This is a genomic window from Virgisporangium aliadipatigenens (assembly GCF_016863615.1).
Lineage (GTDB): Bacteria > Actinomycetota > Actinomycetes > Mycobacteriales > Micromonosporaceae > Virgisporangium > Virgisporangium aliadipatigenens.
This window is the reverse complement of the sequence record NZ_BOPF01000015.1, coordinates 173015-270444: the sequence shown is the minus strand read 5'-3', so window position 1 is coordinate 270444 and position 97430 is coordinate 173015. Positions and strand designations below refer to the sequence as shown.

83 protein-coding genes, 2 pseudogenes and 2 riboswitches (1 of these 87 cut by a window edge) are annotated in these 97430 nt (G+C 72.8%); of the genes and pseudogenes, 53 read left to right on the top strand and 32 right to left on the bottom strand.

The features are described from left to right. Positions 1-572, bottom strand: a pseudogene (locus Val02_RS22495) (hypothetical protein); the annotation flags it as partial. 78 nt (positions 573-650) lie between these two features. Next, complete coding sequence (locus Val02_RS22490) at positions 651-1904, bottom strand: EAL and HDOD domain-containing protein (RefSeq protein WP_203901121.1); 1254 nt, start codon at positions 1902-1904, stop codon at positions 651-653. 122 nt (positions 1905-2026) lie between these two features. Here Val02_RS22490 and Val02_RS22485 point away from each other — a divergent pair, with 122 nt between their 5' ends. From Val02_RS22485 to Val02_RS22460, 6 genes are all read left to right on the top strand, one after another. Continuing rightward, positions 2027-3454 carry an aldehyde dehydrogenase family protein gene (locus Val02_RS22485; RefSeq protein WP_203901120.1) on the top strand — a complete coding sequence of 476 codons (1428 nt, stop codon included), beginning with the start codon at positions 2027-2029 and terminating at the stop codon, positions 3452-3454. A gap of 153 nt (positions 3455-3607) precedes the next feature. Next, a riboswitch (adenosylcobalamin (AdoCbl) riboswitch) is annotated at positions 3608-3689 on the top strand. A 46-nt stretch (positions 3690-3735) separates the two neighbouring features. Continuing rightward, entirely contained in the window at positions 3736-3942 is a 207-nt protein-coding gene (locus Val02_RS47530; protein WP_239153246.1) for a CbtB domain-containing protein, read from the top strand. 10 nt (positions 3943-3952) lie between these two features. Further along, a complete protein-coding gene (locus Val02_RS22475) occupies positions 3953-4702 on the top strand; it encodes a CbtA family protein (protein WP_203901119.1) in 750 nt (249 codons plus the stop codon). Beyond that, entirely contained in the window at positions 4699-5460 is a 762-nt protein-coding gene (locus tag Val02_RS22470; protein WP_203901118.1) for a (2Fe-2S)-binding protein, read from the top strand. The genes Val02_RS22475 and Val02_RS22470 overlap by 4 nt, the downstream gene beginning before the upstream one ends. Then, positions 5457-9059 carry a cobaltochelatase subunit CobN gene (cobN, locus tag Val02_RS22465; protein ID WP_203901117.1) on the top strand — a complete coding sequence of 1201 codons (3603 nt, stop codon included), beginning with the start codon at positions 5457-5459 and terminating at the stop codon, positions 9057-9059. The genes Val02_RS22470 and cobN overlap by 4 nt, the downstream gene beginning before the upstream one ends. Positions 9060-9070: 11 nt before the next feature. After that, the gene (locus tag Val02_RS22460; RefSeq protein ID WP_203901116.1) at positions 9071-10951 is read left to right on the top strand and encodes a HEAT repeat domain-containing protein; all 1881 of its coding nucleotides are present in this window, start codon (positions 9071-9073) and stop codon (positions 10949-10951) included. Here the strand turns inward: Val02_RS22460 and Val02_RS22455 are convergent. Continuing rightward, a complete protein-coding gene (locus Val02_RS22455) occupies positions 10938-12308 on the bottom strand; it encodes a GGDEF domain-containing protein (protein WP_203901115.1) in 1371 nt (456 codons plus the stop codon). The two genes, Val02_RS22460 and Val02_RS22455, sit on opposite strands and share 14 nt — an antisense overlap. A 192-nt stretch (positions 12309-12500) precedes the next feature. Here Val02_RS22455 and Val02_RS22450 point away from each other — a divergent pair, with 192 nt between their 5' ends. Then, positions 12501-13163, top strand: a complete 663-nt coding sequence (locus Val02_RS22450) for a flavin reductase family protein (protein WP_203901114.1) — start codon at positions 12501-12503, stop codon at positions 13161-13163. Beyond that, positions 13148-13540, top strand: coding sequence for a cupin domain-containing protein (locus Val02_RS22445; RefSeq protein ID WP_203901113.1), 393 nt, complete (start codon positions 13148-13150; stop codon positions 13538-13540). The genes Val02_RS22450 and Val02_RS22445 overlap by 16 nt, the downstream gene beginning before the upstream one ends. Before the next feature lie 19 nt (positions 13541-13559). Here the strand turns inward: Val02_RS22445 and Val02_RS22440 are convergent, their stop codons facing one another. Next, on the bottom strand, positions 13560-16892 hold the full coding sequence (locus Val02_RS22440; RefSeq protein ID WP_203901112.1) for a CARDB domain-containing protein: 3333 nt from the start codon (positions 16890-16892) through the stop codon (positions 13560-13562). 169 nt (positions 16893-17061) lie between these two features. Here Val02_RS22440 and Val02_RS22435 point away from each other — a divergent pair, with 169 nt between their 5' ends. Continuing rightward, the gene (locus tag Val02_RS22435) at positions 17062-19167 is read left to right on the top strand and encodes a glycoside hydrolase family 15 protein (RefSeq protein WP_239153245.1); all 2106 of its coding nucleotides are present in this window, start codon (positions 17062-17064) and stop codon (positions 19165-19167) included. Between the two features lie 87 nt (positions 19168-19254). Here the strand turns inward: Val02_RS22435 and Val02_RS22430 are convergent, their stop codons facing one another. The 4 genes from Val02_RS22430 to Val02_RS22415 form a co-directional block, all read right to left on the bottom strand. Further along, entirely contained in the window at positions 19255-19998 is a 744-nt protein-coding gene (locus Val02_RS22430; protein WP_203901110.1) for an ABC transporter permease, read from the bottom strand. Then, entirely contained in the window at positions 19995-20945 is a 951-nt protein-coding gene (locus tag Val02_RS22425) for an ATP-binding cassette domain-containing protein (RefSeq protein WP_203901109.1), read from the bottom strand. The genes Val02_RS22430 and Val02_RS22425 overlap by 4 nt, the downstream gene beginning before the upstream one ends. Before the next feature lie 71 nt (positions 20946-21016). Then, a complete protein-coding gene (locus Val02_RS22420; protein ID WP_203901108.1) occupies positions 21017-21562 on the bottom strand; it encodes a PadR family transcriptional regulator in 546 nt (181 codons plus the stop codon). Between the two features lie 14 nt (positions 21563-21576). Continuing rightward, the gene (locus tag Val02_RS22415; protein ID WP_203901107.1) at positions 21577-24105 is read right to left on the bottom strand and encodes a LuxR C-terminal-related transcriptional regulator; all 2529 of its coding nucleotides are present in this window, start codon (positions 24103-24105) and stop codon (positions 21577-21579) included. Positions 24106-24233: 128 nt separating this feature from the next. Here Val02_RS22415 and Val02_RS22410 point away from each other — a divergent pair, with 128 nt between their 5' ends. The 26 genes from Val02_RS22410 (at position 24234) to Val02_RS22285 (ending at position 54412) form a co-directional block, all read left to right on the top strand. After that, positions 24234-25481: a YcaO-like family protein gene (locus tag Val02_RS22410; RefSeq protein WP_203901106.1), complete on the top strand. Its 1248-nt coding sequence runs from the start codon at positions 24234-24236 to the stop codon at positions 25479-25481. 48 nt (positions 25482-25529) lie between these two features. Continuing rightward, a riboswitch (cobalamin riboswitch) is annotated at positions 25530-25651 on the top strand. 36 nt (positions 25652-25687) lie between these two features. Next, on the top strand, positions 25688-27757 hold the full coding sequence (locus Val02_RS22405; RefSeq protein WP_203901105.1) for a magnesium chelatase subunit D family protein: 2070 nt from the start codon (positions 25688-25690) through the stop codon (positions 27755-27757). Further along, on the top strand, positions 27757-28359 hold the full coding sequence (gene cobO, locus Val02_RS22400; protein WP_203901104.1) for a cob(I)yrinic acid a,c-diamide adenosyltransferase: 603 nt from the start codon (positions 27757-27759) through the stop codon (positions 28357-28359). Before Val02_RS22405 ends, cobO begins: the two co-directional genes overlap by 1 nt. Next, positions 28353-29828, top strand: coding sequence for a cobyrinic acid a,c-diamide synthase CobB (locus Val02_RS22395; protein WP_203901103.1), 1476 nt, complete (start codon positions 28353-28355; stop codon positions 29826-29828). The genes cobO and Val02_RS22395 overlap by 7 nt, the downstream gene beginning before the upstream one ends. Next, on the top strand, positions 29819-30538 hold the full coding sequence (cobI, locus tag Val02_RS22390) for a precorrin-2 C(20)-methyltransferase (protein ID WP_203901102.1): 720 nt from the start codon (positions 29819-29821) through the stop codon (positions 30536-30538). Before Val02_RS22395 ends, cobI begins: the two co-directional genes overlap by 10 nt. Continuing rightward, the gene (gene cobM / locus Val02_RS22385) at positions 30535-31335 is read left to right on the top strand and encodes a precorrin-4 C(11)-methyltransferase (protein ID WP_203901101.1); all 801 of its coding nucleotides are present in this window, start codon (positions 30535-30537) and stop codon (positions 31333-31335) included. The genes cobI and cobM overlap by 4 nt, the downstream gene beginning before the upstream one ends. Further along, positions 31328-32563, top strand: a complete 1236-nt coding sequence (gene cbiE, locus Val02_RS22380; RefSeq protein WP_239153244.1) for a precorrin-6y C5,15-methyltransferase (decarboxylating) subunit CbiE — start codon at positions 31328-31330, stop codon at positions 32561-32563. Before cobM ends, cbiE begins: the two co-directional genes overlap by 8 nt. Further along, entirely contained in the window at positions 32560-34248 is a 1689-nt protein-coding gene (gene cobJ / locus Val02_RS22375) for a precorrin-3B C(17)-methyltransferase (protein ID WP_203901100.1), read from the top strand. The genes cbiE and cobJ overlap by 4 nt, the downstream gene beginning before the upstream one ends. Then, the gene (locus Val02_RS22370; RefSeq protein WP_203901099.1) at positions 34236-34844 is read left to right on the top strand and encodes a precorrin-8X methylmutase; all 609 of its coding nucleotides are present in this window, start codon (positions 34236-34238) and stop codon (positions 34842-34844) included. Before cobJ ends, Val02_RS22370 begins: the two co-directional genes overlap by 13 nt. Beyond that, positions 34841-35719 (top strand): sirohydrochlorin chelatase, encoded by an 879-nt coding sequence (locus tag Val02_RS22365; protein ID WP_203901098.1) that lies wholly within the window; start codon positions 34841-34843, stop codon positions 35717-35719. Before Val02_RS22370 ends, Val02_RS22365 begins: the two co-directional genes overlap by 4 nt. A gap of 144 nt (positions 35720-35863) precedes the next feature. After that, a complete protein-coding gene (locus tag Val02_RS22360; RefSeq protein WP_203901097.1) occupies positions 35864-36439 on the top strand; it encodes a TerD family protein in 576 nt (191 codons plus the stop codon). A gap of 120 nt (positions 36440-36559) precedes the next feature. Further along, entirely contained in the window at positions 36560-37774 is a 1215-nt protein-coding gene (locus Val02_RS22355) for a DUF475 domain-containing protein (protein WP_203901096.1), read from the top strand. A 200-nt stretch (positions 37775-37974) separates the two neighbouring features. Then, the gene (locus Val02_RS22350) at positions 37975-39156 is read left to right on the top strand and encodes an HpcH/HpaI aldolase/citrate lyase family protein (RefSeq protein ID WP_203901095.1); all 1182 of its coding nucleotides are present in this window, start codon (positions 37975-37977) and stop codon (positions 39154-39156) included. A gap of 52 nt (positions 39157-39208) precedes the next feature. Further along, positions 39209-40537 carry a phosphoribosyltransferase family protein gene (locus tag Val02_RS22345; RefSeq protein ID WP_203901094.1) on the top strand — a complete coding sequence of 443 codons (1329 nt, stop codon included), beginning with the start codon at positions 39209-39211 and terminating at the stop codon, positions 40535-40537. After that, positions 40534-41706, top strand: a complete 1173-nt coding sequence (locus tag Val02_RS22340; RefSeq protein ID WP_203901093.1) for a cysteine protease StiP family protein — start codon at positions 40534-40536, stop codon at positions 41704-41706. The genes Val02_RS22345 and Val02_RS22340 overlap by 4 nt, the downstream gene beginning before the upstream one ends. A gap of 5 nt (positions 41707-41711) precedes the next feature. Next, positions 41712-42527 (top strand): HAD family hydrolase, encoded by an 816-nt coding sequence (locus Val02_RS22335; protein WP_203901092.1) that lies wholly within the window; start codon positions 41712-41714, stop codon positions 42525-42527. A 104-nt stretch (positions 42528-42631) separates the two neighbouring features. After that, positions 42632-44371, top strand: a complete 1740-nt coding sequence (locus Val02_RS22330; protein ID WP_275415599.1) for a TerD family protein — start codon at positions 42632-42634, stop codon at positions 44369-44371. Positions 44372-44415: 44 nt separating this feature from the next. Next, a complete protein-coding gene (locus tag Val02_RS22325; protein ID WP_203901090.1) occupies positions 44416-44994 on the top strand; it encodes a TerD family protein in 579 nt (192 codons plus the stop codon). Between the two features lie 46 nt (positions 44995-45040). Next, positions 45041-46756, top strand: a complete 1716-nt coding sequence (locus Val02_RS22320) for a TerD family protein (RefSeq protein ID WP_275415598.1) — start codon at positions 45041-45043, stop codon at positions 46754-46756. Between the two features lie 301 nt (positions 46757-47057). Beyond that, a complete protein-coding gene (locus Val02_RS22315) occupies positions 47058-49238 on the top strand; it encodes a ferredoxin reductase family protein (RefSeq protein ID WP_203901088.1) in 2181 nt (726 codons plus the stop codon). Positions 49239-49284: 46 nt separating this feature from the next. Next, positions 49285-49797, top strand: coding sequence for an FMN-binding protein (locus tag Val02_RS22310; protein WP_203901087.1), 513 nt, complete (start codon positions 49285-49287; stop codon positions 49795-49797). A 34-nt stretch (positions 49798-49831) separates the two neighbouring features. Next, complete coding sequence (locus Val02_RS22305; protein WP_203901145.1) at positions 49832-50548, top strand: FAD:protein FMN transferase; 717 nt, start codon at positions 49832-49834, stop codon at positions 50546-50548. A 134-nt stretch (positions 50549-50682) separates the two neighbouring features. Then, positions 50683-51456, top strand: coding sequence for a hypothetical protein (locus tag Val02_RS22300; protein WP_203901086.1), 774 nt, complete (start codon positions 50683-50685; stop codon positions 51454-51456). A 16-nt stretch (positions 51457-51472) separates the two neighbouring features. Then, positions 51473-52348, top strand: coding sequence for an SMP-30/gluconolactonase/LRE family protein (locus Val02_RS22295; protein ID WP_203901085.1), 876 nt, complete (start codon positions 51473-51475; stop codon positions 52346-52348). 24 nt (positions 52349-52372) lie between these two features. Beyond that, positions 52373-53038, top strand: a complete 666-nt coding sequence (locus Val02_RS22290; protein ID WP_203901084.1) for a response regulator transcription factor — start codon at positions 52373-52375, stop codon at positions 53036-53038. Positions 53039-53053: 15 nt separating this feature from the next. After that, positions 53054-54412 carry a sensor histidine kinase gene (locus tag Val02_RS22285; RefSeq protein ID WP_203901083.1) on the top strand — a complete coding sequence of 453 codons (1359 nt, stop codon included), beginning with the start codon at positions 53054-53056 and terminating at the stop codon, positions 54410-54412. On the opposite strand, the gene Val02_RS22280 is transcribed toward Val02_RS22285, so the two are convergent. Continuing rightward, on the bottom strand, positions 54402-55388 hold the full coding sequence (locus Val02_RS22280) for a TAXI family TRAP transporter solute-binding subunit (protein ID WP_203901082.1): 987 nt from the start codon (positions 55386-55388) through the stop codon (positions 54402-54404). The genes Val02_RS22285 and Val02_RS22280 overlap by 11 nt on opposite strands. Before the next feature lie 129 nt (positions 55389-55517). Here Val02_RS22280 and Val02_RS22275 point away from each other — a divergent pair, with 129 nt between their 5' ends. The 4 genes from Val02_RS22275 (at position 55518) to Val02_RS22260 (ending at position 60159) form a co-directional block, all read left to right on the top strand. Next, entirely contained in the window at positions 55518-56195 is a 678-nt protein-coding gene (locus Val02_RS22275) for a hypothetical protein (RefSeq protein ID WP_203901081.1), read from the top strand. Positions 56196-56325: 130 nt separating this feature from the next. Beyond that, entirely contained in the window at positions 56326-56739 is a 414-nt protein-coding gene (locus tag Val02_RS22270; protein ID WP_203901080.1) for an ATP-binding protein, read from the top strand. A gap of 151 nt (positions 56740-56890) precedes the next feature. After that, positions 56891-59173 carry an ATP-binding SpoIIE family protein phosphatase gene (locus tag Val02_RS22265; protein WP_203901079.1) on the top strand — a complete coding sequence of 761 codons (2283 nt, stop codon included), beginning with the start codon at positions 56891-56893 and terminating at the stop codon, positions 59171-59173. Positions 59174-59343: 170 nt separating this feature from the next. Then, entirely contained in the window at positions 59344-60159 is an 816-nt protein-coding gene (locus Val02_RS22260; RefSeq protein WP_203901078.1) for an RNA polymerase sigma factor SigF, read from the top strand. Here the strand turns inward: Val02_RS22260 and Val02_RS22255 are convergent. Beyond that, a complete protein-coding gene (locus Val02_RS22255; protein WP_203901077.1) occupies positions 60134-61585 on the bottom strand; it encodes an MFS transporter in 1452 nt (483 codons plus the stop codon). The genes Val02_RS22260 and Val02_RS22255 overlap by 26 nt on opposite strands. A gap of 54 nt (positions 61586-61639) precedes the next feature. Between Val02_RS22255 and Val02_RS22250 the strand changes: the two genes are divergently transcribed. After that, positions 61640-62851 (top strand): MFS transporter, encoded by a 1212-nt coding sequence (locus Val02_RS22250; RefSeq protein WP_239153243.1) that lies wholly within the window; start codon positions 61640-61642, stop codon positions 62849-62851. A gap of 52 nt (positions 62852-62903) precedes the next feature. Here Val02_RS22250 and Val02_RS22245 read toward each other — a convergent pair whose 3' ends face one another. The 3 genes from Val02_RS22245 to Val02_RS22235 all read right to left on the bottom strand — a co-directional run bounded on the left by Val02_RS22245 (position 62904) and on the right by Val02_RS22235 (position 64493). After that, positions 62904-63119: a DUF397 domain-containing protein gene (locus Val02_RS22245; protein ID WP_203901075.1), complete on the bottom strand. Its 216-nt coding sequence runs from the start codon at positions 63117-63119 to the stop codon at positions 62904-62906. Positions 63120-63274: 155 nt separating this feature from the next. After that, positions 63275-63475 (bottom strand): DUF397 domain-containing protein, encoded by a 201-nt coding sequence (locus Val02_RS22240; protein ID WP_239153241.1) that lies wholly within the window; start codon positions 63473-63475, stop codon positions 63275-63277. A 76-nt stretch (positions 63476-63551) separates the two neighbouring features. Beyond that, complete coding sequence (locus Val02_RS22235; protein WP_203901074.1) at positions 63552-64493, bottom strand: helix-turn-helix domain-containing protein; 942 nt, start codon at positions 64491-64493, stop codon at positions 63552-63554. 506 nt (positions 64494-64999) lie between these two features. On the opposite strand from Val02_RS22235, the gene Val02_RS22230 reads away from it, so the two are divergent. Further along, positions 65000-65830: a 5'-methylthioadenosine/S-adenosylhomocysteine nucleosidase family protein gene (locus Val02_RS22230; protein ID WP_203901073.1), complete on the top strand. Its 831-nt coding sequence runs from the start codon at positions 65000-65002 to the stop codon at positions 65828-65830. 17 nt (positions 65831-65847) lie between these two features. Here the strand turns inward: Val02_RS22230 and Val02_RS48945 are convergent, their stop codons facing one another. The 3 genes and pseudogenes from Val02_RS48945 to Val02_RS22220 all read right to left on the bottom strand — a co-directional run bounded on the left by Val02_RS48945 (position 65848) and on the right by Val02_RS22220 (position 70162). Continuing rightward, positions 65848-68178: a serine/threonine kinase C-terminal domain-containing protein gene (locus Val02_RS48945; RefSeq protein ID WP_506022771.1), complete on the bottom strand. Its 2331-nt coding sequence runs from the start codon at positions 68176-68178 to the stop codon at positions 65848-65850. 51 nt (positions 68179-68229) lie between these two features. Next, positions 68230-69255: pseudogene (locus Val02_RS48880) on the bottom strand (serine/threonine-protein kinase); the annotation flags it as partial. Between the two features lie 94 nt (positions 69256-69349). Continuing rightward, a complete protein-coding gene (locus tag Val02_RS22220) occupies positions 69350-70162 on the bottom strand; it encodes a YhjD/YihY/BrkB family envelope integrity protein (protein WP_203901072.1) in 813 nt (270 codons plus the stop codon). Between the two features lie 100 nt (positions 70163-70262). Here Val02_RS22220 and Val02_RS22215 point away from each other — a divergent pair, with 100 nt between their 5' ends. Then, positions 70263-70661 carry a VOC family protein gene (locus tag Val02_RS22215; RefSeq protein WP_239153239.1) on the top strand — a complete coding sequence of 133 codons (399 nt, stop codon included), beginning with the start codon at positions 70263-70265 and terminating at the stop codon, positions 70659-70661. Here Val02_RS22215 and Val02_RS22210 read toward each other — a convergent pair. Beyond that, entirely contained in the window at positions 70658-71149 is a 492-nt protein-coding gene (locus tag Val02_RS22210; RefSeq protein ID WP_203901071.1) for a GNAT family N-acetyltransferase, read from the bottom strand. The two genes, Val02_RS22215 and Val02_RS22210, sit on opposite strands and share 4 nt — an antisense overlap. After that, complete coding sequence (locus tag Val02_RS22205; RefSeq protein ID WP_239153238.1) at positions 71146-71991, bottom strand: hypothetical protein; 846 nt, start codon at positions 71989-71991, stop codon at positions 71146-71148. Before Val02_RS22205 ends, Val02_RS22210 begins: the two co-directional genes overlap by 4 nt. 61 nt (positions 71992-72052) lie before the next feature. Here Val02_RS22205 and Val02_RS22200 point away from each other — a divergent pair, with 61 nt between their 5' ends. The 4 genes from Val02_RS22200 to Val02_RS22185 all read left to right on the top strand — a co-directional run bounded on the left by Val02_RS22200 (position 72053) and on the right by Val02_RS22185 (position 76605). Beyond that, positions 72053-72955: a glycosyltransferase family 2 protein gene (locus Val02_RS22200; protein WP_239153237.1), complete on the top strand. Its 903-nt coding sequence runs from the start codon at positions 72053-72055 to the stop codon at positions 72953-72955. 65 nt (positions 72956-73020) lie between these two features. Continuing rightward, a complete protein-coding gene (locus Val02_RS22195) occupies positions 73021-74808 on the top strand; it encodes a DUF1800 domain-containing protein (protein ID WP_203901069.1) in 1788 nt (595 codons plus the stop codon). 2 nt (positions 74809-74810) lie between these two features. Continuing rightward, a complete protein-coding gene (locus tag Val02_RS22190) occupies positions 74811-76193 on the top strand; it encodes a DUF1501 domain-containing protein (protein ID WP_239153250.1) in 1383 nt (460 codons plus the stop codon). Positions 76194-76278: 85 nt separating this feature from the next. Further along, on the top strand, positions 76279-76605 hold the full coding sequence (locus Val02_RS22185) for an STAS domain-containing protein (protein WP_203901067.1): 327 nt from the start codon (positions 76279-76281) through the stop codon (positions 76603-76605). A 141-nt stretch (positions 76606-76746) separates the two neighbouring features. Here Val02_RS22185 and Val02_RS22180 read toward each other — a convergent pair whose 3' ends face one another. From Val02_RS22180 to Val02_RS22160, 5 genes are all read right to left on the bottom strand, one after another. Continuing rightward, on the bottom strand, positions 76747-77556 hold the full coding sequence (locus tag Val02_RS22180; RefSeq protein WP_203901066.1) for an SAM-dependent methyltransferase: 810 nt from the start codon (positions 77554-77556) through the stop codon (positions 76747-76749). Then, the gene (locus Val02_RS22175; RefSeq protein ID WP_203901065.1) at positions 77553-77813 is read right to left on the bottom strand and encodes a hypothetical protein; all 261 of its coding nucleotides are present in this window, start codon (positions 77811-77813) and stop codon (positions 77553-77555) included. Before Val02_RS22175 ends, Val02_RS22180 begins: the two co-directional genes overlap by 4 nt. Position 77814: 1 nt before the next feature. Then, positions 77815-78435: a GNAT family N-acetyltransferase gene (locus Val02_RS22170; RefSeq protein WP_203901064.1), complete on the bottom strand. Its 621-nt coding sequence runs from the start codon at positions 78433-78435 to the stop codon at positions 77815-77817. After that, positions 78435-79976, bottom strand: a complete 1542-nt coding sequence (locus Val02_RS22165; RefSeq protein ID WP_203901063.1) for an APC family permease — start codon at positions 79974-79976, stop codon at positions 78435-78437. Before Val02_RS22165 ends, Val02_RS22170 begins: the two co-directional genes overlap by 1 nt. A gap of 89 nt (positions 79977-80065) precedes the next feature. After that, positions 80066-81169 (bottom strand): GPP34 family phosphoprotein, encoded by a 1104-nt coding sequence (locus tag Val02_RS22160; protein ID WP_203901062.1) that lies wholly within the window; start codon positions 81167-81169, stop codon positions 80066-80068. A gap of 202 nt (positions 81170-81371) precedes the next feature. Here Val02_RS22160 and Val02_RS22155 point away from each other — a divergent pair, with 202 nt between their 5' ends. From Val02_RS22155 to Val02_RS22140, 4 genes are all read left to right on the top strand, one after another. Then, a complete protein-coding gene (locus tag Val02_RS22155; RefSeq protein WP_239153236.1) occupies positions 81372-81605 on the top strand; it encodes a winged helix-turn-helix domain-containing protein in 234 nt (77 codons plus the stop codon). A 78-nt stretch (positions 81606-81683) separates the two neighbouring features. Beyond that, on the top strand, positions 81684-81890 hold the full coding sequence (locus tag Val02_RS22150; protein WP_203901061.1) for a hypothetical protein: 207 nt from the start codon (positions 81684-81686) through the stop codon (positions 81888-81890). After that, positions 81887-82411, top strand: coding sequence for a DUF6879 family protein (locus tag Val02_RS22145; protein ID WP_203901060.1), 525 nt, complete (start codon positions 81887-81889; stop codon positions 82409-82411). Before Val02_RS22150 ends, Val02_RS22145 begins: the two co-directional genes overlap by 4 nt. A gap of 13 nt (positions 82412-82424) precedes the next feature. Next, positions 82425-83267, top strand: a complete 843-nt coding sequence (locus Val02_RS22140) for a helix-turn-helix domain-containing protein (RefSeq protein WP_203901059.1) — start codon at positions 82425-82427, stop codon at positions 83265-83267. Between the two features lie 25 nt (positions 83268-83292). Here the strand turns inward: Val02_RS22140 and Val02_RS22135 are convergent, their stop codons facing one another. Genes Val02_RS22135 through Val02_RS22125 form a run of 3 tightly spaced genes read right to left on the bottom strand, consistent with a single transcriptional unit; the run spans position 83293 to position 87293 of the window. Then, positions 83293-85518, bottom strand: coding sequence for a hypothetical protein (locus Val02_RS22135; protein ID WP_203901058.1), 2226 nt, complete (start codon positions 85516-85518; stop codon positions 83293-83295). A gap of 60 nt (positions 85519-85578) precedes the next feature. Continuing rightward, positions 85579-86271 carry a class I SAM-dependent methyltransferase gene (locus tag Val02_RS22130; RefSeq protein ID WP_203901057.1) on the bottom strand — a complete coding sequence of 231 codons (693 nt, stop codon included), beginning with the start codon at positions 86269-86271 and terminating at the stop codon, positions 85579-85581. A gap of 20 nt (positions 86272-86291) precedes the next feature. Further along, positions 86292-87293: a glycosyltransferase family 4 protein gene (locus tag Val02_RS22125; RefSeq protein WP_203901056.1), complete on the bottom strand. Its 1002-nt coding sequence runs from the start codon at positions 87291-87293 to the stop codon at positions 86292-86294. A gap of 79 nt (positions 87294-87372) precedes the next feature. Here Val02_RS22125 and Val02_RS22120 point away from each other — a divergent pair, with 79 nt between their 5' ends. Next, positions 87373-87888: a DUF5709 domain-containing protein gene (locus Val02_RS22120; protein WP_203901055.1), complete on the top strand. Its 516-nt coding sequence runs from the start codon at positions 87373-87375 to the stop codon at positions 87886-87888. Positions 87889-87957: 69 nt separating this feature from the next. Here the strand turns inward: Val02_RS22120 and Val02_RS22115 are convergent, their stop codons facing one another. Both Val02_RS22115 and Val02_RS22110 read right to left on the bottom strand, forming a co-directional pair. After that, on the bottom strand, positions 87958-89667 hold the full coding sequence (locus Val02_RS22115; protein ID WP_203901054.1) for a hypothetical protein: 1710 nt from the start codon (positions 89665-89667) through the stop codon (positions 87958-87960). 41 nt (positions 89668-89708) lie between these two features. Next, positions 89709-90797 carry an S-(hydroxymethyl)mycothiol dehydrogenase gene (locus tag Val02_RS22110; RefSeq protein WP_203901053.1) on the bottom strand — a complete coding sequence of 363 codons (1089 nt, stop codon included), beginning with the start codon at positions 90795-90797 and terminating at the stop codon, positions 89709-89711. Between the two features lie 51 nt (positions 90798-90848). Here Val02_RS22110 and Val02_RS22105 point away from each other — a divergent pair, with 51 nt between their 5' ends. Continuing rightward, complete coding sequence (locus Val02_RS22105; RefSeq protein WP_203901052.1) at positions 90849-91943, top strand: MBL fold metallo-hydrolase; 1095 nt, start codon at positions 90849-90851, stop codon at positions 91941-91943. A 49-nt stretch (positions 91944-91992) separates the two neighbouring features. On the opposite strand, the gene Val02_RS22100 is transcribed toward Val02_RS22105, so the two are convergent. The 4 genes from Val02_RS22100 to Val02_RS22085 form a co-directional block, all read right to left on the bottom strand. Beyond that, the gene (locus Val02_RS22100; RefSeq protein WP_203901051.1) at positions 91993-92463 is read right to left on the bottom strand and encodes a hypothetical protein; all 471 of its coding nucleotides are present in this window, start codon (positions 92461-92463) and stop codon (positions 91993-91995) included. A gap of 180 nt (positions 92464-92643) precedes the next feature. Next, positions 92644-93720, bottom strand: coding sequence for a M23 family metallopeptidase (locus tag Val02_RS22095; protein ID WP_203901050.1), 1077 nt, complete (start codon positions 93718-93720; stop codon positions 92644-92646). 80 nt (positions 93721-93800) lie between these two features. Continuing rightward, a complete protein-coding gene (locus Val02_RS22090) occupies positions 93801-94787 on the bottom strand; it encodes a WD40 repeat domain-containing protein (protein ID WP_203901049.1) in 987 nt (328 codons plus the stop codon). A gap of 144 nt (positions 94788-94931) precedes the next feature. Further along, positions 94932-96809 carry a Xaa-Pro dipeptidyl-peptidase gene (locus tag Val02_RS22085; protein WP_203901048.1) on the bottom strand — a complete coding sequence of 626 codons (1878 nt, stop codon included), beginning with the start codon at positions 96807-96809 and terminating at the stop codon, positions 94932-94934. A gap of 187 nt (positions 96810-96996) precedes the next feature. On the opposite strand from Val02_RS22085, the gene Val02_RS22080 reads away from it, so the two are divergent. Then, a protein-coding gene (locus Val02_RS22080; protein ID WP_203901047.1) for a hypothetical protein crosses the window boundary here: on the top strand, positions 96997-97430 show its start. It continues 457 nt past the right edge of the window; the window shows 434 of its 891 coding nt (coding positions 1-434); the start codon lies at positions 96997-96999; the stop codon falls past the right edge of the window.

Genomic DNA, 97430 nt, shown 5'->3' with positions numbered 1-97430 from the left:
TCCTCGCGCTCCCCCTTGGCCGGTGCGGCGGCCACCCCGGTCGCGGCCCTCGTGGTGGGCGCCGCGGCCTTCGGGGGAGACGGCGCCGTGGTGGCGGCCGACTCCTGGCTCGGCGGTGCCGAGGGGGCGGCCTCGGGAGCGGGGGCGTTCGGGTCGGCCAGCATGGTGGCCTCGCCGCGTTCGGGCTCGGTGATCGGTGCCGTCACGGACGGGTCGCGCTCGCCGGTGGGGACGAAGAAGCGGGTGCCTGCGTAGGTCGCCCCGACCAGGATCACCAGCGCGACCAGGGTGAGCGCGCCGGTCAGGGCGACCCGCAGCCCGCGGGAGCGGTGCGACTCCAGGCCGTCCCCGTCGTCCGGTAACACCTCGACGGGTGGGGCGGGCCGCTCGCGCAGGGCCGTCGGGCGCACCGCGCTCTGCCGGGCCTCGCGCGGATGCCGGTCGGTGGAGCGGGGACGGTAACCGGGGTCGTAGGCGTCGCGCGGGGGTCGACGACTGCCACGCTCGGGCTCCGGCTCGTCGTCGTCGAAAAACGAACGGCCGGGTCTGTTTGACACCTCGAACCTGGACATCGTGTCCGACACTAGGCGCCCGGCCGCAGGTCGCGGGCCTCGATAAATGAGCTTCTAAGGCAGATTTATGGGGAGCGCTCAGTTTTGCCGGCCCGGTTCGCCGAGGTCCGCGAAGGTGCGGGCGGACCATCCCAGCGCCGCGAGGTAGGCGGTCGCCAGTTCCATCGAATCGATCGAGGCGCGGCCCAGCGTGTGGAGGTCGACCCGTTCGTAGGCGCGGACCGTCTGCAGCACCTCCCCCAGCCGGCCGCCGCCGGTCTGCAGCGCGAGCGCCACCTCCTCGGTCAGCGGCAGCCGGTCGGCGATCTCGGCGAGCGGTTCGCCGACCAGTTCGGCGACGCCGGAGAGCAGCCCGACGGTGAAGCCGGACGCGCCGGAGAGTCCGAGGTGCTCGGCCACGGTCTGGCAGAGCCGGGCCCGGATCATCGTGTTGGAGAGCTGATCCTCCGAGGCCTCGCAGACGTCGCTGATCAGCATGAGCGCGACCCACTCGCGGATCCGGCGCATGCCGAGCAGGACCACGGCCTGCTGGATCGAGGAGACCCGGTTCGTCATGCCGGAGGCGGCGTTGTTGGTGGCGCGCAGCACCCGGAAACTCAGTGCCGCGTCGGCCGTCACGATCTCCACGACGTCCTTGATGTCGGCGTCGTCCGAGGTGAGCGTGGTGAGCAGTTCGAGGCGCTTGAGGCGGGACGGGGAGAGGCCGCGCGAGGAGATGACGTGCGGGCGCCCGAGGATGTGCCCCTGGAACAGGTCGAAGCCCAGTTCGAACGCGAGGCCGAGGCGCTCCTCGGTCTCGAGCCGCTCGGCGACCAGTTCGATGTTCGGGTACTCGCGGCAGCGCTTGACCGTCGAGGCGATCTCGGCGGCGTCGGTCTCCAGCATGTCGATCTTGACGTAGGTCGCCATCGGCATGAGCCGGGCGCTCTGCGCGCTCCACTCGAAGTCGTCGAGCGCGATCGTGTAGCCGCTGTCGATGAGGCGTTCGACGCCGGCGACCACCTCGTCGTCGATCGGGACGCTCTCCAGCACCTCCAGCACCGTCTGCCCGTAGTCGAACGGCACCGGCAGCTCGCCGACGAGGAACTCGCGGGTGAGGTTGACGAAGCAGGGCCGGTCGCCGACCAGCTGGTCGAGCCCGAACTCGGTGAACGCCGTGACGATCACCTGGCTGGTGGCGAAGGCGTTGCGGCTGGTGGCGGTCAGCGCGTCGGCGTTCCCCCGGAACAACAGCTCGTAGCCGACCACATCGCCGACACGGTCGTAGACCGGCTGACGGCCGACATGGATCGGTCGCGTCGCGGTCCCCGACTCGGTCGAAGCTGCTGTCACGGTCCGAGAATCGGCGCGACGCCGGTCGGACCTGAGGATTTCCGCACCGGATCCTGACCTTCCCGAACCGGAGATGCTCCGTTCGCACCGTAGCGGGATGATTACCGGTTTAGCCTCAGCCCATGGAGGCGTCTCTGCGCAGGCACGACACGATCTACGTGGGCGGCGAGTGGATCAAGCCCGCCAACACGGACACGATCGAGGTAATCAACCCGGCGACCGAACAGGTCATCGGCGTCGTCCCGGCCGGCGGCCCGGAGGACGTCGACGCGGCGGTCGCGGCGGCCCGCGGCGCCGCCGACGAGTGGGCGGCCACCCCGCCCGACAAGCGCGCGGCCCACCTCGCCGAACTGCGGGACGCGCTCAACACCCACCGCCGCACCGCCGCGATGCTCGTCACGAGCGAACTCGGCGCACCCGTGCGCATCGCCGACCGGGTGCACGTCGGCACCCCGATCGACGTGCTCGACTCCTACGTCGAACTGCTGTCGACGTACGAGTTCCACGAGCGCATCGGGCACTCGCTGGTGCTCTCCGAGCCGGTCGGCGTCGTCGGCGCCATCGCACCGTGGAACTACCCGCTGCACCAGGCCGTCGTCAAGATCGCCGCGGCGCTGGCAGCCGGGTGCACCGTCATCCTCAAACCGGCCGAGGAGACGCCGCTGAACGCGTTCCTGCTCGCCGAGGCGGTACACGAGGCCGGCCTGCCGGCGGGCGTGTTCAACCTGGTGCCGGGCGGGCCGGCGGTCGGCGAGTCGCTCACCTGCCACGAGTCCGTCGACATGGTGTCGTTCACCGGTTCGACGGCGGTCGGCAAACGCATCGGCGAGCTGTGCGGCAAGCAGATCAAGCGCGCCTCCCTCGAACTCGGCGGCAAGTCCGCGAGCGTCGCGCTGCCCGGCGGCGACCTCGCCACGGCGGTGAAGGTGACCGTCGCCAACGTGATGCTGAACTCCGGCCAGACCTGCAGCGCCTGGACCCGGCTGCTGGTGCCGAACGAGCGGATGGACGAGGCGGCCGACATCGCCCGTTCCGTGGTGGCGCGCTACACCTGCGGCGACCCGCTGGACCCGGAGACCCGGGTCGGGCCGCTGGTCTCCGAGGCGCAGCGGGCCCGCGTGCTGCGGGAGATCCAGACCGGCACCATGCAGGGCGCCCAGCTGGTGGCCGGCGGCGAGGAACCCCCGCCCGGGCTCGACCGCGGCTACTACGTGCGCCCGACGGTCTTCTCCCACGTGCGCCCCGACGCGACCATCGCCGTCGAGGAGATCTTCGGCCCGGTGCTGTCGATCATCGGCTACGCCGACCGTGACGAGGCCCTCTGGATCGCGAACGGCACCGAGTACGGGCTCGCCGGCGCGGTGTGGGCGGCCGACGAGGAGTCCGCGGTGGCGTTCGCGCGCCAGTTGAAGACCGGGCAGGTCGACATCAACGGCGGGCGTTTCAACGTGTTGGCGCCGTTCGGCGGGTACAAGCGTTCGGGGATCGGGCGGGAGTTCGGGCGGCACGGGCTGGAGGAGTTCCTGGAGTACAAGTCGCTGCAGCTCTAGCCGTTTCGCCGGTGCCCGGGAGCCACCGGGGGAAGAGGCTCCCGGGCGGCATACCCGAGGCGTTCGAACGGATGTGGCGGGGTGGCGGAGGTCCCTCTCTCGTCACCTTCGCTTGACGGCCGTTCGCGCAGGCCCGTAGGTTTTCGTAACCAGGAAGGAACGGGAAGCCGGTGAGAAACCGGCACGGTCGCGCCACTGTGACCGGGTCCGCCCGGGAGTCAGACCTTGTTCCTTCGCAACGCCGCCACCGCTGGGACGCGCTTTCCCCACAGGAGGTCCACGTGACATCGCCAACCACCACCACCCAGGTAGCCACGCCGATCCCGGTCTCCCAGCTCCTTCCCTGGGCCGGCTTCGCGCTGCTGATGGCCGCACTGCTCGCCTACTTCGTCGGCGTCGAGGGTGGGGTGTCGTCGCTGGTCAACGGCCCGTTCATCCACGAGTTGACGCACGACGGCCGGCACCTGCTCGGCTTCCCCTGCCACTGAGCCCACTTCAGTGGCCCGCACTCTTCTGGTGCGCGGCATGCTGGCCGGCGTCGTCGCCGGCCTTGTCGCGCTGCTCTTCGCGTACTTCTTCGGTGAGCCGCAGGTCGCTCAGGCGATCGCGGTCGAGGAGGCGCACGCCGCCTCGCACGGCGCCGCCGAGGGGGGCGCGGAGCCCGTCAGCCGCGCCGTCCAGTCGACCCTCGGTCTCGGGATCGCCGTCGTGGTCCTGGCGATCGCGATCGGCGGCCTGTTCGGCATCGCCTTCGGTTTCGTGAACGGCCGGATCGGCGGCGTCGGCGTGCGGGGCACCGCACTCGGCGTGGCCGTGGTCGGCTGGACCGCGGTGATTCTGGTGCCGTTCCTCAAGTACCCGGCCAATCCGCCGGCGGTCGGCTCCGAGGAGACGGTCGGCCAACGGACCGCCATGTACTTCCTCATGCTCGTCGTCTCGATCGCGGCGGCGGTCGGGGCGGTGATCGCCGGCCGTTCGCTGGTGCGGCGCCTCGGCGCGTGGAACGGCATCGTCCTCGCCGTGCTCGGCTACGCGGCCGTGTGCTTCGTCGCGGCGTACCTGCTGCCGGACCTGGCGGCCGACACGCACGGCTTCCCGGCCGATCTCATGTGGCGGTTCCGGGTGGCGTCGTTGGGCACGCAGGCGACGCTGTGGGTGTCGTTGGGCCTGGTCTTCGGTGCGCTCACCGAGCGGGCGGCCCGTCCCCGCGGCGCGTCCCGGGCGAGCACACCCGCGCCCGTGGCGTGACCGCCCCCGCCGGGCTGACGCCGCTTCCGGCGGCCGCGCTGCGTGCGGCGTTGGCCGCCGACGCGGGCAATCCGTTGCTGGCCTTCGCGCCGGGGGCGGCGGAGGGGCCGGTTGTCTCGCCGGCTTCCGCGGCTCCCGGAGCTTCCGGGGTGTCCACTGTGGACGGTGGGGGCGGCCTGGAGTTGCCGCGCGGGGCCGGCCACCTGGTGGACGCCGTAGCGGCGTGGTTGGGCGTCGCGGAGCGGCGGGTCGCGGCCTCGCTCGTCGTGCTCGGCTACTCCGCGCGGCTGCTCGGCCCGACGGTGCGCCTGGCGCACGCCGGCATCGCGGTGGACGCGCGGCCGGCGGCGGTGCGGTACTCGTTCGCGGCCGGGGTCGGCTTCCGGCTCTCGCTGGTCGCCCCCGCCGGGTGGGCCGGCCCGCCGGAGGCCGTCGCCGCGCACTGGTGCCGCGAGGTCGTCGACGACCACCTGACGCTGCTGATCGATTCCGTGCGGGCCGACACCCCGGTAGCGGCGCCCCTGCTCTGGGGCAACGTGGCGTCCGGGCTGGTCGGCGCCGCGAAGGCCGCCGGCGCCGGGTCGTTCCTCGCGGCGGCGCTGGAGCACGGGCCGCTGCGGGGCGCCGGGTCGTTCGCGGCCGGTGCCTTCGTGCGGCGCACCTGCTGTCTGTACTACCGGCTGCCGGGTGGCGGCTACTGCGGGGACTGCCCGCTGCCGCGCACCCCGTCGGGAACCACGAGAAGAGGGCCACGATGACCGCTGTCCTGCTGTCCACCGCCGACACCGACCTGTTGGCCGCGCGGGCCAGCGGCGCGCCGTGGTGGGTCGCCAACCCCGACCGGCTGCCGCTTTCGGAGCTGCCCGGCGACGCGGACTTCTTCGTCGTTCGGCTGCTGGGTGGGCGCCGGGCGTGGCCGGACGGGCTCGACGCCGTTCTCGCGACGGGGCGGCCGGTCATCGCGATCAGTGGCGAGGCGGTGCCGGACGCGGAGCTGACCTCGGTGTCGACCGTGCCGGCCGGCGTGGTGCACGACGCGCAGCGGTACCTGGTCGAGGGCGGGCCGGCCAACCTGCTGGAGCTGTACCGGTTCCTGTCGGACACGGTGCTGCTGACGGGTGAGGGTTTCGCGCCGCCGGTCAGCACGCCGGCGTTCGGGGCGCTGGAGCGCTCCACCGTGGACGGTCGGCCCACCGTCGGCATCGTCTTCTACCGTTCGCACGCGCTCGCCGGCAACACGGCGTTCGTGGAGACGCTCGCGTCGGCGATCGAAGCGGCGGGCGGCAACGCGCGACCGGTCTTCGTGCCGTCGCTGCGGTCCGTGCCCACCGAGCTTTCCTCCCTGTTGAACGGCTGCGACGCGCTGGTCGTCACGGTGCTCGCGGCCGGCGGGACCGTCGCGGGGGACGCCTCCGCCGGCGGGGACGAGGACGCCTGGTCGGTCGACGCGTTGGCCGCGCTCGACGTTCCGGTGATCCAGGCGCTGTGCCTCACGTCGAGCCGCGCCGCGTGGGAGGCGTCCGACGCGGCGCTCTCCCCCATGGACGCGGCGATGCAGGTGGCGATCCCGGAGTTCGACGGGCGGCTCATCTCGGTACCGCTCTCCTTCAAGGAACACGGCGACGACGGGATCCCGCGCTACGTGGCCGATCCGGAGCGGGCCGCGCGGGTGGCGGGCATCGCGCTCGGGCACGCCCGGCTCCGGCACCTGGCGAACGCCGACAAGCGGATCGCGATCGTCCTGTCGTCGTATCCCACCAAGCACTCCCGGGTCGGGAACGCCGTCGGCCTCGACACGCCCGCGTCGGCCGTGGCGCTGCTCGGCGCCATGCGCGAAGCGGGGTACGACGTCGGCGACGTGCCCACCGACGGGGATGCGCTGATCCACACGCTCATCGCGGCCGGTGGGCACGACGTCGAGTGGCTGACCGAGGAGCAGCTCGCCGCCGCGCCGGCGCGGGTGCCGCTGGCCGACTACCGGGTGTGGTTCGAGGCGCTGCCCGAGGAGCTGCGGGAGAACATCCGCACCCATTGGGGCGAGCCGCCCGGCGGCCTCTACGTCGACGGTTCGGACATCGTGCTGGCGGCCCTGCGGTTCGGCAACGTGACGCTCATGATCCAGCCGCCGCGCGGCTTCGGCGAGAACCCGATCGCCATCTACCACGACCCCGACCTGCCGCCGTCGCATCACTACCTCGCCGCGTACCGGTGGCTCGCGTCCGCTGTGGACGCCGTGGTGCACCTCGGCAAGCACGGCACGCTGGAGTGGTTGCCCGGCAAGGGGTTGGGGCTGTCCGCCTCGTGCGCGCCGGACGCCGTTCTCGGGGACCTGCCGTTGGTGTACCCGTTCATCGTGAACGACCCGGGCGAGGGCACGCAGGCCAAACGGCGGGCGCACGCCACCGTCGTGGACCACCTCGTGCCGCCGATGGCCAGGGCCGACACCTACGGCGAGATGGCGAAGCTGGAGCAGCTGCTCGACGAGTACGCCACGGTGCAGGCGCTCGACCCGGACAAGGTGCCCACCGTGCGCGCGCAGATCTGGACCCTGATCCAGGCCGCCCAGCTGCACCACGACCTGCACCAGGCGGACATGCCGGGCGACGACGAGTTCGACGACTTCGTGCTGCACGTCGACGGGTACCTGTGCGAGGTGAAGGACTCGCAGATCCGCGACGGGCTGCACGTCCTCGGGGGCGCGCCGGCCGGCGAGGCGCGGGTCAACCTGGTGCTGTCGATCCTGCGAGCCAACCAGATGTGGGGCGGCCGTCAGGCGCTGCCCGGTCTGCGGTCGGCGCTCGCGAACCGCTACGGCCTGTCCGAGCACGACCTCGCCGGCTCCACAGTGGACGCACCCGAGGCGCTGACGTCCGTCGTGGACGGTCCCGCCCGCACCGGTGCCGACGTGCTGGACCTGCTGGAGACGCTGGCCCGCCGCCTGGTCGTCGCCTGCGACGAGCGGGGATGGGCGACCGACGGCGTGGTGCGGGAGGTGCTGGGCGACGCCGATTCCACTGTGGAGGGTGTGCTCCGGTTCGCCGCCGACGAGGTGGTGCCGCGGCTCGCCGCCACCACGGACGAGATCACCGCCACGCTGCACGCGCTCGACGGCGGCTACGTGCCGGCCGGGCCCTCCGGCTCCCCCACCCGCGGCCTGGTGAACGTCCTGCCGACCGGCCGGAACTTCTACTCCGTCGACCCGAAGGCGATCCCCTCGCGCAACGCGTGGGACGTCGGGCAGGCGCTCGCCGACTCGCTGCTCGCCCGGCACCGCGCCGACACCGGGGAGTGGCCGCGCACCGTGGGCCTGACCGTGTGGGGCACCTCGGCGATGCGCACCCAGGGCGACGACATCGCCGAGGTGCTGGCGCTGCTGGGCTGCCGGCCGGTGTGGGACGACGCGTCGCGGCGGGTCACCGGGTTCGAGATCGTGCCGTCGCACGAACTGGGCCGGCCGCGCGTCGACGTGACGATCCGGATCAGCGGCTTCTTCCGCGACGCGTTCCCCCATGTGGTGACGCTCCTCGACGACGCGATCGCGGCGGTGGCCAAGCTCGACGAGCCCGACTCCGACAACCACGTCGCCGCGCACGCCCGCGCGGACCTGGCCGAACACGGCGACTGGCGGCGCGCCACCACGCGCGTCTTCGGCTCCAAGCCGGGCGCCTACGGGGCCGGCCTGCTCCCGCTCATCGACGCCCGGAACTGGCGCGACGACCGCGACCTCGCCGAGGTCTACGCCGTCTGGGGCGGCTACGCCTACGGCCGCGACCTCGACGGCAGAGCCGCCCGCGACGACCTCGAACGCGTCTACAAGCGCATCTCCGTGGCCGCCAAGAACGTCGACACGCGTGAGCACGACATCGCCGACGCCGACGACTACTTCCAGTACCACGGCGGCATGGTGGCGATGGTGCGCGCGCTGACCGGCCGCAACCCGCAGGCCGTCATCGGCGACTCGCACCGGCCGGAGGACGTGAGGACGCGCACGCTCGCCGAGGAGACGGCCCGGGTGTTCCGCGCCCGCGTCGTCAATCCCCGCTGGATCACGGCCATGCGGCGGCACGGCTACAAGGGCGCCTTCGAACTGGCCGCCACGGTGGACTACCTGTTCGGGTACGACGCCACGGCCGGCGTGGTGCAGGACTGGATGTACGAGAAGCTCGCCGAGTCCTACGTGTTCGACCAGGAAACCCGGGAGTTCCTGGAGACGTCAAACCCGTGGGCGCTGCGCGGCATGACCGAACGCCTCCTCGAGGCCGCCGAGCGGGGCCTGTGGGAGTCGCCGCGACAGTCCACACTGGACGGACTCCGGCAGGCGTACCTGGCGACGGAGGGCGATCTGGAGGACCGATAGGGTCCTGTCCCGTGCTGGAGACATTGGACGACGTCGACTGGGCCGCCCTGGAGCACGCGTACGGGGAGGCCACCGACGTGCCGGAGCTGATCCGCGCGCTCGCCGAGGGCGACACGGACGACGCGCTGGACGAGCTGTACGGCAACATCTGGCACCAGGGGACGGTCTACGAGGCGACGGCGCACGCGGTGCCGTTCCTCGTCGAGGTGCTGGACGCGCCGGCCGCGGACCGGGCGGCGGTGCTGATCCTGCTGTCGCACCTGGCGACCGGTTCCTCCTATCTCGACGTGCACGGCGACCTGACCGGCCGGGTCGACCGGGACCGGCTCGCCGACGAACTGGCCTGGGTGCGCGCCGCCCGGGAGGCCGTCCTCGCCGGGGCGCCGGCGTACCTGCGGCTGCTGGCGGACGACGACGCCGATGTGCGCTCGACCGCCGCGTTCGTGCTGGCCACCTGCGGAGTGTCCGACGCGCTGCCGGCGCTGCGGGAGCGGCTGACCCGCGACGGCAGCGGCACGGTCCGCGCGGGTCTCGTGCTCGCCCTGCACGCCCTCGGCGACGGCAGCGGCGCCGCTGCCGCCCGGCTGACCGACCCCGACCCGCTGGTCCGCGTGGCGGCGGCCGTCACGGTGATCCTCGGACGGCGCGGAGCCGGTACCGCGAAGGGCGCGGCCGACGTCGCAGGGCGGCCCGAGGCCGACGAGGCGGCCGCGCTCGACGTGCTGGAGCGCGACGTGCCCTCCACAGTGGACGATGTGCCGGCCCTGCCCTGGGCGGACGGTGCCGACGCGGCCGCCTGGACGACGGGCGCGCTCGGTGACCGCTGGGCGGACCGGATCAGGTTGGTGGACGCGTGGACCCGCCATCCCGACGCCGAGGTGCGCCGGATCGCCGCGTACGCGATCGTGCGGCCGCCCGAGGCGCACCGTCCGGCGGTCGACGCGCTCGTCCCCGTGCTGCAGCGGCTGCTCGCCGACGAGGACGAGCGGACCCGCGGGTGGGCCGCGCAGCTCCTCGCCGACCTCGGTGCGCCGGCGGCTCCGGCGGCCGACGTCCTGTGGGACCTGGTGTCGCGCGAACGCCCGACGGAGGGTGCGGCCGCGGCGCAGGCGTTGCGCGCGCTGTGCCACCTGCGCGACCCTCGGGCCGACGCGAAGGTCGCCGAGCTGCTGTCCGGGTCCACAGTGGACTGGGGTGTCGTCGGGTCCGTGCTGCCCTTCCTCGGGCCGTGGGCGCCGCGGTGCCTCGCCCCGCTGACCTCCCTCATCGGCACGGCCCCCACCGGCAACGCCCGCATCGGCGTCATCGACGCGGTCGGCCGGTACGGCGCGGACGCGGCGCATGCCGTTCAGGCGATCCGGGAGCAGTTGCCCGTGCAGCCGCACATCGTCACGCAGGTGCTCGGCGACCTCGGGCCGCTCGCCGTCGACGCGCTGCCCGACCTGCGCGACGCGCTGCGCTACGACAACGACTACGTGCGCCTCAACGCGGCGCGGGCGGTGTACCGGGTGGGCGACATCGTCGACGAGCCGCTGGCGGTGCTGCGCGCCGACATCGTCGAGGACCGGGCGCGCAGCCGGGCGCTGGAGGTGCTCGCCGAGTTCGGTCGCCACGGCGCACCGCTGTCCGACCTGCTGCCGCCGCTGTTCGACAGTTCGGACGAGTGGGTGTCGAGCCGGGCGGCGATCGCGTACTGGAGGGTCAGCGGCGACGCCGCGACGGCCGTGCCGGCGTTGCTGCCGCACGTCGTGGCGCTGCCGCGCGGGGTCGCCGTGGTGCGCTGCCTCGCCGAGATCGGACCGCCCGCCGCGGCCGCGCTCCCCGCGCTGCGGGCCGGTGCCGGCGACGACCCGCTGTGGAACGACGCGATCGCCCGCATCACGTCCCGGTGAACACCTCGACGCGGCCCCGGCCGTTCTCCTTCGCCCGGTAGAGCGCCAGGTCGGCGCGTTGGATCAGGGTCTCGGCCTCCTGCGTGTCGTCGGTCAGGGTCGCGATGCCGATCGACACCCCGATGGTGACCGCGCGCCCGTCGAGGTCGAACGGTTCGGTGAGGTACTGCTGGATCCGGTCGGCCACGGCCTGCGCGTCCTCGACGCTGCGGATCCCGCGGCAGAGCACCAGGAACTCGTCACCGCCGAAGCGGCTCACGAAGTCGTCCGGCCGGGTGGCGTCCGTCAGGCGCTGCGCGACCTGCTTCAGCAGCGCGTCGCCGGCGGCGTGCCCGTAGGTGTCGTTCACCGGCTTGAACCCGTCGAGGTCGAGAAAGAGCGCGGCGACGATGCCCTCGCCGTTCGGCCCGCGGTTGCGCCGCCGGTCGGCGATGGTGCCCTCGGCGCGTTCCATGAACAGCGCGCGGTTCGGCAGGCCGGTGAGCGCGTCGTGCAGCCGGGCGCGGGCCAGCCGGGCGGCGCTGACCAGGGCCGTGCAGCCGATCACCAGGATCAGCGCCAGGGCGGCGCAGAACGCGGCGAACAGCTGCCAGGCGACCCGTTCCGTCGCCTGCACCGGCGCCAGCAGGGCGGCCCGCGGCGCCGCCGTGACGGCCCGCCAGCGGCTGCCGGAGACCTGACGGGACGCGAAGTAGGTGCCGCCGACGGTGCCCGCCGCCTTGGCGGTGACCGCCGCCGCCAGGGCCGGGTCGGTGAGTCGGCTGCCGGCTGCGGCGCCGTTCGAGGCGGCGATGATCCGGCCCGTGCCGTCGAGCACGTACGAGTCGCCGGTCGGGATGCCGATGACCCGGGAGAACAGCACGCCGACCTGGCTCAGCGGCACCGGTTCCGCCAGGACGCGCGGGCCGTCGACGCCCCGGAACGGCTGGTAGGCGACCACGCTCGGCACGCCGCCGGTGTCGACGACGTCGCCGAAGGCCAACGTTCCGCTCCGGTTGGCGATCTCGAACCCGGGATCGGCGACCAGGCTCCGCGCCGTCGGGGTCTGCGCGACCGGCTCGGAGACGATGAGTTCGCCGTCGGGTCGCAGCACCGCGTACCAGGCGGCGGTCAGCGCCACGGTGCCGCGCTGCGCCGCCAACTCCGCGGCCGTGCCGGCGTACGTGCTCTCCGCGACGGCGCGGGTCTGCTCGTCACTGCCCGCCAGCGTGCCCCCGACGGCCCCGGCGATGATCTCGGCGCGGGCGCCGAAGTCCGCCAGCGTCTCGCTCCGGGCCGCCGACGTGGTGCGGGACAGGTAGACGCCGGTGCCCGCCATCAGCGCCGCGGCGATGAGCACGGCGAGGGCGACGCTCACCGAGCGCACCGCCGACGATGCCGTCCGGCTGGCGTTCACGCTCCAACGCATCGGCAGCCCGGCGCGCCACACAAGTGGAGCGGGGCCGTCCGTTGCGCACCGCCGCTCCCACCGGTCGACCGGCGCCGCACCCGCAACGCGAGGTCCGAATCCCGCCGGACGTTCGGGCCGCCGGGCGGCAGGCTCGACGGCATGCACACCCACGTCGACCTGAAGGTCCTGTACTTCGGCACCCCGGTGGTGCTCATCGGGTCCCGCAATCCCGACGGAACGCCCAACCTGGCGCCGATGTCGTCCGCGTGGTGGCTCGACGACAGCGCCATGCTCGGGATGGGCAACGCCTCCCGCACCACCGCCAACCTCCGGCGCGAACGCGCGTGTGTGCTCAACCTCGCCCCGTCGACGCTGGTGGACGCGGTCGACCGGCTCGCCATGACGACCGGCCGTCCCGACGTGCCGGCGTACAAGGCGAACATGGGCTACCGGCACGTCGCGGACAAGTTCGCGGCCGGCGGGTTGACGGAGCAGGCGGGCGAGGTCGTCGACGCGCCACGGGTCGCGGAGTGCCCGATCCAGCTGGAGTGCGTGGTGGAGCGGGCGCACCCGTTCGGCGACGGCGCGACGGCGTTCCACGTGCGGGTGGTGCGCGCACACGTCGAGGAGTCGCTGCTCGTCCCGGGAACGTCGCACGTGGACCAGCTCGCCTGGGACCCGCTCATCATGAAGTTCTGCGAGTTCTTCGGCGGCGGCGCCAACGTGTACCCGTCGCGGCTGGCCAGGGCGTGGGAGATCCCCGGAACGTACAAGAATTCACCAGTGGGATCCGGCACGCTGGAGGCATGCAGCAGCCGGTGAATGTCCACGACGCGCTCAAGACGTTCGACCAGATCTACAGTCCGCGGATCGTGGCGCGGGTCAACGACTACGACGTCCGTATCGCGCACACCCGGGGTGAGCACGTGTGGCACGTCCACGACGACACCGACGAGTTCTTCCTCGCCCTCGACGGGCGGTTCGACATCGCGATCCGGGACGCGGACGGCACCGAACGCACCGTGTCGCTGCGCCAGGGCGACGTGTTCGTGGTGCCGAAGGGCACCGAGCACAAGCCGTCCTCGCCGGGTGGCGCGATCCTCATGTTCGAGCCGACGGGCACGGTCACGACGGGCGACCGCCACGAGGGGGCGATCCCGTCCACAGTGGACAGCACCGCCGGCCACGAACTGGCGTGACCGGCGGTACCTGTGTTCGCTACCGGAAGATGAACTGGGAACCCGGCTCGCGGACCACGTCGCCCACCGCGCATCCGGAGATGCTCACGTTCGTCAGCGTGGCGTCGCCGCGCGCGCTGCCCTGCGCGAGGACGCCGGCGCCGTTGAGGCACCCCGCGATGCGCACGTCGCTGATCCGCACACCCGGATAGGCGTTGCCGGCGGACTTGAACTGGATGCCGTCGTACGTGGAGTCCACGATCTCGGAGTCGCGGATGACGACGCCCTTGATCTCGGACTCCGGCGCGTACAGCGTGATGGCGCCGAACAGCTGCACGTCCTGCCAGAAGCGCCCGCCGGTGCGGTACAGCCCGTTGTTCGCCAGGGTCGTGGTGCCGCTGAACGGGATCGGGCTGTGGTCGGTCGCCAGCATGATGCCGGGGTAGTTCATCGTGTCGGCGACGATGTTGTTCTCGGCGGTGTTGCCGTAGCCGCCGTAGATGGCGATCCCGTTGGCGCGCCACGGAAGCTGGATCGTGTTGTTGGTGAACCGGTTGTCGTGCCCGACGTCCACCGACTGGTCGCGCACGTACTTGCTGGACCAGACGGCCAGCGCGTCGTCGCCGGTGGTGCGCAGCGCGGAGTTGAACACCTTCGAGTTGCGCGTGCCGTTGGAGAGGTTGATGCCGTCGGCGAACGTGTCCCGGATGCGCATCCCGGAGAACTCCACGCCGTCGCCCGGGTTCCAGTAGGCCGGCGTGTCGGTGTAGTCGCGGCCGACCCAGGCGCCCACGTTGACGTGTTCGATCCAGACGTTGCTCACCTTCGTGTTCTTCCCGAACCGGCCGTTGAGGCCGTGGCCGCGGTTGGCGCGGTTCGTGGTCATGCCGAAGATGGCGAGGTCGGAGAGCTGCACGTTGTCGTCGATGTCGAAGCCGACGTTGCCCTCGTGCGGATGGTTGATGTTGCCGGTGACGTTCTGCGGCTCGGTCGTCGTGTACAGCCTGGTGTGCCACATGCCGGCGCCCTTGATGACCGCGTTGCGCACACCCTTCTGGTTGTAGGTGCCGCGGTTCGGGTCCGGTGAGAGGATCTTCTGCTCCTGGCGCCACTCGCCGGCGGGGATCCAGACGCAGGCGATGACGCCGTTCTCGTCGTCGGTGACCGCGCGCTGGATGGCGTCGGTGTCGTCGAGCCCGTCGTTCGGCCGGGCGCCGTACTGCTCGATCGACGTGCACTCGGTCGGCTTCGACGCCGCCGGCGCCACCTGTTCGAGGTCGACGAGGTCGATGTAGTAGTACGCCGCGGTGTCGCCCGCGTCGCGCTGGAGCCGGAAGCGGGTGCCCGGCGGGTAGCTCTTCGCCAGCAGGGCGCTCGTCTCGTCGAAGAGCCGCCGCGCGTCCGGGGACGGCGTGTTGCTCAGCGCGTCGGTGAGGTCCGTGGTGCCGTACATCCAGCTGAACTTCGAGCTGAGCGTCAGCTTGCGCACGTACACGTCGTTCACGTACAGGCTGATGGTCGCCTCGATGCCGCCGCCCGCCGCCGCGTCCGGGATGGCGTTGCGCACCACGATGGAGTTCGCCTGCGCGGTGGAGGTGAACTCCACGAACTGCCCGGTCCGGTCGAGCTTCACCGACGCCCGGCCGGAGGACTCGGTGCCGAAGTTGGTGTGTGCGTAGGTGCGCTGCGCGTCGGCCGTCACGAGCGTTCCGTTGTGGCGGGCGGCCTCCGCCTCGTGCTCCTCGTACGGGACGGCCGCGCCGCGACCGACCACGACGGACTTCGTCTGCTGGTTGTTGGTCTCGTTGGTCTCGGCGACCGCGTTCGTCGCGTCGGCCGTGGCCGTCACGGTGGCGCCGCCGCTGGTGGCCGTCCAGGAGCCGCCGATCGCCACGTCGACCGTCGCGCCGGCCGCGACCGTGCCGGTGCTGCCGTTCAGCGTGGTGCCGCCGACGCTCACCCGGGTCGTCGAGGCCCCGGCCGCCGTCGTGCCCCGGTTGTTGACCGCCACGGTGAACGTCACGGGCGCGCCCACGGCCGGGTTCGCCGGGCTGGACGTGATGCCGACGACCTGCAGGTCCGGCCCGGGTGACTGGCCGACCGTGAGCGGCTGCGGCGCGGTGTGGGTGTTGTTGCCCTCGTTCGTCTCGGCGACCGTGCCGGCCGGGTCGACGAGCGCGGCGGCGGTGTAGGTGCCCTGCGCCTTGCGAACGCCGCCGACCGTCACGGTCGCCGATGCTCCCGCGGCGAGGCCGCCGACCTGGGCGGTGCCCGCGACGGCGCCGTTCAGGGTGACGTCGAGCGCGGTGGCCCCGGAGGCGGCGGTGCCCGCGTTGCGAACGGTGGCGCTGAACGCGATGGCGCTCGTCTCGTCCGGCGCGCTCGGCGTCCAGGACAGCCCGGTGACGACAAGATCCGGATTCGGCGCCCAGGTGCCGGTGACCCTCAGTTCGGCCACCTGCCCGCCCGGCGCACCGCTGTTCGCGTGGAACTTCAGCTGCACGTCCGCCACCCGGCCGCTCAGCGCGACGGTGACGGTGTTGGCGTTGCCCGACGGGCTGAACGAGTAGTCCGCCCGCGCCTTCAGCGTGCTGAACCCGGTCGCGCCCTGGGCCCGCCCGAGCACCTCGATCGACTGGGTGCGCGCCTGCCAGACCGGATCCGGGTTGAGCCTGATGACGACGGCGGTCACGTCGGCGTTCGCGCCGAGCCGCGCCGTGAGCGTCGACGGGTGGCCGGCGGCCTCCCAGTACGTGCCGATGTTGCCGTCATTGGCGTTGGCGGCGACGTAGTTCTGCGTGGCGGAGGAGGCCTCCAGGGGCTTGCCCGCCGCCAGGTCCGTGCCGCCCGGGTCTCCGGGGTCGGTGCCGCCGGGGCCCCACAGCTCCAGTTCGGAGAGCTGGCCGGCGGGCCATCCCGTGTTGCCGGTGATCGTCACGCGCACGTACCGGACGTTCGACTCGGTGAGCGCGATCGTCACCGTGTTGCCGCTGCCCGGGTCGAACAGCCGCCCCGAGGAGGCGGACAGGGTGCCGAAGTCGGTGCCGTTCGTGCTGCCCTGCACGGCGAGCGTCTCGGTGCGGGCGCCCCAGCCCGCGGGGAGCTTGAGGACGGCCCGGTTGATCGTGACGGCGCCGCCGAGGTCGACCTGCACGTACTGCGGGAACGCGCCCGACGCGCTCTCCCAGTAGGTGGCCTGGTTGCCGTCGGTGACGTTGGACGCGGGGTACTGGCCGTGCGCGCCGGAGGCCGTGGTCGGACGGCCCGCGGCGTGGTTGACGTCGGCCGCGGCGGCGGCGCTGGGGGTGATCGAGAGGCCGGTGGCGACGAGGACGGCCACCAGTCCGGCGCGGAGGGTTCGGGGGTGATTCATGCCCACTCCTGGCGGGAAGTTGCGGGGGTCAGAGCACTTTTTGCAGCGTTGTGACGACTTCTTTCATGAAGGGCATTCAACATTGCAGATGCACTGAGCCGGCGTCAACCGGCCGGGTTGGAAAGGGCGGGCCCGGGTACCTCGGCATGTGTCGATGGAAGGAGTCGCCATGCGCGCCACCCTCGCCCTGCTCCTCGTCCCGATCACCGCCGTCGCCGTCGCCGCTCCGGCGGCCGCCGCGCCGCCGACCGCCCCCGGCGCACCGGGCGCCACCCAGCAGACGCAGCCGGCCGACAAGGGCGGCTTCGGGACCGCGTACGGGGGTGACACCAGCCGGATCTGGTTCACGGTGCAGCGCGCGGGCGGGGCCGGCGAGCTGTTCTACCCCGACCTCGACACGCCGGCCGCGCGCCGGTTGGAGTTCGTCGTCGCCTCCGGTGGGAGCGCCGTCAGGGTGTCCGAGGCGAGCACGGTCGAGACGTCCGTTCCGGATCCGCGCAGCCTCTCCTTCCGTCAGGTGAACGTCTCTCGTGACGGCACCTGGCGCCTCGCCGTCACCTACGTGACCGACCCGCGCCGGCCGGTGCTCATGGCGCGGGTGGAGTTCAGTTCCCGTGCGGGGCAACGGCTCTACGCGCTCTACGACCCGTCGCTGAACGACAACGGCAACGACGACACCGGCTCCACAGTGGACGGTGCCCTGGTCGCCCGGGACGGCACGGGCGCCTCGTACCTGGCGGCCCGCCCCTCGTTCGGCGCCACCTCGTCGGGCTACGCGGGCACCAGCGACGGCTGGACCGACCTGCGTGCCGACGGCCGGCTCGACACCCGCTACGCCCGCGCCGCCGACCCGGGGAACGTCGTGCAGACCGCGGAGGTGCGGCTGTCGCACGGAAAGGCGACGCTCGCGCTCGGCTTCGACACCGACCCGGAGGCGTCGCTGCGCACCGGGTTCGACCGGGTGAACGCGGAGTACGCGCGGAGCTGGCACCGCTACGTCGGGCGGCTGCACCGGACACCGGCGTCCCTGACGACGCCCCGCGAGCGCGACCTCTACACCGTCTCGGCGATGGTCCTCGCGGCCAGTGAGGACAAGGCGAACCGCGGCGCGTTCGTGGCCTCGCCGAGCATGCCGTGGGTGTGGGGCACCGAGCAGCCCTCCGGCCCCTACTACCTGGTCTGGTCGCGCGACCTCTACCAGATCGCGACCGCGCTCATCGCGGCCGGCGACCGCGACGGCGCCCTGCGCGCGTTGGATTTCCTGTTCGAACGGCAGCAAAAGCCCGACGGCTCGTTCCCGCAGAACACCGACGTGCGCGGCGAACCCGTCTGGACCAGCCTGCAACTGGACGAGGTCGCGCTGCCGATCGTGCTCGCCGGGCAGCTCGGCCGCACCGACGCCGCCACCTGGGACCACGTGCGGCGGGCCGCCGACTTCCTGGTCAGCTACCCGGGCGCCCCGAACAGCCCGCAGGAGCGCTGGGAGAACCAGAGCGGTTACTCCCCGGCCACCATCGCGGCCGAGATCGCCGGCCTCGTCGTCGCCGCCCGCATCGCGCGGCAGAACGGCGACCCCGCCGCGTCGGCCCGCTACCTGGCCACGGCGGACGACTGGCAGCGGCGCGTGGAGTCCTGGACGGTGACCCGCACCGGCCCGTACGACCCGAAGCCGTACTACCTGCGGCTGACCAAGGACGGCAACCCCGACGCCGGCACCACGTACGCCATCGGCGACAGCGGGCCGTCCGGTGTGGACCAGCGTGCCGTCGTCGACCCCAGCTTCCTCGAACTGGTGCGCCTCGGCGCGAAGCGCGCGGGCGACCCGATCATCGCGAACACCCTGTCCGTGGTCGACGCCCAACTCTCCTACGACACGCCGATCGGCCGGTTCTGGCACCGGTTCACGTACGACGGCTACGGCGAGACGCTCACCGGCGGCCCCTGGAACTTCGACTTCCCCGCCGACTCCCGCGCCACCCGCGGCCGGGGCTGGCCGCTGTTCAACGGCGAACGCGGCGAGTACCAGCTGCTGGCCGGCGACCGGGCCGGTGCCCGGGGGCAGCTGCGCACGATGGCCGCCACTGCCGGCGCCGGCCTGATGATGGCCGAACAGGTCTGGGACACCCAACCCCCGGGCTTCCCGCCGGGCACCAACACCACCAGCGCCACTCCCCTGGCGTGGACCCACGCCCAGTACATCCGCCTCGCCGCGAACGTGGCCGCCGGCACCGTGGCCGAACGCCCCGCCGAGGTGGCATCGCGCTACGCCCCCTGACCCCGCCGATCTTGCAGTTGTGGCGCGGACATTACCGGCTGAAACCTGGCACGCCGGGCGCCACAACTGCAAGATCGACGCAGGCGCTCAGGTGGCGCTGTTCCGCATCGCGCGGATGCCCAGCGTCAGGCCGATCAGCGCGGTGAGCGCGGCGGCGGCCCCGCCGGTGAGCAGGGGGCGTAGGGCGAGGTCGCCCGCGAAGAGTGCGCGTTCCGCTTCCACGACGTAGGTCAGCGGGTTCGCGTGGGAGATCGCGCGGAGCCAACCCGGCGCGGTCGACAGCGGCAGCATCATCCCCGCCGTGATCATCAACGGGTACAGCAACGACTGCTGCACCACCCAGAACATCCACTCCTGCTTGCGCACGGCCAGCGCCAGCGCGTACGACAGCGCACCGAGCCCGACCCCGAACACCCCCAGGATCAGCAGCGCCACCGGTGCGCCCACCGGCGAGGGCCGGAACCCGAACGGGACGGTCAGCAGCACGATCAGCACCGCCTGCACGAGGAGCGGGAACAGTTCCTTGAGGGCCCGCCCGAGCAGCAGCGCCGGCCGGGCGAGCGGGGTGACGAGCATCCGTTCGTGGGCGCCGGTCTGGAGTTCGAACAGCAGGTTGGCTCCCGTGGCCGACGTGCCGAACATCCCGAGCATCACGAGCACGCCCGGCACGAACCACTGCAGCGACTCCCCGGTGGAGCCGTACACCAGCGGCCCGAAGAGTCCGAGGAACACCACCGGCTGCGCCAGCGCGATCGCCAGCGAGAACGGCTCCCGCAGGACCGGCCGCAGTTCGCGGGTGAAGACGATGCCGGTGTCGGTGACGAGCTTCATCGGGACTCCTCCCGGAGACTGCGGCCGGTCAGGGCGAGGAACACGTCGTCCAGCGTGGGCCGGGAGACCGCGGCGGTGACCACGTCGATGCCGGCGTCGCACAGTTCACGCAGCAGGGCCGGCAGCCGCGCCGGACCGTCCGGCACGCGGTATTCGACCGTGCTGCCGTCGACGGCCGGACCCGGCGGCGAGGCCGACAGCGAGGCAGCCCGCTTCGCGTCCAGCGGGTCGGCGAAGGTCAGTGTGATGCGGTCGCCCGCCAGCCGAGCCTTCAGCACCGGCGCGGTGTCGTCCGCGATGACCCGCCCGTGGTCGATGACGATGACGCGTTCGGCCATGGTGTCGGCCTCGTCGAGATAGTGCGTGGTCATGAAGATCGTGGTGCCGTCGCGCTCGCGCTGGCGCACGATGTGCTCCCACAGGTTGGCCCGGTGGTGCGGGTCGAGTCCGCTGGACGGCTCGTCGAGGAAGAGCAGTTCGGGGCGGTGGACGAGGCCCATGGCGACGTCGAGCCGGCGCCGCTGGCCGCCCGAAAGGGTACCGACGCCCCGGTCCGCGAACGACGAGAGGTCAAAGTCGGCCACCAGTTCGTCGGTGCGCCGGCGGGCCTCCACTGTGGACAGTCCGTGGCAGCGGCCCTGGGTGACCAGTTCGTCGCGGACGCGTTGGTGGTGGCCGGCGCTGTTGCCCTGGCCGATGTAGCCGATCCGCCGCCGCACACCGGCGGGGTCGGCCGTCACGTCGTGGCCGGCGACCTCCGCGCTGCCGGCGCTCGGCGGCAGCAACGTGGTGAGCATCCGCAGGGTGGTGGACTTACCGGCGCCGTTGGGCCCGAGGAACGCCACCAGCTCGCCGCGCCCCACGTCGAGGTCGACGCCGCGGACCGCCTCGACGGGTGGGCCTCCCTTCACCGCGAAGTCGCGCCGCAAATTCCGGGTTCTGATCATGGAGACGCTCCTACTCAAACTTGAGGGCCGGGCCAGCATAGAGCCACGGAAGGAGGCGACTCAAGTTTGAGTTACTCGTCGGCCATCGTGTAGGCGCCGCTGGACAGTCGGTCGATGAGGCCACGCGCCCACGCGATGTCGTTGTCCCCGGCCGTGCGCCAGTAGCCGAACAGCTCCGCCACGTGCCCCGGCGTCCCGGGGGGCAGTTGGCCGGCCCCGGCCGCCAGTTCGGCCTGCTGCTGCTCGGCCTCGGCGACCCGTTCCTTCAACAGGGCGATCGCGTCACCGCGGGGCAGCGACGTCATCAGGGCGAGCCCGGCACACAGCAGGTCGGGACGGGACAGCCGGTCCCGCAACGACTTGCGCAGCAGCCGCTGGAACTCCTCCTCGCCCGCCTCCGTCACCGCGTAGTCGACCCGGCCGGTGCACTCGTCGGTGTTCGCCTGGCGGAGCTTGCCCTCCTTCTCCATCTGGCGCAGCGCGTGGTAGATCGAACCCCACTTGACGTTGGCCCACTCGCCGGCGCCCCACGAGACCAGTTCGTTGTGGATCGCGTAGCCGTGGGCCGTGCCGAGGCCCCGCACCAGGCCGAGGATGAGCAGTCGCGTCGCCGACATGCCCTCCAGAGTAGTTACGGCCGTTGGCTGTTCAGCACCACCGCCGCCAGGGCCACCCGGGTCGAGACACCGACCTTGCGGTAGATGCGGCCCAGGTGGCTGTCCACCGTTCGCACGCTCAGGTACAGCTTGCCGGCGATCTCACTGCTGCTCAGGCCGGTGCTGGCCAGCGTCGCCACCTCCACCTCGCGCGCCGTCAGCGTCGCCAGCCGGCCGCCCGGTTCGGGGCCGAGCAGGGCCAGCCGGCGCCGCAGCGCGGCCACCTCGTCGCGCAGCCGCAGCGCGCCGCAGCGGCCCGCGAGCGTGTCGGCGGTGTCCAGCCACTGCGCCACACCCGTGGGATACCCCGCGTCCAGGCACTGGCCGGCGAGGACCACCAGGGTCCAGGCGGCCTCGACCGGCATCCGCCGTTCGGTGAACGCGTCCGCCGCGCGCTGCCCGTCGCGCACCGCACCCGCCAGGTCCCGGCGGGCGACCCGCACCCGCGCCACCGCCCGCCGCGCGTACGCCAGGCGGGTCCCGGAGGGCACGCGGTCCACGTGCGCGGCGGCCATCCCGGCGAAGCGTTCGGCCGCCCGCAGGTCGCCCCTTGCCAGCGCCGCCGCCGTCAGCGTCTCCCACGCGCGCACCCGACGCCACGGCGCCAGCCTCGGCAGACGGTCCCCGCCGCCGGCCGAGATCAGCAGCTCGCCGGCCGGTGCCGGTTCCCCCGAATGAAGAAGGACCTCGGCGAGGCCGCAGCGGGAGTCGATGGCCCAGGCCCACGGCATCCCCTCGCAGGTGGCGGCGGCCCGCGTCGCGGCCGCGACCACCGCGCCGCCCTCGTCGCGCCGGCTGCGCCACAGCAACGCCGACGAACGCAGCACCGCCACCACCGTGTGCACGTCGAGCGAGTTGTAGCGGCCGGCCAACCGGTCCGCCTCGTCCAGCGTGTCCAGCGCCGCGTCCAGGCGCCCCACCCGCAGCTGCACCTCGCCGAGCGTGCGCAGCACCGACGGCAGCCGGTCCGGCCGGCCCGAGTGGCGGGTCAGCGTCACCGCGCGCAGGAGGTGACGTTCGGCCTCGGGGAGCAGGCCGAGCAGCGCCTCCGCCGCCCCGACCCGGTGCGCGGCCGACAGGTGGCGCAGCGCCGCCGCGTCCGAGGCCGCGTCCAGCAGGCGCGCCGCCTGGTCGGCCGCCGCGCGGGCCGGCTCCAGGCGCAGCTGGTGGCCGTAGGAGAGGGCCGCGAGCCCGAGCGCGCCGGCCTCCGCCGTGGCGTCCCCCGCCGCGCGCGCGGTCTCGGCGGCGATCACGGCGTGCTGCGCACCCGTGACGTAGTCCATGGTGTCGATCGCGAGATCCGCCAGCTCCTCGTGCAGTGTCGTTTCCTTCTGCGGAACGTCTTTCTGCGGAACGGGCGACGCCGCGAAGCGTCCCAGCAACAGGTTCGCGTGGGAGAGCAGGAGCTGCGCCTGGGCCCAGCGCGGGTCGTTCGGCGGCACCAGGGTGCGTGCCGTGGTGAGCCACTCGGCGGCGGTGCGCGGGTCGACGTCCACCGTCTCGCGGGCCGCCTCGACCAGGGTCGTGCAGTGGTCGGGGCGTTCGGGGTCGGGTGCGCGCAGCACGTGCGGGGCCCGTCGGGCGGCCGCCGCGCCGCGCCGGGCCAGTTCGCGCTCGATCGCGCGGTGCAGGGTGCGGCGTTCCGCCTCGGGGACGGCCGCGTAGAGCACCCGGGCCAGCACGGGATGCCGCAGGTCCAGCAGGGGCGCCGTCGCGACGGGGCGTACGAGATCGGCCGCCAGCATCGCGTCGACCGCCGCCGCGGTCACCTCGGCGTCGCCGGCCACCGCGGTCAGCAGTTCCGGGGAGAACGGCTCCTGGAACGCCGCCGCCACCCGCGCCACCCGGGCCCACTCCGCCGGCAGCGCCGCGAACTCCTCGAGCAGTGCGGTGCCCACGCCGTCGGCCAGCGCCCGCATGTACCGCGGATTGCCCGCGCCCTCGGCGTACACCCGGTCCAGATCGGCCCGGTCACCGAGCAACTGCCGCGCCTCACCCGGCGTGAACGGCCCCAGCCGGAAGCACTCGACGTCCCGCAGCGCCCGGCGCAGCCCCGCTTTCAGCTGCCGGGGCCGGTAGGCGAGCACCACCAGCACCGAACGCAGCCGCGCCAGTTCCTCGACCACGTACGCGTGCGCGGCCGGCAGCCGGTGCAGGTCGTCCAGCAGCACCACGACCGGCCGGCCGGAGAGGGCGCGAACCGTCGGGACCAGTTCCCGCCAGCTCACCTTCCCCCCTGTGCTTGCGCGGCCGGGATCGGTGTCATCCGGGACGCGTTCCGGCACGCCGTCCCCGCTCCATGCGAAAGTGGGCACACCGGACCGCCGGGCCTCCGCGCCGACCGCCGCCACCAGGTGGGACTTGCCGATGCCCGGTTCCCCGGCGAAGGCCAGCACGGCACCCCGCCCGCCCGCCAACGCCGCGAACGCCTCGCGGCACCGCTCGCGTTCCGCCCGACGGCCGATCGCCGCCGCCTCGCCCGCCACAAGACCTGTTGTCGCCACCGGCCCTCCCCAGCTCTGGCTTTGCAGACTGTTCGGGGTGGCGGCCGTTCCGGACGGGTGCCGATTCCGATGAATTTTCGACGGCGGCTCCGGGGCGTCCGGAGCGCCCACGGCTTCGAACCCTGTGCATGGAAACGACGCTGGCGGCCGTCGAGCTCCTGGGGCGGCGCCTCACCCCGATCCCACCTGGTGAAATCGGTCCACTGTGGACGGTCGACGGCGTGGGCGACGTCCTTCCCGCGCTCGCCGTCGCACGGGCCGCCGGCGGCCTGGTCGAACGCGCCGCGCTGGAACCCGGCGCCGCGATCCCCCGGGTGCCCGCCGACGATCCGGCGCGGGTGTGGGTCGGTGCGTTCGACGCCGCCCGGGCGCACCCGTCGATCGACTTCACCGCGGTGGACTGCGTGCCGGGGCGGAGCATGCGCGCCGACGGCTCCTGGGTCGACGTGCTCGTCCCCGCGGCCGTGATCGACCACGCGGCGTCCGCCCGTGCCCGCGTCGACCTCGCTTCGCCCGTCCGGGTCCGCGTGGATCCGGGGCGGTCCGGGGCGGCGTCCGGGAGGTCGTTCGCGGCGGCGGCCGCGGGTGCCCTCCTGGAGTCGGTCGAACGCGACGCGGCACAGGCGGCGTGGGTCCTCCGGCCCCGGCTGCCCGCCCTGGACCCGGCGGCGGTGCCGGAGCCCTCCGCGGACTGGCCCACCGACCCGGACGACCCCGACCGCGCGGCCGAACGCCTCCTCGCCGACGTCCTGCGCGACCTCGACGCGGTGGTGCGCACGGTCCTGGTCCCCACCGACCTGCCCGGGGTGACGGTGGCGGTCACGCTCGCCGTCGAAGGCGCCCGGGGCGGTGCCGTCGGGGCGGGGTCGGCGGCCGGGTGGAACGCGCGGCGGGCGGTGCGGGAGTCGGCGCGCGAGGCGGTCGAGGTGCTGCTCACGCGGCGCGGGCTCGCCGGATCCGACGCCTCGGCCGCGCCGCCGCGGATCACCTGTGCCGGGAGCCGTGCGCGTTACTGGGCTTCCGAGGCGGGGGTACGCACCGCCCGGCGGTGGCTCGCCGACTGTGCCGTCACGCTGCGCGCACCCCGGCCGGTGCGGCTGGGCGCGGCGGACCCGACGCTTCAGGGCCTGCTCGCCGGGATCTTCGCCGCCGGCGTCGACCCCGTGCTCTGCGACCTCACCGCCCGCCTTCCCGACGAGGTGCGGCTGCGGGGGTGGCACGCCGTTCGGGCGGTGCCGCTGGGACACCAGATCCTGCGCGTCGACGAGACGCTCCCCTACACCTGGGCCCGCGGAAGGCTGCGCCGGCACGCCCGCCGCTGGGGCACGCGGGTGCTGCGCGACCTGGGCGAACAGCCACCCCACCCGTTCCGCTGAGGAGGGGAGTGTGGCGGGCCCCGCGTTGACGTCGCCCCTTTCGGTAGGCGAGCATGCCATTCGAACGGTATGCAGGAGGAACCCGGTGTGAGTCCGGGGCGGTCCCGCCACTGTCACCGGAGCGCGACGCTCCGGGAGCCAGGAACTCCGGCCGTTCGCTCGGCCACTACTGCGGGCGTGGACACCCGCGGAAGGGATACTGACGCGTGTTTCCGTTCTCCGCGATCGTCGGACTCGACGACCTGCGGCTCGCTCTGCTGCTCAACGCCGTCTCCCCCGGGATCGGCGGTGTGCTGGTCCGGGGCGAGAAGGGCACCGCCAAGTCGACCATGGTGCGGGCGCTCGCCGCGCTGCTGCCGCCGGTGACGACCGTCGTGGGGTGCCGGTTCGGGTGTGATCCCGCCGCCCCGGACGCCGTGTGCCCGGACGGGCCGCACGACCCCGGGGCACCCGCCGCCACCGCTGCGGCCCGGCTCGTGGAGCTGCCCGTGGGCGCCACCGAGGACCGGGTCGTCGGCGCGCTCGACCTGCAGCGGGCCCTCACCGAGGGGGTCAGGGCCTACGAGCCCGGGCTGCTCGCCGCGGCCCACCGCGGGGTGCTCTACGTCGACGAGGTGAACCTGCTCCCCGACCACCTGGTCGATCTTCTGCTGGACGCCGCCGCGATGGGGCGTTCCTATGTCGAACGGGACGGGGTGTCGGTGCGCCACGCCGCCCGGTTCCTGCTCGTCGGCACCATGAACCCCGAAGAGGGCGAACTGCGGCCGCAGCTGCTGGACCGGTTCGGGCTGACCGTCGACGTGGCGGCGCCGCGGCAGCCGTCCGCGCGGGCCGAGGTGGTGCGCCGGCGCCTGGCGTACGAGGCCGCCCCGGAGGAGTTCGCCGGCCGGTGGGACACCGACGAGGCCGCCCTCGCCGGGCACATCGCCGCCGCCCGCGAACGCCTCCCCGGGGTACTGCTGCCCGACGCCGAGCTGACCCGCATCGCGACGGTGTGTGCCGCGTTCGACGTCGACGGGCTGCGCGCCGACATCGTCGTGGCCCGAACGGCCGTCGCGCTCGCCGCGTGGCACGGGCGGCCCCGGGTCATCGAGGCGGACGTGCGGGACGCGGCGCGGCTGGCCCTGCCGCACCGGCGGCGGCGCGACCCGTTCGACGCGCCGGGGCTGGACGAGGGGCAGCTCGACAAGGCGATGGAGGAGGCGCGCGCGGCCGTCGAGGCGGAACACGGGCCGGACGGACCCGACGACGACCCGCCGCCCGGACGGCGCGACACCGACGCCGACACCCCGGACGACGACCGCGCCGCCGCCGATCACGCAGCGGCCGACAGCCGGGCCGACGACAGCGGGCCGGACCGGGACGCACCCCAGCCGACCGCCCAGGCGCCCGACGAGGAGCCGGCCGCCGCATCCGACCCCGCACCAGCGAATGCCACGCCTCGGGACGGCGGTCCCGACGGGCGGGACGAGCGGCGGCCGTCCGGCATCGGCGAATCACTGCAACGGCCGGACGAGAAGACGTTCAAGACAAAACTGCTGGCGGTGCCGGGGACCGGGACGGGAGCTCGGGCCGGGCGGCGCTCCGCGGCCTGGACCCGTAGTGGGCGGGTCGTCGGGGCGCGGACGCCGCGCGGGCGGGTGACCAGCGTGCACCTGCCGGCCACCCTGACCAGCGCGGCCGCCTCCGGGCGACGGCGCCCGCTCGCCGACGACCTGCGCGAGTCCGTCCACAAGGGACGCGAAGCAAACCTCGTGCTCTTCGTCGTCGACGCCTCCGGCTCGATGGCCGCCAGCCGGCGGATGCGGGCCGTCAAGGGCGCCGTCCTGAGCCTCCTGCGCGACGCCTACCAGCGGCGGGACAAGGTCGGGCTGATCACGTTCCGGGGTACCGGGGCCGAACTCGTCCTCCCGCCCACCACCAGCCACGAGATCGCCGCGGTGCGCACCCGCGACCTGCGCACCGGCGGCCGCACCCCGCTCGCCGACGCGCTGCTGCTGACCGCCCGCACCGTGCGCACCCACGGGCTGCGCGACCCGCACCGGCGGGCCCTCGTCGTGCTCGTCACCGACGGCCGGCACACCATGGGAGCCGACCCGGCCACGGTCGCCCCGATCCTGCGCGGGACGGCCACCGTCGTGGTCGACTGCGAGTCCGGGCCGGTGCGACTCGGCCTCGCCGCCCGCCTGGCCGTCACCCTGGACGCCGAGCACCTGCCCGTATCGGAGCTTTCGGCGGAACTGCTTCGTGACACCCGGATCGGAAGGGCGGCCTGATGCCACAGGGCAAGCCGGAACACGTTCCCGACGACGGGCTCACCACCCGCCAGCGCCGCACCCAACAGGTCCTCGCCGTGCACACCGGCACCGGCAAGGGCAAGTCGACGGCGGCGTTCGGGATGGCGCTGCGCGCGTGGAGCGTCGGCTGGTCGATCGCGGTGTTCCAGTTCGTGAAGAGTCCCAAGTGGAAGGTCGGCGAGGAGTCGGCCCTGCGCACGCTCGGCGAGAGCGGCAAGGGCGGCGCGGTCACCTGGCACAAGATGGGCGAGGGCTGGTCCTGGCTGGCCCGCCCCGGCGACGAACGCGACCACGCGGCCGAGGCCGCCGAGGGCTGGGCGCAGATCAAGCGCGACCTGGCGTCCTCGGCCTATCAGTTCTACGTGCTGGACGAGTTCACGTATCCGATGCACTGGGGCTGGATCGACGTCGAGGACGTGGTGAACACCCTGCGCGAACGCCCACCCACCCAGCACGTCGTCATCACCGGCCGGTACGCCGCGCCGGCCCTGGTCGACGCCGCCGACCTGGTGACCGAGATGACGAAGATCAAGCATCCGATGGACGCCGGCCGCAAGGGGCAGCGGGGCATCGAGTGGTAGCGCGGCTGGTCGTCGCCGCACCCGCCTCCGGGCACGGCAAGACGACGGTCGCCACGGGGCTGCTCGCGGCGTTCGCGGCGCGGGGCGTCTCCGTGGCCGGCTTCAAGGTCGGGCCGGACTACATCGACCCCGGCTACCACGCGCTGGCCGCCGGCCGGCCCGGGCGCAACCTCGACCCGGTGCTCGTGGGCGAAGCGCTGATCGCGCCGCTGTTCGCACACGGCGCCGCCGGTGCCTCGCTGGCGATCGTCGAGGGGGTCATGGGGCTGTACGACGGGCGCACCGGGGCCGGGTCGTTCGGCTCGACGGCGCACGTCGCCCGGCTGCTCGACGCGCCGGTGGTGCTGGTGGTGGACGCCGCCGCGCAGGGGCGTTCGGTCGCCGCGCTGGTGCACGGGTTCCGGACGTTCGAGCCGGAGGTGCGCATCGCCGGCGTGATCCTCAACCGGGTGGGCTCGTTCCGGCACGCCGACCTGCTGCGGGAGGCGCTGGACGAGGTGGGCACGCCGGTGCTCGGGACCCTGTACCGCAGCGACGCGGTGTCGGCCCCGTCGCGGCACCTCGGCCTCGTCCCGGTCGTCGAACGGCACGCCGCCGCGGCGGCCTCCGTGGACGCGCTCGCGGCGCTGGTGCGCGAGTCGGTGGATCTGGAGGCGGTGCTGGCGGTGGCACGGTCGGCGGGACCGCTCGCCGCTTCGGCCTGGTCGGCGGAGGACGCGGTGCGTTCCGCGGCCGCGGGCGGGGCGCGGCCGGTCGTCGCCGTGGCCGGCGGGGCGGCGTTCTCGTTCGGCTACGCGGAGACGACCGAGCTGCTCGCCGCCGCCGGCGCGGAGGTCGTCCCCTTCGACCCGCTGCACGACGAGTCGCTCCCCACCGGCACGGCCGGTCTCGTGATCGGCGGCGGCTTCCCCGAGGTCTACGCCCCGGAGCTGTCCCGCAACACCGCGCTGCACAGGGCGGTCGCCGACCTGGCCGCCCGCGGCGCCCCGATCGCCGCCGAGTGCGCCGGCCTCCTCTGGCTGTGCCGCACCCTGGACGGCGCCCCGATGTGCGGCGTTCTCGACGCGTCGGCCGTCATGAGCGAACGCCTCACCCTCGGCTACCGGGACGCCGTCGCGCTCACCCCGTCGTGGCTGGGCGGGGCCGGCACCCGCGTGACCGGGCACGAGTTCCACCGGACGATCGTGACGCCAATGGCCGGCGGACCGCTCCCGGCACCCACCACCGGCACGCCCACCGGACATCGGCCGGCAAAGCCAATGGCCGGCGGACCGCTCCCGGCACCCACCACCGGACATCGGCCGGCGCCGCCGGACGGCGGGCCGGCGTGGCGGTGGGCCGGCGGGGAGCCGCAGGGCTTCGTGCGGGACGGGGTGCACGCCTCCTACCTGCACCTGCACTGGGCCGGCCATCCCGGGATCGCGGGCAACCTGGTCCGCGCCGCGGGGAGGACGACGGCATGCGTCTGATCGGCGTGGGCATGGGCCCCGGCGACCCCGAACTGGTCACCGTCAAGGCCGTCCGGGTGCTCAGCGAGGCGGACCGGGTGTTCGTGCCGGTGCTGGACGGCACCGACACCGGCCGGGCCGAGGCGACGGTGCGCGCGCACGCGGGTCACGACCGCATCGAGCGCCTCGTCTTCGCGCTCAACGAACGCACGGACGCGGCCCGCCGCGAACGCCACTGGGACGCCGCCGGCGCCCGCATCGTCGAGTGGCTGCGCGCGGCCGGCGGGACGGCGGCGTTCGCCACGATCGGCGACCCGAACGTCTACTCCACCTTCACGTACCTCTCGCAGACCGTGCACGCGCTCCTGCCGGAGGCCGTCATCGAGACGGTGCCGGGCGTCACGGCGATGCAGGCGCTGGCCGCGGCGGCGAATGTTCCGCTGTCCGAGGGGACCGAACCGCTCACGCTGCTGCCGCTCGCGCGTGGGGGCGTGGCGCCACTGCGGGAGGCGCTGGCGAACGACGGTTCCGTGGTGGTGTACAAGGCCGGCCGGCACCTGTCCGAGGTGGCCGAGGCGGTCAAGGAGGCCGGGCGGGAAGCCGTTCTGGGCACGCATCTGGGGTTGCCGGACGAGCGGGTCGACCGGCTGTCCGATGTGGACGGTGCCGCACCGTATCTGTCCACTGTGTTCGTTCCTGCGGTGCGCACGTCCCGAGGGGGAAAGATATGACGGGCCGGGTCACTTTTGTCGGGGCGGGGCCGGGGGCCGCGGATCTCATCACCGTGCGCGGGGCCGAGGCGATCCGCGCCGCCGACGTGGTGGTGTGGGCCGCCAGCCTGGTGCACGAGGACGTGCTGCGCTACGCCGCGCCGGGTGCCGAGATCGTCGACTCCTCCACGATCCCGCTGGAGTCCACTGTGGACATCTACCGGCGGGCCGCCGCCGAGGGACTGCATGTCGTGCGGCTGCACTCCGGCGACCCCGGCCTGTGGGGCGCACTGCAGGAGCAGCTCGACGCGTGCGCCGAGATGGGATTGGCGGTCGAGGTGATCCCGGGCGTGTCGGCGTTCTCGGCGGTCGCCGCCGCCGGTCTGCGGGAACTGACGGTGCCCGAGGTCGCCCAGTCGGTGATCCTGACCCGGCTCGAGGGCGGCAAGACGCCCATGCCGGAGCGGGAGTCCATCGCGGAGTTCGCCCGGCACGGCACGACGATGGCGGTGTTCCTGTCGGCGGCGCGCACGAAGCAACTGGCGACCGAACTCCTCGCCGGCGGCTACCCGCCGGAGACGCCCGTGCTCATCGGGTACCGCGTCACCTGGCCGGACGAGCTGCTGGTGCGCGCCACGATCGCCACGCTGGAGGAGACCGTCAAGGCGCACAAGCTGTGGAAGCACACGCTCTTCCTGGTCGGGCCGGCCCTCGACGCCGGCGGCACGCGCAGTCATCTGTACCACCCCGGCCACTTCCACGGGTTCCGCCGGGCCGAACCGGCCGCGCGGGCCCGCCTGCGAGCATCCGGTGCGTGAACCGGTAGCGGTGCTCGGCGTCGACGGCGGCGCCCTCTCGGCTCGGGCGGGCGCGTTCCTCGCCGGGGCGACGCTGGTCGTCGGCGGCACCCGCCACCTGTCCACAGTGAACGGCATCCCCGCGTCGGCCGAACTTCTTCCGCTCGGCAACGTCGAGTCCGCCCTCACCCGGATCCGTGCGCACCCGGGGCGCACGGTGGTGCTGGCCAGCGGCGACCCGGGGTTCTTCGGCATCCTGCGGGCGATCCGCCGGGCGGCGCTGCCCTGCGTGGTCGAACCGGCGATCTCCTCGGTGGCGCTGGCGTTCGCCCGGCTCGGTCTCCCCTGGGACGACGCGGTGGTCGTCTCGGCCCACGGCACCACCGGCGAACGCGCCCTGCGCCGCGCGGTCAACGCCTGCAGGGCCCACTCGACGGTGGCTGTCCTGACCGGCCCGGGCGCCGGCCCCGACGAACTGGCGGCCGCGCTGCCGGGCAGACGCCTGGTGGTGGCCTCCCGCCTGGGCCACCCGGACGAACGCGTCGGCGAGTACCCCGACGCGGCGGACTGGCCCGCTCCGACGGTCGTCCTCGCCCTCCCGCCGAGGCTCGACAACACCGCCCGCGCCGGTGCCGCCTTCTACGAACGGGTCCCGATCGTGTCGGAGGCCGGCTGGCTTGCCGGTGCGCCGGCGGCCCCCGATCGGTGGGCGCTGCCGGAGAGTGCGTTCGAGCACCGGGACTCCATGATCACGAAGGCCGAGATCCGGGCCCTCGTGCTGGCGCGGCTCGGACCCCGCACCGGCGACCTCGTGTGGGACGTCGGGGCGGGCAGCGGCTCCGTCGCGGTCGAGTGCGCGCGCTTCGGCGCCGCGGCCGTGGCGGTCGACCGGGACGCCGACGCGTACAGCCCGATCGTGCACAACGCGGCCGTGTACGGGGTCGAGGTCGACGTGGTGATCGATACCGCACCCGCCTGCCTCGAACGGCTGCCCGACCCCGATGCCGTCTTCGTCGGCGGCGGCGGGCTGGACGTGCTCGCGGCGTGCGCGGCCCGGCGGCCCGCGCGGCTGGTGGCGGCGTTCGCGGCCGTCGAACGGGTCGGGCCGGCGCTCGCGGCCATGACGGCGGCGGGGTACGCCGCGGAAGGCACACAGCTGCAGGCGAACCGCCTCTCGCCGCTGCCCGACGGCACGCACCGCCTGGCGGCCGTCAACCCGGTGACCGTCCTGTGGGGAGTTCTCTCATGATCGCGCTCGTCGCGGTGACACCCGGCGGGCGGGGCCTGGCACAACGCCTCGCCGCCGCCTGGCCCGACCGCACCACCGTCCACAGTGGACCGGCCGCCGACCAGCTCGCGGCCGCCTGGCCGAACGCCGACGCCGTCGTCTGCTTCCTCGCCACCGGCGCGACCGTACGCCTCATCGCGCCGCTGCTCGCCGACAAGCACACCGACCCCGGGGTGGTCTGCGTCGACGAGGCCGGCCGGTTCGCGGTCGCGCTCTGCGGCGGCCACGACGGCGGCGCGAACGCCCTCGCCGAGTCGGTCGCGCGGGTGCTGGGCGCGACGCCGGTCGTCACGACGGCCACGGACGCGGTCGGCATCACGCCGCTCGACGGCTTCGGCGCCGACCTCGGCTTCCACCTGGCGACCCCGGAGCGGGTGGCCCGGGCGACGACGGCGGTCCTGTCCGGCGCGGAGATCCGCGTCCGGTCCGACGCCACCTGGCCCGTCCCACCCCTCCCGGCTCCGACGTCGACCGGTGTCGTCACGCTTGTCGTGTCGGATCGGCGCGACGCCGTCGGGGATCTCGTGTACCGGCCGCCGTCGCTGGTCGTGGGCGTCGGGGCCAGCCGGGGGGCGCCCGCCGAGGAGATCTCCGCGCTGATCGACGCCGCCCTGGAGGGCCTCGCGCCCGAGTCCGTGCGCGCGATCGCCACCGCCGACATCAAGGCCGACGAGCCCGGCATCCGCGCCGTCGCTCAAGCGCGGGGCTGGCCGGTCGTGACGTTCACGGCGGCGGAGCTGTCCACTGTGGACGTACCGAATCCCTCCGAGGTGGTCCGCGACGCGGTGGGGACGCCGAGCGTGGCCGAGGCCGCCGCGCTGCGGGCCGCGGGAGTGGCCGGGCGTCGGAGCGACCTGGTGGTCCAGAAGCTCGTGGGAACGATGAGCACGGTGGCCGTCGCGCGGGTCGTTCCGCGGGGGCGGCTGACGCTCGTCGGGCTCGGGCCGGGTGCGGAGGACCTGCGGGCGCCGCGGGCCGAGCGGGCGCTGCGCCGGGCCAGTGTGGTCGTCGGGCTGGACCAGTACGTCGACCAGATCCGCCACCTGCTCCCCCCGGGCACCCGGGTCGAGGAGAGCGGCCTCGGCGCCGAGGAGGAACGCGCCGCCACCGCCGTCGCGCTGGCCACCGCGGGGCACGCGGTCGCGCTGATCGGCTCCGGCGACGCGGGGATCTACGCGATGGCCTCGCCGGCCCTGCAACTGGCCGGCGACGACGTGGACGTCGAGGCCGTTCCCGGGATCACGGCCGCGGTCGCCGCCGCCGCGCGGCTGGGTGCGCCGCTCGGCCACGACCACGCCTATCTCTCCCTGTCGGACCTGCACACGCCGTGGCCGGTGATCGAGGAACGGGTGCGCGCGTGCGCCGTCGCCGACCTCGTCGTCTGCCTGTACAACCCGCGCAGCCTGAAGCGGCGCACGCAGTTCGGCACGGCGCTGGACGTGCTGCGCGGACACCGGCCGAAGGACACCCCGGTGGGCATCGTGCGCGACGCCACCCGCCCGGGCGAACGGGTCACCCTCACGACGCTCGCCGACCTCGACGAGGACGCGGTGGACATGCTGAGCGTCGTCATCGTCGGTTCGTCGCGCACCACCCTCACCGGCGGACGGATGGTCACGCCCCGGGAGTACCGATGGCTCGCGTGAGAACGGTGCACCCCATCGAGGCCGAGTCGTACCGCATCCTGCGGGCGAGCGTGGACACCACGCACCTGCCGCCGCTGACCCGCGACGTCGCCGAACGCATCGTCCACACCACCGCCGACCCCGAGTGGGTGGGCGACCTGGTCACCACGGAGGAGCACCTCAGCGCCGGCCGGGCGGCACTCGTCGCGAGGCGGCCGCTCGTCGTGGACGTGGCGATGGTGCGGGCCGGCATCACGACGTTCGACAGCATCTGCCGACTGCCGGAGAGCGCGACGGACGGGCTCACCCGAAGCGCGGCGGGCATCCGGAGGGCCGCGGAGGAGGCCGCGGACGGCGCGGTCTGGGTGATCGGCAACGCCCCGACGGCCCTGTACGAACTGCTCCGGCTCTGCGCGACCGGCGCGGTGCGCCCGGCCCTGGTCGTCGGGCTCCCCGTGGGATTCGTCGGAGCGGCGGAGTCCAAGGCGGCCCTGCGCGCCTCGGGCCTGCCCCAGCTCTCCAACCGCAGCGCGAAGGGCGGCGCCGCGGTGGCCGCGGCCGCGGTCAACGCCCTGCTGTACGGAAACCCCCTCGAAGACGGAGATCCATCCACATGATCGGTCTACTCATCGCCGGGCACGGCAGCGCCGACGAGGCGGGTGCGGCGCAGTTCCGCCTCTTCGCCGAACGCGTCGCCAAGCGCCTGGCCGCCGACGACACCCCGGTGGCGGGGGGATTCATCGAGCTGTCCGCCCCGCCGATCCGCGACGCGGTGTCGGCCCTGGTGGACGCCGGCGCCACCCGGCTCGGCACGGTGCCGCTGATGCTGGTGGCGGCCGGGCACGCCAAGGGCGACATCCCGGCGGCCCTCGCCCGCGAGCAGGAACGCCACCCGGGCCTGCGCATCGCCTACGGCCGGCCGATCGGCCCGCACCCGAGCGTGCTGGCGCTGCTGCGGGAACGCCTCGCCGAGGCCGGCGCCGACGCGGCCACGACCGTGCTGCTGGTCGGCCGCGGCTCCTCGGACCCGGACGCCAACGCCGAGGTCGCCAAGGTGGCGCGGCTGCTCGCGGAGACCACGGACGTGGCCGGCGTGGAGTACGCGTTCGTCTCGCTGGCGCCGCCGGCGGTGGCGGCCGGCCTGGATCGCTGTGCCCGCCTCGGCGCCGAACGGGTCGTCGTGCTGCCGTATTTCCTGTTCACCGGAATCCTGCCGGTGCGGGTGGCGAGCCAGGCGGCGGCCTGGGCTGCCGAGCACCCCGCGGTGCCCGTGGTGACGGCCGACGTCCTCGGCGACTGCGACGAGCTCGCGGACGTCGTCATCGAGCGCTATCGCGAGGCGCTCACCGGCGATATCCGGATGAACTGCGACACGTGCCTGTACCGGATCGCGCTCCCCGGACACGAGCACCGGGTGGGTGCCGCACAGGTCCCGCACCACCATCCCGACGATTCGAGCCACGGCGGTCACCACCACTATCACCACCACTAACGCGCAGGTGACCGGGGCCACCGGCTTGGCACCGACCTGGCAGACTGCACGGAGGCGTCGCGCAGTGGCGGATCACGCTGCCCGCGTGCCGAGATCCATCGCGGGATCGCTCCCGCCGGTTACTTGCGACAATGGAGGAAGTTCGTGGGAGTCAGCCTCAGCAAGGGTGGCAACGTCAGCCTCACCAAAGCGGCACCGAACCTGACGGCGGTCACGGTCGGCCTCGGCTGGGACGTCCGGACCACCACCGGCGCCGACTTCGACCTGGACGCCAGCGCGATCATCTGCAACGCGACCGGCAAGGTCATCTCGGATTCGCACTTCGTCTTCTTCAACAACCTGCGGTCGCCCGACGGGGCGGTCGAGCACCAGGGTGACAACCTCACCGGTTCCGGCGAGGGCGACGACGAGCAGGTCAAGGTCAACCTCGCCGGTCTTCCGCCGGAGGCCGACAAGGTCGTCTTCACCGTGTCGATCTACGACGCCGAGACCCGTTCGCAGAGCTTCGGGCAGGTCCAGAACGCCTTCATCCGCGTGGTCAACTCCGCCGACAACAACGAGTTGGCCCGGTACGACCTCACCGAGGACGCGTCCACCGAGACCGCCATGGTCTTCGGCGAGCTGTACAAGCACAGCGGTGAATGGAAGTTCCGCGCGATCGGCCAGGGATACGCCTCTGGCCTGCGCGGAATCGCTCTCGACTACGGTGTCAACGTTTAGGGTTTTCTGACGGGGTATCGCTGCGGGCCGGGGTAAGCACCCGGCCCGCGGCGCAACCGCCGGGCCTTGTCCCGGCGGTTGCCTGCGTCAGGACAACCGGACCTGTAAGGGAAGGCCCTCTTGTCCATATTGCGCACTTTCTTCTGGTCGTTCGTGGTGACGGCCGCCGGGCTCGCCGGTGGCTTCTGGTACGGCGGGGCCACCCGCGACCCGGGCACCACCTTCGTTTCGGCCGGTCTGACCGCTCTGTTCCTGGTCGCGATCCTGACGATCCTCGAGATCTCGTTCTCGTTCGACAACGCAGTGATCAACGCGACGATCCTCCGCCGGATGTCCAAGTTCTGGCAGACGATCTTCTTGACCGTCGGCGTTCTCATCGCCGTCTTCGGCATGCGCCTGGTCTTCCCGTTCCTGCTGGTCAGCGCCAGTGCCGGAATCTCTCCCTGGGAAGCGGTGGAGCTGGCCGTCAACCCCGACTCCCAGGACGAGTTCGCCCGCCTGCTGGTCGAGGCGCACCCGACGATCGCGGCGTTCGGCGGCATCTTCCTTCTCATGATCTTCCTCGACTTCGTCTTCGAGGATCACGACTTCGTCTGGCTGCGCTGGATCGAGAAGCCGCTCGCGAAGATCGGCAAGCTGGACCAGCTCTCCGTGGTGATCGCGCTGGCCGTCATCGCGGCCGCCGGGGAGTTCCTGGCCCCCGACGAGGAGCGCAGCCGGGTGCTGCTCGCCGGCGTGCTGGGCCTGCTCACGTACCTGCTCGTCAACGGCCTCAGTGAGCTGTTCGACGTGGACGAGGAGGACGAGGACGACGAGGTCGACTCGGACGCCGAAGCGGTCGTCGCCGACGCCAAGGAGGTGGAGAAGGGCAACATGAGCCCCGGGCGCGCGGCCGGCAAGCTGGTGGTCGTCACGGGACGGGCGGCGTTCTTCCTCTTCCTCTACCTCGAGGTGCTCGACGCGTCGTTCAGCTTCGACGGCGTCGTTGGCGCGTTCGCCATCACGCTCGACCCGATCGTCATCGCGATCGGCCTCGGTGTCGGTGCGATGTACGTGCGGTCGCTCACCGTCTTCCTGGTCAACCGCGGGACGCTCGACTCGTACGTCTACCTGGAGCACGGCGCGCACTGGGCCATCGGTGTGCTGGCCGTCATCCTGGTCCTGACCATCGAGTTCCACATCCCCGAGTGGTTCACCGGCCTCATCGGTGTGGCGTTCATCGCCCTGTCCGTGTGGAGCTCGGTGCGGCGTAACAAGAAGGTCGCGGCCGGCGAGCTCGACGCCGACTCGGACAACGCCAACGACGAGGACGAGAAGGAACTCGCCAAGGTGTAACGCGTGTGAACAAACGGGTACGGTGCGCTTTGACACACCGGACCCACGGATGTCATGCGGACTTAACCGCTGTCCTGCTGACATCCTCCTGTTCACCAGCGAGGATTGCGCTCATCTGAACACGCCTCGCGGCGGTCGCTGTTCGGGTTCACTCCCACGGCGGCCGCCGCAGTCGTACCCGGATAGGGGGAGGCCCAGCGATGCGCCATTTCCAGCAACTCACCGACGAGCAGGCGGCCGGCCTGTTCCACCGGTCTCCGACGGAGTTTCACCGCGACAGCGACCCGGCGCGGCTCGCCGTCGCACTCGGCGCCACCCTGTACTCGCCCGCCACGCGGCCGCGGCTCGCCGAGGACATCGCGCGCTGCCACCGCGAAGGGCTCATGAGCCTCGTCGGCTGTCTCGAGGACTCCATCCGCGACGACGAGGTCGACGCGGCGGAGGTCAACCTGGCCGACCAGGTCCGCCGGTTCGCGCTCACCGAGTCCGACGGTCCGCTCTTCTTCATCCGCGTGCGCCGTCCGGACCAGATCTACCGCATGGCCGAACGCCTCGGCGACGCGCTGCGCGTGGTCAGCGGATTCGTGCTGCCGAAGTTCCGGCCGGACGACACCGGGCGGGCCGGGCTCGTCGCCGTGCACGAGATCGCCGCGGCGACCGGACTGCCGCTGTACGCGCTGCCGGTGCTGGAGAGCCCCGAGGTGGCGCACGCCGAGACCCGCCTCGGCACGCTCGTCGAGATCCGGCACCTGCTCGACCGGTACCGAGAGCGGGTCCTCTCGCTGCGGGTCGGCGTCACGGACCTGTGCGGCTGGTACGGGCTGCGCCGCCCCGCCGAGCTCACCGCCTGGGACCTGGGTCTCATCGCGCAGACGCTCACCGAGATCGTCAACCTGCTGGCCCGCCGGGACGGCAGCGGCTACGTCATCTCCGGGCCGGTCTGGGAGTACTTCACCGGCGGCGAACGGGTCCTCAAGCCGCTGCTGCGGGAGAGCCCGTTCGCGGAGCACGACGAGGAGGGGCAGCGGCTGCGCGGCAAGCTGCTGCGCAAGTCGATGGACGGACTGATCCGGGAGATCCTGCTCGACAAGGCCAACGGCCTCACCGGCAAGACGATCATCCATCCGAGCCACGCCGCCGCGGTGCACGCGCTCATGGTGGTCAGCCACGAGGAGTACAGCGACGCGGCCGCCATCCTGGACGACGTCGAGGGCGGCGGGGTCCTGCGCAGCGCCTACCAGAACAAGATGAACGAGGTCCGCCCGCACCTGGAGTGGGCGAGGCTGACACTGCTGCGGGCCGAGATGTTCGGCGCGGCGGCGGAAGGGGTGACGTTCGTGGACTTCCTCGACGCCTGCGTGGGCCGGGAGTTGGTGGCGTGAGCGCGGGGGGTAGGTCTTGAGTTTGACGGGGTGGGTCGGGGAGCGGCTCGACGTGCGATTGCAGGACCCGCCGGGGCACCACCCGGTGCGCCTGTCCGACCTGGCCGGGCTCGCCGTCCGGCGCAACCCGCGCCGCGCGCACCTCGTCGTGTCGCGCGTGCTCGGCAAGCACCTGCCGGTCGACCCGCGGCTGTCGTACGCGGCCGCCCGCCTGCTCGGTGAACGCGCCGCGCAGGTGCTCGGCGCCGCCGGCCGGCCCCGCCCGCTCGGCCCGCTCGCCGACGCCCTGCGGGGCAACGCGGCGGCGCTGGCCGGGCTGGCGTTCGCCCCCGAGGACTGTGCGGTGCTGCGCCGGGCGCCGCTCGTCATCGGCTACGCGGAGACCGCCACGGCGCTCGGGCACGCCGTCGCGGACGCGTTCGCCGGGGCGCGGTACCTGCACTCCACCCGCCGCAGCGTCGAGGGCGTCGCGGCCGCCGGAACGTTCGACGAGGCGCACAGCCACGCGACCGAACACCTGCTGCTGCCGGCCGATCCGAGGTGGCTGCACGAGGACGCCCCGGTGGTGCTCGTCGACGACGAACTCACCACCGGCCGCACCGCCGTCGCCACCATCGAGGCGCTGCACCGCCTGCGGCCCCGCGAGCACTACGTGGTGGCGACGCTGCTCGACCTGCGCACGCCCGAGCACCGCGCGAAGGTGGACGCCGCGGCCGCCCGGCTCGGTGCCCGCATCGACGTGGTGGCGTTGGCCGCGGGGGTCGTGGAGCACCCTGAGGACGTTCTCGAACGCGCCGCCGAACTCATCGCGCGGCTGGACACCCAACCGGCGGCACCCGGCGCGGCGGGCGGGCCGGCGCACGTTCGCCGCCTCGTCGCCACCTGGCCCGGTGACCTGCCCGAGGGCGGGCGGCACGGGTTCGACGCCGCCGACCGGGCCGATCTGCGGGCCACGGTGGGCGTGTTCGCCGGCGAGGTGCTCGCCGCCCTGCCCGAACGGGGCAGCGTGCTGGTGCTCGGGACGGAGGAGCTGATGTACACGCCGCTGGCGCTCGCCACCGAACTGGCCGTGCGGCGGGGTCCGGTGCGGTTCTCCTCGACGACCCGTTCGCCGGTGCTCGCCGTGGACGAGCCGGGCTACGCCATCCGCACCCGGCTGGAGTTCCCGTCGCACGACGGGACGGGCGGCCCGCGCTTCGCCTACAACGTGGCCGGCGCCGGCTTCGACGCGATCGTGCTCGTCGTGGACGGCACGGCCGAGACGCCGGCGCTGTGGGCCGAGGACGGGCTCGTGTCGGCGTTGCGCACCGAGTGCGCCGACCTCACCGTGGCCGTCGTCCCGGACTTCCAGCCGGCCCCGGTCCTGGCGGGTCGCGCATGAGCGCGCGGGAAACCCCGCAGCCCCTGTTCGGGCCGCGGTTCTCGTCATACTCGGCCGACGAAGTGGGGTGGCTGCTCAAGGACCTCTCCGACGTGTCGTTGGAGGCGCCCGTGGAGCAGCGGGAGGCGGCCATCCAGGCGAAGGCCGCGCACTACGCGGAGTCGCTGCCGATCGAGTACCAGCCGTCGCCGCAGTACCAGGCGCTCTTCGCGGCCGCCCTCGACGAGTCGGCCGACCGGGTCGCCACGGCCGTGGGCGTCGTCACCGAGCTGCTCCTCGCCGCGCGGGAGCGGCCGCCGGTGCTGGTGTCGCTGGCCCGCGCCGGCACGCCGGTCGGGATCCTCATGCGCCGGTGGGCGCGGTTCGCGCACGGGCTGGAGCTGCCGCACTACACCGCCTCGATCGTGCGCGGCAAGGGCATCGACCGGGTCGCGCTGCGCTGGCTCGCCGAGCGGTACGACTCCGCCGACATCGCGTTCGTCGACGGGTGGACCGGCAAGGGCGCCATTACGCGGGAACTGCGTGCGGCGCTCGACGAGGTGTCCACAATGGACGGACTGCGGTTCGATCCCGAGTTGGCCGTGCTCGCCGATCCGGGCGGCTGCGTCACGCTCTACGGCACGCGCGACGACTTCCTCATCCCGTCCGCCTGCCTCAACTCCACCGTCTCGGGGCTCGTCTCGCGCACCGTGCTCAACGACGCGTACATCGGGCCGGACGACTTCCACGGCGCGAAGTTCTACCGCGAACTGGCCGGCGTCGACGTCTCCAACCATTTCCTGGACGTCATCACGGCGCGCTTCGACGCCGCACACGAACGGGTCGCGGCGCAACGGCGGCGGTTGGAGAGCTCAGACCGTTCTCCCGACTGGCGCGGACAGAAGGTGACGGCGGACCTGGCCGGTCGGTACGGCATCGAGGACGTCAACCTCGTGAAACCGGGGGTCGGCGAGACGACCCGGGTGCTCCTGCGCAGGGTGCCGTGGCGGGTGCTCGTGCGCCCCGGCGCCGAGGCCGAACTGCGCCACGTCCTGCTGCTCGCCGAGCAGCGCGGGGTCGAGGTCGAAGCGGTGCCGGACCTGCCCTACTCGTGCGTGGGCCTGATCCATCCGAAGTACACCGCCGGGGCGACCGGCGCCGACGGGAAGCGGGTCGTGACCGTCCAATGAGGACAGTGGTAGCAACCGACATGGACGGCACGGTCATCTTCTCCGAACGCGCGATGGGCGACGACCGGCCCGACCTCGCGACGCTCCACCCGGTCGACATCGACGGCGACCGGATATACGCCTACATGACGGGGTCGGCCGTCGCTGGCTGGACCGCGCTCGCCGAGGACGCGGCGGTCGTGCCGGTGACCACCCGCTCGGTGCCGCAGTACACGCGCCTGCGCCTGCCCGGCCCGCGGCCCCCGCTCGCCGTCGTCTGCAACGGCGGCCGGATCCTGGTCGACGGCGAGTCCGACCCCGACTGGGACCGCACCGTCCGGGCGGCGCTGACGGCCGGTGGCGCCCCCTTCGCGCAGGTGTGGGCGCAGGCGGCCGCCTGGCGCGACGGACGTGGCTTCGCGGCCCTGCGGGCGGTCGAGGAGTTCTTCCTGTACCTCTCGGTCGAGGTGCGGGAGGACTGGCTGACAGAATTCGCAGGTTTCGTGGCCGACTGGTGCCGGGAACGCGGCTGGCGCGCCTCGCTCCAGGGCCGCAAGCTGTACCTGCTGCCCGACGCGCTGGACAAGGCGCCGGCGGTCGCCGAGGTCGCCCGCCGGCTCGGTGCCGACCGGATCGTCGCAGGTGGCGACTCCCTGCTCGACGCGCGGATGCTCGAGGCGGCCGACGCCGCCATCCGGCCGGCCCACGGCGAGCTGCACGCGACCGGCTTCCGGGTACCCCACTGCCACACCACCGCCGGACGCGGAGCCGCCGCCGGGGACGAGATCCTGGCCTGGTACAACGGGCAGGTCAACGGGTCCCGCCTGGCGGACCACAAGTAACCCGGGGTTGCGCGTTTCGCCTAGGCTGCATCCCTGCATCCGTCGGTCACGCCGCCGAGGGACCCGGTGCCGCGGCCGACCGCCTGGGGAAGTGAGGGCAACACTTGAGCACGACGCTCGTCAAGGGTCAGAACATGCCTTTGACCACGGGAAACGTCACGGTAACCGTCGAGGTGGCGCACCCCGCCGACCTCTCCGCCCTCCTTGTCACGGCGAGCGGCAAGGTGCGCAGCGACGCCGACTTCATCTTCTTCAACCAGCCCAACGGCCCGGGTGTCTTCTGCCGCCAGCCGGCGGCGGGGCAGCCGTGGCGGGTGGACATCGACCTCGCGCAGGTGCCCGCCGACATCGAGAAGGTCCGCGTCGTCACGAGCCTGGAGGGCGACAACGCCCGGTTCGGGCGGTTGGCGGCGCCGCCGACCGCCAAGGTCAGCGACGCGTCGGGCACCCAGCTGGCGAGCTTCGCCATGACCGGCCTCGACACGGAGAGCATCGTGGTGGCCGTCGAGGCGTACCGGCGGGCCGGGCAGTGGAAGCTGCGGGCCGTGGGGCAGGGGTACGCCGGGGGGCTCGCCGACCTCGTCACGGATCACGGCGTGACGGTCGACGACCCGGGTCCGGCGGCGCAGCAGAGCGCTCCCGCCGCTCCCCCGGTGCCGCCCGCCCAGCCGGTGCACGTGTCGCCGCCGACCCCGCCGGTGCAGTCCGCACCTCCCGCCGCACCCCCCGCGGCACCTCCCGCCGCACCCCCCGCGGCGCCTCCTGCCGCACCGCCCGCGGCGCCGCAGTACCCGCCGACCGCGCCGATGCCGACGGTCGCCTCGGGCCCGCCGTCCGGACCCGTCTCCGGGCCGCCGCAGGCCCCGGGGTATCCGCCGGCGCCGCCGACCGGACCCGTCTCGGGACCGCCGCAGGCACCCGGCTATCCGCCGCAGGCGCCGCCGACCGGGCCGATCCCGACGGCCCCGGGGCAGTTCCCGCCGCCGCAGCCGCCCCAGGCGCCGACCACCGGGCAGTTCCCGGCGGCGCCGCCGGCCGCGCCCGGGCAGTACCCGCCGCCGCAGGGCTTCCCGCCGCCGCAGGCACCCGGGGTGCCGCCGCAGGCGCCGACCACCGGACAGTTCCCGTCGGCGCCCACGACGGGGCAGTTCCCGCCGGCCGCGCCCGGGCAGTTCCCGCCGCCGCAGGCGCCCGGAGTGCCGCCGCAGGCCCCGGGGGCCCCGCCGCAGCCGCAGCAGCCCGCCGCGCCGGAGAACGTCACCCCGGGCCGCCCGGTCAGCCTGCAGAAGGGCCAGCGGATCTCGCTGCAGAAGCAGGACGGCACCCAGCTCACGCTCGTGCGCATGGGCCTCGGCTGGGACCCGATCAAGAAGCGGGGCCTCTTCGGCAGCCGGGAGATCGAGGTGGACCTCGACGCGTCGGCGGTCATGTTCGCCGACCACCAGCCGGTGGACATCGCGTTCTTCAACCACCTGCGCAGCAACGACGGTTCGGTCGTGCACACCGGGGACAACCGGACGGGTGCCGGCGACGGCGACGACGAGTCGATCATGGTCGAGCTGCCGCGCGTGCCCGCACACGTCACCACGGTCTTCTTCGTCGTCACCTCGTACGAGGGGCACACCTTCCAGCAGATCGAGAACGCGTTCTGCCGGCTGGTCGACGAGACCACGCGCGGGGAGTTGGCCCGGTACACCCTTTCCGGCGGTGCCCCCTACACGGCGATGGTCATGGCTAAGGTCTACCGGGACGGCGCGGCCTGGAAGATGCAGGCCATCGGCGAGGGCGCCCAGGGGCGGACCGCGTTGGATCTCGTCCCGCACCTCGTCCGGTTGACCTACTGAGCCGATTACCGAGCACCACAAGAACCGATTAAGGAGTGCACGTAATGTCCGTTTCGCTGTCCAAGGGGCAGGGTGTCTCACTGCAGAAGCAGGACGGCTCCGCGTTATCGCTGGTGCGCATGGGGCTCGGCTGGGACCCGGTCAAGAAGCGGGGCCTCTTCGGCAGCCGCGAGCTTGAGGTCGACCTCGACGCCTCCGCGGTGATGTTCGCCGACCAGCAGCCGGTGGACGTGGCGTTCTTCAACCACCTGCGCAGCAACGACGGTTCCGTCACGCACACCGGTGACAACCGCACCGGGCACGGTGACGGCGACGATGAGTCGATCATGGTCGACCTGCCGCGCGTGCCGGCGCACATCAACACGATCTTCCTCACCGTCACCTCGTACGAGGGGCACACCTTCGAGCAGATCGAAAACGCGTTCTGCCGCCTCGTCGACGAGACGAACGGGCAGGAACTCGCGCGCTACACGCTGTCCGGCGGATACCCCGCCCAGGCGATGGTGATGGCCAAGCTGGTGCGTCACGGCGCCGGCTGGGGCATGCAGGCCATCGGCGAGGCCGCCCAGGGCCGCACCGCCCTGGACCTCGTGCCGACCCTGCAGCGCCTGATCACCGCCTGATCCAGTTCTCCCGCACATCCCCCGTCCGCCGAAGGAGAAGAACGCGATGGTGGCGCTGGTCAAAGGGCAGAACATGCCCCTGGCTGCACAGCAGTTGAAGATCAGCGTGCGCATGGCCGCCCCGGGCGACCTGTCCGCCCTGCTGCTGACGCCCGCGGGCAAGGTCCGCAGCGAGGCCGACTTCGCGTTCTACAACCAGCCCTCGGCGGACGGGGTGCGGTGGGCCTCGTCCGGGCCCGACGGGCAGCAGATCGACCTGGACCTCAGCGCCGTCCCGCCGACCATCGAGCGGGTGCTCGCCGTGGTGAGCCTGGACGACCGGAAGTTCGGGCAGATCCAGGCGCCCAACGCGCGGCTGTGCGACGCCACCGGGGCCGAGATCGCGACGTTCGTGATCACGGACCTGACCGAGGAGCGCGCCGTCATCGCGTGGGAGATCTACCGCCGCCAGGGAACGTGGAAGGTGCGCGCCGTCGGCCAGGGCTACTCCGGCGGGCTGGCGCAGTGCATCACCGCGCACGGGGTGGCCGTCGACGACGCCCCGCAGCAGCCCGCCGCGCCGCCGCAGCCCGTCGCTCCGGCCCAGGCGCCGCCGCCGCCGGCCGAGCGGGTCTGGCCCTCCTCCGTTCCCCCGGCAACCATCCCCGAGATGACCATCCGGCCGCCGTCGGTGCCGATCGACGCGGCGCCGGTGCCCACTCCGTACCAGGTCAACCAGGACGAGCGGCTGTACGACAACCTGTGGCGCATCTTCGAGGACGCGGCGCGGGCGACCGCCGCCCTGCGTTCCGCCACGGGGTACGCCGAGCAACGGCGCGACAGCGAGATGACCGCGCTGCTCGACGACCCGCGGCTGCGCAACTCCCCCGAGACCGAGGTCAAGCGCACCGAGGCACAGCGCCGCCACGACGAACTGGTCGCCCGCGCCACCGCCGACTTCAAACGCGACGTCAACGTGCTGGTGACCGAGCTGGCGCAGCTCACCGGCGCCCTGCCGGCCCCGATGGCCAGCTGGGACAGCCCCGCGTGGCAGACCTGGCGGCCGGCCGAGGAGCCCGCCGTGGCGGTGCGCATCGGTGATCTCCAGGTCAACGAGGCGCCCGAGCTGCGGGTGCCGATGGTCTTCCGGCTGCCGATGCGCACGCCGCTCTGGATCGACTCGTCCGAGGGCAAGCGCGGCGAGGCCACCGCGCTGGCGCGCACGCTCGTGGTGCGGCTGCTCGCCGCGCACCCGGCCGGCGGGCTGAAGGTGCACGTCGCCGACCTCGTCGGCCACGGCGCCGCCGCACGCGCGCTGCAGCCGCTGTCGGCGGGCGTGCTGCACCCGGCCGCCACCACCCCCGGCGAGCTGTCCGAGATGCTCGGCCGCCTCACCGAACGGGTCGACCTGATGCAGATGGCCGCCCAGGCCGGCGCGTTGGAGACCCTGGAGGGCAAGGTCGACAAGGCCCGGCAGCTGCTGGTCCTGCACGACTTCCCGTACGGGTTCGACGACCGGGCGGTGGCGCAGCTGCGGTTCCTGATCGAGGAGGGGCCCGCGGCCGGCGTGCACCTGCTGTTCGTGGCCGACCCGGGCGACGCGAGCACGCTGGGGCCGCTGGTGTCGTCGCTGTGGCGTTCGATGCTGCGCCTGTCGGCGACGCCGGACGACCACATCGGCGACCCGTGGGTGGGCCTCCAGTGGACGTACACGCCGGACGGGTTCAACGGCGCGCCGGCGGTCGACGCGGTGCTGACGAGGATCGCCGGGCCCGCGTTCTGACGCTCCTGCTTTGGCGCTCCTTAAGCCGGTCTGAAGGTTGGGGCGACCCTCTCGCGGGACGTCGTGACTGTCCGGTAGGACATACCCGGTGGGGTACGAAGACAGGCCGACAAGCGGATGGTGGGCACCATCCTCCGGTACGACCGGGGGCGGGCGCCGCCGGCACGCTGCGCCGGAACCGGAACCCGAGCCGCGTCACCAGGCGCGGCCCGAGCCGGAGGAGCGTCCCCGGACGCCCCGCCGGCCCACCTCTCACGCGGACGACCCGCGCTACCGCGCCACCTACCCGGACGCCGGGTACGTGGGCTCGCGGCGGGCCGGCGGCGACGGCCAGGACGAGTCCTGGTCCCCGGACCCGCTGAACGACACCGCGGCGCGGCGCCGGATCAGCTACCTCGACGAGCCGCAGAGCCCGCTCGCGCCGGTCTCCGGGACCGCCGCGTGGTCGAGCTACTCCACACCCGAGCCGGCGTCGGCCTCCTCGGGCGGCTACGACGCCGAGCCGCGCAGCCCCGCACCGCCGCGCGCCCCCACCTGGGACCGCGCCGGGCAGGACGTGCCGCTGCGGGCCATCGACACCGACCCCGAGCCGCGTGGCGGCGGGGCCGGCTACACCCCCGGCTACCTCGACAGCGTCGCGCAGGCCGCACCGACCTACGGCGGCACGGCCCCCGAGCCGGACCCGCTCACCGACAGCGGCATCCGCCGCCTCAGCTACCTCGAGGGCGCCCCCGGCGGCTCGGGCGGGTCCCCGCGGCCCGATCCGCTCGACGACCCGCTCACCGACCCGCTGACGGACAGCGGCATCCGCCGGCTGAGCTACCTCGACAGCAGCGCGCCGCGCAGTCCCGTTCCGGCGGAGGTGCGCCCGGCCGAGGCGTACGCCGGCGCACCGGCGCGGTCGCGTCCCGGCGAGGCCGATCCGATGTGGCCGTCCTCCGACGACGAACGCGACCCGCTCGGCAACGGCGGATACGCCCCGCCGATCGACGACACCCCGACGCGCGGCTTCGGCGACTCCGGCAAGGGCCCGGTGCTCGGCAGTGCCCGCACGACCTCGGTCGGCAGCGCCCGGCCGGCCTACGGCTCCTCGGCGTCGGCTCCCCCCGCGCCGGAGCGCACCGGCTGGGGGCGGGACACCGGCCAGATCCCGGTCGCGCTGACGCCCCCGCCGCCGCAGCCCGCGAACGCCCCCGGCATCGTGCTCGGCGCCTGGTTCCTCGGCCTGGCCGCGGCGATCGGGTTCTGGTGGCAGAACACCACCGAACTCGGCGACACCGCCACGATGCTGCTGGCGGCCGGCCGCGTCACGGGCCTCATCGGCGGCTACACGCTGCTGACCCAGATCCTGCTGGCCAGCCGGCTGCCGCTGCTGCAGAGCCTCGGCGGCAGCGAACGCATGGCGCGCTGGCACCGCGACCTGGGCGCGCTGACGACGATCGCCGTTCTGGCGCACGCCGTGCTGCTGATCCAGGGCTACGCGATGCTGGGCGAGACGTCGTTCTGGGCGGCCACGCTGCTGCAGTTGAAGGGGCCGGACATGCTGGAGGCGTTCATCGCCACCGGCATCCTGGTCGCCATCGCGCTGCTGTGCATCAGGGGCGTCCGCAAGCTGCTCCCGTACGAGATCTGGCACCTGGTCCACCGGGCCGCGTACGCGGTGCTGATCCTCGGCTACGCGCACCAGTTCACGGCCGGGCAGGACGTCTACAAGGGCTTCGGGCAGCTGTACTGGATCGCCCTGTACCTGCTGGTGATCACGGCGCTCGCCTGGGGCCGGATCGGCGCCCCGCTGCTGCTCAACACGCGGCACGGGCTGCGGGTGGCCGAGGTCGTCAACGAGGGCCCCGACGTGGTGTCGATCTACCTGACCGGCAAGCACCTCGCCTCCCTGAACGCCCGCGCCGGCCAGTACATGCGGTGGCGGTTCATGTCCGGCGGCCTGATGTGGCAGTCGCACCCGTTCTCGCTGTCGGCGGCGCCCAACCCGCACTGGCTGCGCATCACGGTGAAGGCCGTCGGCGGGTACACCGCACGCCTGGCCGAACTGCGGCCCGGCACGCGCGTCTACATCTCGTACCCGGCCGGCGAGAACACCGCGGAGCGCACCGTCACCGACCGGGCGCTGCTGATCGCCGGCGGTTCGGGCATCGCGCCCATCCGGGCGCTGCTGACCGAGCTGCCCACCGGCACCGTGGTGGTGTACCGGGCGCAGACCGAGGCGGACCTGGTGCTCAAGGGCGAGCTGGAGGAGATCGCGCGCAACCGGGGCGGCCGGCTCGTGTACATCACGGGTCACCGCGAGGACCGGGACCCGCGCCGCCTGCTGACCTCCAGCGGCCTGGTCGAACTGGTCCCGGACGTGACCGAGCGGGACGTGTACCTGTGCGGGCCGCCCGGGTTCGCCGAAGCCATGACGGACGTGCTCCGCGATCTGCGCATCCCGAACCGCCAGCTGCACATCAGCGCGTTCGAGCTGTAGGTCGTCTCCGCGCCCACGACGGGCCCCACGAAGGGATTTCTCCACGATGCGTCGCGCGATGCTCGCCGTTCTCAGCGCCGCCGCCGGAACGTCGTTGCTGGTCGGCCTGAAGGCCCATTTCACGGCGCCCACGGTGCCGGCCGCCCAGGCCGGTACGAATCCCGCGGCCGGCGACAAGTCCACCGAGCCGGCGGCGCCGGGCAAGTCGGGCGCGCCCTCGAGCGGTGCCCCGCCGGCGGCGGGCGGCAACAACGGCGGCGGCAACAACGCGGGCGGCGGGGCCCAGGCGCAGACGATCGACGGCACCAAGGTCAACACGCCGTACGGCCCCGTGGTCGTCACGATCAAGGTCTCCGGCGGGAAGATCACCGACATCGACGCGGTCGTGCCGTCGACCGGCGAGAGCGCCACGATCAGCCCGCCCGCCGCGGCGAAGCTCAAGGCGCAGGCCCTCCAGCGCCAGAACGCGAAGCTCGACACCGTCTCCGGGGCGACATACACCAGCGATGCGTACAAGAAGTCGCTCCAGGCGGCGATCGACCAGATCAAGCGCGGCTGACACACTCAGCGGCGTGCATCGTGTGGAGCACGTCATGGGTACCGCCGTCAGCCTGGAGATCGCCGACCCGGTGCCGCCCGGCGCGGCGGACGAGGTGTTCGCCTGGCTGCGCGAGGTCGACGCCCGGTTCAGCACGTACAAGGAGGACAGCGAGATCAGTCGGCTCGGTGCCGGCACGCTGTCCACGGAGGACTGTTCGGCGGACGTTCGTCATGTCCTGGCGGCCTGTGCCGACCTCTGGCGCGACACCGACGGCTTCTTCGACGCCTACGCCGCCGGTGCGCTGGATCCGTCGGGCTACGTGAAGGGCTGGTCGGTCGAGGTCGCCTCGACCCGGCTGGCCGCCGCCGGTTCCCGCAACCACTGCCTCAACGCCGGCGGCGACGTGCGGCTGCGCGGCGAACCGGCACCGGGCCGGCCGTGGCGGATCGGCATCCGGCACCCGTTCGACGCGTCGGCGGTGTGCCTGGTGATCGAGGGGCGCGACCTGGCGGTGGCCACCTCCGGCACCTACGAACGCGGCGGCCACGTCTACGACCCGCACACCGGAAAGCCGGCGACCGGCCTGTGCTCGGTCACCGTCACGGGGCCGGATCTGGCGCTCGCCGACGCCTACGCCACCGCGGCGCTGGCGATGGGGCGCGCCGGGATGGCCTGGCTGGCGAAGCTCGACGGGTACGAGTCGGCCGTGGTGACCGACGACGGCGAGCTGTTCTGCTCGGCCGGCCTGCCGCAGGCGAAGGCACAATAGCCACGCCGTCGAAACAGACACAGGCGAACATTTCAATCAGTGCACAGGTTCTCGCCTGATGCTGACCGAGGTGGCGCGATACCCGTAAATTCGTAAGACAGCCTTGCAGCACATAGGCCACGGGGAGCCGTCACGTGAATCCATCCGCCCTACCGGCCGAGTTCGGCGCCGGGACGATCCATCTTCCGCCGCTGGTCGTGTGGGCCCTGCTCACCGGCAGCGGCTTCACCGTGCTCTTCTTCACCGGGCTGCTCGCCTGGTGGCTGCACCGGCGCGCCGACCGTGCCGAGCGCTACGACCGCCGGGAGAGCCGCACCGCCGCCTCGGCCCGCGCCCGTGCGCTGCCCTCGGAGATGGCGGAGCTGCAGGCGCTGCGTTCCGCGGCCGCGCGGGCGGCCACCGTGGCGGCGCACGCGCGCCACGACAGCGATCTCGCCGCGAAGGCCCTGGAGACGGCCGAGCACGAGTACGAGCAGGCGCGGCGGGAGCACTTCGCCGCGCGTTCGTCGGCGCCGCGCAGCACGCCCTCCGGCGGCGACGCCGAACGGGACGTCGCCCGCGCCGCGCTCGGCGCCTACCGGCGCGGCGATCTCACGGCGGAGGACCTGCGTAAGGTCTGGTACGGCGCGGGCGGATGGGACGACACCCGCGACGCGGCCGAGCAGGACTCGCTGCGCTTCGGCGCCCGGGAGCTGGCCGCCCGGCAGGAGTACCACCGGGCGCTGCGGGCCGCACAGGCGGCGCGGCGGGCCGAGTACGTCGCGGAGACGGCCGCGCGGGCGCTCGCCGCCGAGGCCGTGGTGGCCGCCGATGAGCTGGGCTGGCACCCACCGGCGCCGCGCCGGGCCAGCGGCCGACGCAGCGACCCGTCGGCACCCGTCGGCACGGCGGCGGCGCCCGTTGAGTGACCGCTACCATGCGACGGTGCCGAGACGCCTCGCGGTAGAACTGATCGATCCCGCCGGATCCTCCCTGGGGGAGGGTCCCGCCTGGGACGCCGCCGCCGATTGCCTTGTCTGGGTGGACATCCTCGGGCAGAAGGTGCACCTCAGCGAGGCCGACGGGACCCGGCGGGCGACGAAGGAGTTCGACCGGCACGTGGGTGCCGCGCTGCCTGCCGAGGACGGCGGGTACCTCGTCGTGCGCCGCGACGGTTTCGCGCGCTGGCACGCAAACGACGAGATCACGCCGCTGCTGGACGTGCTCACCGACGGGTCGCTGCGGTTCAACGACGCCAAGTGCGATCCGGCCGGGCGGGCGTTCGCCGGCACGCTCTGCTACACCGACGGGGTGCGCGGGCGGGGCGAGCTGTTCCGCCTCGACGCCGGGCCGAAGGCGACGCCCGTTCGCGGGCCCGTGTCGCTGGCCAACGGCCTGGGCTGGAGCCCGGACGGCCGGCTGATGTACTTCATCGACACGGTCGAGGGGACGCTCACGGAGTTCGACTACGACGTCGACGGCGGGGTGCTCACCGCGCCGCGCGTGCTGGTGAATTTCGACGGCTCGGCGGGGCAGCCGGACGGCATGTGCGTCGACGACGACGGCTGCCTCTGGGTGGCGTTGTGGGGCGGCGCGGCGGTGCACCGGTTCACGCCGGACGGGCGGCTCGACACCGTGCTGGAGGTCCCGTCGAAGAACGTCACCAGCTGCGCGTTCGGGCCCGGTGGCCGGCTGTACGTGACGACCGCGGCCGGCGCGTTGAGCCCCGAGGAGCGCGCGCAGTGGCCGCTCGCGGGCGGGCTGTTCGTCGCCGAGCCGGGCGCCGGTGGACCCGCCGCCGTACCCTGGCGGCCACTCTAGGTAACCGCGGGGAAAGGGGCCGCCATGCGGGTGCTGCTGGTCGAGGACGACATCGGGGTAGCCGCCGCGCTCGCGACCAACCTGCGCAAGCGCGGGTACGACGTCGACTGCGCCGGTTCGGTCAAGGAGGCCCTCGCCGCTCCCCCGGCCGACCTCGTGCTGCTCGACCTCGGGCTGCCCGACGGCGACGGGATGGACGTGTGCCGCACCCTGCGGGCCCGCCACCCGGAGATCGCGATCATCGCGGTGACGGCCCGGGGCGAGGAACGCGACCGGGTCGCCGGCCTGCTGACCGGCGCCGACGACTACGTGGTGAAGCCGTTCTCGATGGCGGAGCTGCAGGCGCGGATCACCTCCGTGCTGCGCCGCTCGGTGCGCGCCGGCGGGCCGGCGGCCGGCGCCGAGACCGTGATCGGTCCGCTGACGATCGACTTCGGGGCGCGCCGGGTCCTGGTCAACGGCACCGAGGTGACGCTGACGCGCAAGGAGTTCGACATCCTGGCGACCCTGGCACGACGGCCGGGAGTGGCGGTCCCCCGCGACCGGATCATCATGGAGGTCTGGCAGACCGAGTGGGTCGGGCCGCACGTCCTCGACGTCCACATGGCGTCGCTGCGCGGCAAGCTCCGCGATCCGGGCCTGGTCCAGACCGTCCGAGGCGTCGGCTACCGCCTTCGCCTCTCCGACTAGCCGGGGGAACGTCGAGTGCGGCAACGACTGGCGGCCAGCTACGTGCTGCTGCTCGTGCTGGTGCTCGCCGCCCTGGAGGTGCCGCTCGCGCTGGTGATCACGATCCGGGACAGCGAACGCGTCGCGCTCGACCGCCTCGCCGACGCCGCCCGGTTCGCCTCCTCGGCGGAGAGCGCCATCACCAACGGCGACGACGGCTCGCTGCGCAGCGAGCTGGAGCGCTACGACCAGATCTACGGCATCGCCGTCGCCCTGCTGGATCGCCAGCGCGCGGTGCTGATCTACACCCGCGACGACCGCCTGCCGACGGCCGATCCCGAGGTGAAGTCCCAGGTGGACCGCGCCCTCGCCGGTGAGCAGACCACGGGGTCCGGGACGGTCTGGCCGTGGCAGGACCGGCCGCTGGTGGTGGCCGCCCCGGTGGGCAACGGCGGCGAGACGACCGGCGCCATAGTGATCATCTCCCCCACCGGCGAACTGCGTGCCGACACGGCCGTCTCCTACCTGACCCTCGCCGCCGGCGGACTGCTGGCGCTGGTGACGTTCGTGGTGGCGGCTCTCGCACTGGCCCGCTGGACGCTCAAGCCCGTGGCGGAACTGGACACCGCCGTGCACACGATCGCCGGCGGCGACTACGCGGCACGGGTGCCGCCCGACCGTGGGCCGCCGGAGCTGCGGCACCTCGCGACGGCGTTCAACGAGATGGTGGGCACCGTCTCGGACGTGCTCGAACGGCAGCGCGCGTTCGTGTCGCAGGCGAGCCACCAGCTGCGCAACCCGCTGACGGCGCTGCGGCTGCGCGTCGAGAACCTGGCCGAGGACGCCGAGGGGGACGAGGGCCGGCTGGTGCTCCAGGAGACCGATCGGCTCTCCGCCATCCTCGACAGCCTGCTGGAGCTGGCCAGCGCCGAGCGCGGCAGGTTCGGCCTCGAACGGGTCGACCCCGACGCGGTGGCCGCCGACCGGGTCGCCGCGTGGCGGCCGCTCGCCGACCAGCGCGGCGCGACGCTGCGGCACGAGCCGTCCGGCCGCGCGCTCAAGGTGCAGGCGGTGACGACGGCCGTCGACCAGTCGCTCGACGCGTTGATCGACAACGCGGTGAAGTTCGGCGCGACGACCGTGACGGTGCGGGTGCGGCCGGACGGCGACGGGGTGGCGGTGCACGTGGTCGACGACGGGCCGGGGCTCACCGAGGAGCAGCGCCGCCTCGCCACGGAACGCTTCTGGCGCGCCCCCACCACCCAGAACACGGCCGGCAGCGGCCTCGGCCTGCCGATCGTGGCGGTGCTCGTGGACACCTCCGGCGGCCGCCTCGAACTGGGCCCCGCCGAGCCGCACGGCCTCGACGCCATGCTCTGGTTCCCTAAGGCTTGATCTCGCGGTAGTAGCGGACCGCGCCGGGGTGCAGCGGCACCGGGTCGGTGTTGATGGCGGCGCGGACGTTGAGCCGTTCGGCCGCCACGTGCTTGGCGGCCAGCGTCTCCCGCCCCTCGAAGATGGCCCGGATGATCGCGTACGCGGTGTCCGCCGGCATGTCCTCGCGGACCATCAGATAGTTGGGTACCGCGAGGGTGCTGACCGGCTCGCCCAGCCCGTACGCCGACGGCGGGATCACGTGCGCGCTGTAGTACGGCCGCCCACCCCGCAGCTTCGGAACGAGTTCGCCGGTGTCCAGCAGCCGGATCGGCACCCTGCCCTTGAGCGTGAGGATCCGTTCGACGGGGAGGCCGCCGGAGAAGAAGAACGCGTCGATCCGGCCGTTCTCCATCGCCTCGGCCGACTCGGCCAGCCCGAGCGGGGAGATGTTCAGCTCGCCGGGCTTCTCGGCGTCGACGCCGGCGGCGAGCAGCAGCCGCTTCGCGGTGACCGCGGTGCCGGAGCCGACCGCGCCGAGCGAGACCCGCATCCCGCGCAGGCCGGCGACGGTCTCCACCTGGCTGTCCGCCCGCACCACCACGTGCAGGTAGTCGTCGTACAGCCGGGCCAGCGCCACGACGCGCACGTCGCGCGCCCGGAAGTCCGCGGCGATGTCGGCCTGGACGAAGCCGAGTTCGGCGGTGGTGGCGTCGACCATCTCGAGGTTGCTGCCGGCGCCGGGGGTCTCGACGACCCGCGCGCGTAACTGCGGAAGCCGCTGCGCGAGCACGTCCCTGATGCCCTCGCCGTAGCGGTAGTAGACGCCGTTCGGGGAACCGGTCGCGATGCGTAACTCGTCCGGCGGGACGTCCGGCTCGCTGTCGAGCGCTCCCGGGATCACCGCCAGCGCGGCCAGCGTCAGGACGACGGCCGACACGGCGACGGCCACGACCGCCACCGTGCGCGGTCGCGCGGGCGACGGCAGTGACCTCACGGGGCGTGATGTTACGCCGGTTTCCGGTAGCGCAAGTTTCCCTCAAGTGGCACGGCCCTCCGAACAATCGCCCGGTGACCGCCGTCACTGTGGTTGCACCGCACCGCGTCACTGGAGAAGGAGCCGGAGATGACCCTCGCCGGAGCAGTCGATGTCCGTCCCACGGCTCTCACGGAGGCACTTCCGGCGGCCGCAGTCCTTCCGGGGATCACCGTTGCCGCCGGCTTCGAGATCGGCATGCTGCTGCGCTGCGCTCGCACCGGTTCGGGGCGGTACGAGCACAGCGCGGCAGCGGCCAGCACCGTCGAGTTCGGCCGCGCCGCCGCCGCCGAACGCCTCGTCGCACTGCTCGGCCAGCTCGGCGTGGCGGCGCGCGGGGACGAGTTCGCCGCGGGCGTGCGCCACCGGTACACCGTGCACCGGGTGGTCTGCGCCGATCTCGACGCGCCGCTGCTCGGGCGTTCCTGGGTGGAGGGCTATCGGCGGCTGTGCACGCCGGACGGGTACCGGACGCCGATGCAGGTACGGCTGCGGGCCGCGCTGGCGGTGGCGGCGTGGCGAGCCGCCATGCTGGCCGGCAACGTGCGGGCCCGCGGCGGCAACCTGGCCGTCCGGGTCAGCGACTCGGACACCGCGCTGGTGCTGGTGCGCGCGGCGCGGCTGCTCGGCGTTCCGGTGGGACTGCGGGGCAGCGCCGGTCGACACCTGGTGGAAGTCGTGTCGGGCAACACTCTGCGTGACCTCGCGCTCGGTTCGGGACCCGCCGGTGCCGATCCGGCCCGCACCGGTAAACGGCTTGCGGGATAAGGGGTTTTGTCGGACCTCTCCGGGGGTACGCGACCGGTGCCGACGTGAGTGAATGGGGGTAGGCCGTGACCGACAGCAGCGCTCCGACTTACCTTCCCGGCGTGCCGGATTGCGGGCGGAGGTGATGAAGGTGCACCTTTCGCTGTCCCTGCCTCGCGAGACGGGAAGCGTTCCGGTGGCGCGCAAGGTTCTCGGCGCGACGCTCAACACCGTCGGGATCACCGAGGAGTGCCGCGCCGACATCCTGCTGGCGCTGGCCGAGGCGTGCGCCAACGCGGTCCGCCACGCGCAGCCGGCCGACAGTTACGAGGTCGCCGTAGACCTCGACGACGCGATGTGCCAGATCGCGGTGATCGACGAGGGCAACGGTTTCGACCCGGCGACGCAGCGACCGCTCGGCTCCGCCCTGGACGAGACCGGTCGGGGCCTGCGGATCATCGAGGCGCTCTCCGACCAGTTCGACCTGCTGCGCAACGAGCCGAAGGGCACCACGCTCCGCTTCGCCAAGCGGCTGGAGCGCTCCCCCAGCCGAACGTCGAGGTAGTAGCTCACGGGAACCGATGTGGAATGAGCACGTCCGACGTGCCCCCAGCCGAACGTCGAGGTGATAGCTCACCGGTGCGTGGAATGCCTTGACGTGAAGCGTCGGGCAGAATGCTCTGCGTGCGACTCTCAGCCACCCGGCCGGGGACCCGGTGACGCAGACCGACCGCCCGACCGCCGTCGACCTGGCGACGTTCTCCCTCAGTGACGTGGTCCGCAGCGGCGTCCGCCTGCGCACCAGGGCCGCCGAGGCCGTCGACCTGCCGTCCGCGGCGGCGGCCGTCGTGGAGTTCTTCCGGGCGGGCTTCTTCGACGCCGCGTCGGGGCGGCCCGCGTTCGCCGCCGCCGGGTTGTGGCGGTGGACCACGCACGGGGAACCTGAGGAGCTGGCCGCGTACGGCGAGCCGGCGCAAAGCGCGTCCGGCCTGGTGACGGAGCTGCGCACCACCCGGGACAGCGGCCTGGGCGCACGCAGTTTCCGCGTCGTGCACCGGAGCGACCCGGGCGGGACGACCATCGCGTTCGGGGGCACGCTGTCGGGCCGGGAGGGGTTCGCGGTGGTGCTGTCGGCACGGATCGACGTGCCGCCGGACGTGATCAAGTTCTTCGGCGCGCTGGCCGTCAACACGCGGCTGGGCCTGCTGGTGCACCGCCCGGAGAGCGCGGGAGTGCGCGCCGACGCGCTGGCCGAACTGCTGCTGGTGCTGGAGGAGACCTCCGAGGTGCAGGCCGCCCGCCTGGAGGAGGCGGTGGCCGAACTCGCGCACAGCACGGCCCGCTTGACCCGTTCCGAAGACGATCTCAAAGACCGCGAACGGCGACTGCGGGACGAGGCCGCCCTGGTCGAGGCCCTGCACACGGTGGGGACGGACCTGGCTGCCGAACTGGACCTGGACCGCGTCGTGCAGCGGGCGACGGACGCGGCCACGGCGCTGACGGGTGCCGCGTTCGGCTCCTTCTTCTACAACGTCATCGACGAGTTGGGCGAGTCGTACCTGCTGTACACGATCTCCGGGGTGCCCCGGGAGGCGTTCAGCGGCTTCCCGATGCCGCGCAACACGGCGGTCTTCGAACCGACGTTCCGCGGGAGCGCGATCGTCCGCAGCGACGACATCACCGCCGACCCGCGGTTCGGACGCAACGCTCCGCACAACGGCCTGCCCGAGGGCCACCTGCCGGTGGTGAGCTACCTGGCCGTGCCGGTGGTCTCCCCGTCCGGGGAGGTGCTCGGCGGTTTCTTCTTCGGGCATCCGCAGCCCGGCCGGTTCGGCGAACGGCAGGAGCGCCTGGCGATCGGCGTCGCCGCCCAGTCGGCGGTGGCCCTGGACAACGCCCGCCTGTACCAGCGGCAGCGCAACGCGGCCGTGGAACTGCAGCGCAGCCTCCTGCCCCGGATTCCGGAGGTGGACGGGCTGTCGGTGATCAGCCGGTACCGGCCGGCGGCCCGCGGTGCGGAGGTCGGCGGCGACTGGGTGGACCTGATCCCGCTCTCGGCCGGCCGGGTGGCGCTGGTGGCCGGCGACGTGATGGGCAAGGGCATCCACGCGGCCGCCGTGATGGGTCAGCTGCGGGCGGCGGTGCGCGCCTACGCGACGCTCGACCTGCCGCCGGCGCAGACGATGCGCCTGCTCAACAGCGCGATGGCGCACCTGCCCAGCTTCGAGATGGCGACCTGCGTCTACGCCGTGTTCGACCCGGTGAACGCCACCGTCATGCTGGCCAGCGCGGGTCACATGCCGCCGGCCCTGATCGCGCCGGACGGTCAGGTGCGCCTGCTGGACGACCGGCTCGGTCCGCCGCTGGGCTCCGGCGACCTGGCGTACCGGGAGAAGGAGCATCACCTCGCGCCCGGCACCGGCCTGCTGCTGTACACCGACGGACTGGTCGAACGCCGCGGCCGCGACCTCGGCGCCGGCCTCGACGTGCTGACCGCCGAACTGACCGCCCGACCGCTGCTGACCCCGGACACCGTCGACGCGTTGATCGACACGCTGGTCGAGCACGACCGCCACGACGACGACCTGGCGCTGCTGTACGTGCGGCAGCCGTCCGACATGGGCACGAGCGCGGCGACGTACACCCTCACCGCGCAGCCGCAGTCGACCCGGGACGTGCGGATGTTCGCGATCGACACGCTGGTGGCGTGGGGTGTGCGGGACTCGCGCCTGGACTCGGTGGTGCTCGTCATCCACGAACTGGTCAGCAACGCCATCCGGCACGCCCGCACGGACGGCGTGGAGCTGCATCTGCGGCGGCTGCCCGGCCGGTTGGTGATCGAGGTGGTGGACGAGGACGCGCGGCTGCCGTTCCTCATCGACCCGCGCTGGGACGACGAACAGCATCGCGGGTTGCACCTGGTCAGGGCCTATGCCGAGCGTTGGGGTGCCCGCCCCACGGCCTCCGGCAAGGTGGTCTGGGCCGAGGTCCCGCTGTAACGCCGGCCACAAAGCTGGCACATCTCAGAAGGGTGTCTCGTGTTGCCCGCGTGACGGCGACACGGGTATCTTCAAGGTCACCAACATCGGCCGAACGGCTGATATTTGGTCAGACGAACGTCGACTGGATGCGGTACTAACCGGCAAGGGTGTTTCTGGAGGGCCGATCGATGACCACCGTCACTGAGACCACGACCACCGTCGAGGTACGCGCCGCCGTCAGCACCCGTGCGCAGAACGACGCCGACGCGCTCGCCCTGCTCACGCTGCTGGCCGACCTGCCGAAGGGCAGCCCGGACCGGGCCCGCGCCCGCGAGCGGCTGGTCGAGATGTACCTGCCGCTGGCCGAGCACATGGCGCGCCGCTTCCGCAACCGCGGCGAGCAGATGGACGACCTCGTCCAGGTCGCCAGCCTCGCCCTGGTGAAGTCGATCGACGGGTTCGACCCGACGCGCGGGGCGGCCTTCACCAGCTACGCCATCCCGATGATCGTCGGCGAGCTCAAGCGACACTTCCGGGACAAGGGCTGGGACGTCCGGGTCCCCCGCCGGCTGCAGGAGCTGCGCCTCGAGATCGGCAAGATCTCCGGCGACCTCGCGCAGAAGCTGGGACGTTCCCCGACGGTCGCCGACCTCGCCGCGCGGCTCGAGGTCAGCGAGGAAGAGATCATCGAGGCGCTGGACTGCTCGCAGGCCTACCGGGCGCTCTCCCTGCACGCGCCGGTCAACGGCGACGAGAGCGGCGGCGAGCTGATGGACCTCCTCGGCGGCACCGACCCCGAGATGGAGACGGTGGAGAACCGCGCCGCCCTGCGCCCGCTGCTGGCCAAGCTGCCCGAGCGCGAGCAGAAGATCATCGCCATGCGCTTCTTCGGCAACATGACCCAGTCGCAGATCGCCGCCGAGATCGGCATCTCGCAGATGCACGTGTCGCGGCTGCTCGCGCACGCGCTGGGCGTTCTCAAGGCGGAGATGACGAAGGCCTGACGCCGGCCTCGGCCGCTCTGGCCGCAAGCACCTCGCGGACCTCGTCGATGTCTTTCGGCGAGGTCCGCGACGCCATGTAGTACATGATCCCGGTCGGCACGAAGAAGACCTGGAACGCCGCCAACCCCACCGCGTAGTTGGCCGGCGGCGGCAGGCTCCGGGCCAGCGCGGAGAAGACCAGGCCGACCAGGCCGTTCCCGGCGGCGCGCCCCACGCCGTTGACGAGGTTGCCGAGGCTGTACACCGTGCCGCGATGCTCCGGCGGGTTGACGTCGGCGATCAGCGCGAACCAGTTCGGGGAGTTCGCCGACGTCAGCGCCAGCCCACTCAGCGCGGCCAGCAGCGCGAACGCCACCGTCGGCTCCTGATACACGCTCTTGAGCACCCCCAGCGGCACGGAGCCCTCGTCGATGTGCACCCGCATCGGCAGGAAGAACAGCCCCACGAAGAACGGCACCCCGCCCAGGATCCCCGCCGAGGCCACCAGCGCCCGGCCCCGTGGCGTGCGCCGCTGGAGCCGATCGCCGACCAGCCCGCCGATGATCGACAGCACGCCGCCGAGCTGGAACAGCGTCGCGAACACCGCACCGATCGCCACCGCCGTCGCCGAGTCGTAGCCCTGTTCCTCCGCGCGCGCCTGGAACAGCCGCGGCAGCCACACGAACGACCCGAACGTCACCTGCGCGGAGAGGCCCTGCAGCACCAGCCAGACGTTCGTGCGCCGGCCCAGGATCTCCGGCAGCTGTTCCCGCGAGATCCGGTGGTCGTACTCCACGCCCGCCAGTTGCGGCTCGCTCTCGCCCCGGCGGATGTCGGCGGTGAAGAGATACGCCACCGCGGCCACCGTCCCCGTCACGGCCATCACCTGGAACGGACGCCGCCAGTCCGCCGCACCCAGCAGCCCACCGGCGAGCGTGCCCGCCAGGGTCCCGATGCCCTGCGAGAGCCCCCACAGGCTCATCACCAGCCCGCGCCGCCGCGGCGAGATGAGGTCGCTCACCACGGAGAACCCGACCGAGCCCACGGCGCCCAGCCCGATCGCGCCGACCACCTGCGCGATCACGAACACGGTCAGGCCGGGCGCCCACCCCGTCGCCGCCGTGCCCACGGCCCACAGGATCGTGCCGATCACCAGCAGCGGCCGGCGATTGCCCCGGTCCCCGGCGAACGCCCACCCGACGGCCGCCACCGCGGTCACCAGATAGGTCACCGCGGTCACCACCGCGACGACCCCCTCCGGCACCTCGAACGCCCGCGCGATCGGGTCGTACAGCGGCGGCACGAGCTGGATCGCGACGTTGTCCAACGAGGCGAGGACGATGAAGACGATCACGCTGTAGGTCTTCTTGATCTTGAACGCCGCGCCGCCGCCGCCCGAGGTGCCCTTCCGGGGGGAGGGCGGACCGCCCGGTGTGACCCCGCTCATGCGCACCTGTTAACTCCGTGAAAAATGTCCGACCGGGTTGCCAGTATGGGCCGTATGCGACTCGCCCCCTACCGCAGTGTCCTGCGCCTGCCCGGTGTCCGTTCGCTGATGATCCTCGCGCTGATCGCCCGGATCCCGGCCAGCGCCGTGTTCATGGCGTTGACCCTGCACGTCGTGCTGGGCCTCGGCGAGTCCTACGCCCGCGCCGGGGTCGTCAGCGGCGTACTGACGATCACCAGCGCGCTCGGCGGGCCACTGATCGGGCGGCTGCTCGACCGCACGTCGCTGCGGTTCGCGCTGGCGATCGGCGTCACCGCCGAACTGGCGTTCTGGATGACGGCGCCGTCGCTGCCGTACCACGCGCTCGTGGTCGCCGCCGGGCTGCTCGGCCTCGTCTCGCTGCCGGTCTTCTCGGTGGTCCGCCAGTCGATCGCCGCGCTCGTGCCCGAGGCGCACCGCAAGCCCGCGTACGCGCTGGACTCCATGAGCGTGGAGTTGTCGTTCATGGTGGGGCCGGCGGCCGCGGTGGTGCTGGCCACCACGACGTCCTCCACGGTCATGATGTACGCCGTCGGGGCGGCGATGGTGCTCGCCGGTGCGGCGTTCTACGTGGCCGACCCGCCCATCCGCGCGGCCGACGAGGAGCACACCGTCGCCGAACGGGTCCCGCGCCGGTCGTGGATGACGTTCCGGTTCGGCAGCTACCTGATCATCTCCGTCGCCACCACCGCCGTGCTCGCCGGCAGCGACCTGGCCATCGTGGCCACGCTCCGGGCCAACGGCGAGGTGTCGCTGGTCGGCTTCGTGGTGGCGGGCTGGGCTGCCTACTCACTGCTCGGCGGGTTCCTCTTCGGGGCGCTGCGCCGCACGCCGCCGCCGGTCGTGCTGGTCGCGCTGCTGGGGGCGTTCACGATCCCGGTCGGGCTCGCCACCGGCGCCTGGTGGCTGGCGGTGGCGCTGATCCCGGCGGGCCTGCTGTGCGCGCCGACGCTGGCCGCGACCGCCGACGCCGTGAGCCGGCTCGTCCCGGCCGCCGCGCGTGGGGAGGCGATGGGGTGGCACAACTCGTCCATCACGCTGGGGCTCGCCGTGGGTTCGCCGCTCGCCGGTGCGGTCATCGACGCGTCGGCGCCGGGGTGGGCGTTCGTGGTGGCGGGAGGGTTGAGTCTGGGAACGGCGTTGGCGCTGATGCCGTTCATGGGGGTGCGGGAGCCCCGGCCGGACGCGCCGGCGGAGGAGAAAACCGCGGTGCCGGCCGCGCTGTGAACGCGAACGGCGGGCTCCGTGGGTCGGAGCCCGCCGTTTGCCGCATTCACTTCTAATTCACGTCCGCCAATTCGTTTGGCTGGTCGAACTCACCGTCCCGGATCGCCTCGACGAAATCCGTCCAGGCCTCAGGGGTGAAGGCGACCACGTTGTCGCCGTCGGTGGAGTTGCGTACGACGACGTCCTCGCCCGCGCGGGCGACTTCCACACACTCTCCGGTCGCGCAGAATGTGCTCCGTCGCCAGTGCGTTGCACCTCGTTTCAGCATCCGGCCATCCCTCCCGGCAGTACCTCCCCCACCCACGATACGTAACCGGTCGGAAACTTCACACCGCCATAACCGCAGTACGGTCATGACATTGCATTACATATCGTGATTGGCCCGGAGTGCAGTGACCGTTCGCAATGCGTCCGGATACACACTCAGAGGTCGAACTGACCGTCCTTCACGCCGGCGACGAACTCCCGCCACCGCGCCTCGGCGAAGACCAGGATGGGGCTCTCGTCCAGCAGCTTCGAGTCCCGCACGAGTTGCGCGCTCGGCGCCGGGGCCACCTCGACGCACCCCCCGCTCGAGCACTTCGTGCTCTTCTTCCACGCCGGTCGGCCGGTTGTAATATCCACGCTGATATCCCTCTACTTTTGTCAATGAGCTTTCTGGCGTCCGGACTCCCCGCTTCGTGGGCGACAGACCGGAAAACTATTCGGCTTCGCGTCGGCGACGGGTGCCTCGACCCGTCGAGCCGGGCGGCGCCGCACCTGCGGGGGGATTGCCACTGCTCAGCGACTTGATCGTCCGTTCGACCATCGCGCGCGACTCGTCGTCGTCGAGCGCGCGATCCCAGCGGAGATCGAAGATTTCGCGATGCCGCGTCACCTCCGCCGCGTCCTCCACCAGCTCGTCGGAGAGGCCGCTCTCGCGGTAGAGGATCGCGTCTCCGGTCGGCAGGGTGAGAATCTCGAAAGCGCCGAAAAGCGAGGGAGGGATATCGGCGTCGAAATGCAGGATGCGCACCATCACGTCGGAACGCTCGACGAGACTCAGCACGTCGGTCAGCTGGTCGACCATCACGTCACGCGGCACGTACGGGCGACGCAACGCAATCTCGTCCAGCAGCACATAGGTCTTGATGCCGTCGTTTCGGCGGAGCATCTCGGCGCGCCGTCGCTGACGGGTCTCGACCCGCGCCCTGCGCACGTCCTCGGGCAACTCGCTCCCGCCGTACGACCGGAACAACGCCTCGGCGTACGCCTGGGTCTGCAGGGGCGCCGGGAAGAGCACGTTGTACGAGCGGTACTCGGTCGCCTCGGCCTCGAACTGGATCAGCTGGCGAATCGCCGGCGTGAGCGCATCACGGAACTTCGGCTCGTCCCACCAGAGCTTCCGCCGGCGGGAGGCGCGCGAGTCCTGGATGAGACTGTCGACGACGTCCTTGTCCGTCACGCCGAGAAATGTCAGCAGCGGGCGCAGGTCGTTGGGCGTGATCGTGACCTCGCCCAGCTCGATCCGCACCAGCTTGCTCAGGGACCAGTCCATCGCGTCCGCGACGGCGGACTGCGTGTAGCCTTTCGCCTCGCGAGCCTCGCGGACAGCCAGACGGACGCGCCTACGCGCGCCCGCGGGCGAGTCACCTGTGGCCACCGCAACCTCGATCGAATCGGAAGGGCAGACCCGCGCAGCCCATCGGAAAGTAGCTAGACGGCTGACTGCGAGAACGCGGCTAACAATACGACAAACGGCCAACTTCTGTCAGGCAAAGTCACCCGTTTCGTTACTCATTTTGCCGGAACGGCCGGCACCAAGCCGACACCCGCCCACCGCTCACCACGGTCCGACGTGCGGCAATCTGAACGGCAGCCGATCGCCGTATCGCAGATCGATCACGGAACGTGGCATGCACACGCTCCTGGCCAGCTTTCTGCCATGTAGCCATCCGGCAGAATGTCACACGGGCGTCTAGCAGTCAGGAGTGTTACACCCCATACTGTCGGACACGGCCTGAGTGCCACAGCCGATCGGCCGAGTCGCCCTCGAGGTGGCGCTCAGTCTTCCCGCCGCGTGAGGAGGACCTGATGAGCCCGCGAGCAGGTGGTGGTTCCGGCCCACACTTTCAACGCCGCACCAGGCCGCCGGTTACCCGGCCGACCATGATCGTTCCCTCCTGTGCCTGCGTCAGCGCGCGCCGTGGGCGGGTCGTGACGCAGGTCGTCGCGCAGGCGACCGCACCGGTGGGACCCGCTCCACCGTCGGGCGGGGTGGTCGTTCTCACCGCCCTGGATCACGAGTGCGCGGCCGTCTGCGAGTACGTGACGGGGCGGTGGTCGTTCATCCACGCGGCCGGGACGATTTTCGAGGTGGGGAAGCTGACCGGCACCGACGTCGACGTCGCGGTCACCGTCGTCGGGTGCGGCACGGCCGCGGCGGCGGTTCTGACGGAACGGGCGATCGCCGCTTTCCAGCCGCGTGCGCTCTTCTTCACGGGGGTGGCCGGCGCGCTCAAACCCTCCGTTCGGCTCGGCGACGTCGTGGTCGCCACGAAGATCTACGGCTATCACGGCGGGCGCGCCGACCGCGACGAGTTCCGCTTCCACCCGGACGCCTGGGAGGCACCGCACCGCCTCGAACAGCTCGCGCGCCAGGTGGGCCGCGAAGGCGGATGGCACGCGGACGACCCGGGACCGACCGTTCACTTCAAGCCGATCGCCAGCGGCGACGTCGTCCTGAACTCGCGCACGACCCCGCTGGCCACCCAGATCGACCGCAACTTCAACGACGCGGTCGCCATCGAGATGGAGAGCGCCGGCGCCGCCAAGGCCGGGCATCTCTACACCGCGCCCATCCTGACCGTGCGCGGGATCAGCGACAAGGCCGACGGCGCCAAGCATGTCGCCGACCGCGCGGGATGGCAGGAGGTGGCCGCCCGGAACGCCGCGGCCTTCCTGGCCGCGCTCATCGCCCGGGTGCCCGTCCGCCCGTAGGCAGTCTCGCCGGCCGGTCAGCCCACTCGGAAGCTGTTGAAGATGATCTCCAGATCGGCGCGGGCGGCCCCCCAGTCGGCGTCCGGAGACTGGTACCAGATCCCGTACGCCTTGGTGGGCGAGACCACGAACCCGCGGTTGTTGACGTGCGAGCGCCCGCCCCCGCTGTTGAACGTGAACTCCCAGTCCGCCGCGTTCTGGAAGTACGTGACCGGCGCGATCTTCACTTCCTCGTAGCCCGGGAAGTCGCCGGCCGAACGGCGGCGGTCCCGCTGGCCCTGCCAGTCCGCGACCGGATTGGGCTGCGGCGTGTCCGTCTGGTCGATCTCCAGCGTGCGGCCGCCCACCGAGAAGCGCACGATCTCGTACTTGGCACCCCCGTTCCTGCGGAACGTCGGCCGGTACGTGTTGGGCAGGTAGACCGAGAAGCCGCCGTTGCGGTCGAGGCGTTCGTAGTAGATGTACCAGCCCTCGGGCAGCGGCGGGCGCTCGACATAGGCCGGATTCACCGGACCCGAACTGGCCGGCGGCGGCGGGGCCGCGGGCGATTCGACCGCCGGGGACGAACCACCGGGCGACTGGCCCGCCTGCGGAGCCGACGAGGCGGGTGCGCCCTGGGTCGGCGTGCTGCCGGTCGGGGTGCCGGAGGGCTTGTCGTCGCCGTCGCCGTCGCCGAACACCACCGCGAGCCCGATCAGCAGGAACAGCACGAGCGCGATCACGCCCACCAGGACGCGACGGCGTTCGGCCAGGTCCGAGGCCTTCTTCAGGCTCGTCGGAACGGCCGCCGAGGCCAGGATCCGGTGCGCTCGCGACGGCGTGATGCTGGACTGCGAGGCGGCCGGCTGCACGACCGTGGCGTCCGGCGTGCTGCGGCGACCCGCCGACTTGTCGAACGTCACCGGGCGGCCCACGAGGCCGGCACGTCCACTCGTCGAGCGGGTCGAGCCGGAGGAGCTGCCACCCCGCCACGGGAACGTCGGCCGAGCGCGCCCGGAGGCCGTCGGCGACACCCCGGAGGCGGGCGCCCCCGACGTGGGCGCCCCGGACGTGGGGACACCGGAGGTGGGCGCGCCGGACGTGGGCGCCGCGGAGCCCGGCTCGGCAGAGAGGGGCGTCCCGGCAGCCGTCGACTCGTCGTCGCCGTCGCTGTCCGCCTCCTCAGCGGCGGCCGCAGCCTGATCGACGGCCGTCCGGTCCACCGCTGTCCTATCGGCGGCGTCGGCGTCGTCCCTGGCGTCGAGATCGGCCTGAGCCCGAGCGTCGGGAGCCGTGTCGGCCCGGGTGTCGAGAGCCGTGTCGGCCCCGTCGACGGAGTCCGTGTCGAGCGCGTCGACGGCTTCCGGATCGGCGGCGACCGCGTCGGCGGCCGTCACCACATCCTCGTCGGAGGCCGTGACCGCGTCCTCGACCGACGGCGTACGCGCCGCGTCGCCGGCCCGGTCCACACCGGCCGTGCCCGCCGCGCCGCCGACCGCCGCACCGGAGGTCGGCGAAGCGTCGGCGGAAACAGCGGCGCCATCACCAACATCGGAAGCTGCGGAGTCACGAGCCGTGCCGGAGGCCGCCTCGCCTGCGGCATCCGTGCCGGCGGAGGTCGTGCCCGCGTCGTCGGAGGTGGTCACCGCGTCGTCGACGGCTGCGGACGCCCCGCCGGCCGTCGAGCCCGCGGACGCCGCCGAAGACGCCTCACCCTCCACCGAAGACGAGGAAGAAGACGCTGGCCAAGCCGAAGAGGTGGACGAAGACTCCGGTGAAGACGTGGACGAGCCTGAAGACGAGGACGAAGAGGTGGGCGACCCCGGGGCGTCGACCTCGGCGACGGACCCGGCCGCCGCAGCGGCATCCACAGTGGACTGAGCGGACGCGGCGGCGGACGGACCGGACGTCTCGGGCGCGTCGTCGGCGCCCTTGCGACCGGCCGCCTTCCCGGACTGCCGCCCGGTGACCGCCCGCGCCGCGAGCGAAGCCGTCGCGCCGGTGACGTGCCCGGACCGGTCCCTGTTCTCCCGGCGCGAGGACCCGCCGGAGGCGGGAGCACCCGAGGCAGGTGCGCCCGAGGTGGGTGCGCCGGACGTGGGAGCACCCGACGTGGGCACCACGGTCGTGGGGCCACCGGCGAGTGCGGCCGGCGGCGGCGGAACCGTCCCGGACGGCAACACGCTGGTGGCGTCCGCCGGCGGCCGGGCGGGCGGCCTGCTCCCCCGCGGCTGCGGCAACGACACGGGCGCCGTCGGCGCGGCACCCACCGTCGGCGTGCCGCCGATGCCGGGCACGATCCGGGACAGGTTGACCGTGCCGGGCGCGGGCGGACCGGCCGGAGCCGGGCGGCGACCCGCGGTCGGCATGCCCTGCCCACCCGTGGGAAGCGGCGGCTGCTCGGCGATCGGCCGGGGCGGGGGCGGACCGGTGAGCCGTGAAAGGTTCACCGTGTGCGGTGCGTCCGGTACACCCCGCTGCGGTGGGGAGGCGGGCGGCGGCGCCGAACGCGGTGCCGGCGGGCCGATCGGGCTCACCGGACCGGAGCCGGCGGGGGAAACGGGCCGCTCATCGGCGTTCCCCCAAGGCTTGTACTCCCACGGCCACCGGAACCGGCGCGCGGACCCGCCGCTCGACGCGGCCCGGCGCAGGCGGCGCTCGGCCTCGACGGCGTCGATCCGCAACGCGGGGTCCTTGCGCAGCAGGCCGTTGAGGGCGCCGCGCAGCACGCCCGCGTTCTTCGCCGGGTCGGGCTCCTCGGACGCGAGCGCGGTGAGGGTGGCGATCGGGGACGAACGCTCGTACGGCGAGCGCCCCTCGACGGCGGCGTAGAGCGTGGCGCCGAGCGACCACAGGTCGGAGGCGGGGCCGGCGATGCCCTCGCGGGCCCGCTCCGGGGCGATGTACGCGGGCGAACCGAGCACCAGGCCCGGCCGGGTCACGGTGGAGTCGCCCTCGACGGAGGCGATGCCGAAGTCGGTGAGCACGACGCGGCCGTCGTCGCTGAGCAGCACGTTGCTCGGCTTGACGTCGCGGTGCATGACACCGGCGCGGTGCGCGGCGTGCAGCGCGGCGAGTACCCCGAGGCCGATCTCGGCGGCGCGCGCCGGAGGCAGCGGGCCGTCCTCGACGATCACTTCCTGGAGGGAACGCGACGGGACGTACTCCATCACGATCCACGGCTTGTCGCCGGTCTCGAACACGTCGTAGACCCGCACGACGTTGGGGTGATTGAGCCGGGCGGCGGCCCTGGCCTCGCGCAACGTGCGGCGACGCATGTCGTCGCGCTCGGTGGCGAGCAACTCCTCGGGCGGCACGATCTCCTTGATCGCGACGTCGCGTCCCAGGATCTGGTCCCATGCATGCCAGACGCGGCCCATGCCGCCGACGCCGAGCGGCTCGATAAGACGGTAGCGCCCGGCAACGAGGGTCGGCGATGCGGACATTGCGAAGACCATACCCACCCTGTCTGGGTCTCATGCGACCGGCTTGATCTGCAAGGAATACCAACCCCGTGCCACCTCTGTCACGTGGGTCTTGTCACTCAACTGGTGGGCCAAGTCTGCCAACCATCAGCGCGGTTACGTAACCGACGAGTGCCAGAGTGTGCAAAAGATAGAGCCACAGCCCGATCGCGACCACCGCCCCGACAGGTTCGAAGCCGCCGAACGGTATGCCGAGGTCCACCGGGATGGCCCAGAAAAGCACAAAACCGTGGGCGAACCCTGACAGGTTGGCGCCCGTGATCGTCGCCGCGGCGGCGGATGCCCACCAAGCGGGGGCCACCGGGCCGACCAGTCGGTAGACGACGGTCAGCAGCACACTCAGCACGATCCACACGATCAGGAACGAGACGATCACTCCGCCGACACTGGCCCAGCCGCCTTTTCGAAGAAGATTCGCGGCGAACGGCAGGACGAGCAGAAGTGCCAGGAGCAGACCGGGCCCGGCGGCGAGGACCGGCAGGATGAGGATTCGCCCGCGCCAGGCCCGCACCGGTCCGCTGCTTCTGACATGAGCGGATTCGGCGAACGACGTGAACGCCCGCCGCAGCCCCTCCCCGTAGAGCGTCGCCGGGACGAGCGCCGCGACGGCCTGAACCAGGGAAAGTCGCACGCCGGCGTGCACGAGCGCGCGGGCCGCCCGATCGGCCCCGAGCGTGGACGGAACGGCGTCGACCGGCCCGGCGGTCAGTTCGAGGAAACGCTCCGGGCCGGCGAGCAGGGCGGCCAGCCGGATCGCCAGAACGGCGGCCGGCACCACCGCGATCCCGCCGTAGAACGTGATAGCCGCGGCGTGCAGCGGCAGGTCCCGCCCGCGCAGATGCCCGATCACGGCACGAACGACCCGCATGATCACGTGCACCCGCGAGGGTTACCCGTAGTCGCATGGGGACACACATCGGGTCAATGATCCAACGACAAACGGTGATGAACTGCTAGCGTCGATCGCCATGACGGACGACAGCCACACCCAAGCGCTGCCGGACTGGCCGATGTTCATCGGCGTCACGGTCGACACCACCGACCCGGAGAAGTTGGCTGAATTCTGGTCCGCGTTATTGGAGGTGCCGATCGAGCACCGCACCGATGACGAGATCCACCTTTCGCGGCAGCCGCGGCGGGGGGTGACGGTGTCGTTCCAGCGGGTGGCGGCGCCCACGGCCGGCAAGAACCGGCTGCATCTCGACCTGCTCGTGAAGGATCTCGCCGTGGCCCGGAAGCGGGCCGCCGAGCTGGGCGCCGAGGAGGTGGCCGAGCACGACCGGGACGGGTTCCACTGGCTGGTCGTCGCCGACCCGGACGGCAACCAGTTCTGCCTCATCGAGCCGCCCGCGGACGGCGGAGCCTAGGCCCGTTTGCTGAGGTGCACCATGTCCGGGGTGCCGGGCTCGGTGCGTTCGACGACGTATCCGTGGCGCCGGTAGAGCGCGACGCTCTCGGCGCTCCCGGCCCCGGTGAAGAGCGCGAAGGCGCGCACCTGCGCCCGGTGGCGTTCCTCGGCGGCGCTCAGCAGGGCCGAGCCGACGCCGCGCCCGTGCACATCGGGCGCCACGACGAGCCGCCCGATGTGGCACACCCCGTCGTCGAGCCGGGTCCGGACGGCGCCGACGATTCTGGCCCGCGAAGCTACGCCGGGCGGCCCAGAACCCTCGCCGACGATGCGGCTGTCGAGGCGGGCGACGAGCACGCGGCCCTCCTCGATCGCCGCGGTCACCGAGAGCAGCGGCTCGACCAGCGGCGGCAGGTACACGTCGTCGTAGCGCTGCGCCACCGCCACGAACGCCGCCAGCTGCACGGTCCAGATCTCCCCCGCGTCGGCCGCGACGGCGGCGCTCACGCGTGGCGTCGGGTCTGCCACAACGCTCCCATGCAGGTGAGGGCGGCGATCACCAGCGGAACCCCGTCCCGCAGCAGCCCGTCGACGCCGAGCATCCACAGGCACAGCAGCGGCCCGCCGACGAGCACGCCGACGCTGACCACCGCCACGACGTCGCGGGCGAGCCGCTTGCCGAACACGACGAAAATCATCACCCACGGCATGGCGAACCCGAGCACGAGGGCCAGCACGAACCACCCGATCACGACCGGCACGCCGACGGCGCGCGGCACGCGGGGTTCGTGCACGAGGGTGCCGATCGCGACGAGACACGGCACGAGGAGCAGGGCGCTGTAGGAGAGCCCCGCCACCCGGGCCGTCAGTACGCCGGCGGAGACCTGGCGGCCGGGCCCGCGCCGGGTCAGGTGCGCGGCGATCACAGGCGTTCGGAACAGCCCCCACAGCACCGCCCCGTTCAGGGCCGCCAGCAGTGCGAACCCGACGAGGACCGGCGCCTGCGGCAGGAGTTCGCCGCTGCGCGGCACGACCAGCCGGCCGACCGCGAAGACGGTGGTGGCCGCGAGGATCAACCCGAACGGCCGCGACACCACCCGCCCGTACCGGATGGTGCGCATCAGCACCAGGAAGCCGACGGCGCGCAGCAGCGCGTAGACCGTTCGCACGGTGAGGGTGAACCCGCCCTCGACCGCGTACTCGAGGTTGACCAGGTCGACGGCGATCGTGGCCAGCGCGGTGAGGAGCACGAGCCGGCGCAGCCGGCGCACGGCGGGCGGCTGCGGCGGTGGTCGTTCGATGGTGAACAGGCTGCGCAGCGACGACCGGTCCTCATCCACGGAAGGCACGCGCGGGTGATGCCCACTGCCGACGGGTGTCAATCGAAGATCCGTGGGCAGTAGGTGCCGGGTGCCTGACGCCATCACGATCGTTCTCGCCACCCGCAACCGGGCCGCCCGCCTCGGTGCCACCCTGGAGCGCCTGCGCGCGCTGCCCGGTCGCCCGCCGGTGATCGTCGTCGACAACGCGTCCACCGACGCCACCGCGGCCGTCGCGGCCGGGGCCGGGGCCCGTGTGCTGCGGATGCGGCGCAATGCCGGCGCGACGGCCCGCAATGTGGGGGTCCGGGCGGCGGACACGCCGTTGGTGGCGTTCGCGGACGACGACTCGTGGTGGGCGCCGGAGGCGCTGGTGCGGGCCCGCGCGCACTTCGCCTCGCATCCGCGGCTCGGTCTCCTCGCGGCCCGCACCCTGGTCGGCCCGCAGGAGCGGCTGGATCCGGTGTCGGCACAGCTCGCGGCCGCCCCGCTGGGCACCGCGCCGGACCTGCCCGGGCCGTCCGTGCTGGGGTTCCTGGCGTGCGCGGCGGTGGTGCGGCGGGAGGCGTTCCTCGGGGTGGGCGGGTTCGATCCGGTGGTCTTCTTCATGGGCGAGGAGTCGCGGCTCGCGTACGACCTGCTGGCGGCCGGTTGGGGGCTCGCCTACCGCCCGGACGTCGTCGCCCATCACCATCCCGCGGGTGGCGGCGGTGCCGACAAGCGGAAGCTGGCCCGCCGCAACGAGATCCTCACCCAGTGGATGCGCCGTCCGGTCCCGATCGCGGCCCGGTCGACCCTCGCCCTGATCGGCGCGGCCGCGGCCGATCCCGCGTCCCGCTCCGTTCTGGTCGAACTGGCGAAGCGCCTGCCCGCCGCCCTCGTCCGGCGCCGCCGGCCGCATCCCGAGGTGGAAGCCGCGCTACGAATCCTTACGAACGCCTCGAAGGGGTACGGGACCAAAGACCCATCGCGCGGCGACCTAACCAAAATCTAAGGATCATCGCTGGGCGCACCTAAGAAACCGCTGCATACGCTCCTGCCGGTCGAAGGAGCTGGGACATGGCGGATCGGCGTGCGGTGATGATGCGGGCACTGCGCCAGCAGAAGGCACCGCGCTGGCTCGGTGCCGGGCGCCCCGCGCTGCACCGGCTGATACGCAGCCGCCGGCAGGCGCTGATGACGTTCGGGTCGAGCGCGGTGGTGCTCGCCGGGCTGTCGTCGACCGCGGCGGTGATGCTCGGCGGCGAGCACGACGACGAACGCGGGCCCGAGGGCACCTCCGGCGCCAACCAGACCCCGCGCGAGGCCGGTTCGTACTCCAACCGCGACGCCAGCTACACGCAGGGCGTCGGCGGCGACGGCGACCTCGGTGCCGGTGGGCTGGCCGACACCCCGACCGCGGCCGCGCAGGCGGCGCTCGGCTTCGAGCCGAAGTTCAGCACGCCGCTGACCCGGGATCCGGTGCTGCACCTGCTGCGGCGCACGACGTTCGGGGTGACGCCGCAGGACGTGGCCGACGTGCGGCAGCTCGGCATCGACGCCTGGCTCGACCGGCAGCTCGACCCGGAGAAGCTCCCCGACCCGGGTGGCGACCAGGTGGCGGCCCTGTACCCGCGCCTCGGCCTGGACATCAAGCAGCTGCGCGGGAGCGTTCCCGACAACAAGCGCAACGAGGTCCAGATGGAACTGGGCCAGGCGACGATCGGCCGCCAGGCGTGGTCCAGCCGCCAGCTCTACGAGGTGATGGTCGACTTCTGGAACAACCACCTCAACATCCAGAACCCCCTCGAGGGCGGCGCCGACAGCCGACCCGACTACGACCGCACGGTGATCCGCAAGCACGCCTTCGGGAAGTTCTCCGACATGCTGCTCGCCTCGGCGCGGCACCCGGCGATGATGCGCTACCTCGACAACGCCGCCTCCGACCGCCGCGCCGTCAACGAGAACTACGGCCGCGAACTGCTCGAACTGCACACCGTCGGCATCGACGGCGGCTACGGCGAGTCGGACGTGCGCAACGCGGCGTACGTGCTGACCGGGCGCACGATCAGCCGCGACGGCGAGTTCGTGTACGACCCGAAGCGGCACTACAGCGGCGCGGTCACCGTGATGGGCTGGTCGCACCCGAACAAGAACCAGTCCGAGGGGCTGGCCGTCGGCGACACGATGGTGCGCTACCTGGCGCTGCACCCGTCGACCGCGAAGTACGTCGCGCGCAAGCTGGCCGTCCGGTTCGTCTGCGACAGCCCGCCCGCGCCGCTGGTCGACCGGCTCGCCCAGACCTACCTCGACAACGGCTCCGCGGTGGTGCCGATGTTGCGCGTCCTCTTCCGTTCCCTGGAGTTTTGGATCGCCACCGGGCTGAAGACCCGCCGGCCCCTCGAAAACCTCGTGGCGACGGCGCGGGTGCTCGGGGTGACGCCCGGCGGCGACACCGACAAGGCGCTGGAGACGCTGTACGCGACGGCCGACCGCCTCGGGCACGCGCCGCTGGCGTGGGCGCCCCCGGACGGGTATCCCGACGTGGCCGGCGCCTGGCAGTCCGCACACGGCATGCTCGGCGCCTGGAACGTGCACCGCGCCCTGGTCTCCGGCAAGGTCAAGGGCGCCACGTACGCGGCGCCCGAGCAGCTCGTCGCGGGCAACAAGACCGGCACCGCCGCCGGCTACCTCGACGCGCTGTCGCAGCGCCTGGTGTTCCAGCCGTTGACGCAGCCGCAGAAGGACGCGCTGCTGCAGTTCCTCGGCATGCCGGGCGACGCGCGGGTCTCCGACCCGAAACTGGGTGGCAAGCTGGACTCGCTGGCGCCGCTCCTCCTCGACTCCGTCTACCACGGGCTGCGGTGACCATGTCTCACGAGTTTCTGCATCCGGACTGCCCCGACAACGTCCCGAACCCGCGGACCCGCGAGGAACTCCTGCGCTACGGCCCCAACGAACGCGAGGCCGCGCTGCGCATCCACGCCGAGGCCGTCACGTCGGCGCTCGCGGCGCAGAAGGAGTCGTGGCGGCACGGGTTCACCCGCCGGAGGGTGATCGCCGGGGCCGGCGCGGTCGGCGTGGCCGCGCTGGGCACGCAGCTGGTGACCACGAAGGTGGCGTTCGGCGCGCCGGCGGACGAGCGCACGCTCGTCGTGGTCATGCTGCGCGGCGGGATGGACTTCCTCTCCGTCGTGGTGCCCCGCAACGACGGCAACTACCGGGCCGCCCGCCCGGGGATCGCCGTTCCGGACGCCGCCCTGCTCGACACCGGTTCCGAGACGCGGTTCGGCCTGCACCCGGCCATGGCCCCGCTGCACGAACTGTGGAAGTCCGGCAGCATGGCCGCCGTGCACGCGGTCGCCTCCCCGGACGCCAGCCGCAGCCACTTCCAGGCCCAGGACTGCTACGAACGCGGTGCCGCCTCCACGGCCGTGCGGACCGGCTGGCTCGACCGGGTGCTGGGCCAGATGGGCGAGGGCACCACGTTCCGGGCGATCGCCGAGGGGTCGTCGTTGCCCCGTTCCCTCGTGGGAACCTCCAACAAGCTGGTCCTGCGCGGCATCCAGGACTTCCGCCTGGACAGCGCGGACAACCTGCGGGAGAAGTCGCTCGCGGCGCTGAAGGGCCTCTACACCGGCCTCGACCACCCGTTGGCGGCGCAGGCCGGCGCCACGATCGACGCCATCGGCGCGGCCCGCAAGGTCGCCGACGTCCGCCCCAACGCCGCCGCGCAGTACCCCGGCGGCGGCTTCGCGAACGGCATGCGCGACGTCGCCAAGCTGATCAAGGCGAAGGTCGGCCTGCGGGTCGCCTCGGTGGATCTCGGCGGCTGGGACATGCACACCAACCTGGGCACCGTCGACGGCGGCGACATGCGCAACAATCTCACCAACCTGGCCGCCACCCTGGGCGCGTTCGCCACCGACATCGGCCCCGACAACCTCAAGAACGTCACCGTCGTGACCATGAGCGAGTTCGGCCGGCGGGTCCAGCAGAACGCCAACGCCGGCACCGACCACGGGCACGGCGGCGGCATGCTGCTCATCGGCGGCGGCCTGAACGGCGGCAGGGTCCACGGCGCCTGGCCCGGATTGGCACAGGGCGCGCTCGACCACGGCGACCTGGCCGGCGCCAACGACTACCGCAGCGTCCTGTTCGAACTGGTCAAGACGCAGTTCGGGGTGGGTGACGCGAAGGCGGTCTTCCCCGAGTTCACCCCGAAGCGGATCGGCGCCTTCGCCGGTTCGTGAGGCGGGTCGATGTGCGGGGGCTCGGCCGGGCTCTCTAGGATGGTAAAAACCCGACGCACCGGACACCGATTTCGTGGAGCTTCACGTGGGTCTCTCCGTCACCACCACCGTCAGCCCGGACGGCGGCGCCGTGTTGTCGGTGCGGGGCGAGATCGACCACGGCAACGCCGACGAGCTGCGGTCCGCGATCCAGTCCGTGCTGGCGTCGCGTCGCCCGCACACGGTGCGGCTGGACCTGGGGCTGGTGACGTTCCTGGACTCCGGAGCGGTGGGCGCCCTGGTCGCGTCGCACCGGATGGCCGCGGCGGAGGGGGCACAGCTGGTGGTGGCCAGCACCAGCCCGTTCGTCAGCCGCCAGCTGGACATCGCCGGCGTGGCCGACCTGCTCGGCGCCCCCCACACGACGGCCTGATCACGACTGCGGCTGTTCCGCTCACACGGGTGTGAGTTCAGTGCGGACGTGTGTGAGCTCACGGATATCAACTGGCTAGTTGACCTCCGTGAGCTCACACACGTTCGGCGGCAGTTCCCACGCCTCGGGACACCGGCCAGGCTACGTCGGGCCCGCCACCACGCCGTACGTCGCCACCTCCGCCTCCGGTGGGCCCTCCTCGTCGGCGTGCCAGTGGTGCACGAGCGTGATGCCCGGCTCGACCAGCGTCATCCCGTCCACGAAGCGCGCCACCTCGGCCCGCGTGCGCGGCACGAACGGGACCGGGCCGGCCGCCGCCAACGGGCGCAGCCGCTCCACCGCCTCGGGTGGCATGACGTCCCAGGTCGAGTGGCTCAGCGCCAGGTAGGAACCGGGGGCCAGCCGGTCGCGCAGCGTCTCGACCACGCCGTACGGGTCGTCGCCGTCGCCGACGAAGTGCAGCACCGCGATGAGCAGCAGTGCCACCGGCTGGTCGAGGTCGAGCACCGAGGTCAGTTCGGGCGCGTTCAGGATCGATCGCGGGTCCCGGAGATCCGCCTCCAGATAGCCGGTCGCGCCCTCCTTGGTGCCGGTCAGCAACGCCCGCGCGTGCACCACCACCAACGGGTCGTTGTCGACGTACACCACCCGCGCCGCCGGGTCGACCGCCTGCGCCACCTCATGCGTGTTGTACGGCCCCGGGATCCCCGTCCCGATGTCCAGGAACTGCCGGATCCCGGCCCGCGCCAGATGGTCGACGACGCGCCGCAGATAGCGCCGGTTCTCCATCGCGGCGGTCCGGATACCCGGGAACACGGCGGCGATCGCGTCCCCGGAGTCCCGGTCGGCCTTGAAGTTGTCCTTGCCGCCGAGCCAGTAGTTGTAGCGCCGTGCGGGGTGCGGCACCGTGATGTCGATCTCCGAGTAGCGCGAGCCGTCCGAGGTCGTCATCGCCGGCCCCCGCGCAGCCAGTGCAGCATCCGGTCGTCCATCGCCTCCGGCGGCGCGTGCAGGTCCTCGGCCGCCTGCCGGGCGCACGCGGCGAGGAAGAGGCCGGTGCGCACGGGATGTTCGGCGTGCTCGGCGCGCAGCCTGTTCTTGCGGGTGGGGCAGGGCCATGGCTGGGCGCAGACCCGGCACGTCCAGTCCGGCCGGCGCGGCGTGTGTTCGGGGTTGAAGGGGACGTTCGTCCGCCCGATCGTCGTCATGTCACACCGCCGGAGGGAAGCGTCGGTCCGGATGCGGGTCGCGCCACATGGGCCACAGTTCCACCCCGTCGGCGGGGCGGATCGGTGGACCGTGGTCGACGTAGCCGTACCGCAGGTACAGCTCCCGGGCCCGGGTACTGGACGCCTCCAGGTAGGACCCGACCGGTCGGGGGGTCAGGTCGAGGTGGATGAGGTGCTGTTCGAGCAGGGCGCTGCCCAGGCCGCGCCCCTGCATGTAGGGGTCAACGGCCAGGAACGCGAGATGGTGGTGGGGCCGGGCCGGATGCGCCGCGTCGAAGGCCGCGTCGAGCGCGCGGAAGTTGGCGGCGTACGGGCCGCAGGCGCGGGTCATCCGGTTTTCGTAGTCGTCGATCGCGGGCAGGTCGCCGTTCCGCGCGAACCACACCGCCGCGCCCCGGTGGTCGGGCACCGTCCAGACCTGGCCGTACTCCAGGGCGTGCTCGACGTGGATCCGGAAGTTGCGGTAGAGGACGGCTTGGCGTTCGTCGTCGTCGGGGACGAGCCACCGCGCGACGTCGAGGTCCTTGAAGGCCACCGCGACGGTCGCCGCGATCACGTGCGCGTCGGCCGTATGGGCCAGGAGCATCGGGTGGAACGTCATCAGCGCACCACCCGTCCCGTTCCCCGCGAGTGTTCGGCGGAACGGCGCGGCTGCGGGATGTTCAGCCCGAGGGTGGACGTGGCCGCCTTGGCGCCGAGCCCGATGCGCACGTAGATCTGCGGCCGGGCGAAGCGCAGCACGAGCCCCCACACCACACCGGCGAGCGCGACGGCCGCGTACGCCCCGGGAACGGCGTAGCGCAGCCAGTGGCCCGGCGGCACCCCGAGCAGCACGTCGATGTGTGCCGTGGCGAGATACGTGATCACGAGCAGGGCGGCGGAGGCGAGAACCGGCGCACCGGCGCGGCGCCAGCAGCTCTCCCCGCGCGGTTCGCGCCGGAAGAAGATGATCACCGCGACCGAGGTCAGCGTCACCAGCAGCAGAACGCCGTAGCCGCCACCGGTGCCGGCCCAGAAGAACAGCTGCACCAGCGGGTCCCAGCCGGCGTACGCGTACACCGCGATCACCACGATCCCGAACCCGCTCTGCAGCAGCGAACCCACCGCCGGCGCACCGGTGCGCCGCCACGTCTCGCCGAGCCGGCGCGGCAGCACCCCTTCCCGCCCGAGCGCGAACGCGTACCGCGCCGTCGTGTTGTGGAACGAGATCATCGCGGCCAGCACCGAGGTGAGGAACAACGCGTGCCCCACATCCGCCGCGGCGCCGCCCAGTTGTGCCGATGCGAGGCTGAAAACGATCTCCGGTCCCCGTTCCCGCGAAAGATCGACGACCTCGTCGGGGCCGGCGGCGACGGTCATCGCCCACGCGGAGACGGCATAGAGCCCCGCGATCAGCAGAACGCTCGTGTAGGTGGCGATCGGCACGGTGCGGCGCGGGTCGCGCGACTCCTCGGAGAAGACCGCCGCCGACTCGAACCCGACGAAGCCGAGCACCGCCAGGGCGAGCACCGCCCCGAGGCCCGGCGCGAGCAGGTTGTCGACGCTCAACGTGTCGAACCGGATCACCCCGTGCGCCGGCCGCAGCAGGTCGGCCGCGTCGAAGACCAGGATGACGGCGACCTCGGCCACCATCAGGACGGCGAGCACGGTGCCGTTGACGTCGACGCGCAGCACGCCCAGCGCCGCCACCAGCGCCCACGCCACGAACGCCACGAGCCACCAGGGCAACCTGACCCCGAACCACTCGCCGAGCAGCGGTCCGGCCGCCGCGCCGATCGCGCCGTAGAGGCCGGTCTGCAGGCAGTTGTAGGCGAGCAGGGCCATCCACGCGGCGCCCACGCCCAGCGGCCGGCCGAGCCCCCGGGCGACGTACGCCGAGAACGCCCCCGCGTGCGCGACGTGCCGCGCCATGGTGACGTACCCGACCGAGAACAGCACCAGCACGGCGCCCACGACCAGGAACGCCAGCGGTATGCCGGTGATCCCGGTGACCGCGAACCCGGTCGGGACGACGCCGGCGACGACGGTCAGCGGGGCGGCCGCCGACATCACGAAGAACACCACGGCCGGCACCCCCAGCCGGTCGCGGGCGAGAGTGCGCGAGACATGATCGGTTCGCGGCACGGTGGACGAACGGGGCATGGGTGACTCTCCAGGTTTCCTCAGGTGCCATGGACTGAACGAACCGGGCCTGGCCCGGGTGTCTGTGCTGCGTGTCCCGGTACCGGTTGTCAGCGCGGAGCCAGAACGGCATCGCCGACCGCCGCCTCGGTGAACGCGAGCAGGTGGAACAGGGACGGGCGCAGCGCCGCCACGGACGCGGCGATGCGGGCCATGCCCAGGTCGTGGGTGTCGGGCTGCCAGAGCACGTGCCGCGCCAGGCCGGTCACCGCGACCAGTCCGGCGAGGAACGCGTCCGCCTCGGCCAGCGGCGGCGGTTCGGCGGCGTACGGGCCGTCGCTGTGCCGCACGGGCCTCGGGGCCGGCGGGCCCTGACCGTGCACCGGCGCTTGCGCGGCGTGCGGCGCGAGCCAGGTGCGGGACGGCCCGTCCTCGGGAGGCATGACGCGCGTCGTGATCCGGGAGCCGGGTCGGCCGCCGTCGGATCGCGCTGCCGCCTGGACAAGCCGCGTGCCCGCCGGGTCCTCGTCGGGCGGTGAACGCCGGGGCTGCGGCCGGACGTCCTGGCCGATTCCCGCGCCGGGCCGGTCATCGGCGGACGCGATGCGGCGTCCCGGTCGTGGCGTCGGTGCATCTCCGGGACGCTGTGCGGCGTCCGGCGACGCCGGCCGAGCAGTGGCGCCGAGCCCTGGCGAGCGGGACCCGGCGCCGGGCGCTGGCGGGAGGCCGTCGACATCCGACGCGGCACCGGGAGTGGTCAGCGCGAGGCGCCCCGGATGCGGACGCGGCGGCGGTGCCGTGAGGAGACGGGCGAGGCGTACCTCCACCCCGGCCGCGCGTTCGGCGTTCTCCGGCAGGTAGTACACGCGCCGACGCCACCGCCCGTGCACGACGCGGCGCAGCTGCCCGGCGACCACGAGCCGCTGCGCCACCGACTCGATCGCCGTCGCCCCGAGAAATGCAAGCCACACGCGCACGTCGTGGTGATGCGGCTGGGCGAGCAACTGCGCCAGGGTGGCGTGCGCGAGCGGATCGACCGGCGGGTCGCGCCGCACGATCTCGAGCCCGTCGCCGTGGACCTCGACACGGCCGTCGAGGACCAGTTCGCCGAGGAGCGCGGCCGCCAGCCCCAGGCCGGCCACCCGTGGGTGCAACCGCGCCCGCCCGGAGCGGTCATCGTGCGCGACGTGGAACAACTCGTCGCCCGTCAACACCGGGAACCTCCCGTCGGATGGGGAAGACGGTCGGAGGCTGTTCCTCGTCTTCAGCGCGCAGGTGGGCAGCGACCACCCGCCGACGAATCACGCCGACCAGCAATTTCGGTCCTTGCAACCTACGTCACTAGGTAACGTAGCGATACCCCAGAACGTAGGTTCGCCCCTCCGCGTGGTGCTGTAGCCACGGGAGGGATCGATTGTGTTCGAGCCGGGAAAGCCGTTGTACAGCCAGATCACGGAACAGATCAGGGCACAGATCGAGAGCGGCGTCCTGAAGCCGGGCGACAAGCTCCCGAGCACCCGTGAACTGCGGCTGCACTACAAGGTCAGCGAGACCGTGATCAGATTCGCCATGGTGGAGCTTAAGACGCTCCGGCTCGTATACGGGCAGCCCGGGCGTGGCGTCTATGTCGCCAACCGGCAACCGGAATAGCGACTCCGTTTCACTTTCCGCCGGGCATTCAGTGAGATTTTCTCTCGAGTAGGCCCCCCTTTGGCCACACATTCTGAGATGGCGCTACGACAGATCGCAGGGCTCTGCGATGACGTCAAGACCTGCCCGAAGATCTTCGAGGACGGGAGCGACGTCGTGGTCCAGGGCTACGACCTCGACAGCGCAACCGAGGGCCAGCTCTACCTACCCGACGGAGAGTCGGCGGTTCGACTGCCCGGGCAGCTCGTCCTCGACGCCGCCCGTCGCCTCATCGAGGGTCCATGAACACCGACGAGCTCATGGCGCGGTACCGGGACTTCACCACTGAAGCCGCACGCCTGGAGACGCTTCAGACGTACGTCGTCCCGGGAGACGAGGAGCGGCAGGAGGCGTTTCGGCAGGGCCGGCCACTATCGTTCCGTCCCGGCAAGGCCGCCTCGCTCGAGCTGATCGCCGGTGCCGTCGCCACGGGAAAGCGCATCGGCCGCATCCATGTCGTCGATCGACCGCTGTCCGACTATGTGCGCTACGAATTCGCGGCCTACGACGAGAACATCCGGGCCGGCGAGTCGGTGCTGATCACGGATCGCGCCGCCGATCCCGCTCTCGCCTCACTGACGCACGACTTCGTTCTCTTCGACGGGTACACCGATCACGCCCTCGTCGTCTGGTACGACTACACCCCCGAGGGCCTGCTCATCGGTTACCGGAAGGGCAGTCCGGAGGACATCGCGGTCGCCTCGGCCGCACTCGAACTCGCACGGCGGCACGCGGTTCCGCTCGCGGACTTCACGACCAGCACCTGACAGGAACGCCGCCATGTCCGCATTCGGGGAAACGACTCAGCGCCGGCGCCTCGGGCAGGCGCTGAGTCGCCTCCGTAAGACGGCCGGGCTATCCCAGCCTCAGCTCTCGGCCGCGCTCAAGCTGTCACAGCCGAAGGTCTCCCGCATCGAGTCCGGCGCGGCACCGGTCACCCTGGCCGAGGTCGACGCCTGGTGTCGCGCCACGCGGGCATCCGACCAGCGCCGGCAGGAACTGCTGACGTTGGCCGAGGCGGCACTGCTCGGGCCGACGTCGTGGTCCGAGACCGAGGACAACGACCTCCAGCGGTCGACGGCGGAGTTCGAGGCGACGGCTGCGCTCATCAGCGTCTATCAGCCGGCGATCCTCCCCGGGCTGCTTCAAACGGCGTCCTACGCCCGGCGCGTGTTCTCCGCCGGTCCGGACGGCGTGCTGCCGGATGTGGCCGAACGGGTCATGGGACGGCTGGAGCGGCAGCGCATCCTCTACGACACCACGAAGCGACTGAGGTTCGTGGTGCCGGAACCGGTGCTGCGCTGGCCGGTCGGTCCGGTCGATGAACACCGCGAGCAGCTCGGCCGGCTGGGTGAGGTCATGGACCGGCCCAACGTCGACCTCCGGATTCTGCCGATGGTGCCGCCCCTCGTCTGGCGCACCGGCGGGTTCGTCCTCTTCGATGAAGTCGCCGACGACGAGCCCCTCGTGCACGTCGAACTCCTGACGCGGCCGGTCAACATTCGCCGGCCGGAGCAGGTGGACTTCTATCGCAGGGCGTTTTCCAACCTGATGGACGCCGCCCTCATGGGCGATGCGGCAGCCGGGTTGCTCCGGCGGATCCTGGACGAGATCGAGCCGTAGGGCCGTCGAGGGCTGCGGGTGTCGTTCAGCGGCGGGTGCAGGCTATGCCGCCGGAGTCGGGTGGGCCGGGATCCGTGGCGAGTCGCACCAGGACGCAGTAGTTCTTGCGGGGGTTCAGGCCGCGCAGGTTGTGCGTGGTGGTACCGGCCGGCAGGTTGGCGACCGTGCGCACCTCCTCGCCCGGCGGTTCGATGAGGCCGACCTTGACCGCTGCCGGGGTCGCCAGTTTCCAGGAGACGATCAACGTGGCGCCCTCGTCGCGCACGTTCACCGTGGCGCGCTCGGCCGGCGGTGGCGGTGGGCGCGACGGCGACGGGGACAGGGACGGGGAAGGCGACGGAGCGGGTGGTGTCGCCGACGGGGCGGGGGCCGCGGTGTCCGGTGGGCGTTCGGGCAGGGAGAGGGAGACGCCCGCCAGTGCGAGCGAACCCGCTACGGCCATCGCCGCACCGATCACCAGCGCCGTGGCGGCGATGGTGCGCATGCCGGCGAGGCGGCGGCCGGGCGGAGTCGCCGACGGGCGGGTGCGGGACGGCGTCACGACCGGCAGCGGCGCCCGGGGGCGGGGCTCCAGCTCCTTGCCGGTCGCATCACTGTCCATAGTGGACGGTGCGGCGGCCGGCCAGCCGGTGAGGTCAGCAGTGTCGACGGCGCTGCGATCGAGGAGGGCCGGTCGCCCGAAACGGCCGGCCGGGTCTGATGAACCAGGCCGCTGCGGGTAGCCGGGCGGGTCGGCGGACACCGGCGGCTCGGCGTAAGCGGGCGGGTCGGCGTAGCCGGAGGGGCTGGCGTAGCCGGGGCGGTCGGTGCGCGAAGGCGGATCGGCGTAGCCGGGGCGGTCGGCGTGGGAAGGTGGGTCGGCGTAGCCGGGCCGCGACGGGAAGCCGCGCTGGACCGGCAGGCGGGGAGCGCCGGTCGTGCGGGAAGCGCCGCCTGCGGCGGCGGGGCCGAAGGCTTCCCGGGTGCCGGCCGGGTCGAAAGCGCCGTGCGCACCGGCAGGACCATCGCCGTAGGCGTCGCGCGAGCCGCCGGCGACCGCCGGGCCGTAGGCATCGGGTGCGGTAGCGGGGCCGCCTCCCCCAGGGCCGTAGGCACGGTGCGCATCGGAAGAGCCGCCGGCAGCCGGGCCGTACGCCTCGCGTGAACTGGCCGGGCCATAGGCATCGTGCGCGCCCGCGAAGCCGCCGGCCGGGCCGCCCCGGCCGTATGCACCGGCAGAGCCGCCGGCAGCCGGGCCGTACGCGCCGCGGGTGCCGGGCGAGCCGGTGCCGGGCGGTGGGGCGTAGGCGGTGGGGCGGATCACCGGGTTCTCGCCGGTGTAGGTGAGGGACTCGGGCCAGCGGGCCCAGGTGCCGTTCGCGGCGGGTGGGGGTGGGAGCGCACGGCGTTCGGACGTGGTGGTCAGGGCCGCCCGGGCGGCCGCCCCGCCGCGCGCCTGCTTGCGGCGGTTGCGCGCCCGGCGGTCGTGGCGACGCTGGAGGCTGCGGGAGTGGGCGTCGCCGGGCAGGTCCACCGGGGCGGAGGGCATCGGGGGTTCGAGCTGGGCGAGTTCGCGTTCGAGGCGGCGGGTCAGCGGGTTGTCCTCGCCGAGGCCGGCGGCGGCCGCCACGTACGAGACGGTCAGGACCCGGCGGGCGGATGCGCTGTCGCCGGCGGCGCGGTGCAGGGCGGCCAGTTCGGCGCCGATGTGCACGGTGTCGGCGTCCTCGGTGCCGTAGCGTTCGCGGTGCGCCTGGAACGCGCCGGTCAGCTCGTCGAGCGCGGCCCGCAGGTCGCCCCGGTCGCGGTGCAGCATGGCCAGCCGTACGCGCGCCAGCGACGCCGAACGCAGCGTGGGCCCACCGATCTCCGGCGCCACGTCCACGACACGCTGGTACATCCGCTCGGCTGTGTCCAGTTCCCCCAACTCGTGAACGACCGCCCCGAGAACGGCGACCGCGCGGACGGTGGCCGGGTGGCGATGGCCGAACTCGTGCTCCGTCTCGCGCACGAGCGGCGACACGACCCGGAACGCCGCCGCGGGATCACCCAGCTCGTACAGCACCTCGCCGAGCATCCGGCGCACGCTGACGAGCTGCAGCCGGTCGGCCCCGGGGGCGGCCCGGGCGAGCGCGACGGCCCGCTCCAGCACGATCCGGGCGGCGGCCGGCGTGCCTCGGCGGCGCAGCCGGGTCGCCTCGTCGAGGTATCCGGCCAGGTCGGGGCCGCTCTGGGAGGGATACCTGCTGCGACCGCCGGCTCTGCGCTCCACCCCTGTGCTCCCATCCGCCCTGGAAATCGAGACTAGGGCAGAAGAACAACAGATCGCTACTTAGCGATGACCAACAGCTAACACCAGGCGGGGAGTCCACCGGCGCTGCTCCACACCGAGCGCGTCGACCGCCTCGATGGCCTCCTCGCCGAAGGAGACGAAGTCGACCGGTCCCAGCCGGTACGCCACGTACTCCGCCGTCCCCGGCCACGGCACCGTGACGGTGACGTAGCGCGCCATCGCCCGCAGCCCGGCGACCGCCATGAGGTCGCGCAGGACGGCGGGGTGGCCGACCCGTTCGGAACGGCGCTCCGCGAGGACGGCCGTGCGCCGCGGCGTCGAACGGGACAGCACCTCCACCACCGCCTCGCGCGGCGGATACGGCACGTCCGGGCGGGCCCAGGTCAGCACCGCCACGACCGGCGCCACGCGGGCCATCTCGGCGATCGCGGCGGCCGGGTGCGCGAAGTGGTGCAGGCCGAAGCCGCACGCCGCCGCCGCGAACGTGTCGTCGGCGAACGGCAGGCACGCGGCGTCGGCGCGCACCCGAAGCGGCGCCGGGTTGGCGCGCAGTTGGCCGGCGTCCCGGTCCAGGGCCACGGCGTCGGGCAGGAGCGCGGTGAGCGCGCCGTTGCCGGCGGCGATGTCGAGCACGGTGCCGTCGACGTCGGCGAGCGCGTCGAGCAGGGGGCGCACCAGCGGCGTGTACACCGCCCGGTCGGCGTGTACCGCGAACGCTGACGGTGGTTCCACGCAGGTGCCTCCCGCGGGCGCTATCCCAGCAGCTTCTCGTAGACGGTGAGGTATTCGTCGACCATGCGCGCGGCGGAGAAGCGTCGCCGGGCCACATCGGCGACCGTACTCCTGTCCAGCGATTCCGCATCCGCTACCGCCTCCGCGGCGGGTCCGATCCCGTCGACGAGAAAACCGGTGACGCCGTGGTCGACGGTCTCCGGCAGGGCGCCGCGCGGGTAGCCGACGACGGGTGTGCCGCAGGCCATGGCTTCGACGACGGACAGGCCGAAGGGTTCGTCGAAGCCGAGCGGGTGCAGCAGCGCCGCGGCCTCCCCCAGGATCCTGGCCCGGTCGGTCGGGCCGACGTTGCCGAGGTAGCGGACGTTCTCGCCGTCGACGTGCGGGAGAACGCGTTCGGTGTGGTAGCGCTCGTCGTGGATCGGGCCACAGATGATCAGCGTCCGCCGGGCCCGCCGGGCGATCTCGATGGCGTCGGCCGTCGCCTTGTCCGGGTGGATCCGGCCGAACGCCACGAGCGGGCCGCCCCGCTGCAACCGCACCGGAAACTGTGCCAGGTCGATCCCGTGGTGCACGGTGGCGACGTAGTCGAGTTCCGGCGCGCGGTCGGCATTGGAGATCGACACGAACGCCGAGTTGGAACGCCGGTACGCCGGCAGGATCCGCCGGTCGCTGAAGCCGTGCACCGTCGTGAGCAGTCGCGTGCGGCAGAACCCGCTCATCGCCAGCGGCAGCCAGTCGAGGTTGTTGTGCACGAGATCGAAGCCGCCGCTGCGTTCGTAGCAGTGGGCGGTGTGCAGCGCCTCCCAGACCCGCCCGTCGAGCGACCCGTCCTCGTTGTACGGGCGGGCGCACACGCCCTCGAGCCGCGCGGCGGTGCGCGAGTCCAGCGTCGCGAACAGGGTCACGTCCACCCCGCGCGCCACGAGCCCCTCGGCGAGCAGGGAGACGACCTGTTCCCAGGGGCCGTAGGCGCGCGGTGGGGTGCGCCAGGCGACGGGTCCGAGCAGAGCGATCTTCACCTGTTCGTTATATCCTAAATATCCCTTTCGTGGCAGCGGCTCAGGGTTAGCGGCGGGGCGGGTGGGTACGTCGGATCACATGCGACAGGACAACTACCCGGCACCGGTGTCCGACCCCGAAGCGGAAGGACTCCCGGACTACGCCGACGACGATTCGACCGCCAACGACGACGCGTACTCCGGCCGGGAGGCGGACGGGCCCGACCCGGCCGCGCTGCCCGCCGACCGGCCGCTCGGCGTGAACCTCTACGGCACCACCGCCGAGGAGGCCCGCATCGGCGAGCCGATGGACTACAAGCTCGCCCGCGAGACCCCCGACCCGGCGGCCCGCCCCGAACTGCGCCCGCGCGGCGACGACGACGACATCGACCCGGACGAGGCGCTGGTCAACGACACGACCGTGATCGAGCCGAACACCGGCTCCCCGGTGTCGATGTACGACGTGCCGGACGGCACCGAGCCGGTCGGCCGCATCGTCGAGCCCGACGAGGGCGCGCACGAGGACGTGGACAAGGACGCGATCGCGTACGACGCCGGTTCGGCGGGCGGCGGGGCCACGGCCGAGGAAGCGGCCATGCACTCGGTGCGGGAGTGATCCCCTACGCCACCGGTCCCGTGATCGCGGGGCCGGTGGCTACCTGAAGATCTGCTACTTGAAGATCTGCTACTTGAAGAACAGGGTGCTCATCGGCATCCGCGGGCGCAGGTACGGGCACTGCGCCATGCTCGCCGCGGGCCTCGGCTCGCAGAACGCGGGCAGGCCCACGAGCAGGTTGCGGTCGTAGACGAGCACCGCCCAGCGGCCGAAGTCCTGCCGGGTCACCGGCTGCCCGAACTGCGCCAACGCCGAATCGACCGTGCCGTAGTGCGCCTCCGACAGATCGATGATCACGAACCGGGCGTCCCTGCGGGCCGGGTCGTACCAGTCCTCGCGCGACTCCCAGCGGTAGCCGGCGATGCGCTCCAGTCCGGCGACCGGCGCGACGTGCACCTTCCCCCGCGTGTACAGCGTCGTCGTGTTCGCCGCCCAGTAGCTGCCCAGGCCGTAGGTGTGGCCGTTCGCGGCGAGCCACTCCGCCGCCTGGTGCGCCTCCGGCCGGACCGGCGTGGCCACCGCCGCGCTCACGCCCCACCCGATGCTCAGCACGGCGAGAACGCCCGCGAGCACCGGCACCGTCCGCGGCCGCGCCGCCCCGTGCAGGTACGTGCCCAGGAGGCGGCCGCCCAGCGCCGCGCCCAGCGGCAGCACCACCACCACCTGCCGCGCCGTCAACAGGTCACCCGGCTGCGTCGACACCACGAACGCCAGCAGGTTGACCAGGATCGCCACGGCGAGCACATCGGCCACCCGGTCGCCGGCCGTGTTCGCGGGCCGCCGCACGAGGCGCGACAGCGCCACCCCGAACGCCCACGCCGCCACGGCCAGCCCGCACAGGTTGAGCAGCGCGACCGGCCAACCCAGCGGGTGGTCCCACATGCCGAAGTGGCCGCCGAAGTTGAGCGCCAGCGCCTCGCCCGTCACCCGCAGGTGGGTCAGCAGGTCCGACAGCGGCGCGAACTTCGCGATCGGCGGGTGGATCCCGAACCCGCCCGCGAGCCGGATCAGCACCAGCGCCAGATACGTCATGAACACCGACGAGACCGCCGCGATCAGCAGGTGGGCGTCGAGCCCGCGCCAGGTCCGGTCCCGCCACATGCGCAGCAGGCAGACCCCGGCCAGCGGCGCCGCCCCGATGAACATCGCCAGCGGATCGCCCAGCTGCGCCCAGGTCAGCAGCACCAGCACCGCGTACGGCAGCCATCGGGACGGCTTGCGCAGGCCGCGTTCGAGAACGAGCCAGGTCACCAGCAGCGGCACGCCCGTCCCGAAGTGGTCCGGCGACAGCAGCACCACCGTGTAGCCGATGTCGGGCGAGGGCACCAGCACGATCGCCACGCCGACACCGGCCCGCAGCCAGCCCTCCCGCCCGGTGGCACTGCCCCGGGCGACGACCGCGACGAGCAGCACCGTCAGCGTGTACGTGACGGCCGCGGCCACGTGCACGACGTCCGCCCGCAGCCCGTAGAAGAGCTCGACCAGCAGGTACTCGACCAGTTCGGTGGTGTAGAACGACACGTCCGTGACGGTCCAGCCCGACAGCAGCGGATTGCCGTGCAGCATGTCCCACGCCTGCAGGGCGTTGCTGGCACCGTCGGCGTTGACCGGCCGGGACCGCGACATCCGCAGGTAGCCGGCGAAGAGCACCAGCACCACGAGGAGCAGCCCGGCCGCGCCTAAGACGCGTCGCCAGGGCACCCGTCGGGTCAGTCCGCCGAGACGACGGACCGCCGCGGACCCGTCGTCGGGTGCACCGACCTCCCTGAGCGCGCTCACCCGCGCAATTTACCCGCGCCGCCTCGTTCGCATTCCGGCGGCTAGTCCAGGACCATCACGCTGCGCAGGACATCGCCCTTGTGCATCTTGTCGAAGGCGGCCTCGACGTCGTTGATGCCGATCGTCTCCGTCACGAACTTGTCCAGCGGCAGCCGGCCCTGCTTGAACAGTTCGATCAGCACGGGGAAGTCGCGGCTCGGCAGGCAGTCGCCGTACCAGGAGGACTTGAGCGCGCCGCCGCGTCCGAACACGTCCAGGAACGGCAGGGTGAGCTGCATGTCCGGCCGGGGCACCCCGACCAGCACCACCGTGCCGGCGAGGTCACGCGCGTTGAACGCCTGCTCGTACACCTTCGGCAGGCCCACCGCCTCGATCACGACATCGGCCCCGAACCCGCCCGTGGCGGCACGGATCGCCTCGACCGGGTCGACGCTGCCGGAGTTGACCGTGTGCGTGGCGCCGAACTCCCTCGCCCATTCGAGCTTCCGGTCGTCGAGGTCGACGGCCACGATCGTGGTGGCGCCGGCCAGCCGGGCACCGGCGATCGCCGCGTCGCCCACCCCGCCGCAGCCGAAGACGGCGACGGAGTCGCCGCGGGTGACGCCGCCGGTGTTGATCGCCGCGCCGATGCCGGCCATGACGCCGCAGCCGAGCAGGCCCGCCACGGTGGCCGGGGCCGCGGGGTCGACCTTGGTGCACTGGCCCGCCGCCACGAGGGTCTTCTCGGCGAACGCCCCGATGCCGAGGGCGGGCGACAGCGGCGTGCCGTCGAGGAGCGTCATCTTCTGGGTGGCGTTGTGCGTGGCGAAGCAGTACCAGGGGCGGCCGCGCAGGCAGGCCCGGCACTGGCCGCAGACGGCCCGCCAGTTGAGGATCACGTAGTCGCCGGGCGCCAGCCCGGTCACGCCGTCGCCGACCGCCTCGACCACACCCGCGGCCTCGTGGCCGAGCAGGTACGGGAAGTCGTCGCCGATGCCGCCCTCCTTGTAGTGCAGGTCGGTGTGGCACACCCCGCACGCCTGCACCTTGACCAGCGCCTCGCCCGGGCCCGGATCGGGCACCAGGATCCGCTCCACGCTGACGGGTGCGTTCTTCTCGCGCGCGACGACGGCACTGATCTCATGCGGCATGGGACCAGTACTACCAGTCACGGCTCCGGGGAGGAAGGCACACTTGATCCCATGGCGAAGAAAAGGTGGCTGGCTGTTGCCGCCGCGGTGGGTGCCGTGGCCTGGTTCGCGCGCGACGTGCCGTCCGCGCTCGGTCGTGCTCCCTCGGGGGAACGGGCTGAGCGCGTGCGCCGCTCACCGCAGTACCGGGACGGGAAGTTCCAGAATACGGTGCCCTCGGTGATGATGGCGCCGGGCACGCGTCAGAAGGTCGTGCGGCAGATGTTCTTCGGGGAGCCGCACGCGAAGCGTTCACCCTCGGGCGAGATCCCGCTGGTGACGCCGACGTCGTCGGAGACCGGCCTCGGGGTCGTCTGGTACGGGCACTCCTCGGCGCTGGTGGAGGCCGACGGCCGGCGGGTGCTGTTCGATCCGGTGTGGAGCGATCGCTGTTCACCGTCGCAGCGGGTCGGGCCGAAGCGCATGCACGCGGTGCCGGTCGAGCTGGAAGACCTGCCGCGCCTCGACGCGGTGGTCATCTCGCACGACCACTACGACCACCTCGACATGCCGACCGTGAAGGCGCTGCTCGGGCTGACGCGGGCGCCGTTCGTGGTGCCGCTGGGCGTGGGCGAACATCTCGAACGCTGGGGTGTGCCGCTCGATCGCATCGTCGAACTCGACTGGGACGAGGACGTCACGATCAACGGCGTCACGTTGACGTGCACGGCGGCGCGGCACTTCTCGGGGCGCACGCTCACCCGCGACGGCACGCTGTGGGCCTCCTGGGTGATGGCCGTCGGCACGCGGAAGGTCTTCTACACGGGCGACTCCGGCTACTTCCCCGGCTATGCGCGGGTGGGCCGGGAGCACGGGCCGTTCGACGCGACTCTCATCCAGGTCGGCGCCTACGGCGACGCCTGGCCGGACATCCACATGACGCCCGAGGAGGGGGTGGCCACCCACCTCGACGTCGGCGGCCGGGTGATGATCCCGCTGCACTGGGGGACGTTCAACCTGGCGCTGCACGACTGGTCGGAGCCGGTCGAACGGGTCTGGGCCGAGGCCAAGGCGCGCGGCGTGACCCTGGTGGTGCCCCGCCCGGGTGAACGCGTCGACGTCGACGAACCGCCCGCGCTCGACCCCTGGTGGCAGCCGATCGCCTGAGCGTGGCGACCTGCGCCGGACCGGTGCGTCCGGCGCAGGTGTACCGCGTTCAGCAGGCGGCGACCCGGTCCATCGCCCGTTGGGCGAGCGAGTTCAGCAGGGTCAGGTCGGCGGCGCCGAGCCGCGAGTCGGTCATCGCGAGGACCACGACGTAGCGGCCGCGCGCCGCGACCACGTAGCCGACGTAGCGGTCGCCCAGGTCGTAGTTGCCGGTGAAGAGCACCGTGTCCGGTCCCAGGTGATCCTCGGCGACCGGGTCGTAGCCGTCGTCCCCGCCGCCGACACCGCAGCGGGCCAGCTGCGCCTTCAACTCGTCGACGTAGCCGCGGGCGCCGTCGCCCCGGTAGCGGGCCACGTTCTCGTACACGCGGAACCGGCCGTCGAGATCGGCCGCGAGGCTTCGACTCGCGTCGGGCTGCGGCACCGGCGGGTCAGCGCAGGGCTGCGGCAGCAGCGACCACGCGAACCCGTCCTCGACCGGCCCCGGCACGCTGCCACCCAGCTCCTCCGGCTGCAGCATGACCCGGTCCGGAATTCCCCGTGCCGGTGCGGTAGCGGTCGCCGGGGTCCCCGTCACGAGAAGCCCGACCAGTGTCGCTGTCAGAACGATCAATGTCTTCCGCATGACAGGTGAACGCCCGCCGCAACGCGTCGCGTTGGGGCCGTGACCGACGTGCAACCATCCCGGAATGCGCGGCGCTCACCTTTCCGGGAACGCCAGGACGTCGCCGTTGAGCGGGTACTCGCCGGTGCGCACGGCCGGCGGCGACGCGGGTTCGCGCACCCAGCCGGCAGGCGGGCCGTCGATGCCGGTGATGCGGCCGTCCAGCTGAAGGCGTTCGAACACGAAAGGCACGCCCTCGGCGGCGAGCCCGGACGGGAGGCCGGGCCGGGCGGTCACCTGGAAGTGCAGGTGCGGCTGGAACGACCGGCCGGAGTTGCCCACCTCGCCGAGAGTCCGGCCGGGGACGAGCAGGTCGCCGGGACGGACCGTGATGCTGCCGGGGCGCAGGTGGGCGTACGTCGCCGTCCGGCCGCCGCCGAGGTCCTGGATCACCATGTTGCCGAGCGCCTGTTCGTCCGGCACGTTGGGCAGCCGCGGCGGCACGCTCTCCGCGACGCCGTCGCGCACGGCGAGCACCCGTCCCGGGGCGACGGCCGAGACGGGGTCGCCGTAGCTGAAGTAGTTCGCGTTGACGGTCGGGTCGCCGGCGAACATGTTCAGCGCGCCGTCCATCCGGACCAGGTCGACCGCGTACCGCTGCGCGACGAAGCCGTCGTAGGCGGCCCGCCGGTGGCCGAACGGCGGCCCGCAGCAGCCGAACACCGCCAGGTTCCCGCCGCCCAGCGGCGGTCCCACGCGCACCGGCGCCCGACGGTCCACGGTGGACCGGACGGTGAGCCGCGCACCCGCGTCGATCCGGTGCTTCAGCACCGCCGGCGTGCGCGTGCCGGGCGGCAGCGTGACGTCGAGCAGCAGCGTGCCGGTGTCGCCCGGCGGCAGCACCCTGCCGAAGGTGCCGTTCGCCCGGTGGAACAGCAGGCGGTCCACCTCCGCACCATCCACTGTGGACAAACCGTGCACCGCGACCCGGGTCACCCCGACCGGGCTCCGGCCGAGATTGCGCAGCAGCACCTCGTACACGAGATGGGTGCGCCCGTCCGTGCCGGTCACCGGCGACGGCGGGGTCGGAATGTGCGCGACCACCTGCGACGGGGGCGCACCGCCCGGGTGCGCCAACGACAGGAGCACGAGGACGAGCGCCACCATCGACATGTGGCCGACGTTAGGGAACGTCGACGCCGCGATCGATCCCGCTGACCCCTCTATCGATGGTAGGGCTAGCCCGACCGGGCTCACCCATGATCCTCCACAGTGGACGGTGGCGGAACGGTCCACAGCCGCACCGTGCCCGCATCGCGTTCCTGGAAGGCCCCCAGGTACGGATGGGCGTCGCCGCCGGCCGCGAAGAACCGCCCGTCCGGACTGAACGCCACGCACGGCGCCCCGCGCCCACCCGGCTCCAGGTCCAGCGGCTCCGAGGGCTCGGAGCCGAGCGTCCACACCCGCACCGTCCCGTCGGCACACCCCGCCGCGAGGAACCTGCTCCGCGCCCCGAACGCCAACGCGTGCGCCTCCGAGGCGGTGGCGAGCCGCCAGGCGCCGAACACGTCGAAGAGCACCACCCCGTTGTTCATCCGGGCGACCGCGCTCTCGAAGCCGTCCGGTGCGACGGCCAGTTCCGTCAGGTCGGGATAGTTGTCGCCGCCCCAGCCGCTGCTCTTCCCGTGGCCGTCGTCGCCGTTCCACACCAGCACGCCGCAGCCGGTGTCGAGCGTCGCCACGCGGTCGGCGTACGTGCTGAACGCGGCGCCGGGACGCGCGTGTTCGAGCACCCGGAAAGGTGCGCTGCCGAACCAGTCGGCGAGCCACATCACGTTCTCCATCGACAGGTCCGCGGACAACGGACGCAGAGCCGCCCACAGCCGCCCGACCTGGTCGAACGCCATCGCCCGGATCTCGTGGGAGCCGCCGACCCCGCCCGGGTGGCGCTTCTTGGGCGGTACCTCGGGCGTGAGCCACTCGCCGGTGAGCACGTCCCAGACCCGGATCCCGTAGCCCCACGTCGCCGCGAGCCGCCGCCCGTCGTGGCTGAACGCCAACTGCTCGATCCGGGTGGGCGTGGAGGCGAACAGCCGCCCGCGCCGTCCGGTCACGGTGCTCCACAGGCGCACCGTGCAGGAGGCGTCCGCGACGGCCAGCCACTCCCCGTTGGTGCTGAACGCGATCGCGGACACGTCCTCGCCGTCCTGATTGCGCAGCGCCTCCCCGTGCGGCCTCATACGACGTCCCACAACCGCAGCGCTTCTCCCCAAAAATCCACGCTACCTAGGCGTTACATCCGGTTCCACGGCGTTCCGGCGGCGGGCCGCTCCCCAGGCGAACGCCCGCCGGTGCGCACACCGGCGGGCGTCGTCGCGTTCGGGTCAGGCGTGGCTCAGCGGCAGGATCGCGTGGCTGACGCCGAGCGAGAGGCCCACCCGGGTGCCGGCCGGGTACCGCAGCGTGTAGTCGCGGTCGGTGGCGATCACCACGATCCCGATCCGGTGGCCGGCCGCGAAGATGTGGTCCTGCGGCTGGAGGTCCCAGCTGAACGTGTACGCCCGGTCCCCGTCGATCGGCTCGGTCACCGACGGCGAGTGGCGGTTGCGCACGTCGAGCCAGCCCCGCGAGACGATCTTCCACGGGGTGTTCTCCGTGACGTAGGCGCGCTTGGCGAAGCAGCCCGGGTCCTCCGGGATGCCGGGGCCGATGCAGTCGGTCTCGGTGAGGCGGACGATGCCGGCGAAGCGTTCGCCCGGACCGTAGTCGACCAGCAGCGCGGTGAGGAACGGCGCCGGCCCGTCGACCGTGGCGCGCACCGTGACGCGGGCCGTGCCGGACAGGCGGGTGGCCCGGTCCAGCGGGGTGCTCAGGTAGGCGAGCCGGTTGGGGTCGGCCGCACCCTCGCCGTCGACCAACTGTTCGGCCGTCTGGGCGGGATCGTCCACAAAGGACTGCTGCTTGCCGATGCCGAGCGGCAGCCGGTTGAGCGTGCCGGGGCGGCTGTCGGCGGCGCCGCCGAAGAAGAGCGGCGTGGGCAGCGTGCCCGGAACGGGCCAGGTGCGGCTGGTCCGCCAGGTGCCCGGCGCGGTCTCCACGTCGGCCATGGGCGTGCGCATGATGCCGTTGTCGATCTTGTGCAGCCAGAAGTCGAACCAGCGGTGCAGCGTCGACAGCCACTCCGCCCGCCGTACGTTGAACGGGTCCGTGTGGTTGCCCTGGTGCAGCCAGATCTTGCGGGGCACGTTGCGCGCGGCGAGGGCGTCCCACCACTGGCCGGCGTGCTTCGTCTTGACGTTCCAGTCGTTGAGGCCGTGCACCAGCAGCACGCTGGCGCGCACCTTGTCGACGTCCTTGAGGTAGTTGCGTTCGTGCCAGTAGGGGCTGTAGTCGCCGGTGACCCGGTCCTGCTTCGCCTCGATGTCGTCCATCAGGGCCGAACAGACCTCCGGATTCTGCCGGGTCAACACCGCCCTGGCGAGCACGTCCAGATCCTCGCCCTGGAACGTGCCGGGCGCCACCACGCCGCCGTTGGCCCGGTAGTAGTCGTACCAGCTGGAGATGGCCGCGATCGGCACGATCGTCTCCAGCCCCTTCACGCCGGTGGAGGCCACCGCGTTGGGCAGGGTGCCGTTGTAGGAGACGCCGATCATGCCGGTCTTCCCGGTCGACCAGGTGGCCTTCTTGTCCGACCCGTCGGCCGCGAACCCCTTCGCCCGGCCGTTCAGCCAGTCGACGACGGCCTTCATCCCGAGCGTCTCGTTGGGCGCGCCGGAGGTGGGGCAGCCCTCGGAGCCGCCGCTGCCGAGACTGTCGGCGAAGACGACCGCGTAGCCGCGCGGCACGAAGTAGTTGTCCAGGTAGCCGGCGAAGATGATCGACTCGGCGGCCCGGTCGGCCGTCGGCGGGGCGGCCCGGCGAGTACCGGCCCCGCGGTCGACGTCGTCGTGGTTGGGCACGTCGTTGAGGCCCGCGTAGTACGGGCTGGGCTGGAAGATCACCGGCACCTTGAGCCCGCGTTCGGTCTCCGCCGGCCGGATCACCCGAACGGCCACCCGGTCCCGCCTGCCGTCGCCGTCGCTGTCCACGGCGGACTCGACGGTCAACTGCTCGCGGATCGCCTGGGTGTAGTCGAAGACGGGTTGGGTCACGCCGTCGGTGACCACGATCTGCGGCCGGTCGGGAACGGCCCCGGCCGGCGCGGCGGGCGCCAGCACGGTGCCGGCGACCAGCGCCCCCGCCAGCAGACGTCGGACTCGCATGGGGATGCCTCCTCGCATCGGCTCGACAGGCCTCGATCAGGCTATTGCGAACCGTCGATGCGCAGAACCCTCCATGTACCCCACATATGCAGCCCGGTGCGAACGTGTCCGCACCACTCCGACGGGGGTCGGCGTCGGCCACGGGGGACGACGTCGGCTGGAGTGGGTCAGCGAATGGGGGTTCTCCGTGGAGCTACCGGGCGGCCGCGCCACATGGGCGGTCGCGGTCGGCGGCCTCGACACCAGGGAGGGGAACTTCTACGACAACTGGGTTCGCCTGGGCCACTACCGGTTCGGGGCCGACGCGTCGGTGCGCACAGACTGGTGGCGGTGGGAACAGGTCGACGAGCCGCGCACCGTGGACGCGTGGGCGGGGTGCGGCGTGCGGACGGTCGACGGGTTCGGCGGGGGGCCGGTGGGCGGGTACCGGGGCGGCTGGACGCGGCAGCCCGACGGCCGGCTCTGCATCGGGTGGACCCACGACACGACCGGCCGAACGCTCACCACCCCGCGCGTCGAGCACTGGTGCGTCGACGGGGAACGCATGTGGAGCCCCACGTTCGACCGGGAACCGGTGGCGGTGCCGGCGCCCGGGCAGTTCAGCGACCACACGGCGACGTT

Excerpts from the sequence above, each read along its gene's own strand:
- Val02_RS22250 (WP_239153243.1), top strand. The coding sequence starts at position 61,640 with ATGCGACTCGCCCCCTACCGCAGTGTCCTGCGCCTGCCCGGTGTCCGT.
- Val02_RS22320 (WP_275415598.1), top strand. The coding sequence starts at position 45,041 with ATGGTGGCGCTGGTCAAAGGGCAGAACATGCCCCTGGCTGCACAGCAG.
- Val02_RS22100 (WP_203901051.1), bottom strand. The coding sequence starts at position 92,463 with ATGCTGCAGCCGGAGGAGCTGGGTGGCAGCGTGCCGGGGCCGGTCGAG.
- Val02_RS22120 (WP_203901055.1), top strand. The coding sequence starts at position 87,373 with ATGCGACAGGACAACTACCCGGCACCGGTGTCCGACCCCGAAGCGGAA.
- cobM (WP_203901101.1), top strand. The coding sequence starts at position 30,535 with ATGACGGGCCGGGTCACTTTTGTCGGGGCGGGGCCGGGGGCCGCGGAT.
- Val02_RS22175 (WP_203901065.1), bottom strand. The coding sequence starts at position 77,813 with ATGACGACGATCGGGCGGACGAACGTCCCCTTCAACCCCGAACACACG.
- Val02_RS22445 (WP_203901113.1), top strand. The coding sequence starts at position 13,148 with ATGCAGCAGCCGGTGAATGTCCACGACGCGCTCAAGACGTTCGACCAG.
- Val02_RS22425 (WP_203901109.1), bottom strand. The coding sequence starts at position 20,945 with ATGATCAGAACCCGGAATTTGCGGCGCGACTTCGCGGTGAAGGGAGGC.
- cobO (WP_203901104.1), top strand. The coding sequence starts at position 27,757 with ATGCCACAGGGCAAGCCGGAACACGTTCCCGACGACGGGCTCACCACC.
- Val02_RS22255 (WP_203901077.1), bottom strand. The coding sequence starts at position 61,585 with ATGAGCGGGGTCACACCGGGCGGTCCGCCCTCCCCCCGGAAGGGCACC.
- Val02_RS22245 (WP_203901075.1), bottom strand. The coding sequence starts at position 63,119 with ATGCTGAAACGAGGTGCAACGCACTGGCGACGGAGCACATTCTGCGCG.
- Val02_RS22095 (WP_203901050.1), bottom strand. The coding sequence starts at position 93,720 with ATGTCGATGGTGGCGCTCGTCCTCGTGCTCCTGTCGTTGGCGCACCCG.
- Val02_RS22085 (WP_203901048.1), bottom strand. The coding sequence starts at position 96,809 with ATGCGAGTCCGACGTCTGCTGGCGGGGGCGCTGGTCGCCGGCACCGTG.
- Val02_RS48945 (WP_506022771.1), bottom strand. The coding sequence starts at position 68,178 with ATGCCGACCGCGGGTCGCCGCCCGGCTCCGGCCGGTCCGCCCGCGCCC.
- cobN (WP_203901117.1), top strand. The coding sequence starts at position 5,457 with ATGACCGCTGTCCTGCTGTCCACCGCCGACACCGACCTGTTGGCCGCG.
- Val02_RS22150 (WP_203901061.1), top strand. The coding sequence starts at position 81,684 with ATGGCGCTACGACAGATCGCAGGGCTCTGCGATGACGTCAAGACCTGC.
- Val02_RS22325 (WP_203901090.1), top strand. The coding sequence starts at position 44,416 with ATGTCCGTTTCGCTGTCCAAGGGGCAGGGTGTCTCACTGCAGAAGCAG.
- Val02_RS22410 (WP_203901106.1), top strand. The coding sequence starts at position 24,234 with ATGGAAACGACGCTGGCGGCCGTCGAGCTCCTGGGGCGGCGCCTCACC.
- Val02_RS22435 (WP_239153245.1), top strand. The coding sequence starts at position 17,062 with ATGCGCGCCACCCTCGCCCTGCTCCTCGTCCCGATCACCGCCGTCGCC.
- Val02_RS22165 (WP_203901063.1), bottom strand. The coding sequence starts at position 79,976 with ATGCCCCGTTCGTCCACCGTGCCGCGAACCGATCATGTCTCGCGCACT.
- Val02_RS22260 (WP_203901078.1), top strand. The coding sequence starts at position 59,344 with ATGACCACCGTCACTGAGACCACGACCACCGTCGAGGTACGCGCCGCC.
- Val02_RS22340 (WP_203901093.1), top strand. The coding sequence starts at position 40,534 with ATGAGCGCGCGGGAAACCCCGCAGCCCCTGTTCGGGCCGCGGTTCTCG.
- Val02_RS22430 (WP_203901110.1), bottom strand. The coding sequence starts at position 19,998 with ATGAAGCTCGTCACCGACACCGGCATCGTCTTCACCCGCGAACTGCGG.
- Val02_RS22090 (WP_203901049.1), bottom strand. The coding sequence starts at position 94,787 with ATGAGGCCGCACGGGGAGGCGCTGCGCAATCAGGACGGCGAGGACGTG.
- Val02_RS22170 (WP_203901064.1), bottom strand. The coding sequence starts at position 78,435 with ATGACGTTCCACCCGATGCTCCTGGCCCATACGGCCGACGCGCACGTG.
- cobI (WP_203901102.1), top strand. The coding sequence starts at position 29,819 with ATGCGTCTGATCGGCGTGGGCATGGGCCCCGGCGACCCCGAACTGGTC.
- Val02_RS22350 (WP_203901095.1), top strand. The coding sequence starts at position 37,975 with ATGCGCCATTTCCAGCAACTCACCGACGAGCAGGCGGCCGGCCTGTTC.
- Val02_RS22145 (WP_203901060.1), top strand. The coding sequence starts at position 81,887 with ATGAACACCGACGAGCTCATGGCGCGGTACCGGGACTTCACCACTGAA.
- Val02_RS22215 (WP_239153239.1), top strand. The coding sequence starts at position 70,263 with ATGACGGACGACAGCCACACCCAAGCGCTGCCGGACTGGCCGATGTTC.
- Val02_RS22180 (WP_203901066.1), bottom strand. The coding sequence starts at position 77,556 with ATGACGACCTCGGACGGCTCGCGCTACTCGGAGATCGACATCACGGTG.
- Val02_RS22230 (WP_203901073.1), top strand. The coding sequence starts at position 65,000 with ATGATCGTTCCCTCCTGTGCCTGCGTCAGCGCGCGCCGTGGGCGGGTC.
- Val02_RS22485 (WP_203901120.1), top strand. The coding sequence starts at position 2,027 with ATGGAGGCGTCTCTGCGCAGGCACGACACGATCTACGTGGGCGGCGAG.
- Val02_RS22220 (WP_203901072.1), bottom strand. The coding sequence starts at position 70,162 with ATGCGGGTCGTTCGTGCCGTGATCGGGCATCTGCGCGGGCGGGACCTG.
- Val02_RS22440 (WP_203901112.1), bottom strand. The coding sequence starts at position 16,892 with ATGAATCACCCCCGAACCCTCCGCGCCGGACTGGTGGCCGTCCTCGTC.
- Val02_RS22310 (WP_203901087.1), top strand. The coding sequence starts at position 49,285 with ATGCGTCGCGCGATGCTCGCCGTTCTCAGCGCCGCCGCCGGAACGTCG.
- Val02_RS22140 (WP_203901059.1), top strand. The coding sequence starts at position 82,425 with ATGTCCGCATTCGGGGAAACGACTCAGCGCCGGCGCCTCGGGCAGGCG.
- Val02_RS22420 (WP_203901108.1), bottom strand. The coding sequence starts at position 21,562 with ATGTCGGCGACGCGACTGCTCATCCTCGGCCTGGTGCGGGGCCTCGGC.
- Val02_RS22110 (WP_203901053.1), bottom strand. The coding sequence starts at position 90,797 with ATGCCGCATGAGATCAGTGCCGTCGTCGCGCGCGAGAAGAACGCACCC.
- Val02_RS22195 (WP_203901069.1), top strand. The coding sequence starts at position 73,021 with ATGGCGGATCGGCGTGCGGTGATGATGCGGGCACTGCGCCAGCAGAAG.
- Val02_RS22105 (WP_203901052.1), top strand. The coding sequence starts at position 90,849 with ATGGCGAAGAAAAGGTGGCTGGCTGTTGCCGCCGCGGTGGGTGCCGTG.
- Val02_RS22365 (WP_203901098.1), top strand. The coding sequence starts at position 34,841 with ATGATCGGTCTACTCATCGCCGGGCACGGCAGCGCCGACGAGGCGGGT.
- cobJ (WP_203901100.1), top strand. The coding sequence starts at position 32,560 with ATGATCGCGCTCGTCGCGGTGACACCCGGCGGGCGGGGCCTGGCACAA.
- Val02_RS22305 (WP_203901145.1), top strand. The coding sequence starts at position 49,832 with ATGGGTACCGCCGTCAGCCTGGAGATCGCCGACCCGGTGCCGCCCGGC.
- Val02_RS22370 (WP_203901099.1), top strand. The coding sequence starts at position 34,236 with ATGGCTCGCGTGAGAACGGTGCACCCCATCGAGGCCGAGTCGTACCGC.
- Val02_RS22450 (WP_203901114.1), top strand. The coding sequence starts at position 12,501 with ATGCACACCCACGTCGACCTGAAGGTCCTGTACTTCGGCACCCCGGTG.
- Val02_RS22275 (WP_203901081.1), top strand. The coding sequence starts at position 55,518 with ATGACCCTCGCCGGAGCAGTCGATGTCCGTCCCACGGCTCTCACGGAG.
- Val02_RS22290 (WP_203901084.1), top strand. The coding sequence starts at position 52,373 with ATGCGGGTGCTGCTGGTCGAGGACGACATCGGGGTAGCCGCCGCGCTC.
- Val02_RS22190 (WP_239153250.1), top strand. The coding sequence starts at position 74,811 with ATGTCTCACGAGTTTCTGCATCCGGACTGCCCCGACAACGTCCCGAAC.